Source organism: Streptomyces sp. NPDC031418, from assembly GCF_055581605.1.
In genome coordinates, this window is record NZ_JBVIJC010000002.1 from 308785 (window position 1) to 423546 (window position 114762).

General features: G+C 72.4%; 104 protein-coding genes, 1 pseudogene and 1 riboswitch (1 of these 106 only partly in view). Of the genes and pseudogenes, 81 read left to right on the forward strand and 24 right to left on the reverse strand.

Annotated elements, in window-relative coordinates; genetic code table 11:
* The first annotated feature begins 200 nt into the window (after window positions 1–200).
* Entirely contained in the window at window positions 201–2738 is a 2538-nt protein-coding gene (locus tag ACZ5CZ_RS03545) for a RelA/SpoT family protein (RefSeq protein WP_385844388.1), read from the forward strand.
* 70 nt (window positions 2739–2808) lie between these two features.
* Here ACZ5CZ_RS03545 and ACZ5CZ_RS03550 read toward each other — a convergent pair whose 3' ends face one another.
* Both ACZ5CZ_RS03550 and ACZ5CZ_RS03555 read right to left on the reverse strand, forming a co-directional pair.
* The gene (locus ACZ5CZ_RS03550) at window positions 2809–4038 is read right to left on the reverse strand and encodes a DUF349 domain-containing protein (RefSeq protein WP_385844387.1); all 1230 of its coding nucleotides are present in this window, start codon (window positions 4036–4038) and stop codon (window positions 2809–2811) included.
* Window positions 4039–4191: 153 nt separating this feature from the next.
* Complete coding sequence (locus tag ACZ5CZ_RS03555) at window positions 4192–5016, reverse strand: peptidylprolyl isomerase (RefSeq protein ID WP_385844385.1); 825 nt, start codon at window positions 5014–5016, stop codon at window positions 4192–4194.
* A 169-nt stretch (window positions 5017–5185) separates the two neighbouring features.
* On the opposite strand from ACZ5CZ_RS03555, the gene ACZ5CZ_RS03560 reads away from it, so the two are divergent.
* The 5 genes from ACZ5CZ_RS03560 to rpsD all read left to right on the forward strand — a co-directional run bounded on the left by ACZ5CZ_RS03560 (window position 5186) and on the right by rpsD (window position 10426).
* Window positions 5186–5893 (forward strand): MBL fold metallo-hydrolase, encoded by a 708-nt coding sequence (locus tag ACZ5CZ_RS03560; protein WP_385844383.1) that lies wholly within the window; start codon window positions 5186–5188, stop codon window positions 5891–5893.
* Window positions 5894–5905: 12 nt separating this feature from the next.
* Window positions 5906–7168 (forward strand): histidine--tRNA ligase, encoded by a 1263-nt coding sequence (hisS, locus tag ACZ5CZ_RS03565; protein ID WP_385844382.1) that lies wholly within the window; start codon window positions 5906–5908, stop codon window positions 7166–7168.
* A gap of 271 nt (window positions 7169–7439) precedes the next feature.
* A complete protein-coding gene (locus ACZ5CZ_RS03570) occupies window positions 7440–8096 on the forward strand; it encodes a vitamin K epoxide reductase family protein (RefSeq protein ID WP_385844380.1) in 657 nt (218 codons plus the stop codon).
* 41 nt (window positions 8097–8137) lie between these two features.
* Window positions 8138–9493 (forward strand): replication-associated recombination protein A, encoded by a 1356-nt coding sequence (locus ACZ5CZ_RS03575; RefSeq protein ID WP_385844379.1) that lies wholly within the window; start codon window positions 8138–8140, stop codon window positions 9491–9493.
* A 318-nt stretch (window positions 9494–9811) separates the two neighbouring features.
* Window positions 9812–10426 (forward strand): 30S ribosomal protein S4, encoded by a 615-nt coding sequence (gene rpsD / locus ACZ5CZ_RS03580; RefSeq protein WP_385844377.1) that lies wholly within the window; start codon window positions 9812–9814, stop codon window positions 10424–10426.
* Window positions 10427–10532: 106 nt separating this feature from the next.
* Here rpsD and ACZ5CZ_RS03585 read toward each other — a convergent pair whose 3' ends face one another.
* Window positions 10533–12680 carry an ATP-binding protein gene (locus ACZ5CZ_RS03585; protein ID WP_468938787.1) on the reverse strand — a complete coding sequence of 716 codons (2148 nt, stop codon included), beginning with the start codon at window positions 12678–12680 and terminating at the stop codon, window positions 10533–10535.
* Between the two features lie 170 nt (window positions 12681–12850).
* Here ACZ5CZ_RS03585 and ACZ5CZ_RS03590 point away from each other — a divergent pair, with 170 nt between their 5' ends.
* From ACZ5CZ_RS03590 to nusB, 13 genes are all read left to right on the forward strand, one after another.
* Window positions 12851–13276 (forward strand): DUF948 domain-containing protein, encoded by a 426-nt coding sequence (locus tag ACZ5CZ_RS03590; RefSeq protein ID WP_385844578.1) that lies wholly within the window; start codon window positions 12851–12853, stop codon window positions 13274–13276.
* Between the two features lie 16 nt (window positions 13277–13292).
* Window positions 13293–13661, forward strand: a complete 369-nt coding sequence (locus tag ACZ5CZ_RS03595) for a hypothetical protein (protein ID WP_468938790.1) — start codon at window positions 13293–13295, stop codon at window positions 13659–13661.
* Window positions 13661–16333, forward strand: coding sequence for an alanine--tRNA ligase (gene alaS, locus ACZ5CZ_RS03600; RefSeq protein WP_385844373.1), 2673 nt, complete (start codon window positions 13661–13663; stop codon window positions 16331–16333). The genes ACZ5CZ_RS03595 and alaS overlap by 1 nt, the downstream gene beginning before the upstream one ends.
* A gap of 15 nt (window positions 16334–16348) precedes the next feature.
* Window positions 16349–16813 (forward strand): Holliday junction resolvase RuvX, encoded by a 465-nt coding sequence (ruvX, locus tag ACZ5CZ_RS03605; RefSeq protein WP_385844372.1) that lies wholly within the window; start codon window positions 16349–16351, stop codon window positions 16811–16813.
* Window positions 16814–16936: 123 nt separating this feature from the next.
* Window positions 16937–18616: an endolytic transglycosylase MltG gene (gene mltG, locus ACZ5CZ_RS03610; protein ID WP_385844370.1), complete on the forward strand. Its 1680-nt coding sequence runs from the start codon at window positions 16937–16939 to the stop codon at window positions 18614–18616.
* Entirely contained in the window at window positions 18597–19436 is an 840-nt protein-coding gene (locus ACZ5CZ_RS03615; RefSeq protein ID WP_385844369.1) for a shikimate dehydrogenase, read from the forward strand. Before mltG ends, ACZ5CZ_RS03615 begins: the two co-directional genes overlap by 20 nt.
* A 165-nt stretch (window positions 19437–19601) precedes the next feature.
* Window positions 19602–20786 carry a chorismate synthase gene (aroC, locus tag ACZ5CZ_RS03620; protein ID WP_450785099.1) on the forward strand — a complete coding sequence of 395 codons (1185 nt, stop codon included), beginning with the start codon at window positions 19602–19604 and terminating at the stop codon, window positions 20784–20786.
* Complete coding sequence (locus ACZ5CZ_RS03625; RefSeq protein WP_385844366.1) at window positions 20783–21301, forward strand: shikimate kinase; 519 nt, start codon at window positions 20783–20785, stop codon at window positions 21299–21301. Before aroC ends, ACZ5CZ_RS03625 begins: the two co-directional genes overlap by 4 nt.
* Window positions 21298–22389, forward strand: coding sequence for a 3-dehydroquinate synthase (gene aroB / locus ACZ5CZ_RS03630; RefSeq protein ID WP_385844365.1), 1092 nt, complete (start codon window positions 21298–21300; stop codon window positions 22387–22389). Before ACZ5CZ_RS03625 ends, aroB begins: the two co-directional genes overlap by 4 nt.
* Window positions 22390–22547: 158 nt before the next feature.
* Complete coding sequence (locus ACZ5CZ_RS03635) at window positions 22548–23519, forward strand: AAA family ATPase (protein ID WP_468938796.1); 972 nt, start codon at window positions 22548–22550, stop codon at window positions 23517–23519.
* A gap of 69 nt (window positions 23520–23588) precedes the next feature.
* Window positions 23589–24692, forward strand: a complete 1104-nt coding sequence (locus tag ACZ5CZ_RS03640; RefSeq protein ID WP_468938798.1) for a M24 family metallopeptidase — start codon at window positions 23589–23591, stop codon at window positions 24690–24692.
* 49 nt (window positions 24693–24741) lie between these two features.
* Entirely contained in the window at window positions 24742–25308 is a 567-nt protein-coding gene (gene efp / locus ACZ5CZ_RS03645) for an elongation factor P (protein WP_385844360.1), read from the forward strand.
* 2 nt (window positions 25309–25310) lie between these two features.
* Window positions 25311–25745, forward strand: coding sequence for a transcription antitermination factor NusB (nusB, locus tag ACZ5CZ_RS03650; protein ID WP_385844359.1), 435 nt, complete (start codon window positions 25311–25313; stop codon window positions 25743–25745).
* A 195-nt stretch (window positions 25746–25940) separates the two neighbouring features.
* Here nusB and bldD read toward each other — a convergent pair whose 3' ends face one another.
* The gene (gene bldD, locus ACZ5CZ_RS03655; RefSeq protein ID WP_014671524.1) at window positions 25941–26444 is read right to left on the reverse strand and encodes a transcriptional regulator BldD; all 504 of its coding nucleotides are present in this window, start codon (window positions 26442–26444) and stop codon (window positions 25941–25943) included.
* A gap of 252 nt (window positions 26445–26696) precedes the next feature.
* On the opposite strand from bldD, the gene pyrR reads away from it, so the two are divergent.
* The 14 genes from pyrR to ACZ5CZ_RS03725 all read left to right on the forward strand — a co-directional run bounded on the left by pyrR (window position 26697) and on the right by ACZ5CZ_RS03725 (window position 43240).
* A complete protein-coding gene (gene pyrR, locus ACZ5CZ_RS03660; protein WP_385846612.1) occupies window positions 26697–27278 on the forward strand; it encodes a bifunctional pyr operon transcriptional regulator/uracil phosphoribosyltransferase PyrR in 582 nt (193 codons plus the stop codon).
* Between the two features lie 91 nt (window positions 27279–27369).
* On the forward strand, window positions 27370–28341 hold the full coding sequence (locus tag ACZ5CZ_RS03665) for an aspartate carbamoyltransferase catalytic subunit (RefSeq protein WP_385846613.1): 972 nt from the start codon (window positions 27370–27372) through the stop codon (window positions 28339–28341).
* A gap of 5 nt (window positions 28342–28346) precedes the next feature.
* Window positions 28347–29633, forward strand: a complete 1287-nt coding sequence (locus tag ACZ5CZ_RS03670; RefSeq protein ID WP_467543832.1) for a dihydroorotase — start codon at window positions 28347–28349, stop codon at window positions 29631–29633.
* On the forward strand, window positions 29630–30190 hold the full coding sequence (locus ACZ5CZ_RS03675) for a PH-like domain-containing protein (RefSeq protein ID WP_468938803.1): 561 nt from the start codon (window positions 29630–29632) through the stop codon (window positions 30188–30190). Before ACZ5CZ_RS03670 ends, ACZ5CZ_RS03675 begins: the two co-directional genes overlap by 4 nt.
* Complete coding sequence (gene carA / locus ACZ5CZ_RS03680; protein WP_385846616.1) at window positions 30187–31329, forward strand: glutamine-hydrolyzing carbamoyl-phosphate synthase small subunit; 1143 nt, start codon at window positions 30187–30189, stop codon at window positions 31327–31329. Before ACZ5CZ_RS03675 ends, carA begins: the two co-directional genes overlap by 4 nt.
* Complete coding sequence (gene carB, locus ACZ5CZ_RS03685) at window positions 31322–34630, forward strand: carbamoyl-phosphate synthase large subunit (protein WP_468938807.1); 3309 nt, start codon at window positions 31322–31324, stop codon at window positions 34628–34630. The genes carA and carB overlap by 8 nt, the downstream gene beginning before the upstream one ends.
* Window positions 34631–34695: 65 nt before the next feature.
* Window positions 34696–35802, forward strand: coding sequence for a quinone-dependent dihydroorotate dehydrogenase (locus ACZ5CZ_RS03690; protein ID WP_468938809.1), 1107 nt, complete (start codon window positions 34696–34698; stop codon window positions 35800–35802).
* A complete protein-coding gene (pyrF, locus tag ACZ5CZ_RS03695; RefSeq protein ID WP_385846621.1) occupies window positions 35799–36644 on the forward strand; it encodes an orotidine-5'-phosphate decarboxylase in 846 nt (281 codons plus the stop codon). Before ACZ5CZ_RS03690 ends, pyrF begins: the two co-directional genes overlap by 4 nt.
* Before the next feature lie 301 nt (window positions 36645–36945).
* On the forward strand, window positions 36946–37269 hold the full coding sequence (locus tag ACZ5CZ_RS03700; RefSeq protein ID WP_003977346.1) for an integration host factor: 324 nt from the start codon (window positions 36946–36948) through the stop codon (window positions 37267–37269).
* A gap of 60 nt (window positions 37270–37329) precedes the next feature.
* The gene (gmk, locus tag ACZ5CZ_RS03705) at window positions 37330–37887 is read left to right on the forward strand and encodes a guanylate kinase (RefSeq protein WP_385846622.1); all 558 of its coding nucleotides are present in this window, start codon (window positions 37330–37332) and stop codon (window positions 37885–37887) included.
* 52 nt (window positions 37888–37939) lie between these two features.
* Window positions 37940–38212, forward strand: a complete 273-nt coding sequence (gene rpoZ, locus ACZ5CZ_RS03710; RefSeq protein WP_005319902.1) for a DNA-directed RNA polymerase subunit omega — start codon at window positions 37940–37942, stop codon at window positions 38210–38212.
* 102 nt (window positions 38213–38314) lie between these two features.
* Complete coding sequence (gene coaBC / locus ACZ5CZ_RS03715; RefSeq protein WP_385846624.1) at window positions 38315–39517, forward strand: bifunctional phosphopantothenoylcysteine decarboxylase/phosphopantothenate--cysteine ligase CoaBC; 1203 nt, start codon at window positions 38315–38317, stop codon at window positions 39515–39517.
* 249 nt (window positions 39518–39766) lie between these two features.
* Window positions 39767–40975 carry a methionine adenosyltransferase gene (gene metK / locus ACZ5CZ_RS03720; protein ID WP_385846625.1) on the forward strand — a complete coding sequence of 403 codons (1209 nt, stop codon included), beginning with the start codon at window positions 39767–39769 and terminating at the stop codon, window positions 40973–40975.
* Window positions 40976–41080: 105 nt separating this feature from the next.
* Complete coding sequence (locus ACZ5CZ_RS03725; RefSeq protein WP_468938813.1) at window positions 41081–43240, forward strand: primosomal protein N'; 2160 nt, start codon at window positions 41081–41083, stop codon at window positions 43238–43240.
* Between the two features lie 73 nt (window positions 43241–43313).
* Here the strand turns inward: ACZ5CZ_RS03725 and ACZ5CZ_RS03730 are convergent, their stop codons facing one another.
* Entirely contained in the window at window positions 43314–43847 is a 534-nt protein-coding gene (locus ACZ5CZ_RS03730; protein WP_385846629.1) for a hypothetical protein, read from the reverse strand.
* A 265-nt stretch (window positions 43848–44112) separates the two neighbouring features.
* Between ACZ5CZ_RS03730 and fmt the strand changes: the two genes are divergently transcribed.
* The 8 genes from fmt (at window position 44113) to ACZ5CZ_RS03770 (ending at window position 51604) form a co-directional block, all read left to right on the forward strand.
* Window positions 44113–45045 carry a methionyl-tRNA formyltransferase gene (gene fmt, locus ACZ5CZ_RS03735; protein WP_468938815.1) on the forward strand — a complete coding sequence of 311 codons (933 nt, stop codon included), beginning with the start codon at window positions 44113–44115 and terminating at the stop codon, window positions 45043–45045.
* Window positions 45046–45139: 94 nt separating this feature from the next.
* Complete coding sequence (locus tag ACZ5CZ_RS03740) at window positions 45140–46558, forward strand: RsmB/NOP family class I SAM-dependent RNA methyltransferase (RefSeq protein WP_468938817.1); 1419 nt, start codon at window positions 45140–45142, stop codon at window positions 46556–46558.
* Window positions 46559–46711: 153 nt separating this feature from the next.
* The gene (gene rpe, locus ACZ5CZ_RS03745; RefSeq protein WP_467543847.1) at window positions 46712–47398 is read left to right on the forward strand and encodes a ribulose-phosphate 3-epimerase; all 687 of its coding nucleotides are present in this window, start codon (window positions 46712–46714) and stop codon (window positions 47396–47398) included.
* A gap of 89 nt (window positions 47399–47487) precedes the next feature.
* Window positions 47488–48531 (forward strand): sugar-binding transcriptional regulator, encoded by a 1044-nt coding sequence (locus tag ACZ5CZ_RS03750; protein WP_385846635.1) that lies wholly within the window; start codon window positions 47488–47490, stop codon window positions 48529–48531.
* Window positions 48532–48618: 87 nt separating this feature from the next.
* Window positions 48619–49059 carry a guanyl-specific ribonuclease gene (locus ACZ5CZ_RS03755; protein ID WP_468938819.1) on the forward strand — a complete coding sequence of 147 codons (441 nt, stop codon included), beginning with the start codon at window positions 48619–48621 and terminating at the stop codon, window positions 49057–49059.
* Window positions 49056–49370 carry a barstar family protein gene (locus ACZ5CZ_RS03760; protein ID WP_385846637.1) on the forward strand — a complete coding sequence of 105 codons (315 nt, stop codon included), beginning with the start codon at window positions 49056–49058 and terminating at the stop codon, window positions 49368–49370. Before ACZ5CZ_RS03755 ends, ACZ5CZ_RS03760 begins: the two co-directional genes overlap by 4 nt.
* Before the next feature lie 131 nt (window positions 49371–49501).
* The gene (locus ACZ5CZ_RS03765) at window positions 49502–50944 is read left to right on the forward strand and encodes a GuaB1 family IMP dehydrogenase-related protein (protein ID WP_385846639.1); all 1443 of its coding nucleotides are present in this window, start codon (window positions 49502–49504) and stop codon (window positions 50942–50944) included.
* Window positions 50945–51151: 207 nt separating this feature from the next.
* On the forward strand, window positions 51152–51604 hold the full coding sequence (locus tag ACZ5CZ_RS03770; protein WP_121789788.1) for an Lrp/AsnC family transcriptional regulator: 453 nt from the start codon (window positions 51152–51154) through the stop codon (window positions 51602–51604).
* A gap of 4 nt (window positions 51605–51608) precedes the next feature.
* Here ACZ5CZ_RS03770 and ACZ5CZ_RS03775 read toward each other — a convergent pair whose 3' ends face one another.
* Window positions 51609–52349, reverse strand: coding sequence for a GntR family transcriptional regulator (locus ACZ5CZ_RS03775; protein ID WP_385846641.1), 741 nt, complete (start codon window positions 52347–52349; stop codon window positions 51609–51611).
* Between the two features lie 214 nt (window positions 52350–52563).
* Between ACZ5CZ_RS03775 and ACZ5CZ_RS03780 the strand changes: the two genes are divergently transcribed.
* The 10 genes from ACZ5CZ_RS03780 (at window position 52564) to ACZ5CZ_RS03825 (ending at window position 64207) form a co-directional block, all read left to right on the forward strand.
* On the forward strand, window positions 52564–53721 hold the full coding sequence (locus tag ACZ5CZ_RS03780; RefSeq protein ID WP_468938822.1) for an ABC transporter substrate-binding protein: 1158 nt from the start codon (window positions 52564–52566) through the stop codon (window positions 53719–53721).
* Window positions 53718–54599: an ABC transporter permease gene (locus ACZ5CZ_RS03785; RefSeq protein WP_385846645.1), complete on the forward strand. Its 882-nt coding sequence runs from the start codon at window positions 53718–53720 to the stop codon at window positions 54597–54599. The genes ACZ5CZ_RS03780 and ACZ5CZ_RS03785 overlap by 4 nt, the downstream gene beginning before the upstream one ends.
* Window positions 54584–55405: an ABC transporter permease gene (locus ACZ5CZ_RS03790; protein ID WP_385846647.1), complete on the forward strand. Its 822-nt coding sequence runs from the start codon at window positions 54584–54586 to the stop codon at window positions 55403–55405. The genes ACZ5CZ_RS03785 and ACZ5CZ_RS03790 overlap by 16 nt, the downstream gene beginning before the upstream one ends.
* Window positions 55406–55410: 5 nt before the next feature.
* On the forward strand, window positions 55411–56481 hold the full coding sequence (locus tag ACZ5CZ_RS03795) for an ABC transporter ATP-binding protein (RefSeq protein WP_468938825.1): 1071 nt from the start codon (window positions 55411–55413) through the stop codon (window positions 56479–56481).
* Window positions 56482–56495: 14 nt separating this feature from the next.
* Entirely contained in the window at window positions 56496–57953 is a 1458-nt protein-coding gene (locus ACZ5CZ_RS03800) for an HAD-IA family hydrolase (RefSeq protein ID WP_468938827.1), read from the forward strand.
* 102 nt (window positions 57954–58055) lie between these two features.
* Entirely contained in the window at window positions 58056–60644 is a 2589-nt protein-coding gene (locus ACZ5CZ_RS03805) for a sensor histidine kinase (protein ID WP_468938829.1), read from the forward strand.
* Window positions 60634–61083 carry a roadblock/LC7 domain-containing protein gene (locus ACZ5CZ_RS03810; RefSeq protein ID WP_385846653.1) on the forward strand — a complete coding sequence of 150 codons (450 nt, stop codon included), beginning with the start codon at window positions 60634–60636 and terminating at the stop codon, window positions 61081–61083. The genes ACZ5CZ_RS03805 and ACZ5CZ_RS03810 overlap by 11 nt, the downstream gene beginning before the upstream one ends.
* Before the next feature lie 7 nt (window positions 61084–61090).
* Window positions 61091–61471: a DUF742 domain-containing protein gene (locus ACZ5CZ_RS03815; RefSeq protein WP_385846655.1), complete on the forward strand. Its 381-nt coding sequence runs from the start codon at window positions 61091–61093 to the stop codon at window positions 61469–61471.
* A 194-nt stretch (window positions 61472–61665) separates the two neighbouring features.
* On the forward strand, window positions 61666–62454 hold the full coding sequence (locus ACZ5CZ_RS03820; RefSeq protein WP_468938834.1) for a carbon-nitrogen hydrolase family protein: 789 nt from the start codon (window positions 61666–61668) through the stop codon (window positions 62452–62454).
* Window positions 62455–62509: 55 nt separating this feature from the next.
* On the forward strand, window positions 62510–64207 hold the full coding sequence (locus tag ACZ5CZ_RS03825) for a flavin monoamine oxidase family protein (RefSeq protein WP_468938837.1): 1698 nt from the start codon (window positions 62510–62512) through the stop codon (window positions 64205–64207).
* A 34-nt stretch (window positions 64208–64241) separates the two neighbouring features.
* On the opposite strand, the gene ACZ5CZ_RS03830 is transcribed toward ACZ5CZ_RS03825, so the two are convergent.
* Both ACZ5CZ_RS03830 and ACZ5CZ_RS03835 read right to left on the reverse strand, forming a co-directional pair.
* Entirely contained in the window at window positions 64242–64928 is a 687-nt protein-coding gene (locus tag ACZ5CZ_RS03830; RefSeq protein WP_385846659.1) for a DUF5995 family protein, read from the reverse strand.
* Between the two features lie 159 nt (window positions 64929–65087).
* Window positions 65088–66473 (reverse strand): uracil-xanthine permease family protein, encoded by a 1386-nt coding sequence (locus ACZ5CZ_RS03835; RefSeq protein WP_468938842.1) that lies wholly within the window; start codon window positions 66471–66473, stop codon window positions 65088–65090.
* Window positions 66474–66646: 173 nt separating this feature from the next.
* Between ACZ5CZ_RS03835 and ACZ5CZ_RS03840 the strand changes: the two genes are divergently transcribed.
* A complete protein-coding gene (locus ACZ5CZ_RS03840; protein ID WP_468938844.1) occupies window positions 66647–67105 on the forward strand; it encodes an acyl-CoA thioesterase in 459 nt (152 codons plus the stop codon).
* On the opposite strand, the gene ACZ5CZ_RS03845 is transcribed toward ACZ5CZ_RS03840, so the two are convergent.
* Window positions 67065–68279 carry an MFS transporter gene (locus ACZ5CZ_RS03845; protein WP_468938847.1) on the reverse strand — a complete coding sequence of 405 codons (1215 nt, stop codon included), beginning with the start codon at window positions 68277–68279 and terminating at the stop codon, window positions 67065–67067. The two genes, ACZ5CZ_RS03840 and ACZ5CZ_RS03845, sit on opposite strands and share 41 nt — an antisense overlap.
* Window positions 68280–68345: 66 nt before the next feature.
* Window positions 68346–69092 (reverse strand): SDR family oxidoreductase, encoded by a 747-nt coding sequence (locus ACZ5CZ_RS03850; protein WP_385846664.1) that lies wholly within the window; start codon window positions 69090–69092, stop codon window positions 68346–68348.
* Window positions 69093–69401: 309 nt separating this feature from the next.
* Window positions 69402–69532, forward strand: a riboswitch (FMN riboswitch).
* A 167-nt stretch (window positions 69533–69699) separates the two neighbouring features.
* On the opposite strand from ACZ5CZ_RS03850, the gene ACZ5CZ_RS03855 reads away from it, so the two are divergent.
* The 9 genes from ACZ5CZ_RS03855 (at window position 69700) to ACZ5CZ_RS03895 (ending at window position 77147) form a co-directional block, all read left to right on the forward strand.
* On the forward strand, window positions 69700–70305 hold the full coding sequence (locus ACZ5CZ_RS03855) for a riboflavin synthase (RefSeq protein WP_385846666.1): 606 nt from the start codon (window positions 69700–69702) through the stop codon (window positions 70303–70305).
* The gene (locus ACZ5CZ_RS03860; protein ID WP_385846668.1) at window positions 70302–70943 is read left to right on the forward strand and encodes a nicotinamide mononucleotide transporter family protein; all 642 of its coding nucleotides are present in this window, start codon (window positions 70302–70304) and stop codon (window positions 70941–70943) included. The genes ACZ5CZ_RS03855 and ACZ5CZ_RS03860 overlap by 4 nt, the downstream gene beginning before the upstream one ends.
* Window positions 70940–72325, forward strand: a complete 1386-nt coding sequence (gene ribB / locus ACZ5CZ_RS03865; protein ID WP_385846669.1) for a 3,4-dihydroxy-2-butanone-4-phosphate synthase — start codon at window positions 70940–70942, stop codon at window positions 72323–72325. Before ACZ5CZ_RS03860 ends, ribB begins: the two co-directional genes overlap by 4 nt.
* Before the next feature lie 47 nt (window positions 72326–72372).
* Window positions 72373–72858: a 6,7-dimethyl-8-ribityllumazine synthase gene (ribH, locus tag ACZ5CZ_RS03870; protein ID WP_323376830.1), complete on the forward strand. Its 486-nt coding sequence runs from the start codon at window positions 72373–72375 to the stop codon at window positions 72856–72858.
* A 34-nt stretch (window positions 72859–72892) separates the two neighbouring features.
* Window positions 72893–73165, forward strand: a complete 273-nt coding sequence (locus ACZ5CZ_RS03875) for a phosphoribosyl-ATP diphosphatase (protein ID WP_007491392.1) — start codon at window positions 72893–72895, stop codon at window positions 73163–73165.
* A 51-nt stretch (window positions 73166–73216) separates the two neighbouring features.
* Window positions 73217–74065, forward strand: a complete 849-nt coding sequence (gene hisG, locus ACZ5CZ_RS03880) for an ATP phosphoribosyltransferase (RefSeq protein ID WP_385846671.1) — start codon at window positions 73217–73219, stop codon at window positions 74063–74065.
* Window positions 74066–74079: 14 nt separating this feature from the next.
* Window positions 74080–74535, forward strand: coding sequence for a PH domain-containing protein (locus ACZ5CZ_RS03885; RefSeq protein WP_467543879.1), 456 nt, complete (start codon window positions 74080–74082; stop codon window positions 74533–74535).
* Between the two features lie 204 nt (window positions 74536–74739).
* Window positions 74740–76074, forward strand: coding sequence for a hemolysin family protein (locus ACZ5CZ_RS03890; RefSeq protein WP_385846674.1), 1335 nt, complete (start codon window positions 74740–74742; stop codon window positions 76072–76074).
* A complete protein-coding gene (locus tag ACZ5CZ_RS03895) occupies window positions 76071–77147 on the forward strand; it encodes a hemolysin family protein (protein ID WP_468938860.1) in 1077 nt (358 codons plus the stop codon). Before ACZ5CZ_RS03890 ends, ACZ5CZ_RS03895 begins: the two co-directional genes overlap by 4 nt.
* A 29-nt stretch (window positions 77148–77176) precedes the next feature.
* On the opposite strand, the gene ACZ5CZ_RS03900 is transcribed toward ACZ5CZ_RS03895, so the two are convergent.
* Both ACZ5CZ_RS03900 and ACZ5CZ_RS03905 read right to left on the reverse strand, forming a co-directional pair.
* Window positions 77177–79042 (reverse strand): AAA family ATPase, encoded by a 1866-nt coding sequence (locus tag ACZ5CZ_RS03900; RefSeq protein WP_468938863.1) that lies wholly within the window; start codon window positions 79040–79042, stop codon window positions 77177–77179.
* A 427-nt stretch (window positions 79043–79469) separates the two neighbouring features.
* Window positions 79470–80089 (reverse strand): annotated as a pseudogene (locus tag ACZ5CZ_RS03905) (uridine kinase family protein).
* Window positions 80090–80358: 269 nt separating this feature from the next.
* On the opposite strand from ACZ5CZ_RS03905, the gene ACZ5CZ_RS03910 reads away from it, so the two are divergent.
* The 6 genes from ACZ5CZ_RS03910 to ACZ5CZ_RS03935 all read left to right on the forward strand — a co-directional run bounded on the left by ACZ5CZ_RS03910 (window position 80359) and on the right by ACZ5CZ_RS03935 (window position 86899).
* Window positions 80359–81315 carry a hypothetical protein gene (locus ACZ5CZ_RS03910; protein WP_468938865.1) on the forward strand — a complete coding sequence of 319 codons (957 nt, stop codon included), beginning with the start codon at window positions 80359–80361 and terminating at the stop codon, window positions 81313–81315.
* Between the two features lie 56 nt (window positions 81316–81371).
* Window positions 81372–82901, forward strand: coding sequence for an amino acid permease (locus ACZ5CZ_RS03915; protein ID WP_385846679.1), 1530 nt, complete (start codon window positions 81372–81374; stop codon window positions 82899–82901).
* A gap of 228 nt (window positions 82902–83129) precedes the next feature.
* Window positions 83130–84500, forward strand: a complete 1371-nt coding sequence (locus ACZ5CZ_RS03920; RefSeq protein ID WP_468938866.1) for a peptidase C39 family protein — start codon at window positions 83130–83132, stop codon at window positions 84498–84500.
* Window positions 84501–84611: 111 nt separating this feature from the next.
* A complete protein-coding gene (locus ACZ5CZ_RS03925; RefSeq protein ID WP_385846682.1) occupies window positions 84612–84752 on the forward strand; it encodes an SCO1431 family membrane protein in 141 nt (46 codons plus the stop codon).
* Window positions 84753–84859: 107 nt separating this feature from the next.
* Window positions 84860–85546, forward strand: coding sequence for a TetR/AcrR family transcriptional regulator (locus tag ACZ5CZ_RS03930; RefSeq protein ID WP_385846683.1), 687 nt, complete (start codon window positions 84860–84862; stop codon window positions 85544–85546).
* A gap of 180 nt (window positions 85547–85726) precedes the next feature.
* Window positions 85727–86899, forward strand: a complete 1173-nt coding sequence (locus ACZ5CZ_RS03935) for an acyl-CoA dehydrogenase family protein (RefSeq protein WP_385846684.1) — start codon at window positions 85727–85729, stop codon at window positions 86897–86899.
* A gap of 387 nt (window positions 86900–87286) precedes the next feature.
* Here ACZ5CZ_RS03935 and ACZ5CZ_RS03940 read toward each other — a convergent pair whose 3' ends face one another.
* Complete coding sequence (locus ACZ5CZ_RS03940) at window positions 87287–87721, reverse strand: hypothetical protein (RefSeq protein ID WP_385846686.1); 435 nt, start codon at window positions 87719–87721, stop codon at window positions 87287–87289.
* A 243-nt stretch (window positions 87722–87964) separates the two neighbouring features.
* Here ACZ5CZ_RS03940 and ACZ5CZ_RS03945 point away from each other — a divergent pair, with 243 nt between their 5' ends.
* The 4 genes from ACZ5CZ_RS03945 to fxsA all read left to right on the forward strand — a co-directional run bounded on the left by ACZ5CZ_RS03945 (window position 87965) and on the right by fxsA (window position 92014).
* Window positions 87965–88405, forward strand: a complete 441-nt coding sequence (locus ACZ5CZ_RS03945; protein ID WP_385846688.1) for an Lrp/AsnC family transcriptional regulator — start codon at window positions 87965–87967, stop codon at window positions 88403–88405.
* A 67-nt stretch (window positions 88406–88472) separates the two neighbouring features.
* Entirely contained in the window at window positions 88473–90080 is a 1608-nt protein-coding gene (locus tag ACZ5CZ_RS03950; protein ID WP_385846689.1) for an amidohydrolase, read from the forward strand.
* A 531-nt stretch (window positions 90081–90611) separates the two neighbouring features.
* The gene (locus ACZ5CZ_RS03955; RefSeq protein WP_385846691.1) at window positions 90612–91400 is read left to right on the forward strand and encodes a polyprenol monophosphomannose synthase; all 789 of its coding nucleotides are present in this window, start codon (window positions 90612–90614) and stop codon (window positions 91398–91400) included.
* Window positions 91401–91456: 56 nt separating this feature from the next.
* Complete coding sequence (gene fxsA, locus ACZ5CZ_RS03960; RefSeq protein ID WP_468938872.1) at window positions 91457–92014, forward strand: FxsA family membrane protein; 558 nt, start codon at window positions 91457–91459, stop codon at window positions 92012–92014.
* Window positions 92015–92142: 128 nt separating this feature from the next.
* Here the strand turns inward: fxsA and ACZ5CZ_RS03965 are convergent, their stop codons facing one another.
* From ACZ5CZ_RS03965 to yczE, 4 genes are all read right to left on the reverse strand, one after another.
* Window positions 92143–92517, reverse strand: a complete 375-nt coding sequence (locus tag ACZ5CZ_RS03965) for an RNA polymerase-binding protein RbpA (protein ID WP_150943815.1) — start codon at window positions 92515–92517, stop codon at window positions 92143–92145.
* A gap of 312 nt (window positions 92518–92829) precedes the next feature.
* Window positions 92830–94176 carry an MFS transporter gene (locus ACZ5CZ_RS03970; RefSeq protein ID WP_385846694.1) on the reverse strand — a complete coding sequence of 449 codons (1347 nt, stop codon included), beginning with the start codon at window positions 94174–94176 and terminating at the stop codon, window positions 92830–92832.
* Window positions 94177–94230: 54 nt separating this feature from the next.
* Window positions 94231–95007: a glycerophosphodiester phosphodiesterase family protein gene (locus ACZ5CZ_RS03975; RefSeq protein ID WP_385846696.1), complete on the reverse strand. Its 777-nt coding sequence runs from the start codon at window positions 95005–95007 to the stop codon at window positions 94231–94233.
* On the reverse strand, window positions 95004–95660 hold the full coding sequence (yczE, locus tag ACZ5CZ_RS03980) for a membrane protein YczE (protein ID WP_385846698.1): 657 nt from the start codon (window positions 95658–95660) through the stop codon (window positions 95004–95006). Before yczE ends, ACZ5CZ_RS03975 begins: the two co-directional genes overlap by 4 nt.
* A gap of 101 nt (window positions 95661–95761) precedes the next feature.
* On the opposite strand from yczE, the gene ACZ5CZ_RS03985 reads away from it, so the two are divergent.
* Window positions 95762–97270 (forward strand): SCO1417 family PLP biosynthesis transcription factor, encoded by a 1509-nt coding sequence (locus ACZ5CZ_RS03985; protein WP_385846699.1) that lies wholly within the window; start codon window positions 95762–95764, stop codon window positions 97268–97270.
* A gap of 22 nt (window positions 97271–97292) precedes the next feature.
* Here ACZ5CZ_RS03985 and ACZ5CZ_RS03990 read toward each other — a convergent pair whose 3' ends face one another.
* Together ACZ5CZ_RS03990 and ACZ5CZ_RS03995 are read right to left on the reverse strand one after the other, a co-directional pair.
* Window positions 97293–98927, reverse strand: coding sequence for an ATP-binding cassette domain-containing protein (locus ACZ5CZ_RS03990; protein ID WP_385846701.1), 1635 nt, complete (start codon window positions 98925–98927; stop codon window positions 97293–97295).
* A gap of 40 nt (window positions 98928–98967) precedes the next feature.
* Complete coding sequence (locus ACZ5CZ_RS03995) at window positions 98968–99162, reverse strand: hypothetical protein (RefSeq protein WP_385846703.1); 195 nt, start codon at window positions 99160–99162, stop codon at window positions 98968–98970.
* A gap of 314 nt (window positions 99163–99476) precedes the next feature.
* Between ACZ5CZ_RS03995 and ACZ5CZ_RS04000 the strand changes: the two genes are divergently transcribed.
* From ACZ5CZ_RS04000 to ACZ5CZ_RS04020, 5 genes are all read left to right on the forward strand, one after another.
* A complete protein-coding gene (locus tag ACZ5CZ_RS04000; RefSeq protein WP_468938878.1) occupies window positions 99477–99869 on the forward strand; it encodes an ankyrin repeat domain-containing protein in 393 nt (130 codons plus the stop codon).
* Between the two features lie 301 nt (window positions 99870–100170).
* A complete protein-coding gene (locus ACZ5CZ_RS04005) occupies window positions 100171–101589 on the forward strand; it encodes a HEAT repeat domain-containing protein (protein ID WP_468938880.1) in 1419 nt (472 codons plus the stop codon).
* Window positions 101590–101771: 182 nt separating this feature from the next.
* On the forward strand, window positions 101772–102899 hold the full coding sequence (locus ACZ5CZ_RS04010; RefSeq protein WP_468938882.1) for a glycosyltransferase family 4 protein: 1128 nt from the start codon (window positions 101772–101774) through the stop codon (window positions 102897–102899).
* Window positions 102896–104065 carry a glycosyltransferase gene (locus tag ACZ5CZ_RS04015; RefSeq protein ID WP_385846709.1) on the forward strand — a complete coding sequence of 390 codons (1170 nt, stop codon included), beginning with the start codon at window positions 102896–102898 and terminating at the stop codon, window positions 104063–104065. The genes ACZ5CZ_RS04010 and ACZ5CZ_RS04015 overlap by 4 nt, the downstream gene beginning before the upstream one ends.
* Complete coding sequence (locus tag ACZ5CZ_RS04020; protein ID WP_468938885.1) at window positions 104062–105051, forward strand: SGNH/GDSL hydrolase family protein; 990 nt, start codon at window positions 104062–104064, stop codon at window positions 105049–105051. The genes ACZ5CZ_RS04015 and ACZ5CZ_RS04020 overlap by 4 nt, the downstream gene beginning before the upstream one ends.
* Here the strand turns inward: ACZ5CZ_RS04020 and ACZ5CZ_RS04025 are convergent.
* The 5 genes from ACZ5CZ_RS04025 to ACZ5CZ_RS04045 are packed head-to-tail and all read right to left on the reverse strand — an operon-like array spanning window position 105029 to window position 109527.
* Window positions 105029–105898, reverse strand: a complete 870-nt coding sequence (locus ACZ5CZ_RS04025) for a 5-oxoprolinase subunit C family protein (RefSeq protein ID WP_468938888.1) — start codon at window positions 105896–105898, stop codon at window positions 105029–105031. The two genes, ACZ5CZ_RS04020 and ACZ5CZ_RS04025, sit on opposite strands and share 23 nt — an antisense overlap.
* A gap of 55 nt (window positions 105899–105953) precedes the next feature.
* Window positions 105954–106571 (reverse strand): 5-oxoprolinase subunit B family protein, encoded by a 618-nt coding sequence (locus tag ACZ5CZ_RS04030; protein WP_468938890.1) that lies wholly within the window; start codon window positions 106569–106571, stop codon window positions 105954–105956.
* Entirely contained in the window at window positions 106568–107326 is a 759-nt protein-coding gene (locus tag ACZ5CZ_RS04035; protein WP_385846713.1) for a LamB/YcsF family protein, read from the reverse strand. Before ACZ5CZ_RS04035 ends, ACZ5CZ_RS04030 begins: the two co-directional genes overlap by 4 nt.
* A 45-nt stretch (window positions 107327–107371) precedes the next feature.
* On the reverse strand, window positions 107372–108211 hold the full coding sequence (locus tag ACZ5CZ_RS04040) for a putative hydro-lyase (protein ID WP_468938892.1): 840 nt from the start codon (window positions 108209–108211) through the stop codon (window positions 107372–107374).
* Window positions 108208–109527: an MFS transporter gene (locus ACZ5CZ_RS04045; RefSeq protein WP_468938895.1), complete on the reverse strand. Its 1320-nt coding sequence runs from the start codon at window positions 109525–109527 to the stop codon at window positions 108208–108210. The genes ACZ5CZ_RS04040 and ACZ5CZ_RS04045 overlap by 4 nt, the downstream gene beginning before the upstream one ends.
* Before the next feature lie 148 nt (window positions 109528–109675).
* Here ACZ5CZ_RS04045 and ACZ5CZ_RS04050 point away from each other — a divergent pair, with 148 nt between their 5' ends.
* From ACZ5CZ_RS04050 to ACZ5CZ_RS04065, 4 genes are all read left to right on the forward strand, one after another.
* Window positions 109676–110377, forward strand: a complete 702-nt coding sequence (locus ACZ5CZ_RS04050) for a GntR family transcriptional regulator (RefSeq protein ID WP_468938897.1) — start codon at window positions 109676–109678, stop codon at window positions 110375–110377.
* A gap of 198 nt (window positions 110378–110575) precedes the next feature.
* Complete coding sequence (locus ACZ5CZ_RS04055) at window positions 110576–112105, forward strand: hypothetical protein (RefSeq protein ID WP_468938899.1); 1530 nt, start codon at window positions 110576–110578, stop codon at window positions 112103–112105.
* 31 nt (window positions 112106–112136) lie between these two features.
* The gene (locus tag ACZ5CZ_RS04060; protein WP_385846719.1) at window positions 112137–113015 is read left to right on the forward strand and encodes a hypothetical protein; all 879 of its coding nucleotides are present in this window, start codon (window positions 112137–112139) and stop codon (window positions 113013–113015) included.
* A gap of 60 nt (window positions 113016–113075) precedes the next feature.
* Window positions 113076–114762 carry the 5' end (the start) of a hypothetical protein gene (locus tag ACZ5CZ_RS04065; RefSeq protein WP_468938903.1) on the forward strand. The gene runs 2954 nt beyond the window's last position, so 1687 of the gene's 4641 nt are visible here — the first part of the coding sequence; the start codon lies at window positions 113076–113078; the stop codon falls past the right edge of the window.

Below are 114762 nucleotides of genomic sequence, written 5' to 3' on the forward strand. Positions count from 1 at the left end.
CTCCTGTCCGGAAGCCGCCCCGCGTCCGGACACCTCCCGCACACCCGCCGTCCACCTCCGCGGAATCCCACGGCAGCCCCTGGTGTTGCAGGGGAAGACGGTCCTTGCGGGCGCCTGGAGGCGATGACGGGGCGCAGGATCGCTACCATGGGGTATCCGGAGCCTGACCGGGGGACCCGGATCGCGCACGAGGAGCCCTCTTGCCAGACGAGGCCCAGCCACTGACCGCCGCCAAGCCCGAGCCCGCCTCGGCGCCCGCGGCCAAGCCCGCGCCGGACGCGTCCCACGCGAAGAACGACACCCGCGGGACGCTCGAGCACGCCCAGTCCGCGCCCGTCGAGAAGGCTGCCGAGGCCTCCCGCCCCAAACCGGCCCCGCCCGAGCGCCCGGCCCAGCCGCCGGTGGTGCGCCAGCCCGCCGCCCAGCCGACCCGCAGCGGCTCCTCCAACCGCGTCCGCGCCCGCCTCGCCCGCCTCGGCGTCCAGCGCGCGAACCCCTACAACCCGGTCCTGGAACCGCTGCTGCGCATAGTCCGCAGCAACGACCCCAAGACCGAGAACTCCACGCTCCGCCAGATCGAGCGCGCCTACCAGGTCGCCGAGCGCTGGCACCGCGGGCAGAAGCGCAAGAGCGGCGACCCGTACATCACGCACCCGCTCGCCGTGACCACCATCCTGGCCGAGCTGGGCATGGATCCGGCCACCCTGATGGCCGGGCTGCTGCACGACACCGTCGAGGACACCGAGTACGGCCTCGACCAGTTGCGCCGCGACTTCGGCGACACCGTCGCGCTGCTCGTGGACGGCGTCACCAAGCTGGACAAGGTCAAGTTCGGCGAGGCCGCGCAGGCCGAGACCGTGCGCAAGATGGTCGTGGCCATGGCCAAGGACCCGCGGGTCCTGGTCATCAAGCTCGCCGACCGCCTGCACAACATGCGCACCATGCGCTACCTCAAGCGGGAGAAGCAGGAGAAGAAGGCGCGGGAGACCCTCGAGATCTACGCGCCGCTGGCCCACCGCCTCGGCATGAACACCATCAAGTGGGAGCTGGAGGACCTCGCCTTCGCGATCCTCTACCCCAAGATGTACGACGAGATCGTGCGTCTGGTGGCCGAGCGCGCGCCCAAGCGGGACGAGTACCTCGCCATAGTGACCGACGAGGTGCAGGCCGATCTCCGGGCCGCCCGCATCAAGGCGACCGTCACCGGCCGCCCGAAGCACTACTACAGCGTCTACCAGAAGATGATCGTACGGGGCCGCGACTTCGCGGAGATCTACGACCTGGTGGGCATCCGTGTCCTCGTCGACACGGTCAGGGACTGCTACGCGGCCCTGGGCACCGTGCACGCGCGATGGAACCCGGTCCCCGGCCGGTTCAAGGACTACATCGCGATGCCCAAGTTCAACATGTACCAGTCGCTGCACACGACGGTCATCGGGCCCAACGGCAAGCCGGTGGAGCTCCAGATCCGCACCTTCGACATGCACCGGCGCGCCGAGTACGGCATCGCCGCGCACTGGAAGTACAAGCAGGAGGCCGTCGCCGGCGCTTCCAAGGTCCGCACGGACACGCCCAGGTCGTCCGCCAAGGACAAGGACGCCATCAACGACATGGCGTGGCTGCGGCAGCTGCTGGACTGGCAGAAGGAGACCGAGGACCCGGGCGAGTTCCTGGAGTCCCTGCGCTTCGACCTGTCCCGCAACGAGGTCTTCGTCTTCACGCCCAAGGGCGATGTCATCGCCCTGCCCGCGGGCGCCACCCCCGTCGACTTCGCGTACGCCGTCCACACCGAGGTCGGCCACCGCACCATAGGAGCGCGGGTCAACGGCAGGCTCGTACCGCTCGAGTCGACCCTGGACAACGGCGACCTGGTGGAGGTCTTCACCTCCAAGGCGCCCGGCGCCGGGCCGTCCCGGGACTGGCTCGGGTTCGTCAAGTCGCCGCGGGCGCGCAACAAGATCCGGGCCTGGTTCTCCAAGGAACGCCGGGACGAGGCGATCGAGCAGGGCAAGGACGCCATCGTCCGCGCCATGCGCAAGCAGAACCTGCCGATCCAGCGCATCCTCACCGGCGACTCCCTGGTCACCCTGGCCCACGAGATGCGGTACTCGGACATCTCCGCGCTGTACGCGGCGATCGGCGAGGGCCATGTCTCCGCACAGCACATCGTGCAGAAGCTCGTCCAGGCCCTGGGCGGCGAGGAGGCCGCCACCGAGGAGATCGACGAGGCGGTCCCGCCCTCCCGCAGCCGCGGCCGCAAGCGCCGCTCCAGCGCGGACCCGGGTGTCGTCGTCAAGGGCGTCGACGATGTGTGGGTCAAGCTGGCCCGCTGCTGCACGCCGGTGCCGGGCGACCCGATCATCGGCTTCGTGACCCGCGGCAGTGGCGTATCGGTTCACCGCAGCGACTGCGTCAATGTCGACTCGCTCTCCCGTGAGCCCGAGCGCATCCTCGACGTCGAGTGGGCGCCCACCCAGTCCTCGGTCTTCCTGGTCGCCATCCAGGTCGAGGCGCTGGACCGCTCCCGGCTGCTGTCGGACGTCACCCGCGTCCTGTCGGACCAGCACGTCAACATCCTGTCGGCGGCCGTCCAGACCTCCCGGGACCGGGTGGCCACCTCCCGCTTCACCTTCGAGATGGGCGACCCCAAGCACCTGGGGCACGTCCTGAAGGCCGTCCGCGGCGTGGAGGGCGTGTACGACGTCTACCGCGTGACGTCGGGACGCAGCCGCTCGTAACCCCGCGGCAGGCAAGCCGAAGGGCCCCGTACCGCCGGTACGGGGCCCTTCGGCGACGCTCAGGAGGAACTCAGCCGCCGAACTCCTGAAGGCCCTTCAGAGCCTGCTCAAGCAGCGCCTGACGGCCCTCCAGCTCGCGCTCCAGCTTGTCGGCCTTGGAGGTGTTGCCCTGGGCGCGCGCCTGCTCGATCTGGCCCTTCAGCTTGTCCACGGCGGCCTGGAGCTGACCGGTCAGCCCCTCGGCACGCGCGCGTGCCTCCGGGTTGGTGCGGCGCCACTCGGCCTCCTCGGCCTCCTGGATCGCCCGCTCGACCGCGTGCATCCGGCCCTCGACCTTCGGACGCGCGTCCCGCGGGACGTGGCCGATGGCCTCCCAACGCTCGTTGATCGAGCGGAAGGCGGCCCGCGCGGCCTTCAGGTCCGTGACCGGCAGGAGCTTCTCGGCCTCCTCGGCCAGCTCCTCCTTCAGCTTCAGGTTCTCGGCCTGCTCCGCGTCCCGCTCGGCGAAGACCGAGCTGCGGGCGGCGAAGAACACGTCCTGGGCGCCGCGGAAGCGGTTCCACAGCTCGTCCTCGTGCTCGCGCTGGGCGCGGCCCGCGGCCTTCCACTCCGCCATCAGCTCGCGATAGCGGGCCGCCGTCGGACCCCAGTCCGTGGAGCCGGACAGCGCCTCGGCCTCGGCGACCAGCCGCTCCTTGATCCTGCGCGCGTCCTCGCGCTGCGCGTCCAGCTGCGCGAAGTGCGCCTTGCGGCGCTTGGAGAACGCCGACCGCGCGTGCGAGAAGCGGTGCCACAGCTCGTCGTCGGACTTGCGGTCCAGACGCGGCAGGCCCTTCCAGGTGTCCACCAGCGCCCGCAGCCGCTCACCGGCCGCCCGCCACTGGTCGGACTGGGCCAGCTGCTCCGCCTCGGCGACCAGATCCTCCTTGGCCTTGCGGGCCTCGTCGGACTGCTTGGCCCGCTGCACCTTGCGCTCCTCGCGGCGCGCCTCGACGGTCTCCACGAGCTTGTCCAGCCGCTTGCGCAGCGCGTCCAGATCACCGACGGCGTGGTGCGCGTCGACCTGCTCGCGCAGATGACCGATCGCGGTCTGGGCGTCCTTCGCCGACAGGTCGGTGGTCTGCACGCGCTTCTCGAGGAGGCCGATCTCGACAACCAGGCCCTCGTACTTGCGCTCGAAGTAGGCAAGCGCCTCCTCGGGGGAGCCGGCCGCCCAGGATCCGACGACCTGCTCGCCGTCGGCCGTACGCACGTACACGGTCCCCGTCTCGTCGACGCGGCCCCACGGGTCGCTGCTCACAGCGCCTCCTCCACATGATGCCTGCGGGGGTTTCTGCGCCCCGGGCATCGTCCACAGTTTCGTCACGGCCAACATAGGCGACCAGCGGGTTGCCTGTCCGCATCCAGCGCGACCGAAATTCCGCAGTTGGCCGTTCTCGGGTTTACGACGACGTCAGGACTTCGTGACGGTCGCCTTGTTGATCACGACGGTCGCGTTCGGGGCGCCGTCGCCCTGGCCCGTGCTGTCGCCCGCGGCGGCGATCTTCTGGAGCACCTTCATGCCCGCCGCGTCGACCGTGCCGAACGGGGTGTAGCTGGGCGGCAGCGGGCTGTCCTTGTAGACCAGGAAGAACTGGCTGCCCCCGGTGTGCTTCTGCCCGGTGTTCGCCATCGCCACCGTGCCCGCCGGGTAGGTGTGCTTCGCGAGGCTCTTGTCCTTCAGGTTCTCGTCCGGGAGCGTGTAGCCGGGCCCGCCCATGCCGGTGCCCTGCGGGTCGCCGCACTGGAGCACGTAGATGCCCTGGGTGGTCAGCCGGTGGCACTTGGTGTGGTCGAAGTACCCCTTGCCCGCGAGGAAGTCGAAGGAGTTCACCGTGTGCGGGGCGGCCGCGGTCTTCAGCGCGACGCCGATGTCACCGCACGTCGTGGCGAGCTTCAGCGTGTAGTTCGCCGACGTGTCGATCGTCATCGCCGGCTCCTTCTTCCAGCTCAGCTTCTTCACGGCGCCCGCGGCCGGCTTCGCGCACGGGTCCGGTGCCTTGCTGGGGGCGGAGGGGCTCGGGCTGACCTGGTTGCCCGCGTTGGTCTTCTTGTCGTCGCCGCCCTTCATCACCCCGGTCGTGTACAGCGCGACGCTGCCGATCACGATTACGCCGAGGACCGACGCGATGACGGAGTTGCGCATACGGGACTTGCGCCGCGCGTCGGTGCGCCGCTGCTGCTGCCGCAAGAACTTCTCCCGGGCGAGCTGACGCCGCCGCTGCTCCTGGCTGACCACCGGGTTCTCTCCTCATGCGTGTCGTGTGTCGGGCGGTACGCGTAGGTACTCGTGAGCCGACCGCTGCGTGTAGCCCCGTACCGTATATGGGTTCGCTGAGGAAACGGCAGCGCCGGTAGGCTCTGACCGAAGCCGAAGCCGCCAGTAATCGACACAACGAAGGACGATCGTGCTCATTGCCGGGTTCCCCGCCGGGGCCTGGGGGACGAACTGTTATCTCGTCGCCCCCGCCGCCGGTGAGGAGTGCGTGATCATCGACCCCGGCCACCAGGCCGCCGCAGGCGTCGAGGATGCGCTGAAGAAGCATCGGCTCAAGCCCGTCGCCGTCGTCCTCACCCACGGCCACATCGACCATGTGGCCTCGGTCGTCCCGGTGTGCGGCGCGCACGACGTGCCCGCCTGGATCCACCCCGAGGACCGCTACATGATGAGCGATCCCGAGAAGGCGCTCGGCCGGTCCATCGGCATGCCGCTGATGGGCGAGCTGACCGTGGGGGAGCCGGACGACGTCCGCGAGCTGACGCACGGCAGCACGCTGGAGCTGGCCGGGCTGGAGTTCTCCGTCGCGCACGCGCCGGGCCATACCAAGGGGTCGGTGACCTTCCGGATGCCCGAGACCGCCGACGTCCCGTCGGTGTTCTTCTCCGGGGATCTGCTGTTCGCCGGCTCCATCGGACGCACCGACCTGCCGGGCGGATCCATGGAGGACATGGTGCAGTCGCTGGCCCGGGTGTGCCTGCCGCTCGACGACTCCACCGTGGTGCTGTCCGGCCACGGCCCCCAGACGACCATCGGCCAGGAGCGCGCCACCAACCCCTATCTGCGGCAGGTGGCCGCCGGCCAGGGAGCTTCGCCGGCTCCCCGACGAGGAATGTGACGAGAGACTTCCGTGAGCACTTTCAAGGCCCCCAAGGGCACGTACGACCTGCTGCCGCCGGACAGCGCCAAGTTCCTGGCCGTCCGTGAGGCCATCGCCGCGCCGCTCAGGAACTCCGGCTACGGCTACATCGAGACGCCCGGGTTCGAGAACGTGGAGCTGTTCGCCCGCGGCGTGGGCGAGTCCACCGACATCGTGACGAAGGAGATGTACGTCTTCGAGACGAAGGGCGGCGACCGGCTGGCCCTGCGTCCGGAGACGACCGCGCCGGTGCTGCGCGCGGTGCTGGAGGCCAACCTGTACAAGACGGGCAACCTCCCGGTGAAGGTCTGGTACTCCGGTTCGCAGTACCGCTACGAGCGCCCGCAGAAGGGCCGCTACCGCCACTTCTCCCAGGTCGGCGCCGAGGCGATCGGTGCGGAGGACCCGGCGCTGGACGCCGAGCTGATCATCCTGGCCGACCAGGCGTACCGCTCGCTGGGTCTGCGCGAGTTCCGCATCCTGCTCAACAGCCTGGGCGACAAGGAGTGCCGGCCGGTGTACCGGGCGGCACTGGTGGACTTCCTGCGCGGCCTGGACCTGGACGAGGACACCCGGGCCCGCGTCGACATCAACCCGCTGCGCGTCCTGGACGACAAGCGCGAGTCGGTGCAGAAGCAGCTGGCGGGCGCCCCGCTGCTGCGGGACTACCTGTGCGACGCCTGCAAGGCGTATCACGAGGAGGTCCGCGAGCTGATCAGCGCGGCGGGCGTGTCCTTCGAGGACGACCCGAAGCTGGTCCGCGGCCTGGACTACTACACCCGGACCACCTTCGAGTTCGTGCACGACGGTCTGGGCTCCCAGTCCGCGGTGGGCGGCGGCGGCCGGTACGACGGCCTGTCCGAGATGATCGGCGGCCCCGCGCTGCCGTCCGTCGGCTGGGCCCTGGGCGTGGACCGTACGGTGCTGGCGCTGGAGGCGGAGGGCATCGAGCTGGACATCCCCGCGGCGACCAGCGTCTTCGCGGTGCCGCTCGGCGAGGAGGCCCGCCGGGTGCTGTTCGCGAAGATCACCGAGCTGCGCAAGGTGGGCATCGCGGCGGACTTCTCGTACGGCGGGAAGGGCCTGAAGGGCGCCATGAAGAACGCCAACCGCAGTGGCGCCCGGTACGCGATCGTCGCCGGCGAGCGCGACCTCGCCGAGGGCGTCGTCCAGCTCAAGGACATGGAGTCCGGTGAGCAGACGGCGGTCGGCGTGAACGAGATCGTGGCCGAGCTGGAAGCGCGGCTCGGCTAGCCGTCAGCGGCTCGGAGGGCGCCGGTCACCGAGGGGTGGCCGGCGCTCTGCCGTTTCCGGCCGCCGGTCCGGCGGATGTCAACCTGGCGGGCGTCGGGTCGCCCTGCGCTCATCTGTCTGCTGTCATGCCCATGAAAACGGCCGGAACCGGGCGGTTCGCGGCCTTCGCGCGTGCCCTCTTATCTCCAGCGAACGGTGCGCACACAGGCGCGTGCGGCACAATGAGCCCTGCCCGAAGATGGTCCAACTCTCAAGTGACGGAATCGGTCTGATGAGCAAGACGACAGTCAAAGACGTCTCCGCGGATCCCGGTCCCGAGCGCGCCGCCGACGCCCCGCGCGCGGTGGGCGGCAGCCGTGCCCTCGCCCTGCTGCTGGTGATCACCGGCGCGGCCGGACTGCTGGCCGCCTGGGTCATCACGATCGACAAGCTGAAGATCCTCGAGGCCAAGGCCGCCGGCAAGACCTTCACGCCCAGTTGCAGCGTCAACCCGGTCGTGTCCTGCGGCAGCGTCATGGAGAGCAAGCAGGCCGCCGTCTTCGGCTTCCCGAACCCGATGCTCGGCCTGGTCGCCTACGGCATCGTGATCTGCGTCGGCATGAGCCTGCTGGCCCGCGCCCGCTTCCCGCGCTGGTACTGGCTGACCTTCAACTTCGGCACGCTCTTCGGCGTCTGCTTCGTGACCTGGCTCCAGTTCGAGTCCCTGTACCGGATCAACGCGCTGTGCCTGTGGTGCTCGCTGGCCTGGGTCGCCACCATCACCATGTTCTGGTACGTCACCTCGTTCAACGTCCGCAACGACTTCCTGCCGGCCCCCCGCTGGCTGAAGTCCTTCCTCGGCGAGTTCACGTGGGTGCTGCCGGTCACGCACTGCGGCATCATCGCGATGCTCATCCTGACCCGCTGGGGCAGCCAGCTCTGGGCCTGACCCCGGGCCGCGTTGTCAGTGGCGTGTCTTAGGGTTTCAGAGTGGAACCCGACCTCTTCACCGCCGCAGCGGAAGATCGCCAGGAGAAGGACCCGGCAGGCAGCCCCCTGGCGGTGCGGATGCGCCCGCGCACGCTCGACGAGGTCGTCGGCCAGCAGCATCTGCTGAAGCCGGGCGCCCCGCTGCGCAGACTGGTCGGCGAGGGCTCCGGCGGCCCCGCCGGACCCTCCTCGGTGATCCTCTGGGGGCCGCCCGGCACCGGCAAGACGACCCTCGCGTACGTGGTCTCCAAGGCCACCAACAAGCGGTTCGTGGAGCTGTCCGCGATCACCGCCGGCGTCAAGGAGGTCCGGGCGGTCATCGACGGCGCCCGCCGGGCCACCGGAGGCTTCGGCAAGGAGACCGTCCTCTTCCTGGACGAGATCCACCGCTTCAGCAAGGCCCAGCAGGACTCCCTGCTCCCGGCGGTGGAGAACCGCTGGGTGACGCTGATCGCCGCGACCACCGAGAACCCGTACTTCTCGGTGATCTCCCCGCTGCTCTCCCGCTCCCTGCTGCTCACCCTGGAACCCCTCACGGACGACGACGTCCGCGGACTCCTGCGGCGCGCCCTCGGTGACGAACGCGGCCTGAAGGGCGCCGTCTCCCTCCCCGAGGACACCGAGGCCCACCTGCTGCGCATCGCCGGCGGTGACGCCCGGCGCGCCCTGACCGCCCTGGAGGCCGCCGCGGGAGCCGCCCTGGACCAGGGCGAGTCCGAGATCACCCTGCAAACCCTGGAGCAGACCGTCGACCGGGCCGCGGTGACGTACGACCGCGACGGCGACCAGCACTACGACGTCGCCAGCGCCCTGATCAAGTCCATCCGCGGCTCCGACGTGGACGCCGCGCTGCACTACCTGGCCCGCATGATCGAGGCGGGCGAGGACCCCCGGTTCATCGCCCGCCGGCTGATGATCTCCGCCAGCGAGGACATCGGCCTCGCCGACCCGAACGCCCTGCCCATCGCGGTCGCCGCCGCCCAGGCCGTCGCGATGATCGGCTTCCCGGAGGCCGCGCTCACCCTCAGCCACGCCACCATCGCCCTGGCCCTCGCCCCCAAGTCGAACTCCGCCACCACCGCGATCGGCGCCGCCCTGGAGGACGTACGCAAGGGCCTGGCCGGCCCGGTCCCCCCGCATCTGCGCGACGGCCACTACAAGGGCGCCGCCAAACTCGGCCACGCCCAGGGCTATGTGTACCCGCACGACCTGCCCGAGGGCATCGCCCAGCAGCAGTACGCCCCGGACGCCCTGAAGGACCGCGCCTACTACACCCCGACCCGGCACGGCGCCGAGGCGCGGTACGCGGACGCGGTGGAGTGGACCCGCAAGCACCTCGGTCGCAGCCGGTCCTGAGCGCCCTGTAGACTTCGCCGGAGTGCTGAGTCCCGCGCTGTCAGAACGGGGCAACCAGCCGGAGTCCGGCCCCCGGGGCCAGTCCCTGGGAAAACGGACTCCAGGAGCGTCGCGCACCGTCGATCGGTGTCGCGGGCAGCCCACCACCACCCGGAGTCCCGGGACGGTCGGTGGGCCACTCGCGTGCTGCACGTATGTGCCCAGACCAGGGGAGCGGCTGCCCGACAGGTCCCGAGCGGACCCGGAGGGTTTCCCCGGCTGCGGATGCGACCTCCCGCGAGCCCTGACAAGCCGAACACTACGAAAGAGATTGAGACAGTGGCGAACCAGTCCCGTCCCAAGGTCAAGAAGTCGCGTGCCCTCGGCATCGCGCTGACCCCGAAGGCCGTCAAGTACTTCGAGGCCCGCCCCTACCCGCCGGGCGAGCACGGCCGCGGCCGCAAGCAGAACTCGGACTACAAGGTCCGTCTGCTCGAGAAGCAGCGCCTGCGCGCTCAGTACGACATCTCCGAGCGCCAGCTGGTCCGCGCCTACGAGCGTGCGTCCAAGGTCCAGGGCAAGACCGGTGAGGCCCTGATCGTCGAGCTGGAGCGCCGCCTCGACGCGCTGGTCCTGCGTTCGGGTATCGCCCGCACGATCTACCAGGCCCGCCAGATGGTCGTCCACGGCCACATCCAGGTCAACGGCCAGAAGGTCGACAAGCCGTCCTTCCGTGTCCGCCCGGACGACGTCGTGCAGGTCCGCGAGCGCTCCAAGGAGAAGACGCTCTTCACGATCGCCCGCGAGGGTGGCTTCGCCCCCGAGGGTGAGACCCCGCGCTACCTCCAGGTGAACCTCAAGGCCCTGGCGTTCCGCCTGGACCGCGAGCCGAACCGCAAGGAGATCCCGGTGATCTGCGACGAGCAGCTCGTCGTCGAGTACTACGCCCGCTGATCCCAGCCCCGGCGCAGCACCACTCAGCCCGCCGTCTCCCCGTCCCGGTCCTGCCGGGCGGGGAGGCGGCGGGTTCGTGTTTCCCGGCCCCTGCGGGCGGCGGCGCTCAGGTGGCGGGCAGGTCCGGCCGATGGGCCGGCCGGCGGGGGCCCCGCACCCGGTTCCCCGCGCCCCGCGCAGCACCCTCGGCCCCCGGGGCACCCGGCGGCGGCACCCGGTCGTGCCGCAGCGCACGGGCCACCGCCGCCGCGCGGTCCAGCCGGGCCCCCTCCCGCACGCACTCCTCGTACCGCGCGTCGCCGAGCGCCTCCCGGGCGAGCTCCTCGCACCGCTCGTGCGGAGCGTTGTAGTACGCCGAGCCGAACAGCGGCAGCCCCACCGACGGCCACATCCGGCCCGCCGCCCCCTGGAGCACCGCGGCCTCGGCCGGATCGCCCTGGACCGCGGTCACCAGGGCCAGCAGCTCCAGCGAGAGCACCGAGCCGAGCAGATCGTGGAAGGCGTGCGCATGGTCCAGGCAGTCGCCGAGCAGCCGCCGCGCGCCGCCCGGGTCGCCGCCCTGCCAGGCCGCGTACGCCAGCACATACAGCGCGTACGACCGGGCCCAGCGCTCCCCGTGGTCCTCGCACACCCGCCGTACGTCCTCGCACAGCCGCACCGCGTCCGGCAGATCCCCCTGGAACGCCCGGGTCATCGCCAGCTCCACCTGGCCCATCAGCACATTGCTGTTCAGCTCGCCGATCTCCTGGTAGCGGTCCAGCGCCGACCGCAGCAGCGTTTCTGCACGGGCCATGTCATCGGTGACCAGGGCCAGACAACCGGCGCGGTGCTCCGCGTACGCCATCGCCGTGGCATCGGCCGCCCGCTCCGCCTCCTGACGGCACTCGTGCAGCGTGGTCAGCGCGGACACGGTGTCGCCCTGGAGGATCGCCACATAGCCGAGCACCCACAGCGCCTTCAGCCGGGACCGCTCGTACCCTGACTCCAGCTGCACGCTTCGCTCCAGCCAGTGCCGCCCCTCCGCCAGCCGCCCGCACCCCACCCAGCAGAACCACAGCGACCCCGCGAGGTACTGGCCGAGATGCGCCTCGTCCGGCTCGGTCAGACAGAACTCCAGCGCGGCCCGCAGATTCGGCAGCTCCGCCTCGACCCGGGCGGCCACCTCCCGCTGCCGGGGTGAGAACCAGTCCAGCTCGCACCAGGTCGCCAGCCCCAGGTACCAGTCCCGGTGCCCCCGGCGCAGCCGGACCGCGTCCCCGGTCGCCTCCAGCCAGTCCCGGCCGTAGGCCCGTACGGTGTCGAGCATCCGGTAGCGCGGACCCGCAGCCGTCTCCTCGCGGGCGATGACCGACTGGGCGACCAGCTCCGCCACCACGTCCAGGACGTCCTCGGCGGGCAGCCCGTCCCCGCTGCACACGTACTCGGCGGCCTCCAGGTCGAAGGTCTGCGCGAACACCGACAGACGTGCCCACAGCAGCCGCTCGGCGGGCGTGCACAGCTCGTGGCTCCAGCCGATCGCCGTGCGCAGCGTCTGGTGCCGGGCGAGTCCGTCCCGGCTGCCGCCGGTCAGCAGCCGGAACCGGTCGTCCAGCCGCTGGAGCACCTGGGCCGGGGAGAGCGCCCGCAGCCGGCCCGCCGCCAGCTCCAGCGCCAGCGGGATGCCCTCCAGACGGCGGCACAGCTCCCGCACCTCGGGCCCGTCGGACACCGACAGCCCCTGTTCCCGGGCCCGCTCCGCGAACAGCTCCACCGCCTCCTGCGTACCGAGCGGTGCCAGCGCGAACAGCCGCTCGCCCGCGAGGCCCAGCGGACGCCGGCCGGTGGCCAGCACCCGCAGCTCGGGCAGCCTGCGCAGCAGCTCCGCGACCAGATCCGCGCAGGCCTCCACCAGATGCTCGACCCCGTCCAGCAGCAACAGGGCGGGCCGGCCGGCCAGTTGCTCCAGCAGCGTCTCGCGGGGGGTGCGGGCGGTGTGGTCGGTCAGCCCCAGTGCCTCGGCGACCGCGTACTCCACGAACTCCGGGTCGCACACCGGAGCCAGCTCCACCCGCCCGTGCCCGGTGCCCCAGGCCGCCGCGACCCGGGCGGCCAGCCGGGACTTGCCCACGCCGGCGACCCCGGTCACCGTCACCAGCCGGGCCTGCCGCACCGCCGCGGCCAGCTCGGTCAGCTCGGCCGAGCGCCCGACGAAACCGGTCAGCTCAAGGGGCGGAACACCGCCGGAAAAGGGATCTGGGCGCTGATGACCTCGCATGGGACACGGAGCGTACTGAACCGTGTGCAATGCGTACAATCGCTTCCCGTAACCCGGCCGATTCCACGGTCCCCACCGTCAATCCGGTACGGAGCCTCCGCCCCGGCGCGATAGGCTCGGGACACGACTTTTTCGATGCTCAGGCACGTTTCAGGGAGCGGGTGCGCACAGTGTCCGGTGGAGAGGTGGCCGGGATCCTGGTGGCCGTCTTCTGGGCGATCCTGGTCTCCTTCCTCGCCGTCGCGCTGGCGAGGCTGGCCCAGACGCTCAAGGCGACCACCAAGCTCGTGGCGGACGTGACCGACCAGGCCGTCCCGCTGCTGGCCGACGCCTCCCAGGCGGTGCGGTCCGCGCAGACCCAGATCGACCGGGTCGACGCCATCGCCTCCGACGTGCAGGAGGTCACCTCGAACGCCTCCGCGCTGTCGAGCACGGTCGCGTCCACCTTCGGCGGCCCCCTGGTGAAGGTCGCCGCCTTCGGCTACGGCGTCCGCCGGGCGCTCGGCGGCCGCAAGGAGGACGTGCCCGCCAAGTCGCCCCGGCGTACCGTGATCGTGGGCCGCACGGTCCCCGCCGCACGACGCAAGCGGAAGTAAGGACTGAGACCGAGCGATGTTCCGCCGTACGTTCTGGTTCACCACCGGCGTCGCCGCCGGAGTGTGGGCCACCGCCAAGGTCAACCGCAAGCTGAAGCAGCTGACCCCGGAGAGCCTGGCCGCGACCGCGGCGAACAAGGCCCTGGAGACCGGTCAGCGGCTGAAGGAGCGCGCGGTCGGCTTCGCGCTCGACGTCCGCGACAACATGGCCCAGCGGGAGGCCGAGCTGGAAGAGGCTCTGGGCATCCACGAGAGCCCCGAGCTTCCGGCACCCACGCGGTACGCCGCCATCGAGAACCCCCGCGGCGACCACCGCGGCGACAACAGCACACCGAAGTACATCGAAGCCCCGATGTACTCGTACAACCGGAATGAGGACCACTGATGGAGTCGGCCGAGATTCGCCGCCGCTGGCTGAGCTTCTTCGAGGAGCGCGGGCACACCGTCGTCCCTTCGGCGTCGCTCATCGCGGACGACCCGACTCTGCTCCTCGTCCCCGCCGGCATGGTGCCCTTCAAGCCCTACTTCCTGGGTGAGGTCAAGCCTCCGTTCCCGCGCGCCACCAGCGTGCAGAAGTGCGTGCGCACGCCCGACATCGAAGAGGTCGGCAAGACCACGCGCCACGGCACGTTCTTCCAGATGTGCGGCAACTTCTCCTTCGGCGACTACTTCAAGGAAGGCGCCATCACCTACGCCTGGGAGCTGCTCACCACGCCCCAGGACAAGGGTGGTTACGGCCTCGACCCCGAGCGTCTGTGGATCACCGTCTACAAGGACGACGACGAGGCCGAGCGCATCTGGCACGAGGTCGTCGGCGTGCCGAAGGAGCGCATCCAGCGCCTCGGCATGAAGGACAACTACTGGTCCATGGGCGTCCCCGGCCCGTGCGGCCCCTGCTCCGAGATCAACTACGACCGCGGCCCCGAGTTCGGCGTCGAGGGCGGCCCCGCCGTCAACGACGAGCGGTACGTGGAGATCTGGAACCTCGTCTTCATGCAGTTCGAGCGGGGCGAGGGCATCGGCAAGGACAACTTCGAGATCCTCGGGGACCTGCCGAGCAAGAACATCGACACGGGCCTCGGCCTGGAGCGGCTCGCCATGATTCTGCAGGGCGTGCAGAACATGTACGAGATCGACACCTCCATGGCCGTCATCGACAAGGCCACCGAGCTGACCGGCGTCCGCTACGGCGACGCGCACGACTCGGACGTCTCCCTGCGCGTGGTGACCGACCACATGCGTACGTCCGTGATGCTCATCGGCGACGGTGTCACCCCCGGCAACGAGGGCCGCGGCTATGTGCTGCGCCGCATCATGCGCCGCGCCATCCGCAACATGCGCCTGCTCGGCGCCACCGGTCCGGTCGTCAAGGACCTGATCGACACCGTGATCGCCATGATGGGCCAGCAGTACCCCGAGCTGATCACCGACCGCGAGCGCATCGAGAAGGTCGCCCTCGCCGAGGAGAACGCCTTCCTGAAGACGCTGAAGGCCGGCACCAACATCCTCGACACCGCCGTCACCGAGACCAAGCAGGCCGGTGGCACCGTCCTCTCCGGCGACAAGGCGTTCCTGCTCCACGACACCTGGGGCTTCCCGATCGACCTCACCCTGGAGATGGCCGCCGAGCAGGGCCTCGCCGTGGACGAGGAGGGCTTCCGCCGCCTGATGAAGGAGCAGCGGGAGCGCGCCAAGGCCGACGCCCAGGCCAAGAAGACCGGTCACGCCGACATGGGCGCCTACCGGGAGATCGCCGACTCCGCCGGTGCCACCGACTTCATCGGCTACACCGACACCGAGGGCGAGACCACGATCGTCGGCATCCTGGTCGACGGCGTCTCCTCGCCGGCCGCCACCGAGGGCGACGAGGTCGAGATCGTCCTGGACCGCACCCCGTTCTACGCCGAGGGCGGCGGCCAGATCGGCGACACCGGCCGGATCAAGGCCGACACCGGTGCCGTCATCGAGATCCGCGACTGCCAGAAGCCGGTGCCGGGCGTGTACGTCCACAAGGGCGTCGTCCAGGTCGGCGAGGTCACCGTCGGTGCCAAGGCCCACGCCTCGATCGACTCCCGCCGCCGCAAGGCCATCGCCCGCGCCCACTCGGCCACCCACCTGACCCACCAGGCCCTGCGCGACGCCCTCGGCCCGACGGCCGCCCAGGCCGGTTCGGAGAACCAGCCCGGCCGCTTCCGCTTCGACTTCGGCTCGCCGTCCGCCGTGCCGACGGCCGTGATGACCGACGTCGAGCAGAAGATCAACGAGGTGCTCGCCCGTGACCTCGACGTGCACGCCGAGGTCATGGGCATCGACGAGGCCAAGAAGCAGGGCGCCATCGCCGAGTTCGGCGAGAAGTACGGCGAGCGGGTCCGCGTGGTCACCATCGGCGACTTCTCCAAGGAGCTGTGCGGCGGTACGCACGTGCACAACACCGCCCAGCTGGGTCTGGTGAAGCTGCTCGGCGAGTCCTCCATCGGTTCGGGTGTCCGCCGTATCGAGGCCCTGGTCGGCGTGGACGCCTACCACTTCCTCGCCCGTGAGCACACGGTGGTCAACCAGCTGACCGAGCTGCTCAAGGGCCGCCCGGAGGAGCTGCCGGAGAAGGTCTCCTCGATGCTCGGCAAGCTGAAGGACGCCGAGAAGGAGATCGAGAAGTTCCGCGCGGAGAAGGTGCTCCAGGCCGCCGCCGGCCTCGCCGAGTCCGCCCGGGACGTGCGCGGTGTGGCCGTGGTGACCGGCCAGGTCCCGGACGGTACGACCCCCGACGACCTGCGCAAGCTGGTCCTCGACGTGCGCGGCCGCATCCAGGGCGGACGGGCCGCGGTCGTGGCCCTGTTCACCGTCACGGGCGGCAAGCCGCTGACGGTCATCGCCACCAACGAGGCCGCCCGCGAGCGTGGTCTCAAGGCCGGTGACCTGGTCCGTACGGCCGCCAAGACGCTCGGTGGCGGCGGTGGCGGCAAGCCGGACGTCGCCCAGGGCGGCGGTCAGAACCCGGCTGCCGTCGGCGAGGCCGTCGAGGCCGTCGAGCGTCTCGTAGCCGAAACCGCCAAGTAAGGAAACGGTCGGAATATGCGCAGAGGACGTCGACTCTCGATCGACGTCGGGGATGCCCGGATCGGGGTCGCCTCGTGCGACCCCGATGGGATCCTCGCCACACCGGTGGAGACGGTCCCGGGCCGGGACGTCCCCGCCGCCCACCGCCGGTTGCGTCAACTGGTGGAGGAGTACGAGCCGATCGAGGTCGTCGTCGGCCTTCCTCGCTCCCTCAAGGGGGGCGAGGGTCCGGCCGCGGTCAAGGTCCGCGCCTTCGCCCAGGAACTGGCCAAGGGCATCAAGCCGGTGCCGGTCCGCCTGGTGGACGAGCGGATGACGACCGTGACCGCCTCCCAGGGGCTGCGCGCCTCGGGGGTGAAGGCCAAGAAGGGCCGCTCCGTCATCGACCAGGCGGCGGCCGTCATCATCCTCCAGCAGGCCCTGGAATCCGAACGGGTGTCAGGCAGAGCACCCGGCGAGGGCGTCGAAGTGGTCATCTGATCGCGATACGGTAACGTTCCGCGCGATGCGCCGGTGTTCGAACAGCCGGGGCACAGCAAGAGGCGGAACGGCAACCGGCCCACCGGCCGCGTGACCGCTCGGCCTCGCGGCTCTAGGGGATCGATGACTGAGTATGGCCGGGGCGCAGGCCCCGAACCGTGGCATCCGCAGGACCCGTTGTACGGGGACGGCGGATGGGAAGGGCAGCAGGCGCACGTCGGCCCGCAGTCTGCCTACGGCGGCCAGCCGCAGCATTACCCGCAGCAGCCGCAGTACGGAGACTGGAGCCACGAGCAGCAGCCCGGATACGACGGACAGCAGCACCAGTACTACGACGACCAGGGCCATCTTCCGTACGACCAGGGGTACGCCGGCCAGACCCAGCAGCAGTACCACCAGGGCGGCTGGGACGCGACCGGCACCCATGGCCAGGTGCCGTACGCGGCCGATCCCGGCGACCCCTACGGCCAGCAGCCCGTGGCCTACGGCGGGGAGCAGCCCGATCTCTACGGCACCGAGGACGCCTACCCGCCACCGGAGCCGCCCGGCCGCAGGCGTCCCGAGCCGGTCGCCGAACCGGAGCCGGAGACCGCGCCCGCCGAGGAGGAGCACGCCTTCTTCGCGGGCGGCGGGGATGACGACGACGAGGAGCACGAGCTCCAGAGCCGCCGCGAGCGGCGCGGCAAAGGGAAGAAACCCGCCAAGAAGGGCCAGAAGCGGCGCACCGGCTGCGCCTGCATGGTGGTCGTCCTGGTCTTCGGCGGCGGCCTCGCCGGGGTCGGCTACTACGGCTACACGTTCTACCAAAATCGTTTCGCCCCGGCCCCGGACTACACGGGCAACGGCACCGGCCAGGCCGTCACCGTGGAGATCCCCAAGGGTGTGGGCGGCTGGGAGATCGGCCGCCGTCTGAAGGAGGCCGGTGTCGTCAAGAGCGCCGAGGCGTTCGTGCATGCCCAGGGCCAGGTCTCGGGCGGCGACTCCATCCAGGCCGGCGCCTATCTCCTGAAGAAGGAGATGTCCGCCGTCAGCGCCGTGAAAATGATGCTGGACCCGAAGAGCCAGAACAATGTCATGGTGACTCCGGGCGAGCGGAACGCGCGCGTCTACGAGGCGATCGACGCGAAACTCGAACTCTCCGCGGGTACCACCAGGAAGGCCGCCGAGAAGGAGTACAAGAGCCTCGGTGTGCCGCTCTGGGCGCAGAACACGCCGTACAGCAGCGACATCAAGGACCCGCTGGAGGGCTTCCTCTTCCCGGGTACCTATCCGGCCGCCAAGGGCATGAAGCCGGACGTCGTCCTCAAGCAGATGGTGTCCCAGGCGAAGTCCAAGTACGACGCCTACGGCCTCACCGCGAAGGCCCGGGCGCTGGGGCTGCAGAACGCGTTCGAGCTGGTCACGGTCGCGAGCCTGGTCCAGGCCGAGGGCAAGACGCACGAGGACTTCCGCAAGATGGCGGAGGTGGTCTACAACCGTCTCAAGCCGACCAACACCGAGACCAACCAGCTGTTGCAGTTCGACTCGACCTACAACTACCTCAAGGGCACGAGCAACATCCATATCTCCGAGAAGGAGATCAACAGCAACCAGAACCCGTACAACACCTACACCCACAAGGGACTTCCGCCCGGCCCCATCGGCAACCCCGGTGAGGAAGCGATCATGGCGGCGCTGAATCCGACGCACGACGGCTGGATCTATTTCGTGGCGACCGACGGCCAAAGCAATACCGAATTCGCCAAGACCTACGAAGAATTCAAGCAGCTCAAGGACAAGTTCAATGCCACCTCGGGCAACTGACGCCCGCCGGGCCGCCGTGCTCGGTCGGCCCATCGCCCACTCGCTCTCCCCGGTGCTGCACCGGGCCGCGTACGACGAACTCGGGCTCACCGACTGGTCGTACGAGCGCTTCGAGGTCGACGAGGCCCAACTGCCCGGCTTCCTGGACGGGCTCGGACCGGAGTGGGCGGGGCTGTCGCTGACCATGCCGCTGAAGCGGGCGGTCATCCCGCTGGTCGACGAGATCAGCGAGACGGCCGCCTCGGTGGACGCGGTCAACACGGTCGTCTTCACCGAGGACGGCCGACGCCTGGGTGACAACACGGACATCCCGGGCATGGTGGCGGCCCTGCGCGAGCACGGCATCGAACAGGTCGACTCGGCCGCGATCCTCGGCGCCGGTGCCACCGCCTCCTCCGCCCTCGCCGCCCTCGCCCGGATCTGCACCGGCGAGGTCGTCGCCTATGTGCGCAGCGCGGGCCGGGCCGCCGAGATGCGGCAGTGGGGCGAGCGGCTGGACGTCGAGGTCCGTACGGCCGACTGGGCGGACGCGGCCGAGGCCCTGCGCGCCCCCCTGGTGATCGCCACCACGCCCGCCGGGACCACCGACGCCCTCGCCGCCGCCGTACCCGAGCGCCCCGCCACCCTCTTCGACGTCCTCTACGAACCGTGGCCCACCGAGCTGGCGGCCCGCTGGTCCATGTTCGGCGGCGCCGTGGTCGGCGGCCTGGACCTGCTCGTCCACCAGGCCGTCCTCCAGGTCGAACAGATGACCGGCCGTACCCCGGCCCCGCTGGAGGCCATGCGCCACGCCGGAGAGAAGGCGCTCGCCGCCCGCTGAGGCTCCACTCGCGCGTCCGACTGCTGGACCGGCGGCCGGGAAACGGCCGGGGACGTGGGAGGATCGGAGGTGGCGGGCCGGGGTCGCGCACCCGGTCACGCCGTCGCCGTCCAGGCTTACGCGGGTACGGCGGGCAGTGCCGGGCGCGAACACTGAGGAGCACCGTTGAGCAGGCTGCGTTGGCTGACCGCGGGGGAGTCCCACGGTCCCGCACTTGTCGCGACGCTGGAGGGCCTTCCCGCCGGCGTGCCGATCACCACCGACATGGTGGCGGACCACCTCGCGCGGCGGCGGCTCGGCTATGGCCGCGGTGCGCGGATGAAGTTCGAGCGGGACGAGGTCACCTTCCTGGGTGGCGTCCGGCACGGACTCACGCTCGGCTCGCCGGTCGCGGTCATGGTCGGCAACACCGAGTGGCCGAAGTGGGAGCAGGTCATGGCGGCCGACCCCATCGATCCCGAGGTGCTGGCCGGGCTCGCCCGGAACGCCCCGCTGACCCGCCCCCGGCCCGGCCACGCGGACCTCGCCGGCATGCAGAAGTACGGCTTCGACGAGGCCCGGCCCATCCTGGAGCGCGCCTCCGCCCGGGAGACCGCGGCCCGCGTCGCGCTCGGCGCCGTCGCCCGCTCCTACCTGAAGGAGACGGCCGGCATCGAGATCGTCTCCCACGTGGTCGAGCTGGCCTCCGCGAAGGCCCCCTACGGCGTCTACCCGACCCCGGCCGACGTGGAGAAGCTGGACGCCGACCCGGTGCGCTGCCTGGACGCGGACGCCTCGAAGGCGATGGTCGCGGAGATCGACCAGGCCCACAAGGACGGCGACACCCTCGGCGGTGTGGTCGAGGTGCTGGCCTACGGCGTACCCGTGGGCCTCGGCTCGCACGTCCACTGGGACCGGCGCCTGGACGCCCGGCTGGCCGGGGCCCTGATGGGCATCCAGGCGATCAAGGGCGTCGAGGTCGGCGACGGCTTCGAGCTGGCCCGGGTGCCCGGCTCCAAGGCGCACGACGAGATCCTCACCACCGCCGAGGGCATCAAGCGCTCCTCCGGCCGCTCCGGCGGCACCGAGGGCGGCCTCACCACCGGCGAGCTGCTGCGCGTCCGCGCCGCGATGAAGCCCATCGCGACCGTCCCGCGTGCCCTCCAGACCGTGGACGTCGTCACCGGCGAGCCCGCCCAGGCCCACCACCAGCGCTCCGACGTCTGCGCGGTGCCGGCCGCCGGCATCGTCGCCGAGGCCATGGTCGCGCTGGTCCTCGCGGACGCGGTCGCCGAGAAGTTCGGCGGCGACAGCGTGGCGGAGACCCGCCGCAACGTGCAGTCCTACCTCGACAACCTGCGGATCCGGTGAGCGCCGTGCCTGCGGTCGTGCTGATCGGGCCGATGGGCGTGGGCAAGTCCACCGTCGGGCAACTGCTGGCCGAGCGCCTCGGCGTCGGCTACCGGGACACCGACGACGACATCGTCGCCGCCGAGGGCCGCACCATCGCCGACATCTTCGTGGAGGACGGCGAGCCCGCCTTCCGCGCGATCGAGAAGAGGGCCGTGCACACGGCCCTCGCCGAGCACGAGGGCGTCCTCGCGCTCGGCGGCGGAGCCATCCTCGACCCGGACACCCGCGCGCTGCTCACCGGGCACCGGGTGGTCTACCTCTCCATGGACGTCGAGGAGGCCGTCCGGCGCACCGGCCTGAACGTGGCCCGCCCGCTGCTCGCGGTCAACCCGCGCAAGCAGTGGCGCGAGCTGATGGAGGCCCGGCGGCACCTGTACGAGGAGGTCGCCACCGCCGTCGTACCGACCGACGGCCGCACCCCCGAAGAGGTCACCCGAGCAGCGCTGGACGCACTGGAGTTGAAGGAAGCATGAGCGAGGCAGTCACCCGGATCCAGGTCGCCGGCACCGCGGGCACCGACCCCTACGAGGTGCTGGTCGGCCGGCAACTCCTGGGCGAGCTGGCCGGCTTGGTCGGGCCGAAGGCCAAGCGGGTCGCGGTGATCCACCCGGAGGCGCTCGCCGAGACCGGGGACGCGCTCCGCGCCGACCTGGCCGGGCAGGGGTACGAGGCGATCGCCATCCAGGTGCCCAACGCGGAGGAGGCCAAGACCGCCGAGGTCGCCGCCTACTGCTGGAAGGCCCTGGGCCAGTCCCACTTCACCCGCTCCGACGTCGTCGTCGGCGTGGGCGGCGGCGCCACGACGGACCTCGCGGGCTTCGTGGCCGCCACCTGGCTGCGCGGGGTCCGCTGGATCGCCGTCCCGACCACCGTCCTCGCGATGGTGGACGCGGCGGTCGGCGGCAAGACCGGCATCAACACCGCCGAGGGCAAGAACCTGGTGGGTGCCTTCCACCCGCCGGCCGGCGTCCTGTGCGACCTCGCCGCGCTGGACTCCCTCCCGGTGAACGACTACGTCTCCGGACTCGCGGAGATCATCAAGGCCGGCTTCATCGCCGACCCGGCGATCCTCGACCTCATCGAGTCCGACCCCGAGGCCGCGCGCACCCCGGCGGGTCCGCACACGGCCGAGCTGATCGAGCGTTCGATCCGGGTGAAGGCGGAGGTCGTCTCCGCGGATCTGAAGGAGTCGGGTCTGCGGGAGATCCTCAACTACGGCCACACGCTCGGCCACGCCATCGAGAAGAACGAGCGCTACAAGTGGCGGCACGGCGCCGCGGTCGCGGTCGGCATGCACTTCGCCGCCGAACTGGGCCGCCTGGCGGGCCGCTTGGACGACGCGACGGCGGACCGGCACCGGACGATCCTCGAATCCGTCGGTCTCCCGCTGCACTACCGCTACGACCAGTGGCCCAAGCTGGTGGAGACGATGAAGGTCGACAAGAAGTCCCGCGGCGACCTGCTGCGCTTCATCGTCCTGGACGGACTGGCCAAGCCCACCGTGCTGGAGGGCCCGGACCCGGCGGTGCTGCTCGCCGCCTACGGCGAGGTCGGGCAGTAGGTCCGCAGCCTGCCCTATTCCCTTTCGATACCGGGCACTTACGGTCGCCCCCGGCCGTTTCACCGATGAACGGCCGGGGAGGGTACCGTTCGGTAGGCGGCGGGTGTTCACGCCCGCCACCAGCACCAATTGCCTTGTACGAGACGGAGTGGCAACGGATGCAGCACGCGATGGGGTCGCCGCTGCCGCAGCCCCACCAGCCGGGGCAGCCGCCGCACGCCGGCTGGGTGGCGGCCGCACACCACCCGGGCGCGCACCCGCACCCGGGCGCCTCCCACGGACCCGCCCCCGTGCCCCCGGCGCCGGGCTTCCCGGCCCCGGCCGGCGGGCCCGTCCCTCCCGCACCCGGGCAGCCCCCGGCGCCCCAGCCCCCCGTCACGCAGCCGCCGGTCGCACCACCCCCGGTCACGCCGCCCCCGGTGGCACCGCCCCCGGTGGCACCGCCCCCGGCGGTGCAGCACGCGCCCGCCGCGCCGCCGCCGGACGCCACCGGTCATGTGCCGCTGCCGCCCGGCGGCCCGGTCGGCGTGCCCATGGCGCCCCCGGCCCAGGCCGCGCTGCCCGACGCGACGGCCACCACGCTGGCCGTGCTGCTGATCGGCCCGGCGGGCGCCGGCAAGACCAGCGTCGCCAAGTACTGGGCGGACCACCGGCGCGTCCCCACGGCCCACATCAGCCTGGACGACGTCCGCGAATGGGTCCGCTCGGGCTTCGCCGACCCCCAGTCCGGGTGGAACGACAACTCCGAGGCCCAGTACCGCCTGGCCCGCCGCACCTGCGGCTTCGCCGCGCGGAACTTCCTGGCCAACGGCATCTCCTGCATCCTGGACGACGCGGTCTTCCCGGACCGCCCGGTGGTCGGCCTCGGCGGCTGGAAGCGGCACGTGGGCCCCGGCCTGCTGCCGGTCGTCCTGCTGCCGGGCCTGGACATCGTCCTGGAGCGCAACGCCGAGCGCACCGGCAACCGCCGCCTCACCGACGAGGAGGTGGCCCGCATCCACGGCCGCATGGCGGGCTGGTACGGCTCGGGCCTGCCGATCATCGACAACTCCCAGCTCGATGTCCCCGGCACGGCGAAGGTCCTGGACGACGTCCTGGCCAGAGCCATAGCAAGCCCTCCGAACTGGTGACTTCCGCCCCAAACCCCACTCGGACCCACCCAACCAGCAGAAGTCGGTCAAAACTCCTACGCTCATCTCATGTCAGAGGTGTACGCGAACCGCCGATCCCGGCTGAGGGACCACGTCACCGCGGCCGGCACCGCGGCGGCGCTCATCACCCGCCCCGCCAATGTGCGCTACCTCGCGGCCGCGGCCCCGCGGGGCGCCGCCCTGCTCCTCGGCAGACATGAGGATCTCCTCGTGTGCGCGGGCCCGCCCGAGGACCGCCCCTACGAGGGCAGGCCGGACGAACACCTGCGGCTGCACACCGTGCCCACGGGCGGCGACGCCGCCGTCGCGGCGGCCGGCCTGGCCGCGGGGCAGGGCGCCGACTCGCTGGCGGTGGAGGAGCACCACCTCACCGTGGCGCGGCACCGAGCCCTCTCCTCGGTGGCCCCGAGGATCCGCCTGACCGACCTCGGCGCCGCCGTGGAACAGCTCCGGGTCGTCAAGGACGAGGAGGAGATCTCCTGCCTCCGCATCGGCGCCGAGATCGCCGACCAGGCCCTCGGCGAGCTGCTGGAGTCCATCCTGGTCGGCCGCACCGAACGGCATCTCGCGCTGGAGCTGGAGCGCCGGCTGGTCGACCACGGCGCCGACGGCCCGGCCTTCCCCACCTCCGTGGCCGCCGGCCCGCACTCCGGCCGCCGTGGCCACCGGCCCACCGACCGGCGGGTGGAGGAGGGCGACTTCCTCTCGGTCTGCCTCGGTGCCACCTACCGCGGCTACCGCTGCGAGATCGGCCGCACCTTCGTGATCGGCACCTCGCCCGCCGACTGGCAGATCCAGCTCTACGACCTCGTCTTCGCCGCTCAGCGGGCCGGACGCGAGGCGCTGGCCCCCGGCGCCGCCTACCGTGACGTGGACCGCGCGGCACGCCAGGTACTGGACTCCGCGGGCTATGCGGAAGCCCTGCCACCGCTGACCGGACACGGGGTCGGACTCGAAATCGACGAGGACCCGCAGTTGGCGCCCTCCGCCATGGGTAAACTGGACGCTTGCGTGCCGGTCACCGTCGAACCGGGGGTCCACCTCCCGGGCCGGGGCGGTGTCCGGATCGATGACACGCTCGTCGTACGCCCCGAGGCGGACGGCGGACCCGAGCTACTCACCATCACGACCAAGGAGCTGCTCGCGCTGTAGGAGTGCGTGCCCCGGGGTCGTCCACGTCAGTCCAGGAGATTCCGCAACCGTGGCTTCCACGAACGACCTCAAGAACGGCATGGTGCTCAAGCTCGAAGGCGGCCAGCTCTGGTCCGTCGTCGAGTTCCAGCACGTCAAGCCCGGCAAGGGCCCGGCCTTCGTGCGCACCAAGCTCAAGAACGTGCTGTCCGGCAAGGTCGTCGACAAGACCTTCAACGCCGGCGTCAAGGTCGAGACGGCCACTGTCGACAAGCGGACCATGCAGTTCTCGTACATGGACGGCGACTACTTCGTCTTCATGGACATGGACACGTACGACCAGCTGATGGTCGACCGCAAGTCCGTCGGCGACGCCGCCAACTTCCTGATCGAGGGCTTCGAGGCCACCGTCGCCCAGCACGAGGGCGAGGTGCTCTTCGTCGAGCTGCCGGCCGCCGTCGAGCTGACGGTCGCCGAGACCGAGCCCGGCCTCCAGGGCGACCGGTCCACCGGTGGCACCAAGCCGGCCAAGCTGGAGACCGGCCACCAGATCCAGGTCCCGCTCTTCATCACCACCGGTGAGAAGATCAAGGTCGACACCCGCACGAGCGACTACCTCGGCCGGGTGAACAGCTAACCGTGGCTGCTCGCAACACGGCCCGCAAGCGCGCCTTCCAGATCCTCTTCGAGGGCGACCAGCGCGGCGCCGACGTCCTGACGGTCCTCGCCGACTGGGTCCGGCTGTCCCGGACCGACACCCGGCAGCCGCCGGTCAGCGAGTACACGATGCAGCTGGTCGAGGGCTACGCCGGGCGCGCCAAGCGGATCGACGAGCTGATCGCCCAGTACGCGGTCGGCTGGACGCTCGACCGGATGCCCGTCGTGGACCGCAACATCCTGCGGCTGGGCGCGTACGAGCTGATCTGGGTCGACGAGACCCCGGACGCCGTCGTGCTGGACGAGATGGTGCAGCTGGCGAAGGAGTTCTCGACCGACGAGTCGCCCGCGTTCGTCAACGGCCTGCTGGGCCGGCTGAAGGAGCTCAAGCCGTCCCTGCGCCGCGACCAGGCGTAAACAGCCGTTACGCCGACGCCGGAGGGCCCGCAGCACGCCTGTGCTGCGGGCCCTCCGGCGCATCTCCGCGGCGACGGCGTTTCTCTACGGCGACGGCGCTTTTCTTCGGCGACCGTGAAAACGCCGCCGGGGTGGCCGGACCCATAAGGTTCCGGCCACCCCGGCGGCACGTTTCTGCTGGCCCCGCTGGAGCGGTTACGCCTCTTCGTGGGTGGCCACGGCGCGGCGCGCGTCCGCGTCCAGGACGCCCCAGCTGATCAGCTGCTCGGTGAGGACCGAGGGCGACTGGTCGTAGATGACGGCGAGTGTGCGCAGGTCGTCCTGGCGGATCGACAGCACCTTGCCGTTGTAGTCACCGCGCTGGGACTGGATCGTGGCCGCGTACCGCTGCAAGGGGCCCGCCTTCTCGGCCGGCACGGTGGCCAGCCGCTCCAGGTCCAGGACCAGCTTCGGCGGCGGCTCGGCGGCGCCGCCCGGCGTGGTGCCCGGCAGGAGCTCCTGCACCGGAACGCCATAGAAATCGGCCAGCTCGGCAAGGCGCTGCACGGTCACGGCGCGGTCGCCGCGCTCGTACGAACCGACCACCACGGCCTTCCAGCGACCCTGGGACTTCTCCTCGACACCGTGGAGGGAAAGGCCCTGCTGGGTGCGGATGGCACGGAGCTTCGCCCCGAGCTGTTTGGCGTATTCGCTGGACATATAGCTCCCCGGACACTGTGTCGACGCGGCCGGCTGTTTTCCCGCCGCGCGGCTGGTAACTCACTGTGAGGTTACGCAGCGTGACTCTTCTGCGTCAAGCCGAATGGTCCACACCGACTCTTCCGTGGTAGTGACCACCGATTAGGCCAAGGGGGTGATCGGAGGGCTCCCGGGGACCTGATACGGTGGATGGCGCAATTCCGACGTCCTTTAAGGTCCGTCCCGTGAGGCGGAGAAGGAGGTCCGTTTCGTATGGACAAGCACGACCCGTATGCGCATCCGCAGGCGTCCGATGCCCGGCCCGTTCTCGAAGGCCCCGACATCGCGCGGGTGCTGACCCGTATCGCCCACGAGATCGTCGAACGCGCCAAGGGCGCCGACGACGTGGTGCTCCTCGGCATCCCGACGCGCGGCGTCTTCCTCGCCCAGCGGCTCGCCGCCAAGCTGGAGCAGATCACCGACCGCAAGGTCCCCGTCGGCTCGCTCGACATCACGATGTACCGCGACGACCTGCGCATGCATCCGCCGCGCGCGCTCGCTCGCACCGAGATCCCCGGTGACGGCCTCGACGGCCGCCTGGTCGTCCTCGTCGACGACGTGCTCTTCTCCGGCCGCACCATCCGCGCCGCCCTGGACGCCCTGAACGACATCGGGCGCCCGCGCGCGGTGCAGCTGGCGGTCCTGGTCGACCGCGGCCACCGGGAACTGCCGATCCGTGCCGACTACGTCGGCAAGAACCTCCCCACGTCGCTGCGGGAGACGGTCAAGGTCCAGCTCGCCGAGGAGGACGGTCGCGACACCGTGCTGCTCGGTGTCAAGCCGGCCGACCAGTAGCAAGCCAGGCGCACGGCTCGCTCCGGCCTGCCGACACGCGCCCGGATTTGCCCGAATCCTCCCGTTTGAATCGCCTTACGGAGCCTGACAGATGCAGCGTCATCTCATCTCGGCCGCCGACCTCACCCGCGACGACGCCGTCCTGATCCTCGACACCGCCGAGGAGATGGCCCGGGTCGCCGACCGGCCGATCAAGAAGCTGCCGACCCTGCGCGGCCGCACCGTCGTCAACCTCTTCTTCGAGGACTCCACGCGCACGCGTATCTCCTTCGAAGCCGCCGAGAAGCGCCTCTCCGCGGACGTCATCAACTTCTCCGCCAAGGGCTCCAGCGTGTCCAAGGGCGAGTCCCTCAAGGACACCGCCCAGACGCTGGAGGCCATGGGCGTCGACGCCGTCGTCATCCGGCACGGCGCCTCCGGAGCGCCCTACCGCCTGGCGAACTCCGGCTGGATCGACGCCGCCGTCATCAACGCCGGCGACGGCACCCACCAGCACCCCACCCAGGCCCTGCTGGACGCGTTCACCATGCGCCGCCGGCTGGTCGGCCGGGACGCCGGGCTCGGCCAGGACCTCGCAGGCAAGCGGATCACCATCGTCGGCGACGTCCTGCACAGCCGGGTCGCCCGCTCCAACGTGGACCTGCTGCACACCCTCGGCGCCGAGGTCACCCTGGTCGCACCGCCCACCCTGGTGCCGGTCGGCGTCGAGACCTGGCCGTGCGAGGTGTCGTACGACCTCGACAGCGTGCTGCCGAAGTCGGACGCGGTGATGATGCTCCGCGTCCAGCGCGAGCGCATGAACGCCGCCTTCTTCCCGACCGAGCGCGAGTACTCGCGGCGCTACGGCCTCGACGGCGACCGCATGGCGAAGATGCCCGAGCACGCCATCGTGATGCACCCCGGCCCGATGGTGCGCGGCATGGAGATCACCGCCGAGGTCGCCGACTCCGAGCGCTGCACCGTCGTCGAGCAGGTCGCCAACGGTGTCTCCATCCGGATGGCCGTGCTGTACCTGCTGCTCGGCGGAAACGAGCCCGCCCAGACCCGCACTGAGGAGAAGTAAGACCCATGAGCAAGATCCTGATCCGTGGTGCGAAGGTGCTCGGCGGCGAGCCGCAGGACGTGCTGATCGACGGCGAGGTCATCGAGGCGGTCGGCACGGGCCTGTCCGCCGACGGCGCCGAGGTGGTCGAGGCCGGCGGCAAGGTGCTGCTGCCGGGCCTGGTCGACCTGCACACCCATCTGCGTGAGCCGGGCCGCGAGGACTCCGAGACGGTCCTCACCGGCACCCGCGCGGCCGCCTGTGGCGGCTACACCGCCGTGTTCGCCATGGCCAACACCTTCCCCGTCGCCGACACCGCCGGTGTCGTGGAGCAGGTCTGGCGGCTCGGCAGGGAGCACGGCTACTGCGACGTCCAGCCCATCGGTGCCGTCACCGTCGGACTGGAGGGCCGGAAGCTCGCCGAGCTGGGTGCCATGCACGAGTCGGCCGCGGGCGTGACCGTCTTCTCCGACGACGGCAAGTGCGTGGACGACGCCGTGATCATGCGCCGTGCGCTGGAGTACGTGAAGGCCTTCGGCGGTGTCGTTGCCCAGCACGCGCAGGAGCCGCGGCTGACCGAGGGCGCCCAGATGAACGAGGGCATCGTCTCCGCCGAGCTGGGCCTGGGCGGCTGGCCGGCCGTCGCCGAGGAGTCGATCATCGCGCGGGACGTGCTGCTCGCCGAGCACGTCGGCTCCCGCGTCCACATCTGCCACCTGTCGACCGCCGGCTCGGTGGAGATCGTCCGCTGGGCCAAGTCCCGCGGCATCCAGGTCACCGCCGAGGTCACCCCGCACCACCTGCTCCTCACCGACGAGCTGGTGCGCACGTACAACCCGGTCTACAAGGTCAACCCGCCGCTGCGCACCGAGCGCGACGTCATGGCCCTGCGCGAGGCGCTCGCGGACGGCACGATCGACATCGTCGCCACCGACCACGCCCCGCACCCGCACGAGGACAAGGACTGCGAGTGGGCCGCCGCCGCCATGGGCATGGTCGGCCTGGAGACCGCGTTGTCAGTGGTCCAGGAGACCATGGTCGACACGGGCCTGCTGGACTGGGCCGGCGTCGCCGACCGGATGTCCGTCAAGCCCGCGCAGATCGGACAGGCCACCGGGCACGGCCGTCCCGTCTCGGCAGGTGAGCCCGCCAACCTCACCCTCGTCGACACGGCATACCGTGGCCAGGTGGACCCCGCGGGCTTCGCCTCGCGCAGCCGCAACACCCCGTACGAGGGCCGCGAGCTGCCGGGCCGTGTGACGCACACGTGGCTGCGGGGCAAGGCCACGCTCGTCGACGGGAAGCTCACGTGACACCAGTAATCCTGCTGGCCGAGGCCAAGCGATCGGCCGAGGTCACCGACTGGCCGGCCCGCATCGGCTGGCTCGTCGGACTCCTGCTCTTCGTCGCGCTCGTCTACTGGCTGATGCGCGAGGGCTGGAAGTGGCGCGGCACGCTCCAGGGCGACCTGCCGGCGCTGCCCGGCGCGCCGCAGCAGTCCGGTCCGGCGAAACTGAAGCTGAGCGGCCGCTACCACGGCTCCACCACGGCAGGACAGTGGCTGGACCGGATCGTGGCCCACGGCCTCGGCACCCGCAGCCGGGTCGAGCTGACCCTGACCGACCAAGGCCTGGAGGTCGAGCGTCCCGGAGCGACCGACTTCTTCGTCCCCACCGCCGCGCTGCGCGGCGCCCGCCTCGACAAGGGCATCGCCGGCAAGGTCCTCACCGAGGGCGGGCTGCTGGTGGTGACCTGGGCACACGGCGACAAGCTGATCGACTCCGGGTTCCGCTCCGACCACGCGGCCGAGCACACCGAGTGGGCCGACACCCTGAACCACATGATCAACGACACGGAAGGCGCACGATGACGACCTCCACCAGGGGAGCCGCCAGGGTTCCCGCCGTTCTCGTCCTGGAGGACGGCCGCCTCTTCCGCGGCCGCGCCTACGGGGCCGTGGGGGAGACCTTCGGCGAGGCCGTGTTCTCCACCGGCATGACCGGCTACCAGGAGACCCTCACCGACCCGTCGTACGACCGCCAGATCGTCGTCGCGACCGCCCCGCAGATCGGCAACACGGGCTGGAACGACGAGGACGACGAGTCGAGCCGCATCTGGGTCTCCGGCTATGTCGTGCGCGATCCCGCGCGCGTGCCGTCCAACTGGCGCGCCAAGCGCTCCCTCGACGACGAGCTGGAGCGGCAGGGCGTGGTCGGCATCTCCGGCATCGACACCCGCGCCCTCACCCGCCATCTGCGCGAGCGCGGCTCCATGCGCGCCGGCATCTTCTCCGGCGAGGCGATCGCGGCCGACTCCGAGCTGCTCGCCCGGGTGCAGGCCCAGCCGCACATGAAGGGCGCGAGCCTGTACGAGGAGGTCGCGACCAAGGAGGCGTACGTCGTCCCCGCGATCGGCACCAGGAAGTTCACCGTCGCCGCGATCGACCTCGGCATCAAGGGCATGACCCCGCAGCGCATGGCCGAGCGCGGCATCGAGGTGCACGTGCTGCCCGCCACCGCGTCCGTCGAGGACGTCTACGCCGTCAACCCGGACGGTGTGTTCTTCTCCAACGGCCCCGGCGACCCGGCGACCGCCGACGGCCCGGTGGCCCTCATGACCGCCGTCCTGGAGCGGAAGACGCCGCTGTTCGGCATCTGCTTCGGCAACCAGATCCTCGGCCGCGCGCTCGGCTTCGGCACCTACAAGCTGAAGTACGGCCACCGGGGCATCAACCAGCCGGTCCAGGACCGTACGACCGGCAAGGTCGAGGTCACCGCGCACAACCACGGCTTCGCCGTGGACGCGCCGCTCGACCAGGTCAGCGAGACGAAGTTCGGCCGCGCCGAGGTCTCGCACGTCTGCCTGAACGACAACGTCGTGGAGGGGCTCCAGCTGCTCGACCAGCCCGCCTTCTCCGTCCAGTACCACCCCGAAGCGGCCGCCGGTCCGCACGACGCCGCCTACCTGTTCGACCGCTTCGTCTCCCTGATGGAGGGCCAGCGTGCCTAAGCGCACCGATATCCAGTCCGTCCTGGTCATCGGCTCCGGCCCGATCGTCATCGGCCAGGCCGCCGAGTTCGACTACTCCGGCACCCAGGCGTGCCGCGTGCTCAAGGCCGAAGGCCTGCGCGTGGTCCTCGTCAACTCCAACCCGGCGACGATCATGACCGACCCGGAGATCGCCGACGCCACCTACGTCGAGCCGATCACCCCCGAGTTCGTCGAGAAGATCATCGCCAAGGAGCGCCCCGACGCCCTGCTGCCCACCCTGGGCGGTCAGACGGCCCTGAACACCGCGATCTCGCTGCACGAGAACGGCGTCCTGGCCAAGTACGGCGTGGAGCTGATCGGCGCCAAGCCCGAGGCGATCCACAAGGGCGAGGACCGCGACCTGTTCAAGGAGGTCGTGGAGGAGGTCCGCAAGAAGATCGGGTACGGCGAGTCCGCCCGCTCGGTCATCTGCCACACCATGGACGACGTCCTCCAGGGCGTCGAGACCCTCGGCGGCTACCCGGTCGTCGTCCGCCCGTCCTTCACCATGGGCGGCGCCGGCTCCGGCTTCGCGCACGACGAGGAGGAGCTGCGCCGCATCGCCGGCCAGGGCCTCACGCTCTCCCCGACCACCGAGGTGCTCCTGGAGGAGTCCATCCTCGGCTGGAAGGAGTACGAGCTGGAGCTGATGCGCGACAAGCACGACAACGTCGTGGTCGTCTGCTCCATCGAGAACTTCGACCCGATGGGCGTGCACACCGGTGACTCGATCACCGTCGCGCCCGCGATGACGCTGACCGACCGCGAGTACCAGATCCTGCGGGACGTCGGCATCGCCGTGATCCGCGAGGTCGGCGTCGACACCGGCGGCTGCAACATCCAGTTCGCGGTGAACCCCGAGGACGGTCGTGTGATCGTCATCGAGATGAACCCGCGCGTGTCCCGGTCCTCGGCGCTCGCCTCCAAGGCGACCGGCTTCCCGATCGCCAAGATCGCCGCCAAGCTGGCGGTCGGCTACACCCTGGACGAGATCCCCAACGACATCACCCAGGAGACCCCGGCCTCCTTCGAGCCCACGCTCGACTACGTGGTCGTCAAGGCCCCGCGCTTCGCCTTCGAGAAGTTCCCGCAGGCCGACTCCACGCTGACCACCACCATGAAGTCGGTCGGCGAGGCCATGGCCATCGGCCGCAACTTCCCCGAGGCCTTCCAGAAGGCGCTGCGCTCGCTGGAGAAGAAGGGCAGCCAGTTCACCTTCGTCGGCGACCCCGGCGACAAGGACACCCTGCTGCGCGAGGCCGTACGGCCCACCGACGGCCGGATCAACACGGTCATGCAGGCCATCCGGGCGGGCGCCACGCCGGAGGAGATCTTCGACTACACGAAGATCGACCCCTGGTTCGTGGACCAGCTCTTCCTGATCAAGGAGATCGCGGACGAGCTGGCCGAGGCCCCCGAGCTGACGCGCGAACTGCTCGGCGAGGCCAAGCGGCACGGCTTCTCCGACCAGCAGATCGGCGAGATCCGCGGCCTGCGCGAGGACGTCGTCCGCGAGGTCCGGCACGCGCTCGGCATCCGCCCGGTCTACAAGACGGTCGACACCTGCGCCGCCGAGTTCGCCGCGAAGACGCCGTACTTCTACTCGGCCTACGACGAGGAGTCGGAGGTGGCGTCCCGCGAGAAGCCGGCCGTCATCATCCTGGGCTCCGGCCCGAACCGCATCGGCCAGGGCATCGAGTTCGACTACTCCTGCGTCCACGCCTCCTTCGCGCTGTCCGACGCCGGGTACGAGACCGTGATGGTCAACTGCAACCCGGAGACCGTCTCCACGGACTACGACACCTCCGACCGCCTGTACTTCGAGCCGCTGACGCTGGAAGACGTGCTGGAGATCGTCCACGCGGAGCAGCAGGCGGGCCCGGTCGCGGGCGTCGTCGTCCAGCTCGGCGGCCAGACCCCGCTGGGTCTCGCGCAGGCCCTGAAGGACAACGGCGTGCCGATCGTCGGCACCTCCCCGGAGGCCATCCACGCCGCCGAGGACCGCGGCGCCTTCGGCCGGGTCCTCGCCGAGGCCGGTCTGCCCGCCCCGAAGCACGGCACGGCCACCACCTTCGCCGAGGCCAAGGCCATCGCCGACGAGATCGGCTACCCGGTCCTGGTCCGGCCGTCGTACGTCCTCGGCGGCCGCGGCATGGAGATCGTCTACGACGAGCCCCGCCTGGCCAGCTACATCGCCGAGTCGACCGAGATCAGCCCGTCCCGGCCGGTCCTCGTCGACCGCTTCCTGGACGACGCGATCGAGATCGACGTCGACGCGCTCTACGACGGCGAGGAGCTGTACCTCGGCGGTGTCATGGAGCACATCGAGGAGGCCGGCATCCACTCCGGCGACTCGGCGTGCGCCCTGCCCCCGATCACCCTCGGCGGCTTCGACGTCAAGCGGCTGCGCGCCTCCACCGAGGCCATCGCCAAGGGCGTCGGCGTGCGCGGCCTGATCAACATCCAGTTCGCGATGGCCGGCGACATCCTCTACGTGCTGGAGGCCAACCCGCGCGCCTCGCGTACGGTCCCCTTCACCTCGAAGGCGACCGCGGTGCCGCTCGCCAAGGCCGCCGCCCGGATCTCGCTGGGCGCGACCATCGCCGAGCTGCGCGCGGAGGGGCTGCTGCCGAAGCGCGGTGACGGCGGCGAGCTGCCGCTGGACGCGCCGATCTCCGTCAAGGAGGCCGTCATGCCCTGGTCGCGCTTCCGCGACATCCAGGGCCGCGGCGTGGACACCGTCCTCGGCCCGGAGATGCGCTCCACTGGCGAGGTCATGGGCATCGACTCGGTCTTCGGCACGGCGTACGCCAAGTCGCAGGCGGGTGCCTACGGCCCGCTGCCCACCAAGGGCCGCGCGTTCATCTCGGTCGCCAACCGGGACAAGCGCTCGATGATCTTCCCGGCGCGCGAGCTGGTCGCTCATGGCTTCGAGCTGCTCGCCACCTCCGGCACCGCCGAGGTCCTCAAGCGCAACGGCATCAACGCCTCCGTGGTGCGCAAGCAGTCCGAGGGCACCGGCCCGAACGGCGAGAAGACCATCGTCCAGCTCATCCACGACGGCGAGGTCGACCTCATCGTCAACACCCCGTACGGCACCGGCGGCCGCCTCGACGGCTACGACATCCGTACGGCGGCCGTGGCCCGCTCGGTCCCCTGTCTGACGACCGTCCAGGCCCTCGCCGCGGCCGTCCAGGGCATCGACGCCCTCAACCGTGGCGAGGTGGGCGTCCGCTCGCTCCAGGAACACGCGGAACACCTGACCGCGGCCCGCGACTAGCAGCCCTTGAGGGGGACACCGGAAACGGTGTCCCCCTCTTCATGAGGCTTCATGAGGACACGTACATGTACAAGCTTTTCTTCCGTCTGGTCTTCACCCGGATGGACCCGGAGCAGGCGCATCACCTCGCGTTCCGCTGGATCCGCCTCGCCGCCCGCGTCCCCGGCCTGCGCACCTTCGTCGCGGCCGCCCTCGCGCCCCGGTACAAGGAGCTGCGCACCGAGGCCTTCGGGCTGCGCATGCACGGCCCCTTCGGCCTTGCGGCCGGCTTCGACAAGAACGCCGTCGCGATCGACGGGATGTCGATGCTCGGCTTCGACCATGTCGAGATCGGCACGGTCACCGGCGAGCCGCAGCCCGGCAACCCGCCCAAGCGACTCTTCCGGCTCGTGAAGGACCGCGCGCTCATCAACCGCATGGGCTTCAACAACGACGGCTCGCTCGCCGTGGCGGCCCGCCTGGCGACCCGGCAGCCCGTCTTCCGGACGGTCGTCGGCGTGAACATCGGCAAGACCAAGGTCGTCCCGGAGGCCGAGGCCGTCGCGGACTACGTGAAGTCCGCCGAGCGGCTCGCGCCGTACGCCGACTACCTGGTCGTCAACGTCTCCTCGCCGAACACGCCCGGCCTGCGCAACCTCCAGGCCGTCGACCACCTGCGCCCGCTGCTGACCGCCGTCCGCGAGGCCGCCGACCGCATGGTGGCGGACCGGCACGTCCCGCTCCTGGTGAAGATCGCCCCCGATCTCGCCGACGAGGACGTCGACGCCGTCGCCGACCTGGCCGTGGAGCTGGGCCTGGACGGCATCATCGCCACCAACACCACCATCGCGCGCGAGGGCCTCGGCCTTCAGTCCCCGCCCGCGCTGGTGCGGGAGACCGGCGGGCTGTCCGGCGCCCCGCTCAAGGCGCGCTCCCTGGAGGTGCTGCGCCGCCTGTACGCGCGTGTGGGCGACCGGATCACCCTGGTGGGCGTGGGCGGCATCGAGACCGCCGAGGACGCCTGGCAGCGCATCCTGGCCGGTGCCACGCTGGTCCAGGGCTACAGCGCCTTCATCTACCACGGGCCGTTCTGGTCCCGGGCGATCCACAAGGGCCTCGCGGCCCGTCTGCGCACCAGCCCCTACGCCACCCTCGCCGACGCGGTCGGCGCCGATGTGAGGAAGCCCGTATGACTGTTCTCGAGCCCTTCGGCGCCCGGCTGCGCCGTGCCATGGACGAGCGCGGCCCGCTGTGCGTCGGCATCGACCCGCACGCCTCCCTGCTCGCCGAGTGGGGCCTGAACGACGACGTGGCGGGCCTGGAGCGGTTCAGCCGCACGGTCGTGGAGGCCATGGCCGACCGGGTGGCGGTCCTGAAGCCGCAGAGCGCCTTCTTCGAGCGGTTCGGCTCGCGCGGCCTCGCCGTCCTGGAGAAGTCGGTGCAGGAGGCGCGCGCGGCCGGCGCCCTGGTCGTGATGGACGCCAAGCGCGGCGACATCGGCTCCACCATGGCGGCCTACGCCGAGGCGTTCCTGCACAAGGACGCCCCGCTGTTCTCGGACGCGCTGACCGTCTCGCCGTACCTCGGCTACGGCTCGCTCAGCCCGGCCGTCGCCCTGGCCCGGGAGAGCGGGGCGGGCCTGTTCGTGCTGGCGCTGACCTCGAACCCGGAGGGCGGCGAGGTGCAGCACGCCGTGCGCGCCGACGGCCGGACGGTCGGGGCGACCATGCTGGCCCACCTGGCCGCCGAGAACGCGGGCGAGAAGCCGCTGGGCTCCTTCGGCGCGGTGGTCGGCGCCACGCTCGGCGACCTCTCCTCGTACGACCTCGCCGTCAACGGTCCGCTGCTCGCGCCCGGCATCGGAGCCCAGGGCGCGACCCCGGCGGACCTGCCGCGGGTCTTCGGGGCGGCCGTGCGCAACGTGGTGCCGAACGTCAGCCGGGGTGTGCTGCGGCACGGTCCCGACGCTGGGGCGCTGCGCGGGGCGGCCGAGCGGTTCGCGGAGGAGATCCAGGCGGCCGTGGCGGGTGCCTGACCCCCGTGCGGGGTCTCCCTGCGGGCGGCGCGGTGACGGGTTCCGTGTGAATACATCTTCAAAACCGGGGCATTATGTCCCAAATGTCCGGCCTGACGGAGGCTGACCAGGACTTTTCCGCTGTTCTCGCTGACTCTGGCGAACTTGCCCGCTAGTCTCCGAGCAGTGGGGGTACCTCCCACGCCCTTCAGGCAATGGGGGAGAACGGGTGAAGCGTGTTGCTCGTGGCTCCCCAGGTGTGGGGCGACTAGGTTCCTCACCGGTCCGTATCCGACAGTTCGACATCCGAGGTGACGTAGGCGTGGCTCTTCCGCCCCTTACCCCTGAACAGCGCGCAGCCGCGCTCGAAAAGGCCGCCGCGGCTCGCCGGGAGCGGGCCGAGGTCAAGAATCGACTCAAGCACTCCGGCGCCTCCCTGCACGAGGTCATCAAGCAGGGCCAGGAGAACGACGTCATCGGCAAGATGAAGGTCTCCGCCCTGCTGGAGTCCCTGCCGGGCGTGGGCAAGGTCCGCGCCAAGCAGATCATGGAGCGTCTGGGGATCTCCGAGAGCCGCCGTGTGCGCGGTCTCGGTTCCAACCAGATCGCCTCCCTGGAGCGTGAGTTCGGCAGCACCGGCTCCTGAGTCCGGCTGCTGTCGGACCAGGAGTCCCGGGCACCCCGGGATTGCTGGAATAATCGCTGCATGAGTGAACGTCCGCGGCTGACCGTGCTCTCCGGCCCCTCCGGGGTCGGCAAGAGCACGGTCGTCGCCCATATGCGCAAGGAACACCCCGAGGTCTGGCTCTCGGTGTCGGCGACGACCCGCAAGCCGCGCCCTGGTGAGCAGCACGGAGTCCACTACTTCTTCGTGACCGACGACGAGATGGACAAGCTGATCGCCAACGGCGAGCTGCTGGAGTGGGCCGAGTTCGCCGGCAACCGGTACGGCACGCCCCGCGCGGCCGTGCAGGAGCGGCTGGAGAACGGCGAGCCCGTGCTGCTGGAGATCGATCTCCAGGGCGCCCGGCAGGTTCGCGCCTCCATGGCCGACGCCCAGCTGGTGTTCCTCGCTCCGCCCTCCTGGGAGGAGCTGGTGCGCAGGCTGACCGGCCGGGGGACCGAGTCGCCCGAGGTCATCGAGCGCCGCCTGGCGGCCGCCCGGACCGAGCTGGCGGCCGAGCCGGAGTTCGACGAGACCTTGGTGAACACCTCCGTCGAGGACGTGGCCCGCGAGCTGCTAGCCTTGATGGATGTTGTCTGATCACGAGTGTGTGATCAGAAATGATCTTTTCCCATCCATCGGAAGGTAGAGCGTGTCCTCTTCCATCACCGCGCCCGAGGGCATCATCAACCCGCCGATCGACGAGCTTCTCGAGGCCACCGACTCGAAGTACAGCCTCGTGATCTACGCGGCCAAGCGTGCCCGCCAGATCAACGCGTACTACTCGCAGCTCGGCGAGGGCCTCCTCGAGTACGTCGGTCCGCTCGTCGACACCCATGTCCACGAGAAGCCGCTCTCGATCGCCCTGCGGGAGATCAACGCGGGTCTGCTGACGTCCGAGGCCATCGAGGGCCCGGCGCAGTAGTACTTTCAGACTGCGATTGACTTATCCACAGGCCCGGCAGTCACGCTGCCGGGCCTGTGGTGTGTCATTGGTGTTGCAGGGTTCCGAGTCCGGGGAGTGAGCGTGGACAAGCCCAAGGTCGTGCTGGGAGTCAGCGGTGGCATCGCCGCCTACAAGGCGTGCGAGCTGCTGAGAAGGCTGACGGAGTCGGGCCATGACGTCCGCGTGGTGCCCACCGCCTCCGCGCTGCACTTCGTCGGCGCCGCCACCTGGTCCGCCCTGTCCGGCAACCCCGTCTCCACCGAGGTCTGGGACAGCGTCCACGAGGTCCCGCACGTCCGCATCGGCCAGCACGCCGACCTGGTGGTGGTGGCCCCGGCGACGGCCGACATGCTCGCCAAGGCCGCCCACGGCCTCGCCGACGACCTGCTCACCAACACCCTGCTCACCGCCCGCTGTCCGGTCGTCTTCGCCCCGGCGATGCACACCGAGATGTGGGAGCACCCGGCCACCCAGGAGAACGTGGCGACCCTGCGCCGGCGCGGCGCCGTCGTCATCGAGCCCGCCGTCGGCCGCCTCACCGGCGTCGACACCGGCAAGGGCCGGCTGCCCGACCCGGCCGAGATCTTCGAGGTCTGCCGCCGGGTGCTGGCCCGCGGCGTCACCGAGCCCGACCTGAAGGGCCGCCATGTGGTCGTCTCGGCGGGCGGCACCCGCGAGCCCCTCGACCCGGTGCGCTTCCTCGGCAACCGCTCCTCCGGCAAGCAGGGCTACGCCCTCGCCCGCACCGCCGCGGCCCGGGGCGCCCGGGTGACGCTGGTCGCGGCCAACACCGCGCTGCCCGACCCGGCCGGTGTGGACGTGGTCCCGGTCGGCACCGCCGTACAGCTGCGCGAGGCGGTCCTGAAGGCCGCGGCGGACGCCGACGCCGTCGTCATGGCCGCCGCCGTGGCCGACTTCCGTCCGGCCGTCTACGCGGCCGGCAAGATCAAGAAGCGGGACGGCCAGGAGCCCGACCCGATCGTCCTGGTGCGAAATCCAGACATTCTCGCGGAGCTGTCCGCCGAACGGGCCCGCCCCGGACAGGTGATCGTCGGCTTCGCCGCGGAGACCGACGACGTCCTCGCCAACGGCCGCGCCAAGCTCGCCCGCAAGGGCTGCGACCTGCTCGTGGTCAACGAGGTCGGCGAGCGCAAGACCTTTGGTTCCGAGGAGAACGAGGCGGTCGTGCTGGGTGCGGACGGCAGCGACACGCCGGTGCCGTACGGGCCCAAGGAGGCCCTGGCCGAGACCGTCTGGGACCTGGTCGCAGCGCGGCTCGGCTGACCCCGCGGCGGCCCCGCTCACCGGACGGAGCAGTGGAAGGCCGCCTGAAATTGATCGTGGCGACCCTGGCCAAGGCCGCCCGGCGTTGGGCAGAATGCCCCGTGCCGCAGGTCACAGCGCTTCCGAGAGGCGAGACAGTGACCCATCGGCCGAGTGTGACCGATAAACTGTCACGGTCGGCGCCGGGCGCAGCCCCGCGCACCGACCGTAAATGATCAGCCAGCAGCCGCTGCAACCCCAGGGAGCGTTGTGTCCCGTCGCCTGTTCACCTCGGAGTCCGTGACCGAAGGTCACCCCGACAAGATCGCTGACCAGATCAGCGACACCATTCTCGACGCGCTTCTGCGGGAGGACCCGACCTCCCGGGTCGCCGTGGAGACGCTGATCACCACCGGCCTGGTGCACGTGGCAGGTGAGGTGACGACCAAGGCGTACGCGGACATCGCGAGCCTGGTCCGCAACAAGATCCTGGAGATCGGTTACGACTCCTCCAAGAAGGGCTTCGACGGCGCCTCCTGTGGCGTGTCGGTGTCGATCGGCGCGCAGTCCCCGGACATCGCGCAGGGTGTGGACGCGGCGTACGAGGCCCGGGTCGAGGGCGACGACGACGAGCTGGACCGGCAGGGCGCCGGCGACCAGGGCCTGATGTTCGGCTACGCGTCCGACGAGACGCCCACCCTGATGCCGCTGCCGATCTTCCTGGCGCACCGGCTGTCCAAGCGCCTCTCCGAGGTCCGCAAGAACGGCACGATCCCCTACCTGCGCCCGGACGGCAAGACGCAGGTCACCATCGAGTACGACGGCGACAAGGCCGTCCGCCTCGACACGGTGGTCGTCTCCTCGCAGCACGCCAGCGACATCGACCTCGAGTCGCTGCTGGCGCCCGACATCCGCGAGTTCGTCGTGGAGCCGGAGCTGAAGGCGCTGCTGGAGGACGGCATCAAGCTGGACACCGACGGCTACCGCCTGCTGGTCAACCCCACCGGCCGGTTCGAGATCGGCGGCCCGATGGGTGACGCGGGCCTGACCGGCCGCAAGATCATCATCGACACCTACGGCGGCATGGCCCGCCACGGTGGCGGCGCCTTCTCCGGCAAGGACCCGTCCAAGGTGGACCGCTCGGCCGCCTACGCCATGCGCTGGGTCGCCAAGAACGTCGTGGCCGCGGGTCTGGCCTCGCGCTGCGAGGTGCAGGTGGCGTACGCGATCGGCAAGGCCGAGCCGGTCGGTCTCTTCGTGGAGACCTTCGGCACCCACAAGATCGAGACCGACAAGATCGAGAAGGCCATCGACGAGGTCTTCGACCTCCGCCCGGCCGCGATCATCCGCGACCTCGACCTGCTCCGCCCGATCTACTCCCAGACGGCGGCCTACGGCCACTTCGGCCGCGAGCTGCCCGAATTCACCTGGGAGCGCACCGACCGCGTGGACGCGCTGCGCGCCGCCGCCGGCCTGTAGTCCCGCCCGCCTGTCCGCCGAGGCCCGGCTTCCCCTCTCGGGAGCCGGGCCTCGGCGTGTCCGCGGGCAGCCGGTGTTGTCAGTCCCGTTTGGAAGAATGCAAGCGTGAGCAGCGAGGACGGGGTGCACCCGGGGGACGGGGACGGCGCGGGCGAAGGAGCGCCGGCGGAGCAGCTCGCCCTCATCCGGGAGAGCGTGCGCACGGCGAAGACCCCGCGGGCCAAGCCGCGGACCTGGCGGGGCGCCGCGCTGGCGGAGCGACTGCCGGTGGCCCGGGTCCTCGTGGACAAGGGCGTGCTGCACCTCGACCGGTACTTCGACTACGCCGTCCCCGCCGAGCTGGACGAGCAGGCGCAGCCCGGCGTGCGGGTGCGGGTGCGGTTCGGGGCCGGGCGGGGCCGGGTGCGCGAGGGCCGCCGGGAGGGCGGGGGGCTCATCGACGGCTTCCTCATCGAGCGGCTGGCCCACTCCGACTACTCCGGCCCGCTGGCCGCGCTGGCCCAGGTGGTGTCGCCGGAGCCGGTGCTGAGCGAGGAGCTGCTGGGGCTCGCCCGGGCCGTCGCCGACCGGTACGCGGGCAGCCTCGCCGACGTCCTCCAGCTGGCCGTGCCGCCCCGCAGCGCGCGCGCCGAGCAGCGGCCGTCCCCGGAGCCCCTGCCGCCGCCGCCCGCGCCCGAGACGGGCTCCTGGGCACGGTACGAGCGCGGCGGGGCCTTCCTGGAGGCGCTGGCCTCCGGCGGGGCGCCCCGGGCCGTGTGGCATGCGCTGCCCGGGCCCTCCTGGAGCGAGGAGATCGCCCGGGCCGTCGCCGCCACCCTCGCCTCGGGACGCGGCGCGCTCGTCGTCGTACCGGACGGACGGGCCGCCGGGCGGGTCGACGCCGCCCTGACCGCGCTGCTGGGCCCCGGCCGGCATGCGCTGCTCACCGCCGACGCCGGGCCCGAGAAGCGGTACGCGCAGTGGCTCGCGGTGCGGCGGGGGGCCGTCCGGGCGGTCGTGGGGACCCGGGCGGCGATGTTCGCGCCGGTGCGCGATCTCGGCCTGGTCGCCATCTGGGACGACGGGGACGACAGCCACAGCGAGCCGCACGCCCCGCAGCCGCACGCCCGGGATGTGCTGCTGCTGCGCGCCGCGCAGGACAAGTGCGGTTTCCTGCTGGGCGGTTGGAGCTGCACCGTGGAGGCCGCCCAGCTGGTCGAGACCGGCTGGGCACGGCCGCTGGTGGCCGGGCGGGAACAGGTGCGGCGGACCGCGCCGCTGGTGCGGACCGTGGGCGACGAGGACCTCGCCCGGGACGAGGCGGCCCGTGCCGCCCGGCTGCCCACCCTCGCCTGGCAGGCGGCCCGCGAGGGGCTGCGGCACGGGCCGGTGCTGGTCCAGGTGCCCCGGCGCGGCTACACCCCCCGGATGGCCTGCGACCGGTGCCGGGCGCCCGCGCGCTGCCGGCACTGCTCCGGGCCGCTCGAGGGGCAGGACGCGGGCGTGCTGCGCTGCGGCTGGTGCGGGCAGCCGGAGAACGCCTGGCACTGCCCGGAGTGCGGAGGCTTCCGGCTGCGCGCCCAGATCGTGGGGGCGCGGCGGACCGCCGAGGAGCTGGGGCGCGCCTTCCCGGCCGTACCGGTGCGCACCTCGGGCCGCGAGCATGTGCTGGACACCGTGCCGGGCGCGCCCGCGCTGGTCGTGAGCACCCCGGGCGCCGAGCCGGTGGCCGAGGGCGGCTATGCGGCGGCCCTGCTGCTGGACGGCTGGGCCATGCTCACCCGGCCGGATCTGCGCGCCGGTGAGGACGCGCTGCGCCGGTGGATCGCGGCCGGAGCGCTAGTGCGGCCGCAGAGCGAAGGGGGGACCGTGGTCGTGGTGGCCGAGCCGACCCTGCGGCCGGTGCAGGCCCTGGTGCGCTGGGATCCCGTCGGGCACGCGGTGCGGGAGCTGGCCGAGCGGGCGGAGCTGGGCTTCCCGCCGGTGTCGCGGATGGCGGCCGTGTCCGGGGTGCCCACGGCCGTCGCCGAGTTCCTGGCTGCGGTGCAACTGCCCGCGGACGCGGAGGTGTTGGGGCCGGTGCCGGTGCCGCCCACGCTGCCGGGGCGGGCGCGCAGACCCGGCGCGCCGCCGCCCGGCGAACACTGGGAGCGGGCGCTGGTGCGGGTGCCGCCGGGCAGCGGTGCCGCGCTGGCCGCCGCCCTGAAGACCGCGCAGGCCGCCCGCATGGCACGGGGGAGCGGTGAGGCGGTGCGGGTGCGGATCGATCCGCCGGACATCGGCTGACCTCGGCCGACGGCCGTCCGTGGGGCCCTCCCGGGAGGGTTCGGGGGCTTCCGGGAGGGCGGTCGGCGGGGCGTCAGCCGTTGCGCGGGCCGGGGAAGGCGGTCGGCCGGGCGTCGTCGCGCAGCGTCGGGCTGCCCGCGGTCGGCTGGGTCGGCATGGAGCGGGCCGCGGGGACCGTCGGCAGACCGGCGCCCACGTTGAGCGTGCGGGTGCCGGTCGGCTCGGGTGACCGCTCGGCCTCGGCGGCGGCCTGGGCGGCGGCGCGGCGGGCGCCGTAGCGGCGGTGCACCGCCTGCTTGGTGACGCCGAGCGCCGAGCCCACCGCGTCCCACGAGAAGCCGAGCGAGCGGTCGAAGTCGACGGCGGCCGTGACCAGGGTCTCGACGCTGTCGCGGAGTTCCTGGGCGAGACGCACCGTCGGGGCGGGGGCGCGTCCGTAGACGACGAAGCCCGTGGACGGGCCGGAGCGGCGCGGGCGGTAGACATTGCCCAACTGGGCGGTGAGCGTGCGCAGTGCGTCCACCTGGCGGCGGACACGCTCGATGTCCCGCACCAGCAAGTGCAGGCTGGCCCGGGCCTGGGCGTCGTGGGTGGCGTGGTCGGCCATGAACAAGCCTCTCGAACCGGCGTTGAAAGGAATTGGGCCGCGCGAGGGCCCGAAGTGGTCAACTCTCTCTTGACCAACGCGTGGGCGCTCCGCTGGTCACGGGCTGGGGGCGTATGGGCATATGCGTACGCCGGTCGTCCGGGCGCGCGCGGGTCGCGGTTTCCGTTCCCTGCGGGGGTCGCTCGCCCTCGGCGGCTGTGCGCCGGTGGCCATAGACTGGTGCGCTGCCCGGTCCAACCCCCGCCCGAGAGGCCCGATCCCGCCCATGAAGCTCGTCTTCGCCGGTACCCCCGAGGTCGCCGTTCCCGCCCTGGACGCCCTGATCGCCTCCGGGCGGCACGAGGTGGCCGCCGTCGTCACCCGGCCCGACGCGCCGGCCGGGCGCGGGCGCAGGCTGGTCGCGTCGCCCGTGGCCGACCGGGCGGAGGAGGCCGGGATCGAGGTGCTGAAGCCGGTCCGGCCGCGGGACCCGGAGTTCCTGGCCCGGCTCACCGAGATCGCCCCCGACTGCTGCCCGGTCGTCGCCTACGGCGCCCTGCTGCCCCGCGTCGCCCTGGACATCCCCGCCCACGGCTGGGTCAACCTGCACTTCTCGCTGCTGCCCGCCTGGCGCGGGGCGGCGCCGGTGCAGCACTCCATCATGGCGGGCGACGAGATCACCGGCGCCTCCACCTTCCTCATCGAGGAGGGCCTCGACTCCGGGCCGGTGTACGGCACGGTGACCGAGGCGATCCGGCCCACCGACACCAGCGGCGACCTGCTCACCCGGCTCGCCTTCGCCGGCGCCGGGCTGCTCGCCGCCACCATGGACGGCATCGAGGACGGCAGCCTGAAGGCCGTACCGCAGCCCGCCGAGGGCATCACCGTGGCACCGAAGATCACGGTCGAGGACGCCCAGGTGGACTGGGCGGCGCCCGCGCTGCGCGTCGACCGGGTGGTGCGCGGCTGCACGCCCGCGCCCGGCGCCTGGACCACCTTCCGCGGCGAGCGGCTCAAGCTCATCCAGGTCACCCCGGTGCCCGAGCGGACCGACCTGGCGCCGGGCGCGCTCGCGGTCGGCAAGAACAGCGTGCACGTGGGCACCGGGTCGTACGCCGTCGAGCTGCTGTGGGTGCAGGCCCAGGGCAAGAAGCCGATGCGCGCCGCCGACTGGGCGCGCGGGGTGCGCATCACCGGGAGCGAGCGGCTCGGCGGCTGAGCACGGCCGCGGCGGCCCCGGGCGGCGGGGGCGGCGGTGTGCCGACGTACGCTGGACACCGCAGCCCCCTCATCACATCCGGAGCACCTTTTTCGTGAGCGAGCAGTCCCGGCGGCCCCGTAAGCCCGCCAAGCCCTACCGCCGTCCCCAGAAGGACCCCGTCCGCATGCTGGCCTTCGAGGCCCTGCGCGCGGTGGACGAGCGGGACGCGTACGCCAACCTCGTGCTGCCGCCGCTGCTGCGCAAGGCGCGGGAGAAGGGCGACTTCGACGCGCGGGACGCGGCCCTGGCCACCGAGCTGGTCTACGGCACGCTGCGCCGCCAGGGCACCTACGACGCCGTGGTCGCCGCCTGTGTCGACCGGCCGCTGCGCGAGGTCGACCCGCCGGTGCTCGACGTTCTCACCCTCGGTGTGCACCAGCTGCTGGGGACCCGGATCCCGACCCACGCCGCCGTGTCCGCCTCGGTGGAGCTGGCCCGGGTGGTGCTCGGCGACGGCCGCGCCAAGTTCGTCAACGCCGTGCTGCGCAAGGTCGCGCAGGACGACCTCGACGGCTGGCTCGCCAAGGTCGCCCCGTCCTACGACGAGGACCCCGAGGACCATCTCGCCGTGATGCACTCGCACCCGCGCTGGGTCGTCTCCGCGCTGTGGGACTCCCTCGGCGGCGGCCGCGCCGGGATCGAGGAGCTGCTCGCGGCCGACAACGAGCGGCCCGAGGTGACGCTCGTCGCCCGGCCGGGCCGCGCCACCACCGAGGAGCTGCTGCGCGAGGACGCCGCCGTGCCGGGGCGCTGGTCGCCGTACGCCGTGCGGCTCGCCGAGGGCGGGGAGCCGGGCGCGGTGGAAGCCGTGCGCGAGGGGCGCGCCGGAGTCCAGGACGAGGGCAGCCAGCTGGTCGCCCTCGCGCTCGCCAACGCGCCGCTGGAGGGCTCCGACACCAAGTGGCTCGACGGGTGCGCCGGGCCGGGCGGCAAGGCCGCGCTGCTGGGCGCGCTCGCCGCCGAGCGCGGGGCCGTCCTGCTCGCCTCCGAGAAGCAGCCGCACCGGGCCGGGCTGGTCGCCAGGGCGCTGCACGGCAACCCGGGGCCGTACCAGGTCATCGCCGCCGACGGGACCCGGCCGCCGTGGCGGCCCGGCACCTTCGACCGGGTGCTGATGGACGTGCCCTGCACCGGGCTCGGCGCGCTGCGCCGGCGGCCCGAGGCGCGCTGGCGGCGGCGCCCGGAGGACCTGGACAACTTCGCCCCGCTCCAGCGGTCCCTGCTGCGCACCGCCCTGGACTCGGTGCGCGTCGGCGGTGTCGTCGGCTACGCCACCTGCTCGCCCCATCTCGCCGAGACCCGCGCGGTCGTCTCCGACATCCTCAAGCAGCACCCGGACACCGAGCTGATCGACGCCCGCCCCCTGCTCCCGGACATGCCCGGTCTGGGCGAGGGCCCGGACATCCAGCTCTGGCCCCACCTCCACGGCACGGACGCGATGTACCTGGCCCTGATTCGGCGTACCGGCTGAAGCGTCGTCGGGATTGCCAACCTGAAGGGGCGCGGGGCTGTATCGATATGCGGCTGCGCCGCGGGGCGCGACCAGCCCCCACCGGGCCGGCAGACAAAACACAACCTGAGACCGCCGTTACAGCCCAGCGCAGCGGCATGGCAGGCTTGGGTCATGGCCGTGCAGATCAACCCCAGCATCCTGTCCGCCGACTTCGCCCGACTCGCGGAGGAGGCCAAGGCGGTCCAGGGCGCCGACTGGCTCCACGTCGACGTCATGGACAACCACTTCGTCCCGAACCTCACCCTCGGCGTACCGGTGGTGGAGTCCCTGGCCCGTGCGACGGACACGCCGCTGGACTGCCACCTCATGATCGAGGACCCCGACCGCTGGGCTCCCCAGTACGTCGAGGCCGGTGCCTCCTCCGTCACCTTCCACGCGGAGGCGGCCGCCGCTCCGGTGCGGCTCGCCCGCGAGATCCGCGCCAAGGGTGCGCGCGCCTCCATGGCGCTCAAGCCCGCCACGCCGATCGAGCCCTTCGAGGACCTGCTGCCGGAACTCGACATGCTGCTGATCATGACGGTCGAGCCGGGCTTCGGCGGCCAGGCCTTCCTCGACATCATGCTGCCCAAGATCCGCCGCACCCGTGAGCTGATCGGCAAGCACGGCCTCCAGCTGTGGCTCCAGGTGGACGGCGGGGTCTCGGCCTCGACGATCGAGCGGTGCGCGGAGGCGGGAGCGGACGTGTTCGTCGCCGGTTCGGCCGTGTACGGCGCCGAGGACCCGGCCGAAGCGGTGCGCGCCCTGCGCGCCCAGGCCCAGGAGGCGACCGCCAGGGCGTCCTGGGCATGCGACCACTGAGCCACAGCTATATGAACGGTTAAGGGAACGGCGCCCATCAGGGCGGATCAGTCGCGCCGAATCTGCAAGGATGAACGGCGAATCCAAGTGTGAACAGCAGTGAGGAGATCGCCGTGTCGGGTATGTCGGCGGGCCGGTCAGCCATGCGGATGGGACCCGCAGAGCTGGTGCAGGCGGCGGCCATGGCCCGCCGCTTCTACCTCGAGGGCAAGTCCAAGATCCAGATCGCGGAGGAGTTCGGCGTCAGCCGCTTCAAGGTGGCGCGGGTCCTGGAGACGGCCCTCGAACGGGATCTCGTACGGATCGAGATCCGCGTGCCGGCCGAGCTGGACGCCGAGCGCTCCGACGCGCTCCGCGCCCGCTACGGCCTGCGGCACGCCGTCGTGGTCGAGTCCCCGGCCGACGCCGAGGAGAACCCCGACCCGGAGAACCTCGGCGAGGTCGCCGCGGACCTCCTCGGCGAGCTGGTCAACGAGGGGGACGTGCTGGGGCTGGCCTGGGGCCGGTCCACCATCCACATGGCGGCGGCGCTCGACCGGCTGCCGCCGTGCACGGTGGTGCAGCTGACGGGCGTGTACGACGCCGGGACCGCCGAACGCGGCTCGGTGGAGGCGGTGCGCCGGGCCGCGCAGGTGTCGGGCGGCGACGCGCACCCCATCTACGCGCCGATGCTGCTGCCGGACGCGGCCACCGCGGCGGCGCTGCGCAGCCAGACCGGGATCGCCCGGGCGTACGAGTACTTCGACAAGGTCACGGTCGCCTGTGTCTCCATCGGCTCCTGGGAGCCGGGCATCTCGACGGTGCACGACATGCTGAGCGACGAGGAGCGGGCGCACTACGCCTCGCTCGGTGTCGCCGCCGAGATGTCCGCGCACCTCTTCGACGCCGAGGGCCGCCGGATCGGCCGCGACCTGGGGGAGCGGTGCATCACGGTCAAGGCCGACCAGCTGCGCCGTATCCCGGAGGTCGTGGCGATCGCCGGCGGACAGCGCAAGGCGTCCGCGATCGACGCGGTGCTCCGGTCCGGGCTGGTCACCAGCCTGGTCACGGACACCTCCGCCGCGGACTACCTGATGACGGCGGGGCCGACCCCGAAGCCCGCGCTCAGCCGCCAGGACCCCGACGGGGCCTGACGGGGCCCGCAGCGGGTGGTGCGTACCGCGCGGGAAAGGCGGGTCACGGTACGGCCGTGCGGGGACGGTCGTGGCAGCATCGTCGCCATGCTGCTGCGGTTCGTCCCCCGTGTCGTACCCCGTGCCGTCCTGCGTGCGTGCGCCGGGCTGCTGGTCTGTCTCGCCGTCCTGCTCACGGGCTGCTCCTCCCACCCGGCCGGCCGGGAGGGCACACGTGCCCCCGCCGGGTCGGCGCCCTCCTGGGCCCACGGCATGGCCACCGTCCGGGCGTCCGAGCTGCCGGCCGAGGCCCGCAGGACGCTCGCGCTCATCGACCGGGGCGGCCCCTACCCCTACGCCCGGGACGGCATCGTCTTCGGGAACTTCGAGGGACGGCTGCCCAGGCACCAGCGCGGCTACTACCGCGAGTACACGGTGCCGACACCCGGCTCGCGCGACCGCGGGGCCCGCCGCCTGATCACCGGGCAGGGCGGCGAGCTGTACTACACCGATGATCACTACCAATCGTTCAGGGCGGTACTGAGATGACGGAACTCCTGGTCACGCTGGACCTCGACGGAGTCACGGACAAGGCCGGACTGATGGACCGCGCCGCCCGGGCGCTGGCGCTGCCGGACTGGTTCGGCCGCAACTGGGACGCGCTCGCCGACTCGCTCGGCGACCACACGGTGTGGCCGGAGGACGCGGTCGAGCGAGGGCTGCTGATCGTCGTACGCAACTGGCGGCCGTACGCCGAGGCGCGGCCGGAGGAGTGGCGGATCGCCCAGGAGGTGTTCACCGAGGCCGCCGACCACACCCCGGCGCTCAGCGTCGCGCTGGCCCTTGGAGGAACCTCCTAAGCGCCTCTCACCAGCCTGGACGTTCTGTCGGGGCATGGTGACGGCCCGGCCATGGGAGAATGAAGTACGTGCTCTTTCCCCCTGGCACACCTGTCCGGGGGTCACCTCTGATCGACTGGGATGTGCAGCACGTGCGTTTCCTCAATGACATCCAGCCCGCGTACGACCTGACGTACGACGACGTCTTCATGGTGCCGAGCCGCTCCGCGGTGGGCTCCCGCCAGGGCGTGGACCTCCGCTCGCCGGACGGTACGGGCACCACCATCCCGCTCGTGGTCGCCAACATGACCGCCATCGCCGGGCGCCGCATGGCCGAGACGATGGCCCGCCGGGGCGGCCTGGTGGTCATCCCGCAGGACATCCCGATCGAGGTCGTCACCGAGGTCGTCTCCTGGGTGAAGAGCCGCCACCTGGTGCTGGACACCCCGATCGTGCTCACCCCGCACCAGACCGTCGCCGACGCCCTCGCGCTGCTGCCCAAGCGGGCGCACAACGCCGGTGTCGTCGTGGACGAGAACCACCGGCCGGTCGGCGTCGTCACCGACGCGGACCTGAGCGGCGTCGACCGCTTCACCCAGCTCGAAGTGGTCATGTCCAAGGACCTGCTGCTCCTGGACGCGGACATCGACCCGCGCGAGGCCTTCAACACCCTGGACACCCACAACCGGCGCTACGCCCCGGCCGTCGACAAGGACGGCAGGCTGGCCGGCATCCTCACCCGCAAGGGCGCCCTGCGGGCCACGCTGTACACCCCGGCCGTGGACGCCAAGGGCCGGCTGCGCATCGCCGCCGCCGTCGGCATCAACGGCGACGTGGCGGGCAAGGCCAAGCAGCTGCTCGACGCGGGCGTGGACACGCTCGTCATCGACACCGCGCACGGCCACCAAGAGTCGATGATCAGCGCCATCAAGCTGGTGCGCGCGCTCGACCCGCAGGTGCCGATCGTCGCGGGCAACATCGTCTCGGCCGAGGGCGTCAAGGACCTCATCGACGCCGGCGCGGACATCATCAAGGTCGGTGTCGGCCCCGGCGCCATGTGCACCACCCGCATGATGACCGGTGTGGGCCGGCCGCAGTTCTCCGCGGTGCTGGAGTGCGCCGCCGAGGCGAAGAAGTACGGCAAGCACGTCTGGGCCGACGGCGGTGTCCGGCACCCGCGCGACGTCGCCATGGCCCTCGCGGCCGGCGCCTCCAACGTCATGGTCGGCTCCTGGTTCGCGGGCACCTACGAGTCCCCGGGCGACCTCCAGCAGGACGCGGGCGGCCGCCTGTACAAGGAGTCGTTCGGCATGGCCTCCGCGCGCGCGGTGCTCAACCGCACCTCCGAGGAGTCGGCCTACGACCGCGCCCGCAAGGCGCTGTTCGAGGAGGGCATCTCCACCTCGCGGATGTTCCTGGACCCGGCCCGCCCCGGCGTCGAGGACCTGATCGACTCGATCATCGCGGGTGTCCGCTCCTCCTGCACCTACGCCGGTGCCGGCTCCCTCGAGGAGTTCGCCGAGAAGGCCATCGTCGGCATCCAGAGCGCGGCCGGGTACGCGGAGGGCAAGCCGCTGCACGCCAGCTGGAGCTGACCGCTCCGCCGGGAAGCGCGTGGGAGCCGGTGCGCAGCCGCGGATCCGTTCGCGGCCGGTCGCGCCGTTCCCCGCGCCCCCGAGGGGGCGCTCGTCGGGCTCGTGTTCTACTTCGTATACGGCTGTCGCCGTTCCCGTCCCGCGGCCGATGACGCTCCCGCGGCGACGGCAGAGAAGTGACCGAACCGAAGAAGTGAACCACCCCCTGTGCTGAACGATCTCGACGAACGCATCGTGCACGCCCTCGCCGAGGACGCCCGCCGCTCCTACGCGGACATCGGGCAGATGGTCGGCCTGTCCGCACCCGCCGTGAAGCGGCGCGTGGACCGGCTGCGGGCCACCGGAGCCATCACCGGATTCACCGTCCGGGTGGACCCGGCGGCGCTCGGCTGGGAGACCGAGGGGTACATCGAGATCTACTGCCGGAGCAACACCTCCCCGGAGACCATCCAGCGAGGCCTGGAGCGCTACCAGGAGGTCGTGGCCGCGTCGACCGTCACCGGCGACGCGGACGCGATCGCCCAGGTCTTCGCCTCCGACATGCGCCACTTCGAGCGGGTGCTGGAGCGGATCGCCGGGGAGCCGTTCGTCGAGCGCACCAAGTCCGTGCTGGTGCTGTCCCCGCTGCTGCGCCGCTTCTCCTCCGGGGCTCCCGGATAGGGCGCTACCCCGCCGTCTTGCGGGCCAGCGCGTTGTTGCCTATCGAGTTGCGCACGCTGAAGCTCACCGCGTCCGAGCGGTACCGGTCGTCGGACCACTCCACCGGGCGCCCCTCCCGCGTGGTCGTCACGCGCCGCACCCGCAGCAGCGGGCTCGTGCGGCGCACGCCCAGCAGCTCGGCGTCCTGTGCGCCGCAGGCGACCGCGTCGATGACATGCTCGCCGTACGCGAAGACCAGGCCGGTGTCGTCGTACAGGCGCTGGGTGACGGACGGGCAGTCGGGCTCGATGGCCTCGACCGCCGGGGAGATCCAGTCGGCGTAGACCGTCCGCTCCAGCAGCACCGGCTCGCCGTCCAGTCCGCGCACCCGCAGGACGTGCAACACCGGGGTGCCGACGACCAGTTGGAGGCGCACGGCGTCCTCGGCGGTGGCCGGCCGGTACTCCTGGGACACCACCCGGCCGGTGGCCTCGCGGCCCATCGCGCGGGCCCACTGGGCGAAGCTGCGCAGCTCCTCGAAGCTCTGGCTGCGGCGGCTGGCCAGGACCACCCGCCGGGCACCCTGGCGGGAGCCGATGAGTCCCTCGGCGGTGAGGGCCGCGACGGCCTGGCGGACCGTGCCCCGGGAGACGCCGTAGTGCGCGGCCAGCTCCGACTCCGAGGGCAGCCGGCTGCCGACCGTGTACTCCTCGCGGTCGATCGCCCGCCGCAGCTCGTCGGCGATCTCCTCGTGTCGCGCCGTCATGCTTCCCCTCTGCGTAGGCCGCTGTGCACAGCGTGACCAGCCTAATCGACGTTCCCTACTGATCCGTGTCAACCGGAAGTGTGCAGGGAAACGGGGGCCGGAGTTTCGGCAGTGTTTACGGACCGGACACCGGCGGCGGGCGTACTGGGGTCAACTTGTTCAGACAAGTTCGAAGAGTTTTTCCTCGCTCCCCATGCGTCCCCCTGGAGAGACCGTGACCGTGTCCCTGCCGAGAAACGCCGCGCTCGGCGGTTCCCTCGCCGTCGTCGCCGCGCTCGCCCTGAGCGCCTGCGGCGCCGCCCCCGACAACGCGTCGACCACCAAGGACGGCAAGAGCGCCGCCACCGCCACCTCCGCGGCCGGCTTCGGCGGCATGGACGCCCTGGTCCGGGCGGCCAAGAAGGAGGGCACGCTGCACGCCATCGCGCTGCCCCACGACTGGGCGAACTACGGCGCCCTCATCGACGGCTTCCAGAAGAAGTACGGCATCAAGGTCGAGGTGGAGAACCCCGACGGCACCAGCCAGGACGAGATCAACGCCGTCACCTCCCGCACGGGCCAGGACCGCGCCCCCGACGTGCTGGACCTGGGCTCCTCCTTCGCGCTCAGCGCCGCCCAGCAGGGCCTGCTCGCGCCCTACAAGGTGGCCTCCTACGGCGACATCCCCGCGGCCCAGAAGGACCCGCAGGCCCGCTGGTACAACGACTACGGCGGCTACATCTCCATCGGCTGCGACGCCAAGCGCGTCAAGACCTGCCCGACCACCTTCAAGGACCTGCTCAAGCCCGAGTACAAGGGCCAGGTCGCCCTCAACGGCAACCCCACCAAGTCCGGGTCCGCGTTCGGCGGTGTCTACGCGGCCGCCCTGGCCGACGGCGGCTCCTTCGGCGACATCCAGCCCGGCCTGGACTTCTTCGCCAAGCTGAAGAAGAACGGCAACTACACGCCCGTCGAGTCCACCCCGGCCACCGTCGAGAAGGGCGAGACCCCGATCTCCCTCGACTGGGACTACCTGAACGCCGGCTACGCCCAGGAGTTCAAGTCCAAGGGCCTCGACTGGAAGGTCGCCATCCCGAGCGACGGCCGGTACGCCCAGTACTACTCCCAGGCCATCAACAAGGACGCCCCGCACCCGGCCGCCGCCCGCCTGTGGCAGGAGTACCTCTACAGCGCCGAGGGCCAGAACCTGTGGCTCAAGGGCTACGCCCGCCCGGCCCTGATGCCGGCCATGGAGCAGGCCGGCACGCTGGACAAGGCCGCCGCCGCCAGGCTCCCGCAGGTCACCGGCACGCCGTCCTTCCCGACCGAGGCCCAGCAGACCAAGGCCAAGACGGTCCTCGGGCAGGGCTGGGGCAAGGCCGTCTCCGGATGACCGCCGTCCTCCCGCGCGCGGACGTGGCGCCCCTCGCTTCCCCGAAGCGGCGGCGCCGCGCCCCCGGCTGGCTCGCCGTGGTGCCGCTGCTGGTGTTCGCCGCCGTCGCCTTCGGGCTGCCCGCGTCCGCCATCCTCGACGGCGCCTTCACCGTCGGGAGCCACTACGGCACGCAGAACCTGACCGCCTCGCTCCAGGGGCCGTACCTCACCGCCCTGCTCGGCAGCGTCAAGCTGTCCGCGGTCTCCGCCGCGCTCGGCGCCCTGTTCGGGCTGCCGCTCGCCCAGGCCGTGGTCGGCTCCCGCTCGCGCCGGCTGCGCGAGGCCGTGCTGACCGCGTCCGGCGTCCTCGCCAACTTCGGCGGCGTGCCGCTGGCCTTCGCCTTCGTCGCCACCCTCGGCAACGCCGGCGTGCTCACCGCGCACCTCGGCCTCAAGGACAGCGGCTTCGACCTGTACAGCTTCTGGGGCCTGGTCCTCGTCTACCTGTACTTCCTGATCCCGCTGATGGTCCTCACCATCACCCCCGCGCTGGACGGCCTGCGCGCCCAGTGGCGGGAGGCCGCGCTGAACAACGGCGCCACCGGGGTGCAGTACTGGCGGCACGTGGCGCTGCCCGTGCTCGCGCCCTCCCTGCTCGGCGGCCTGGTGCTGCTGTTCGGCAGCTCCTTCGCCGCCTACGCCACCGCCGCCGCCATGGTCGGCAGCGCGGTCCCGCTGGTCACCCTCCAGATCGCCGACGCCTTGTCCGGCAACGTGCTGGTCGGCCAGGAGAACGTCGCCCTCGCCCTCAGCCTCGACATGGTCCTGGTGGCCGGCGTGGTGATGGCCGTGTATCTGCCCCTGCAACGCCGGAGCGCCCGATGGCTCGACGCCTGACCCCCTGGCGCTGGGCCGTCCTCGGCCTGGCCGCCCTGTACTTCCTGGTGCCGCTCGCCGCCTCCGTGGTCTTCACGGTGGACGTGCCCGGCCAGGGCGTCACCCTCGACGCCTACACCCACATCCTGTCCGCCGACGGCTTCCTGCCCAGCCTGCTGCTCTCGCTGGAGCTGGCCCTCGCCACCATCGCCGTCGTCCTGCTGCTCCTGGTGCCCGCCGTGGTCGCGCTCCGGCTCGGCTCGTCCCGGCTGCGGCCGGTGGTGGAGGTGGTGTGCTCGCTGCCGCTGGTGGTGCCGCCGATCGCCTTCGTCGCCGGGATCGTCACCGTGCTGAAGTGGGGTCCGGAGCATCTCTCCCGCACCCCGCTGTTCCAGACCTTCGTGGTGATCCAGAACCCGGACTTCCCGGTCGTGCTGGTCCTCGCCTACGTCGTGATGGCGCTGCCGTTCGTCTACCGCGCCCTGGACGCCGGTCTGCGCGCCGTCGACGTGCGCACCCTCGTGGAGGCGGCCCGCAGCTGCGGCGCGAGCTGGCCGCAGGCCCTGGTGCGGGCCGTGCTGCCGAATCTGCGCGGGGCGCTGCTCAACGCGTCCTTCCTCACCCTGGCCCTGGTCCTCGGCGAGTTCACGGTCTCCCATCTGCTCGGCTACACCCCGTTCGCCGTGTGGATCTACAACGTCGGCAGCGAACAGGCCCAGATGTCCGTCGCCGTCTCCGTGCTCAGCCTGTTCGTCACCTGGGCCCTGCTCCTCGCGCTCGCCGGTGCCGGCCGCGGACGCGCCCAGACCGCCTCCTCCCGGGGATGACCCACATGACTGCCACCCTGCCCGAGACCCGCACCCAGGCCGCGACCGTCGAGTTCCGCTCGCTGCGCCGGGAGTTCGGGACGACCGTCGCCCTCGACGGACTCGATCTGACCGTCCGCCCGGGGGAGTTCCTGGCCCTGCTGGGCCCCTCCGGCTGCGGCAAGACCACCGCGCTGCGCATGCTCGCCGGCTTCGAACACCCCGCCGCCGGGGCCGTGCTGGTGGACGGCGAGGACGTCACCCAGGTCCCGGCCCACCGCCGGGACGCCGGGATGGTCTTCCAGTCGTACAGCCTCTTCCCGCATCTGAGCGCCGTCGACAACGTCGCCTTCGGGCTGCGGATGCGCGGTGTCCGTACGGCCGAGCGGCGCGCCCGCGCCGCCGAGTTGCTGGAGCTGGTCGGCCTCGGCGACAAGCGGGAGCGGTATCCGCACCAGCTTTCCGGCGGCCAGCAGCAGCGCATCGCGCTGGCCCGCGCCCTAGCCCTGCGCCCCCGGGTGCTGCTGCTGGACGAGCCGCTGTCCGCCCTGGACGCCAAGGTCCGGCTCACCCTGCGCGAGGAGATCCGCCGGCTCCAGCAGGAACTCGGCATCACCACCCTCTTCGTCACCCATGACCAGGAGGAGGCGCTGTCGGTCGCCGACCGGGTCGCCGTGATGCGCGCCGGCCGTCTCGAACAGTGCGCCGAACCGGCCGAGCTGTACGGCCGTCCCGCCACCGCCTTCGTCGCCGAGTTCGTCGGCACCATGAGCCGGATCCCCGGGGAGCTGGCGGACGGCACCGTCCAGGTGCTCGGGCAGCGGCTGCCCGCCGAGGGCGAGGTGCCTGACGGGGCGGTCGACGTGCTGGTGCGGCCCGAGGCCCTGCGGGTGCGGGCGGACGAGCAGGGCGCCGCCCGGGTCGTCGCCACCTCCTTCCTCGGCGCGGTCGTCCGGGTCTCCGTACGACTCGCCGACGGCACCGAGGCCAAGGCCGACCTGCCCGCGCACGAGGCCACCGGGCTCGGCGCCGGAGCCGCCGTCAGCGTGTCGCTGCCCGAGCGGCCGGTGCTGGTGGCCGACCGTACCCACACGTGAGGAACCCCCGGAACATGACCCCCCACACCGCCCTGGAGGCGGTTCTGCTCGACATGGACGGCACGCTCGTGGACACCGAGCGGCTGTGGTGGGAGGCGGTCGAGGAGACCGCCGGCCGCCCGCTGACCGAGGACGACCAGCCGGACGTCCTCGGCCGCCCGGTCGAGCACACCGCGGCCTGGCTCGCCGAGTCCACCGGGCGGCCCGCCGCCGTCCTCGCCGCCGAGCTGCACCACGCCTTCGCCGAGCGCGTCCGCACCGGCGTGGTGCCCCGCCCCGGCGCCCTGGAACTGCTGACCGGGCTGGCCGCCGCCGCCGTCCCCGCCGCCCTGGTCACCGCGTCCCCGCGGGCGGTCGCCGACGTCGTCCTCGACGTCCTGGGCCGCCACCGGTTCGCGGCCTCGGTCACCGCCGACGACACCGACCGCACCAAGCCCGCCCCCGATCCCTACCTCGCCGCCTGCGAGGCCCTCGGGGTCGACCCCGCCGCCTGTGTCGCCGTCGAGGACACCGAGACCGGCGTCGCCTCCGCCGAGGCCGCCGGATGCGCCGTCCTCGCCGTCCCGTCCCTCGCGCCGATCGGCGGGGCACCCGGCCGGACCGTGCGGGACAGCCTGGCCGGGGTCTCGGTCGAGGACCTGCGCCGGATGGTCGCGCCCGAGCTGCGCGTCATGAGCTGGAACCTGTGGCTCGGCGGCAGCAAGGTGGACGACCACCGCGCCAAGCAGCTCAAGGCCGTCCTGGACAGCGGCGCCGACGTCGTCGGCCTCCAGGAGACCGGCGGCACCGCCGCCCAGGAGCTGGCCGACGCCCTCGGCTGGCACCACCACCGGGCCGGCGAGAACCTCGGCGTGATCAGCCGGCACCCGATCACCGCCCGCTTCGGCGACCCCGGCGTCGGCTTCTACGGCGCCGCCGGCGTCCGGATCGCCGTGGCCCCCGGCCGCGAGGTCGACGTATGGACCGCGCATCTGCACTACACGCCGTACGGGCCCTACGAGTACCACTTCGACGGGCTGCCCGCGGCCGAGCTGATCGCCCACGAGGGGGTGCGGCTCGCCCAGATGCGGGACGCGCTGGACCGGATCGCCGACGCCTCGGCCGAGGGCGTCCCGGTGGTCCTGGTCGGCGACTTCAACTGCCCCTCGCACCTGGACCGGCCCGAGGTGGACTGGCCGGTGACCAGGGCGGCCGAGGAGGCGGGCTTCGCCGACTCCTACCGCGAGGCGCACCCGGACCCGGTCGCCGAGCCCGGGCACACCTGGTCGCCGGTCCATCCCGTGCACGAGGACGGCAGCGGCCGGCCCGAGCCGCAGGACCGGATCGACTACGTCCTGCACCGGGGACTGGCCGTACGGGAGGCCCGGACCGTCGTCACCGGCACCCCGCGCCCCTGGCCCGACGTCGCGGACAACGAGTGGCCCTCCGACCACGCGGCGGTCCTCACCACCTTTGCGCTGCCCCGGCGGTGAGCAGGGGTTACCGCCGGTCACCATTGCGGTCCGGGGTGGCCGTCCCGTAGGTTGTGCCGCACTTTCCACATCCTACTGACTGGTAACACCGGCAGGTATCCCATGCGCTGGCCCCTCGGCCGACCCACCACCGTGCGCACCCGGATCGTGGCGCTCGCGCTCACCCCGGCCGTGGCACTGATGGCCCTGTGGAGCTTCGCCATGGTGTCCGTCACCGCCGAACTCCGCGCGCTGATCCGCGTCCAGGGGGTGTACGAGGACTTCGGCACCCCCGTGGACACCGCGATCGGGCAGATCCAGATCGAGCGCCGGCTGTCCGCCGCCTACCTGGGCGCCCGCCTCGACACCGCCGCCGCCGGCCGGCTGCTCGGCCAGCAGCGCCGTACCGACCGGGCCGTCGACGCCATGCGCCAGGCCGTCCAGGGCGGTGACCGTGACCGGCTCACCCTGCGGCAGCGGCGGGCACTGGACGCCATGGTCGCCGCGACGGGCCGGCTGGAGGGGCTGCGCGAGCGGGTGCTGGCCCGGAAGATCACCTGGGACCGGGCGGTCGAGGAGTACGGCGCGCTGGTGGAGCCCGGCTTCGGCGTCGAGTCCACGCTCACCGCGCTCCAGGCCGGACAGCTCGCCCGCGAGGCCCAGACCGTGATCGAGCTGGTCCGGGTGCGCGAGTACGTCTCCCGGGAGGACGCCCTGGTCGCCGGGGCGCGGGCGGCGGGCGCGCTGACCGACCGGCAGTACGACACCCTCACCGCGACCGTCGAGGACCGCCGCGTCTTCGAGCGGACCTATGTGCCCGACCTGCCCCCCGACTCCCGCGCCCTGTTCGAACGGTTCCAGCGCGAGGACCTGCACCGCTCGCTGGTGCGGGGCGAGGACGCGCTGCTGCGGGCGGGCGCCCGCGGGGCCGGGCGGGCCGTCGCGGCGGACACCTGGCGGACGACCACCGACCGGGCCGTCAAGCGGTACATGCAGCTGTGCACCGCGTCCGCCGAGAACTCGGCCGCGCGCGGGCGGGCCTTCGCCTACCGCGAGCTGACCAAGGCAGCCGTCGTCGGCGCGGTCGGGCTGATCGCGGTCGCCCTGTCGCTGTGGTTCGCGGTGCGCGGCGCCCGGCGGATCTCGCGCCGGCTGGAGACCCTGCGGGACGCCGCCGACGTGCTGACGAAGGACCGGCTGCCCGACGTCATGCGGCGGTTGAGCGCAGGCGAGGAGGTCGACGCGGTCGCCGAGGCGCCGCCGCTCGCCGCCGACGAGGTGCGCGACGACGAGATCGGGCAGGTCGGCCGGGCCTTCAACACCGCGCGGCTGGCCGCCGTCGAGGCCGCCGTGCGCCAGGCCGGGCTGCGCCGCGGGCAGTTCGCGGTGCTGCTCACCATCGCCCGGCGCAACCAGGCCCTGGTGCACCGGCAGTTGAAACTGGTGGACACCCTGGAGCGGCGCACCGACGACCCCGATGTGCTGCGCGAACTGTTCCGCATCGACCATCTGACCACCCGGATGCGCCGGCACGCCGAGAGCCTGATCATCCTCTCCGGCGCCGCTCCCGGCCGCCGTTGGCGCCGGCCGGTGCCGGTCGCGGACGTCGTCGCCTCCGCCGTCGGCGAGATCGAGGACTACGCGCGCGTGGTGGTGCCACCGATGCCGGAGGTCGGCGTGGCGGCCGACGCGGTCGCCGACGTGGTCCACCTCCTCGCCGAACTCCTGGAGAACGCCACGGTGTTCTCGCCGCCGCACACCGACGTGACCCTGCGCACCGGGCGGGTCGGCACCGGCTTCGTCCTGGAGATCGACGACCGGGGCCTCGGCCTGGACGCCGACGCGCGCGCCGCGGCCCACCGCACGCTCACCGACCCCGACGCCTTCGACCCCACCCGCCACGACCGGCTCGGCCTCTACGTCGTGGGCCGCCTCGCCGCCCGCCACGGCATCGAGGTCAGCCTCGGGGACTCCCCGTACGGCGGTACGACGGCGGTCGTGCGGCTGCCTTCGGGGGTGCTGGCGGAGGTGGAGTCGGCGGGGGCGGTGGGAGCGGCGGTGCCGGGAGGTCTGTCGGGCGGGGCCTCCGTGGGCCTGTCGGGCGGGGACTCTGCGGGTCTGTCGGGCGGGGACTCTGCGGGTCTGTCGGGCGGGGGCTCCGCGGGTCAGTCCGCCGGCCGGCTCGCCGCCGTACGGGAGCTGCCGGCCAGGAAGCGGAGGCCCGCGGAGCGCGGGACCGCCCCGGACCCGGCCCCCGCCACGGACCCGGCCCCCGCCACGGACCCGGCCCCCGCCACGGACCCGGCCCCCGCCCCGGACCCGGCCCCCGCCACGGACCCGGCCCCCGCCCCGGACCCGGCCCTCGCCTCGGTCCCCGCCCCCGACCCGGTCCCCGGTTCCGGGGCCGTGCCCGCCCTGCCCACCCGCACCCGGCAGGCCTCGCTCGTCCCGGAGCTGCGGGACGAGCCACCGCCGCCCGGCACCGCCCCCGAGCGCGAGGTCGACGCCGAGGAGATGCGGGCGATCTTCGGCGCCTTCCAGCGCGGCCTGGACCGCGGCCGCAGGGGGCTGCCGGCGAGCGGGGGAGCAGGGGGAGTAACGACCGAGGTGATCAACGGCGCTGACAGCAGTGCCGAGACCAGCCGCGTCGAGACCGGTCTCGGCGACACGACCCACGCCGACGAAGGGACCGACGCCGACGATGCACGGTGAGGACCACACCCCCGAGCAGCCCGCTGCGCCCACGGACGCGACAGCCACCGGTCCCGGAACCGGTCTCGGCTGGCTGCTGGACGACCTGGTGGCGCGTACCGACCACGTCCGGCAGGCCGTGCTGCTCACCGCGGACGGCCTGCCGCTCAGCAGCTCGGAGGGCATGCTCCGACGCGACATCGAGCACCTGGCCGCCGTCTGCTCCGGCTTCCACGGCCTCGCCCGGTCGGCGGGGGAGCGGTTCGCCGCGGGAGAGGTGCGCCAGACCATGGTGATGCTGGACGACGCCTACCTCTTCATCACCCCCGCCGGACACGGCAGCCGGCTGGCCGTGCTCAGCGAGGCCGGGACGGACGTCGGCCAGCTCGCCCACGAGATGGCCCTGCTCGTCCGTCGTCTCGGCCACCACCTGGACGCCGCCGCCCGTACCACCTCCTGATCCCACGGTGAGCGACGAGCACTGGTACGAGGACGAGACCGGGTCCCTGGTGCGCCCGTACACCGTGACCCGGGGCCGCACCCGGCCCTCGCAGCGGCACGACATCGACCTGATGTCCCGGGTCACCGCGGTGGACGACGACATGGCGGACCGTCCGGCCGTCGACCACGCGGGTGCCGCCCTGCTCGACCTGGTCCGGCGCGGACCGCGCCCCGTCGTGGAGCTGGCGGCCGACGCCGACCTGCCGCTGACCGTGGTCCGCGTCCTGCTCGGCGACCTGGCCGAGGCCGGGCTGATCCGCGTCGACGCCCCCCGCGGGGTGCGGGCCGGGCCGGGCGCCGACCCCGGACTGCTGCGGGAGATCGTGGCGCGGCTGCGTGACCTGTAGGTCTGTGCTCCACACCGCCGAACGGCACCATTCCCGGGCAGCGCCACCCCGCCGCGCAACGAATCGCCGTTCCACCCGCTCCGCACGCAACAAACCGCGCACCGGCGCGCAACGGCTCCTTCTTGTCCGGCCGAGTGCGCCGACCGTACCGTCTTTCTGGCCCCCAAAAATCCCGTATCCGGTGAGGAAGACGCATGCGCACCGCCCTGCTCCAGAGCTCCGGCAACCCCGGCTCCGTCGCCGAGAACCTCAAGGTCCTCGACGCGGCCGCGGAACGTGCCGCCGCCGCGGGCGCCGCACTGCTGGCCGCACCGGAGATGTTCCTCACCGGCTACGCGATCGGCGACGACATCGCCCGCCTCGCCGAGCCCGCCGACGGCGAGGCCGCCGACGCGATCGCCGAGATCGCCACCCGGCACGGCCTGGCCGTCGCCTACGGCTACCCGGAGCGCGACGGCGGCACGGTCTACAACTCCGCCCAGCTGATCTCCGCCGACGGCACCCGGCTCGCGAACTACCGCAAGACCCACCTCTTCGGCTGCTTCGAGCGCGACCACTTCACGCCGGGCGACGGCCCGGTGGTGCAGGCCGAGCTGAACGGCCTGACCGTGGGCCTGATGATCTGCTACGACGTCGAGTTCCCGGAGAACGTCCGCGCGCACGCCCTGGCCGGCACCGACCTGCTCGTCGTGCCGACGGCGCAGATGCACCCGTACCAGTTCGTCGCGGAGTCGATGATCCCGGTGCGCGCCTTCGAGAACCAGATGTACGTGGCGTACGTCAACCGGGTCGGCGCAGAGGGCGAGTTCGAGTTCGTCGGACTGTCCACCCTCGCCGGTCCCGACGGAGTCGCCCGCACCCGTGCCGGCCGCGCCGAGCAGCTGGTCCTGGCCGACGCCGACTCCGCCTTCCTGGCCGCCTCCCGCGAGGCCAACCCGTATCTGCGGGACCGCCGCCCCGGCCTGTACGGGTCCCTGGTCTGACCCTCCCCGAGCCTTCCCCCGAGTTCTACCGCTTCGCGCAAGGAGTCCGTACCCCATGACGTCCACGGTGCCCAACGCCGTCGAGCACACCGACGAGCAGCAGCCGCCGATCACCATGTTCGGCCCGGACTTTCCCTACGCCTACGACGACTTCCTCGCCCACCCGGCGGGCCTCGGCCAGATACCGGCGACCGAGCACGGCACCGAGGTCGCGGTCATCGGCGGCGGCCTGTCCGGCATCGTCGCCGCCTACGAGCTGATGAAGATGGGCCTCAAGCCCGTCGTCTACGAGGCCGACCAGATCGGCGGCCGGCTGCGCACCGTCGGCTTCGAGGGCTGTGACGAGTCGCTGACCGCCGAGATGGGCGCGATGCGCTTCCCGCCGTCCTCCACCGCGCTCCAGCACTACATCGACCTGGTCGGCCTGGAGACCAGGCCCTTCCCGAACCCGCTGGCCGAGGCCACCCCCTCGACCGTGGTCGACCTGAAGGGCGAGTCGCACTACGCCGAGACCATCGACGACCTGCCCCAGGTGTACCGGGACGTCGCCGAGGCCTGGAACCGGTGCCTGGAGGAGGGCGCCGACTTCTCCGACATGAACCGCGCCATGCGCGAGCGGGACGTCCAGCGCATCCGCGAGATCTGGGCCCAGCTGGTCGAGAAGCTCGACAACCAGACCTTCTACGGCTTCCTCTGCGACTCCGAGGCCTTCAAGTCCTTCCGGCACCGGGAGATCTTCGGCCAGGTCGGCTTCGGCACCGGCGGCTGGGACACCGACTTCCCGAACTCCATCCTGGAGATCCTCCGGGTCGTCTACACCGAGGCCGACGACCACCACCGCGGCATCGTCGGCGGCTCCCAGCAGCTGCCGCTGCGCCTGTGGGAGCGCGAGCCGGAGAAGATCGTCCACTGGCCGTACGGCACCTCGCTGAAGTCCTTGCACGCCGACGGCGAGCCCCGCCCGGCGGTGACCCGGCTGCACCGCACCGCGGGCAACCAGATCACCGTGACGGACGCGAACGGCGACATCCGCACCTACAAGGCGGCGATCTTCACCGCCCAGTCCTGGATGCTGCTGTCCAAGATCGCCTGCGACGACTCGCTGTTCCCGATCGACCACTGGACGGCGATCGAGCGCACCCACTACATGGAGAGCTCCAAGCTCTTCGTCCCGGTCGACCGGCCGTTCTGGCTGGACAAGGACGAGGAGACCGGCCGGGACGTCATGTCGATGACGCTCACCGACCGCATGACCCGCGGCACCTACCTGCTGGACGACGGCCCGGACAAGCCCGCCGTGATCTGCCTGTCCTACACCTGGTGCGACGACAGCCTGAAGTGGCTGCCGCTGTCCGCGAACGAGCGGATGGAGGTCATGCTGAAGTCGCTCGGCGAGATCTACCCGAAGGTCGACATCCGGAAGCACATCATCGGCAACCCGGTGACGGTCTCCTGGGAGAACGAGCCCTACTTCATGGGCGCGTTCAAGGCCAACCTGCCCGGCCACTACCGCTACCAGCGGCGCCTGTTCACCCACTTCATGCAGGACCGGCTGCCCGAGGACAAGCGGGGCATCTTCCTCGCCGGCGACGACATCTCCTGGACGGCCGGCTGGGCCGAGGGCGCCGTGCAGACCGCGCTGAACGCGGTCTGGGGTGTCATGCACCACTTCGGCGGCACCACGGACGCGACCAACCCGGGCCCGGGCGACGTCTACGACGAGATCGCGCCGGTCGAACTCCCGGAGGACTGACCGGGAGCCCCCGGCGCGGCCGGTGCCGGGGGCGTCAGTCGGTGAGCGGGGTGAGCAGCATGCGCCCCGCGAACCCGACCGCCGCGTCGAGCCGTTCGGTGAACTCCTCGGCGACGTCCTCGCAGTGGCGCAACGCCCACAGCGCCCGCGCCGCCGCCCACGCCGCGTCCCGGGCCCGCTCCAGACTCCAGGAACCCAGCAGATGGGTGAGCGGGTCGGCGAGCTGGAGCAGGTCGGGGCCCGGCATCAGATCCTCGCGGATGCGCTCCTCCAGCGCGCAGAGGAGGTCGCCCACGCGGTCGAACTCGTCCTCCAGCTCGGCCGGTTCGCAGCCGAGGGTGCGACTGGCGTCCACCACCGCGAGCGCCAGGTCGTGCCCGATGTGCGCGTTGATGCCCGCGAGCGCGAACTGCAACGGCCGTACGCCGGGATGGCGGCGGAGCTGGAACAGCGGCCGCCAGCAGGCGGGCGGCCGGCGGTCCGCCGCGGCCGCGTCGACCGCCGCCAGATACCGCTCGGCGAACCGCACGTCCAGCGTGCTCGCCGCCCTCGGGTCCGGGAACTCCCGGGCGTCCAGGCGCCGGTGGATCTCCTCGGTGACGGTGAGGTAGACGCGGTTGAACACGGCCACCCCGTCGCGGGCCGGCAGGGCCGTGCCGATGGCGCGCATCCGGGCGATGACCGCGTCGACGGACGGGGGGAGGTGTTCCAGCTGCGTCATGGGGGAAGGGTCCCAGCTCCGCCCCGGCCGACGGGCCCACCGGCCCCCTGCTTCGCCGGATCGGGGGAACGCGCCGGCGCTGCGAGGGGGGCGACGACGCGGTGCCGGGCAGGCCAGGCACACATGCCCGGCGGCCGGCACGTTCGCGCCGCCGTACGCCTACGACGTGGGGCGCTGACCGTCGTAGCTGGAGGTGCCCTCGTCCAGCAACGGCTCCTGCTGCTTGAGATGGGCCGGGGCGAAGGCGCGCAGCGCGTGGTAGCCGGTGATGACGACCAGCGTGCCGAGGGCGATGCCGCTGAGCGAGAAGGTGTCGGTGAACTTCATGCTGACGTTGCCGACGCCGATGATGATGCCCGCGGCCGTCGGGACCAGGTTCAGCGGGTTGCGCAGGTCCACCTCGGCGTTGAGCCAGATCTGCGCGCCGAGCAGGCCGATCATGCCGTACAGGATCACGGTGATGCCGCCGAGCACCCCGCCCGGGATCGCGGCCACGACCGCGCCGAACTTCGGGCACAGGCCGAAGAGCAGTGCGAAGCCGGCGGCGGCCCAGTAGGCGGCGGTGGAGTACACCCGGGTCGCGGCCATGACGCCGATGTTCTCGGAGTACGTGGTGTTCGGCGGGCCGCCCACCGCGGTCGACAGCATCGAGGCGACGCCGTCCGCCGAGATCGCCGTACCGAGCTGGTCGTCCAGCGGGTCGCCGGTCATCTCGCCGACCGCCTTGACGTGCCCCGCGTTCTCCGCGACCAGCGCGATCACGACCGGCAGCGCGACCAGCACCGCGGACCACTGGAACGACGGTCCGTGGAAGTGGGGCAGACCGATCCAGTCGGCCTTGGCGACGCCGGAGAGGTCCAGCCGCCAGTGGTCGGTGACCCGGCCGCCCGGGCTCATGGAGTGGATCTTGCCGAAGATCCGGTCGAAGGCCCAGGAGATGCCGTACCCGAAGACCAGCCCGAGGAAGATCGCGATCCGGGACCAGAAGCCGCGCAGACAGACCACCGCGAGACCGGTGAACAGCATGACCAGCAGGGCCGTCCACTGGTCCTGCGGCCAGTAGGTGGTGGCGGTCACCGGGGCCAGGTTGAAGCCGATCAGCATGACGACCGCGCCGGTGACGACCGGCGGCATGGCCGCGTGGATGATCCGCGCGCCGAAGCGCCGCACCGCCAGGCCCACCAGGAACAGCACCGCGCCGACCACGAGGACGGCACCGGTCACCGTGGCGCTCGTGCCGCCCTGGGCGCGGATGACGGCGGCCACGCCCACGAAGGACAGGGAGCAGCCCAGATAGCTCGGCACCCGGCCGCGGGTGGCGAGCAGGAAGATCACGGTCGCCACGCCCGACATCATGATGGCCAGGTTCGGGTCCAGGCCCATGAGCACCGGCGCCACGAAGGACGCGCCGAACATGGCGACCACGTGCTGGGCGCCCAGGCCCACCGTGCGGGGCCAGGAGAGCCGTTCGTCGGGGCGTACCACCGCTCCGGGCGCGGGCGTGCGCCCGTCACCGTGCAGCTTCCAGCGCACGCCGAGGTCCATGTGTATTCGCTTTCTTGCGGACGAGCAGACGGTCCGGACCATTGTCCCGGACGCCAGGCGTGCTGAGCGGTCGCTTAGTATGGAAGCGATTCCCGGCGCTGGCTCAGCGCATGCCTCAGCGATGCCCGCAGGGATGCACATGCTCCCCGCAGCGAAGTTCAGGAGTTCCCCCCGTGACCGCCGAAGCCCCGACCGCCCCCACCGTCGCCCACGGCCGGCTGATCCCCGTCACCGTCCACTTCGACGACCTCGACGCGCTCGGCCTGCTGCACAACGCCCGCTACCCGCTGATGGTCGAGCGCGCCTGGACCGAGCTGTGGAACGGGCACGGCATCCGCTTCGACGGCGACTGGCACGCCGCCGGCGACGCCTGCAACGCCGTCCGCGAACTGCGCATCAGCTACGAGGCACCGGTCACCCGCCCCGGCGGCTACGCCGTCCACCTCTGGCTGGAGCGCCTCGGCACCACCGGCCTCACCTACGGCTTCCGCTTCTGCTCGGCCGACGGCACACAGACCTACGCCCAGGGCACCCGGGTGCTGGTCCGGCTGGACGCGGACACCCTGCGCCCCGCGCCGTGGAGCGACGCCTTCAGGACGGTGGGTCGGACACTGCTGCGGCCTGCGGACTGACCGCGCCGGGACCGCCCCGCTCGGCGCCTCGCAGCACGCCCGCGAGCCCGGCGAGCCCGCAGGCCAGCGCCGTCACCACGCAGAACGAGACCACCAGGCTGGTCGCCTGCGCCACCCCGCCGATCAGGCTCGGCGCGACCAGCCCCGAGGTGTAGGTGATGGTGGCCACGCCGGCGATGGCCTGGCTGGGATTCGGCCCCGCGTGTCCGGCCGCGGCGAAGCACAGCGGTACGACCACCGCGATGCCGAGTCCCGTCAGCGCGAACCCGGCCATCGCCCACGCCGGTCGGCCGCCGAGGACGACCAGCGCGCCGCCGAGTCCCGCCAGCGCCCCGCCGGCCCGGACCGTCCTGACCGCCCCGAACCGGTTCACCACCGCGTCCCCGGCGAGCCGGGCCACGGCCATGGTCAGCATGAAGCCGGTGGTCGAGGCCGCCGCCACCCCGGCCGAGCTGCCCAGCCGGTCCCGCAGGAACACCGCCGACCAGTCCAGGCTCGCGCCCTCCGCGAACACCGCGCAGAAGCCCACCGCGCCGATCAGCAGCGCGGAACGCGGCGGCAGCGCGAACCGCGGGGGCGGCTCCTCGTCCTTCGCGGGCTGTACGTCCGGCACCCAGGCGCACGCCGACACGCCGAGCGCGGTGAGGACGGCCGAGGCGAGGGCGAAGTGCAGCCGGGCGTCCGCGCCGAGGTGTGCGGCGAGCGTGCCGGCCGCCGAGCCGGTGAGCGCGCCCGCGCTCCACATGCCGTGCAGCCCCGACATGACCGACTTCCCGAGCCGCCGCTCCACCTCCACGCCGAGCGCGTTCATCGCCACGTCGGCCATTCCCGAGCCGGCGCCGTAGACGAACATCGCCAGGCACAGCGTGGACAGGTTCGGCGCCAGCGACGGCAGGACCAGGGAGAGGGTCCACAGCGCGATCAGGCCGCGCAGTGCGGTACGGCTGCCGAAGGTGTGGCTGATCCGCCCGGCCAGCGGCATGGCGCAGGAAGCGCCGAGCGCGGTGAAGGCCAGGGCGAAGCCGAGCTGCCCCGCGCCGAGCGAGGCGTGGTCCTGCACCCAGGGCACCCGGGTCGCGAAGCAGCCGGTCACCGCACCGTGCACGGCGAACACGGCCGCCACGGCGTACCGGGCCCGCCGGACCTCGCCTCGCGCAGCGCCCACGTCCCCCATGTTCCGTCCCCCTCCCGGGAGTTCCCGCACCGCACGAGCCCCTCATCGCCGTACCCGTGCCGAGTCTCAACCCTGCCCGAACCGCCGCCCCAGATAATCCTCGAACGTCCCCTTCCCCACCGCCTGCTCCGGCGCCAGATGCCCACCCGCGCGGAACGCCCGGTACGCCGCACCGAAGAGCGGCACGTTCACCACCGCCCGGCGCCGCCCGGTCGCCCGGAGATAGGCGCGGGCCAGCGAGTCGAGGGAACGCACCTCGGGGCCGCCCATGTCCGCCACCCGTCCGGCGGGCTCGCCGAGCGCCAGCTCGACCAGCCGATCGGCGACTTCCGTCACTTCGACCGGCTGGTCCGGGACCCCGGCCGGGAGCAGTGCCACGGGCGGCTTGGTCAGTCCCTGGAAGAGCGTCACCAGCAGATCGTGGAACTGGGTGGTGCGCAGCACGGTCCAGTCGAGCCCCGAGGACTCGATCATCTGCTCCACCGTGTGCTTGGTCCGGTAGTAGCCGAACGGCACCCGGTCCACCCCGACGATGGAGATGTACACCAGGTGCCTCACCCCGGCCCGCCGCGCCGCCGCGATCAGGTGCTCCGCCGCCCGCTCGTCCCCGCCGCGCGGGCTGCTCGCGCAGTGCACCACGGTGTCCACGGCGGCGAGCGCCGCGTCCAGCCCGCTGCCGCCGGCCTGGAGATCGACGGCGTACGGCTCGCTGTGCCGGCTGAGCACCCGCACCTCGCGCCCTTCCGTCCGCAGCCGCTCGGTGACGCGCCGGCCGAGGGTGCCGGTCCCGCCGGTCACCAGGATCGTGCTCATGCTGATTCCGTTCCTCTGGTCCCGGGGCACCCCGGTCGGGGCGCCCCGACGGATGAGACCGGTCGGGCCCGCGGAAATGTGACACGCCCCGGCGGATTCGCCGGGGCGCTGTGGCGACCCGGCGGCGGGCAAGGGCCGTCGTCACCGCCGCCGGGCCAGCCCGCACCCTAAAAGGACTAGACCAAAGTGGTCAATGGACCGGACGCCGGTTCCGCCGTGCACCTCCGAAGACACGTACTGTGACCGAACCCACACTCGACCCCTGTCTGGGTGTGCATCCGGCATGGCACACTGGCCCTGTACCAGAAGCAGCGCACTCCGGGGTCGGTGAAAGTCCGAACCGGCGGTTACAGTCCGCGACCCGGTCGCTTCCAGCGGCCGGTTGACCAGGTGAAATTCCTGGACCGACGGTTAAAGTCCGGATGGGAGGCAGTGCGCGGCGGGCGGGCACATGCACGTGTGCACGTCGCCGTATCTGGGCTTGTCCGTCTCCGGGCGAGTCCTATGTCGGCGTCGCTGCCGACGTGTCCCGTGTTCACCCGTGCAGTGTGTCGTTCATCGACAGGCCCCGGAGTCCGTGCCCCCATGAGGCAGGAGGACCCGGGAAGTGTTCACCGGAATCGTCGAAGAGCTGGGTGAAGTCACCGCCGTCGAGAACCTCGGCGACTCCTCCCGCTTCCGACTCCGCGGCCCCGTCGTGACCCAGGGCGCACAGCACGGTGACTCCATCGCCGTGAACGGCGTCTGTCTCACCGTGGTCGAGCACGAAGGCGACGAGTTCACCGCCGACGTCATGGCCGAGACGCTGAACCGCTCCAGCCTGGGTGCCCTCACCGTCGGCTCCCGCGTCAACCTGGAGCGCCCCACCGCCGTCGGCGCCCGCCTGGGCGGCCACATCGTGCAGGGCCACGTCGACGGCACCGGCGAGGTGCTGGAGCGCAGGCCCTCCGAGAACTGGGAGATCGTCAAGGTCTCGCTCCCCGCGGACCTCGCCCGGTACGTCGTCGAGAAGGGCTCCATCACCGTCGACGGCATCAGCCTCACCGTCGTCGAGGCCGGCCCGGACTACTTCACCGTCAGCCTCATCCCGACCACCCTCGACCTGACCACGCTCGGCCTCAAGCAGCCCGGCGACCCGGTCAACCTCGAGGTGGACGTCGTCGCCAAGTACGTGGAGCGGCTGCTCGCGGCCGGTCAGGGGGCCGGCCGGTGAGCTGGCTCAACTCCGAGGCCTTCACCCTCTTCGGCCAGCACATCATCTGGTCGGACATGGTCGGCAACATCCTCGGTCTGATCACCCTCGCCCTCGGCTGGCGCCGCTCCCTGTGGACCTGGGCCGTGCAGTTCCTGTCCGGACTCGTCCTCTTCGGCGCCTTCTACGGCCACCTCACCGGCAGCGCCGGCAAGCAGGCCGTCGTCATGGCCGTCGCGCTCTACGGCTTCTGGCAGTGGCAGCGCGGCAAGGGCGGCGCCGAGGACGGCCGGATCACCGTCCGCTTCGCCACCTGGCGCGAGCGGATCGCCATGGTCGCCGCGGCCGCCGCCGGGACGGTCGCCGTCGCCCTGCTCTTCACCGCCTATCCGAAGCTCTCCTGGGACCCCTGGCCGGACGCGTACATCTTCGTCGGCACCATCGTCGCCATGTACGCCCAGGCCAAGGCCATGGTCGAGTTCTGGATCGCCTGGCTGCTCGTCGACCTCGTCGGCGTCCCCCTCAACTTCGCCAACGGCTACGCCTTCTCCGGTTTCGTCTACGTCATCTACGGCGCACTCGTCCTGTGGGGCATGCGCGACTGGTGGCTGCGCTCCCGCCGGGACGCGCAGCCCGTCCTGGAAGGAGCGCCGGCATGACCACGGCCCCGCTGCTGTACCGCACCGACGACCTCACCGCCCCCGCCGAGGACCTCACGCTCGACCCGGTCGAGCAGGCCATCGCCGACATCGCCGCCGGCCGCCCGGTGGTCGTGGTGGACGACGAGGACCGGGAGAACGAGGGCGACCTCGTCATCGCCGCCGAGAAGGCGACCCCCGAGATCGTCGCGTTCATGATGAGCGAGTGCCGTGGCCTCATCTGCGCGCCCATGGAGCCCGAGGAGCTGGACCGGCTCCGGCTGCCGCAGATGGTCGAGGACAACACCGAGTCCATGAAGACCGCGTTCACCGTCTCCGTGGACGCCTCCGCCGCGCACGGCGTGACCACCGGCATCTCCGCCTCCGACCGCGCGACCACGCTCCAGCTGCTCGCCGGCGGCACGGCCGAGCCGTCCGACTTCGTCCGCCCCGGCCATGTCTTCCCGCTGCGCGCCAGGCCCGGCGGCGTCCTCGTCCGCAACGGCCACACCGAGGCCGCCGTCGACCTCGCCCGGCTCGCCGGACTCCGCCCGGCCGGCGCCATCGTGGAGATCGCCGGCGAGGACGGCACCATGCTGCGCCTGCCCGAGCTGGTCCCGTTCGCCCGCAAGCACGGCCTGACGATCATCTCCATCGAGGACCTGATCGCCTACCGCCGCTCCCTTCAGGACGGCTCCGCCCCGCTCGGCCAGGAGCCGGCCCCGCGGCCCGTACGGCAGCAGCACACGGCTCCGGCCGAGCCCGCCGTCCCCGCCGTCCGCCACGAGGCCGAGACCCGCCTGCCCACCGAGCACGGCACCTTCACCGCCCACGGCTACCGCTCCACCCTCGACGGCGTCGAGCACGTCGCCCTCGTCCACGGCGAGATCGGCGACGGCGAGGACGTCCTGGTCCGGGTGCACTCCGAATGCCTCACCGGCGATGTCTTCGGCTCCCTGCGCTGCGACTGCGGCCCCCAGCTCGACACCGCCCTCCAGCGCATCCAGGCCGAGGGCCGGGGCGTCGTCGTCTACCTGCGCGGACACGAGGGACGCGGCATCGGCCTGCTGTCCAAGCTGCGCGCCTACGCCCTCCAGGAACAGGGCCATGACACCCTCGACGCCAACCTGGAGCTGGGCCTGCCCGCCGACGCCCGCGACTACGGCGCCGGCGCGCAGATCCTCGCCGACCTCGGCGTGCGCAGCGTCCGGCTGCTGACCAACAACCCCGACAAGAGCGACGCGCTGCTCCGCCACGGCCTGCGGGTCACCGGCCGCGAGCAGATGCCGATCCAGGCGGGCGAGCACAACCTGCGCTACCTGCGCACCAAGCGGGACCGGATGGGGCACGACCTGCCCTGGCTGGAGACCGCGGCCGCGCTGGCCGGCGCGGCCGGCCGCTGACGGCCACCTGCGACACCGAGTAACGCGAGAAAGCACTGAGGAGAGACGTGAGCGGCAAGGGTGCACCGGAACTGTCCGTACGCAACGCGAGCGACCTGCGGGTCGCCGTCATCGCGGCGCAGTGGCACGAGAAGGTGATGGACGGCCTGGTGAACGGCGCCCTGCGCGCCCTGCACGAGCTGGGGATCGACGAGCCGACCCTGATCCGGGTCCCGGGCAGCTTCGAGCTGCCGGTCGCGGCCAAGGTGCTGGCCGGCCGCGGCTACGACGCGGTGGTCGCCCTCGGTGTCGTCATCCGCGGCGGCACCCCGCACTTCGACTACGTCTGCCAGGGCGTCACCCAGGGCCTCACCCAGGTCTCCATCGAGACCGGCGTCCCCGTCGGCTTCGGCGTGCTCACCTGCGACACCGAGGAGCAGGCCCTGGACCGGGCCGGTCTCGAGGGCTCGAACGAGGACAAGGGCCACGAGGCGGTGACCGCGGCGGTCTCCACCGCGGCCACGCTCCGCTCAGTATCCGAACCCTGGCACTGAGGCACCGGCCGGAGCGCGTAGGGTAAGGACCACCATGTCCAAGAAGACGTTCGAGGAGCTCTTCACCGAGCTCCAGCACAAGGCCGCCCACGGCGATCCCGCCACCTCCCGCACCGCCGAGCTGGTCGGCAAGGGAGTCCATGCCATCGGCAAAAAGGTCGTCGAAGAGGCCGCCGAGGTCTGGATGGCCGCCGAGTACGAGGGCAAGGAGGCGGCCGCCGAGGAGATCTCGCAGCTGCTGTACCACGTCCAGGTGATGATGGTCGCCCGCGGGATCTCCCTGGACGACGTCTACGCCCACCTCTGATACGACCCCACCAGCTCACGCACCACTCCCAACGCGAAGGAAGCCGACCTCATGCTGCGCATCGCCGTCCCCAACAAGGGTTCACTGTCCGGCCCTGCGGCGGAGATGCTGCATGAGGCCGGCTACCAGCAGCGCCGCGAGTCCAAGGAGCTGCGGATCGTCGACCCGGAGAACGAGGTCGAGTTCTTCTACCTCCGCCCCCGCGACATCGCGATCTACGTCTCCTCCGGCCGGCTCGACATCGGCATCACCGGCCGCGACCTGCTGATCGACTCCGGCGCCGACGCCGAGGAGATCCTCCCGCTCGGCTTCGCCCGCTCCACCTTCCGCTTCGCCGCCAAGCCGGGCACCGCGAACGGCGTCGAGGACCTCAAGGGCAGGACGGTCGCCACCTCCTACGAGGGCATCGTCGACCGGCACCTGGAGGAGCACGGCATCGACGCCTCCGTCGTCCACCTCGACGGCGCCGTGGAGACCGCGATCGAGCTGGGCGTGGCCGAGGTCATCGCGGACGTCGTCGAGACCGGCACCAGCCTGCGCAACGCGGGCCTGGAGGTCTTCGGCGAGCCGATCATGAAGTCCGAGGCGATCGTCATCCGGCGCACCGGCGCCGACGGCGAGGAGCCCAAGGTCCAGCAGTTCCTGCGCCGCCTCCAGGGCGTCCTGGTCGCGCGGACGTACGTGATGATGGACTACGACTGCCGCGTCGAGCAGCTCGAGAAGGCCGTCGCGCTCACCCCCGGCCTGGAGTCCCCGACCGTCTCCCCGCTGCACAACGAGGGCTGGGTCGCGGTCCGCGCCATGGTCCCCGCCAAGGAGGCGCAGCGGATCATGGACGACCTCTACGCCATCGGCGCCCGCGCCATCCTGACCACGGCCATCCACGCCTGCCGCCTGTAAGGGGTACGCCACCGATGTCCGACCTTCCCGAGCTGCCCGTCACCTTCCGGCCGGGCCACACCCGCGCCATCCTGCTCACCGCCGGCCTGGCGATCTTCCTGACCATCTCCGGGGTCGCCCTGTTGCTGGAGCATCTCGGCCCGGGCGAGCGGCTCAGTTTCGTCCTCACCGGGGCGCTCATCTTCTGGGTGCTGGCGCGGATCTCCCGGGTGCGGGTGATCGCCGAGGAGTCCGGTGTCACCGTTGTGAACATCGCCGGCGAGCGGCGGCTGGAGTGGGCGGAGATCCTTCAGGTGAACCTCCGTCCGGGCGATCCCTGGGTGTTCCTCGACCTCAGCGACGGCACCAGCCTGGCCGCGCTCGGCATCCAGCCGGGCCTGGCCAAGCAGCGCGCCATCGCCGACGCCGGCACGCTCCGGGCGCTCACCGAGGCCCGCTCGACGGCCCGGGTAGGGGAAGATCGGGGCTGACTCCGGGTCGCCCACCCTGCCCTTGTGGGCCCTGTCTTGATTAATCTGTGGGGCGGAGGCGTTTTCGCTGCGCCTCCACCCCTGTGCGCCCTCCGGTGCCCGGGGGTTCCTGCTACCCGAGGAGTGACCCCCTCCGGCGATGGACGGATCGTCCTGTAGTACCTGCGCCGCCCCCACCCGACATGACGGGAAGGCGGCGGCATCGTGACCACCTCTCTGCTGCTCCTCGCAGCCGCCCTGCTGCTCATCCTGGCCAACGGCTTCTTCGTGGCCGCCGAGTTCGGTCTGGTGACCGTCGAGCGCCCGGACGCCGAGCAGGCCGCCGCCGAAGGCGACCGACGCGCCGGCCGGGTCGTCGAGTCGCTCAGGGAGCTGTCCTTCCAGCTCTCCGGCACCCAGCTCGGCATCACCATCACCTCCCTGGTCGTCGGCATGCTCGCCGAGCCGGCCCTGGCCGGTCTGCTGCACGCCCCGTTCGCCGCGCTCGGCCTGCCCGCGGGCGCCTCCTCCGGCATCGCCGTGGTCGTCGGCATGCTGCTGGCCTCCGCCATCCAGATGGTGATCGGCGAACTGGTCCCCAAGAACTGGGCCGTGTCCAAGCCGCTCCAGGTCGCGCGGTTCGTCGCCGGCCCGCAGCACCACTTCTCCCGGCTCTTCCGGCCCGTGATCGCCGCGCTCAACACGGTCGCCAACCGGCTGGTCCGCGCCCTCGGCGTCGAACCCGCCGACGAACTGGCCTCCGCCCGCACCCCGGGCGAACTCGTCTCGCTGGCCCGGCACTCCGCGCAGGCCGGCGCCCTGGAGCAGGACACGGCCGACCTGTTCGTCCGCACCCTGACCCTGGGCGAGCTGACCGCGCAGCACGTGATGACCCCGCGCGTGAAGGTCAGCGCGCTCCAGGACACGGCCACCGCCGAGGACGTCGTCAACCTCACCCGCGCCACCGGCCTGTCCCGCTTCCCCGTCTACCGGGAGAAGATCGACGAGATCGTCGGCATGGCCCACCTCAAGGACGCGCTCGCGGTCCCCGCGGCCGACCGGCTGCGCACCCCGGTGAGCCGGATAGCCCGCAAGGCGCTCCTGGTCCCCGAGACCCTGCCCGTCCAGCCGCTCCTCGCCCGGCTGCGCAGCGAGCAGCCCATCGCCGTCATCGTCGACGAGTACGGCGGCACGGCCGGCGTCGTCACCCTGGAGGACATCGTCGAGGAACTCGTCGGCGAGGTCCGCGACGAGCACGACGGCCAGGACGCCCCCGAGCTGGCCGCCGCCCCGCCCGAGGACGGCAGGCCCGCCTGGGACGTGGACGGCAGCTGCCGGGTCGACATCCTCCAGCGCATAGGACTCGACGTGCCCGAGGGGCCGTACGAGACCGTCGCGGGCCTGGTCGCCGATCTGCTCGGCCGTATCCCGGCCCCCGGCGACAAGGCCGAACTGCCCGGCTGGCGGCTCTCGGTCCGCCGGGTCGGCCACTACCGCGCCGAGCGGGTCCGCCTGGTCAGGACGGCCCCCGTGGCGAACGTCCTGGAGGCGGCCCGATGAGCCTGCTCCAACTGCTCTTCGCCGCGCTGCTCGTGCTCGCCAACGGCTTCTTCGTCGGCGCCGAGTTCGCGCTCGTCTCGGTCCGGCGCAGCCAGATCGAACCGCTCGGCACCGCCCGCGCCCGCCAGGTGCTGTACGGCCTGGAGCGGCTGCCGCAGATGATGGCCGCCGCGCAGTTCGGCATCACCGTCTGCTCCCTGACGCTCGGCGCGGTCGCCGAGCCGACGGTGGCGCGGCTGCTGGAGCCGGTGTTCTCGGCCGTCCACCTCCCGGACGGCGTGATCCACCCGCTGGGCTATGTCATCGCCCTGGCCGCGGTGGTCTTCTTCCACCTGGTCGTCGGCGAGATGGTGCCGAAGAACCTCGCCATGGCGGCGCCCGAGAAGGCAGCCCTCTGGCTCAGCCCGGGGCTGGTCTACTTCGCCCGGCTGTGCCGGCCGATCACGGTGACCCTCGGCGCCTGCGCCCAGGGCATCCTGCGGCTGTTCCGGGTCGAGCCGAAGGACGAGGTCGAGGCCGTCGTCACCAGCGAGCAGCTCAACCGGCTGCTGGAGGACTCCGGCCAGGCCGGTCTGCTCGACCCCGAGGAGCGGGAGCGCCTGGAGGACGCGCTGGAGCTGGGCTCGCGCCCGGTGACGGACGTCCTGCTGCGCCGCGAGTTGCTGGTCACGGTGGGGCCGTCGGTCACCCCGGGGCAGATCGTGGAGCTGACCGCCCGCACCGGCTACTCCCGGTTCCCGGTCGCCGCGACCGAGACGGGTCCCTTCATGGGGTACGTCCATGTGAAGGACGTCCTCGACCTGGAGGACTCCGAGCGTGCGGTGCCCCAGCATGTCTGGCGCCCGATGACGACCCTGCGGGCCGAGCTGCCGCTCGACGACGCGCTGACCGTGATGCGGCGGGCGGCGACCCATCTGGCCCAGGTGGCGGACGCGACCGGCAAGGTGCTGGGGCTGGTGGCCCTGGAGGACGCCCTGGAGATGCTGGTGGGCGAGGTGACGGACCCGGCCCACCGCGAGCTGCCGGCCCGGGAAGCGGCCACCGGCGAACCGGAGCAGGCGCTCGCCTCCTAGCGCGGACGGACGGCGGCGGGGAGCTGTGTCTAGAAGGCCGAGGGATCGTGGGGTCCCCGGCCCGACAGCACCTCCCCGTACGCCTGCATCAGATCGGGCAGCCGCAGGGTCGCCAGATCGTCCCGCGACAGCACCCCCGTATAGGCGGACAACCGCAGGTCCCGGTAGGCACAGCTCTTCTCGTAGAGCGTCCGCAGAAACCGCCCGTTGCCCAGCTCGTCGATCCACCCCTGTTCGACCACGTGCCCGGCGATGGAGCGCAGCTCCTCCAGCGCCTCCTCGTCCCACCGGTCCCCGTTCTCCCCGGCCAGCACCTTCCCGATCTCGGTGAGTTCCTGCGGCCGGTAGGAAGGGAAGTCGACCCGGGTCGTGAACCGCGACGACAGCCCGGGGTTCGCGGCGAGCAGCCGGTCCATCCCCTCGGGATAGCCCGCGAGGATGACCACCAGATGGTCGCGGTTGTCCTCGGCCCGCTTCAGCAGCACCTGCAAGGCCTCGTCGCCGTACGCGTCCCCCTTGCCGTACCCGGAGTTGGACAGCGAGTACGCCTCGTCCACGAACAGCACTCCGCCGATCGCCGAGTCGATCAGCTCGTTCGCCTTCACGGCGGTCTGCCCGAGGTACTCGCCGACCAGGTCGGCCCGCTGCGCCTCCACCAGATGGTCGCCGCCGAGCAGCCCGAGCGCGTAGAAGACACGGCCGAGGATGCGGGCCACCGTGGTCTTCCCCGTGCCCGACGGACCGGAGAAGACGAAGTGCCGCTTGGGCGGCTGCACCGGCAGCCCCTGCCCGGCCCGCAGCCGGGCCATGTTGAGCTGTGCGGACAACGCCTTGACCTGGCGTTTGACGGGTTCGAGCCCGACCATGCGCTCCAGCTCGGCGAGCGCCTCCTCGAGTAACCCGGGATCGGTCGGCCCGGCCGGGATCGGCGACGTGGAGACCCCGGTCTTGGCCCGCACCGCCGGGCCGGTCACCGAGGCCAGCGGGCCCGTCGGCGGCTCCGGCTCGGGCAGCCGCAGATCACGCCCCTCGGCGCCGAAGAGCGGATCGAAGCCGCAGTCCGGTCCGTCCACGGTGTCCTGGCCGGCGCCGGTCAGCGTGATGGCGGCGAGGTCGGCCGGATCGTCGTAGCCGTCGCCCTCGGCGATCGCGGCGAGCCGCGCCGAGGTGTCCATGAAGGCGGGGTCCACCCGGTGCACCGCGCGGTAGAGGGGGAGCGCGGCGGCGCTGCGCCCGGTGCCCTCGTGCGCCCGCGCCAGCCAGTAGCGCAGCTCCTTGCGCTGCGGCTGTTCGCTGCGGCACCGCATCAGCGCCGCCGCGAGGAGGGGTTCGGCCTGGCCGTACATCTCCAGCCGGACCCGGGCCATGCCGCCGAACAGCCCGGCCTCGATGCCGAGCATGGCGTCGTCAAGCAAGGGGTCGGTGTGCCGGACCAGCTGTTCCCAGTCCTTGACCAGATAGGCCCGGCAGGAGTGCAGAAACCGGACCTGCGGGTCGGTGTCGACCGGGGGCAGCCCGGCGAGCGCCCGGTCCAGCTCGGGTACGTGCCGGCCGTCCAGCCAGTGCGAGGCGTGCGCCAGCAGCAGATCACGCGGGGTCTCCAGCACCGGCTGCACCCACCAGCCCAGCCAGTACCAGGAGTTGAGCGCCCGGCGGTGCCGGGTGCGCTGCTCGCCGAAGCGGTCCCGGTGCCGGAACATTCTGAGCAGCGCGGTCGTGGTGTCGACCCGCAGCGCGTGCAGCCCGAGCCAGGCGTCCGCCATGCCCGGGTCCATCCGCACCGCGGCGCGGAACTCCTCCTCGGCCTGCGGATAGGCGCCCATCGTGTAGGCGTCCACCCCGCGCAACCAGGCGAGCTCGGCCGGAGCCTCGGGACCCTGCGTGCCGAAGTCCATCACGTCCCCCCACAGACCGTGCCCCGTGGTTCACCACCGGGCAGTCGCCCGACGGCCGCCGCGGTCGAACCGCCCTGCCGCGGACCGGAGTTGCAGTGCGCGAGGCAGCTGCTCGAAGGTCGCACCGAGGGCATCGTACCCGCGCGGCCACCGCGCGCCGAAGTGTGCCGCAGGGGCCGATTGACAAGGTGGGAGCAGACGGGGCGCACGGGCGCCGGTGACCGAGGGTGAGCGGCGCGGGGCGCGGGCGGCCGGGAAAGGACGCCGAGGGCAGAACGAAGCCCCCGATCACGGGGGAACAACCGGGGGCTTCGCGTCCTGAGGCGGCTCCGAATGCCGCACATTGAGAACGTAAGTCCTGTACGGCCCCCCGGTCAAGCCGAGTTGAGGGACTCGGAGAACTTCCCTCACAAGGGTCTTCACAGCTTCACCACATCCGGGACGGCTCGTCACCCTGAGTCATATTCTGGCCCGACCCAGGGGTTACTTCGGTCCCGGCAGCACCTCATACCCCTCCGGTGTCTGGAGCACCAGAAGATCGGCGTGGGGTCGCGAGGGGTCGGCGGCGAAGTGTGCGCGCTCCGCCGCGACCCAGCCGTCCCAGAACTCCCGCTGCTCCGCCCCGTCCCGCAGCCGGCCGCGTGCCCAGGACCGCTCCGCGGGCAGCTCCATCCACAGCAGCTGCGCCAGGTGCGGCCGCAGCGCGCGGCGGCCGGCGCCGACGCCCTCGATCAGCACCACCGGCGCCGCGGGCAGCGGACACGGCGCGCCGAACGCACGGGTGCGCCAGTCGTAGGGGGTGTAGTGGGCGATCTCGCCACGGGCGAGGGGCTCGATCACCTGGGTGCGGAGCCGGTCGGTCCAGGCGAACAGCTGCTCATGGCTGGCGATGTCGTCCAGGTGCAGCACCGGCGCCCCGCCCAGGGCGGCGGCCAGCCGCCCGGCGAAGGTGGACTTTCCGGAGCCGGCGTGCCCGTCGACGCCGATCAGCCGGACCGGGCCCAGGGACGGGGGCAGTCCGCGCAGCTGGACGGCGAGGTGGTGAATGGTGATTCCCGGGGGGTGATGCGGTGCGGGTCGTGTGAGAGGTTTTCCGGAAACAGTCTAGAGCGCGCGCTGCCGGGCAGTGCGCCGGGTGTGCAGCCCGCAAAAGTCGACGTTTGAACCATCGGCTGGCGGCCAGTCAATCATCTGCATAACCATTTCCCCAATCCTCTGACCGATATGTCGAATTCGGCGTTCCGGGTGCGCCCGGCGCTGAGTAGGGTGCCTCGTGCGCAACCGCGATGCGTCGTACGGGGAACAGGCGGGGGGACATGGGCGCGGACTTATTCGAAGGGCACTATGTGTGGCATCCGGCGGCCGACGACCGGGTCCTGGCGAGCGTTTGTGTCGATGTGCGCGCCGGACGTTATCGATACGCGTACGAGGCTCTCGCCGAGACGCGTTCGGACTTCGCGCTGCGGGCCCACCGCTCGCTGGTCCTCGCCTCCGAGGCGGCCGGCACCGACCTGGTGGAGCGGTGGCTGGCCGAGGAACCGAGCCCGGAGGCGGCCCTCATGTGGGCCCGGGTCGCGGTGCAACGCGCCCTGCGGGCCGCCGACGGCCGTGACCAGCGCGCCGAGGCCCTGGAACGGATCGCGCTGACCGCGTGCGACCGGGCCGCCGAGGCGGCACCCGAGGACCCCACGCCGTGGGTCGCCAAGCTGGCCATGGCCCGGCTGCACCGGCTGCGCGAGCCGGCCCCGCACGGCCTGCTCACCGCGCCACCGGGCCCCTGGCGGTTGTTCGCGCACATCCTGTCCCTGGACCCGTGGCACCGCGAGGCGCACCACCGCTTCCTGTCGTTCTTCTTCACGCGCCACGGCGGCTCGGTCAACGCGGCCTGGGACGTGGCCGCCTTCCTCAGCCAGCGGGCTCCCAGTGACTCCGCGCTGCGGCTGCTGCCCCTGGTGGCCCTGGTGGAGAGCTACAACCCGACCCAGCTGCTCGCCGACCGGGTCTGGGAGCAGCCGCAGTGGCGCTCCACCGCGCTGGCGATCTACCACAACTGGCTGCCCACGGTGGCCGATTACCGCTTCACCCCGGTGCTCGACCTGGCCTATCTCGCGCATGCGCTGGTCATGGCCCAGTGCGAGTTCGAGGCGCGGGCGGTCTTCACGGCGATGGGGCCCTACGCCTCGCGCATGCCCTGGAGTGCCTTCGGCGACCCCGCCGAGCAGCTCTCCCGGGCCCGGCGCGGCTGCGGCCTGCCCGTCCCGGGCCCCGGCTGACACCGCTCGCCCCCCTTATTCCCCGCCCTGCCCCCCCTCCACAGAAAGGCCGATCTGTGTCGGAACGGACATCGGCGCCCCGCGCGGGCGCGGACCGGGTCGTGCTCGACGATGACGCGACCCTGCACGCGATGGGTTATCCGCGAAAACTCACCCGGCGCTTCCAGGCGTTCGACAACTTCGCGATCTCCTTCACCATCATCAATATTCTCTCGGGTATTTTCTCGTCCTTCGGATTCGGTATGAACGCGGGTGGTCCGCGTATTCTCGTGTTCGGCTGGATCGGCGTTTCGCTCATGGTGCTGCTCATCGGTGCGGCCATGGCGGAAGTCGCCTCCGCCTATCCGACGAGCGGTGCGCTGTATTTCTCCGCCGGTAAACTCGCCAAACGGCACAAGGGCGCCTGGTCCTGGTTCACGGGCTGGCTGAACTTCGTCGGCCAGATCGGCGGCACCGCCGCCACCGGCTATGCGGCCGCCACCTTCATCCAGGCCTTCATCAGCCTCCAGTGGCCCTCCTACCAGCCGACCGCGCACCAGACGGTGCTGCTCACGGCGGTGATCATCATCGTCCAGGGGCTCGCCAACACCTACACCGTGCAGCTCGTCGCCGTCCTGAACCGTATTTCCGTGTGGTGGCTGCTGATCGGACTCGTCGTGATCGTGGGCGCACTCATAGTGATGCCCGATCGGCATCAGCACGTGTCCTTCGTGACGCATTTCGAGAACAACACCGGCTTCACGAGCGGGCTTTACGGCGGCATGCTCGGTCTGCTGGTCACCAGCTGGACCTTCACCGGCTTCGACGGCAGCTTCCACATGTCCGAGGAAACGGTCCAGGCGACGGTCAACGCACCGAAGGGGATCACCCGGTCCATCGGCTATTCGGCGATCACCGGACTGATCCTGATGCTGGCACTGGTCTACAGCATTGGCGACTACGCCAAGGAAGCCGGCACGAGCGCACCCCCGGTCCAGATCCTCATCGACGGCCTGGGCCTCGGCGCGGCCAAGCTCATGCTCCTTATCGTCATCGGCGCGATGCTCTTCTGCGGCCTCGCCAACCTCACCAGCAACACCCGGCAGATCTTCGCCTTCTCCCGGGACGGCGCCATGCCCGGCTCCCGCTGGTGGCACTCGGTCTCGCAGCGCACCCGTACCCCGGTGAAGGCGGTCTGGCTGGCCGTGGCCTGCTCGCTCGCGCTCGTCGTCCCCGGCTGGTGGTCCCATACGGCCTTCACCGCGATCGTCAGCGTGAACGTGGTCGGGCTCTTCCTCGCCTACGCGGTGCCGATCTTCCTGCGGCTCCGGCTCGGTGACGCCTTCCAGCCCGGGCCGTGGCACCTGGGGCGCTGGGGGAAGCCGATCGGCTGGCTGGCGGTGGTCTGGATCCTGGTCAGCAGCGTCCTGTTCATGCTGCCGCAGGCCTCGCCGATCACGGCCGACTCCTTCAACTACGCGCCGATCGCGCTCGCCGTCGTCCTGCTCGTGGCCACGGTCTGGTGGTTCGCCACCGCCCGCCGCCGCTTCCAGGGCCCGGTCAGCTACGGCCGCCCCGACGAGGTCGCGGCCATGGATCTCGTCTGACCTGCGCCGCCCGCCGCCGGGCGCGTGGGGGGCTGCCCGCACAGCTCCCCACGCCGGGCGCGTGGGCCGCCGGGGGGCAGCTCCCCGCGCCCCCTCCACCGGCCCAGACCAATATTCATTCCGCTGCCCGCGCCGAAGTGCTGGAAGGCACCCCGCGGCTGCTCCATAGTTGGCGCACACACCGCGCACCGCACCAGCCCCGACCCGGACCTGGGGGTAACCGCGTCCATGAGCAGAGCCCAGCAGCCGTCCCGCCGAACCGTCCTCGCCGTCGCCGTCACCGCCGCGATGGCCGGCCTCACGCCCCCGGCGGCCGCCGCCCAGCGCCCCGACACCGCGGACGCCGACGACCCCGGCGTGCCGCAGGCCCGCCCGATCGACTACCACGCCTGGACCACGTATCCCGACTGGCGCTCCGGCACCCACGAGGGCACCACGGCCGTGCCCGGCTCCCGCCCCGGCCTCGCGATCGACACCGCCGCGGGCCGTACCGACTACCACGACCCGCACACCGGCACCACCGCCACCTGGGAGTACGCCGTCTGGACCAGCCCGGTCCACACGCTCACCACACCCGCCACCGAGGCCGTCGCCTCCTGGAACGCGCACACCCCCGACGGCACCTGGCTCCAGGTCGAACTCCAGGGCACCTACTCGGACGGCACCGCGACCCCCTGGTACGTCATGGGCCGCTGGGCGGCCGGCGACCAGGACATCAAGCGGACCTCGGTGGACGGTCAGGGCGACGGCAAGAGCGCCGTCTGGACCGACACCTTCGCGATCGGCGACGCGAGCACCGGGCTGCGGCTGGCCTCGTACCGGCTGCGCCTCACGCTCTATCGCCGGCCCGGCACCCGTCTCACCCCGACCGTCTGGCGCCTCGGCGCCATGGGCTCCGACATCCCCGACCGCTTCACCGTCCCCGCCTCCACCCCCGCCCTCGCCCGGGAACTGGTCGTCCCGCGCTACTCGCAGGAGATCCACAAGGGCCAGTACCCGGAGTACGACAACGGCGGCGAGGCCTGGTGCAGCCCCACCTCCTCGCAGATGATCATCGAGTACTGGGGCGGCCGGCTCACCCCCGCGCAACTGTCCTGGGTCGACCCCTCCTACGCCGACCCGCAGGTCGACCACGCGGCCCGCTTCACCTACGACCACCAGTACCAGGGCTGCGGCAACTGGCCGTTCAACGCCGCCTACGCGGCCACCTTCGAGGGGGTCCAGGGCGTGGTCACCCGGCTCGCCTCGCTCACCGACCTGGAGACGCTGATCGCGGCCGGCATCCCGGCCATAACGTCCCAGTCCTTCCTCAAGACCGAGCTGACCGGCGCCGGCTACGGCACCTCCGGTCACCTCATGACCGTGATCGGCTTCACCGCGGACGGCGACGTCATCGCCAACGACCCCGCCTCGCCGAGCGACGACGCGGTGCGCCGGGTCTATCCGCGCCGCGAGTTCGAGAACATCTGGCTGCGGACCAAGCGGTACAACGCCTCCGGCAAGGTCGTCTCCGGCAGCGGAGGGGTCTGCTACCTCTACTTCCCGGCGCGGCCCACCCCGCGCCAGCGCACGGCGCTCGCCGCGGTGGGCGTCTGCTGACCCTGTGACCAAGCTCATCAGCGCACACGCCGTCGCGGGTGGCAAGGTGGACAAAGGGGTTGGGGGGCCCGTCCTGTACGTCCGTCCCGTCCTACCTCTGCGAGAGCCAGCATGACCGCACACCAGGCCACCGCCACCCGCGTCCGTACCGGCGGCCCCCGTACCGACGGCCCGAAGCTGATGGAGCACCTTCTGGGCTGGGTCCTCGTCGCCGTGACCGCGATGCTCGTGACCCAGCTCGGTCTGCTCTGACCCGCCGCCCCGAAAGCGCCCTGTTCCGACCCCGATCCTGACGGGTTCATGTTCTGACATACTGCGGCTGTCCCGCCGAACTGCCTGGAACAGGGCCGAAATTGAATATGCGTCAACAAGCCGCCGCCGTCCGTCCGCCGGTGCGCGGCACCGCGCGCTCCGCAGCCCGTCGCGCCGAACTCATCGCCATCGGCCGGAAACTGTTCGCCGACACGTCCTACGACGCGCTGTCCATGGACGACATCGCCCGCCAGGCGCATGTCGCCAAGGGGCTGATCTACTACTACTTCCAGTCCAAGCGCGGCTACTACCTGGCGATCATCGAGGACTCCGTCGCCGGACTGGTCACCCTGGCCTCGACCAGCCTGGACATGCGCGCCGTGGACCGGGTCCACCGCACCATCGACAGCTATCTGCGGTACGCCGAACACAACCAGGCCGCCTATCGCGCCATCGTCAGCGGCGGCGTCGGCTTCGACGCCGAGGTGCACGCCATCCGGGACGGCGTGCGTGACGCGATCATCGAGACCATCGCCCACGGTGCCTACGGCCGCAGCGACATCTCCCCGCTGGCCCGGATGGGCCTGCTCGCCTGGCTGTGCAGCGTGGAGGGCGCCGCCCTCGACTGGATCGACCGGCCCGAGCTGTCCCGCGACACCATGCGCGAGCTGCTGGTGAAGACGCTCGGCGGAGCCCTGCGGGCCATCGAGGAACTGGATCCGTCCTGCCCGGCGCCGAAGCCGGCACGCCGGGACGAGGGTGATCGAAAAGTTACCACTGGATTCTTGGAGTAAGCGGTCGTTAACTGGTGACGGGACGTTGCTGATCGGGCATACTCACTGCGCACAGCCGCTGGTCAGCAGCTTCCGTAACCCGGGAGCAGGCGCCTTCGGCACACGCGACCGGCGAGGCGGAGCCGCCCCCACCCGACGGGCCAGACCGCCAGTGCCCGACACAGGGAGGAGACCGACGCCATGTCCGACCGCGAACCGCAGCCGGTGGAGCGTCAGCTGCCGACGGAGGAGGCGCGGGATCTGCTCGCGCTCGTCCGCGACATCGCCCAGCGCGAGATAGCGCCGAAGGCCGCAGAGGAGGAGGACGCGGGACGCTTCCCGCGCGAGGTCTTCACCCTGCTCTCCGAGTCCGGCCTGCTCGGCCTGCCCTACGACTCCGAGTACGGCGGCGGCGACCAGCCCTACGAGGTCTACCTCCAGGTCCTGGAGGAGCTGGCCGCGGCCCGCCTCACCGTCGGCCTCGGCGTCAGCGTGCACACCCTCGCCTCCTACGCGCTCGCCACCTTCGGCACCAAGCAGCAGCAGGTCGAGCACCTGCCCGCGATGCTCGGCGGCGGCCTGCTCGGCGCGTACTGCCTCTCCGAGCCGTCCTCCGGCTCGGACGCGGCCTCCCTGCGCACCAAGGCGGTCCGGGACGGGGACGGCTGGGTGATCGACGGCACCAAGGCCTGGATCACCCACGGCGGCATCGCCGACTTCTACACCGTGATGGCCCGCACCGGGGAAGAGGGCCCGCGCGGGATCACCGCCTTCCTCGTGCCCGGGGACACCCCCGGCCTGAGCGGTGCGGTGCCCGAGAAGAAGATGGGCATGAAGGGCTCACCCACCGCCCAGGTCCACTTCGACGGCGTCCGGGTCTTTGACGACCGGCGCATCGGCGAGGAGGGCCAGGGCTTCGCCATCGCCCTGTCCGCCCTGGACTCCGGCCGGCTCGGCATCGCCGCCTGCGCGATCGGCCTGGCCCAGGCCGCGCTGGACGAGGCGGTCGGGTACGCGGCCCAGCGACGCCAGTTCGGCCGGCCCATCGCCGACTTCCAGGGCCTGCGCTTCATGATCGCAGACATGGCGACCCAGATCGAGGCCGGCCGCGCGCTCTACCTCGCCGCGGCCCGGCTGCGCGACGCGGGCAAGCCCTTCGCCAAGCAGGCCGCCATGGCCAAGCTGCACTGCACCGACACGGCCATGAAGGTCACCACCGACGCCGTGCAGATACTCGGCGGGTACGGCTACACCGCCGACTTCCCGGCCGAGCGCTATATGCGCGAGGCCAAGGTCCTTCAGATCGTGGAGGGCACCAATCAGATCCAGCGGATGGTCATCGCCCGCCATGTGGCGGGACCAGAGGGTCGCTGAACTGCCCGCTGCGCACCGTCGGCGCCGCCAGCCTGACCCACTCCGGGTCATGGCGGCCCGGCAGGGTGCGGCCCCGGTCGGCCCAGATGCGCAGCAGGTCGCGGTAGATGGGCGGGTCCGGCGGCGGAGGCGGCTGAACCGATTCCGCAGGGCGGGGAACGAAGAGGCGGCGCTGCCGCTCGGCCGCCGGGTACAGGGTGGTCATACCAGGGCAACGCGCCGACGGCCGTACAGGTCACCGCGCCCGGGAATCGAGCGTGCGTCCAGGTGTACCCCGTCCCGGCCCCGGCCGCCCGGGCCTGGCGGACGTACCGTCGGCGCGCACTCCTCCCGCACCACGGCACTCCGCGCGCCGTGGTGCGGGACGGACCAGGGGACCGCGCCGGCTCAGGCGGCCTGGCGGCGCATCGCCGGCACGCGCATCGGGCGCGAGCCCGGGCCGCCGACGTGGGAGAAGGGCTGCGTCCGCCAGTCCAGACCCTGGGGGAGCGTCAGCAGCAGGGCGGTGTCCTGCTCCTGCGGCTCGAAGGACTCGTCCGCGGGACGGGCCTCGGTCGCCGCGCGTCCCGTACCCGCGCACACCGTGAGCCCGAACGGGTTCCACGGCGAGGCGCACAGCGCGTGCTCCGGCAGGACCTCCTCGTCCGCCAGCAGCGCGATCGGCTGGGCGCAGTCCGGGCAGATCACCCGGTACATCTCGAAGGTGTCGTAGGCGTCGAACTCCTCATCGGGAACGTCGGGTTCGACGCCCTCCGGCTCGGGCTCGAGCACCGGCTGCTGCCGACCGGACGCGGATCGACCAGGGCGGTGGACACTCTGCATGGGATTCTCCCCCTAAGGCTGGGCCGTGAAGGCGCTGCGGCCTCGACCACAGCAAGCAATTCCCGTCCGCCATCGGCGGTAATCACGAGAACATCACGGAGCGCGTTCGAGTCATGTGGTGTTCGTCACATGCCGCACGAAGGTGCCCCGCGGGGGTAGGTGCGGTGCTTTTTGTATCGAACCGGCCCCGGCCCGGGCTCTCGGCTACCCGAGGCGATCACGTGCACGGTAGGTTTTTGCGCCATGGAGGAGTTGGACCGTCAGATCGTGCAGCTGCTCGTCACTGACGGGCGGATGAGCTACACCGACCTGGGCAAGGCCACGGGCCTGTCCACGTCGGCCGTGCACCAGCGGGTGCGCCGGCTCGAACAGCGGGGTGTCATCCGGGGCTATGCCGCGGTGGTCGATCCCGAGGCCGTCGGGCTGCCGCTGACCGCGTTCATCTCGGTGAAGCCGTTCGACCCCAGCGCCCCCGACGACATCGCGGACCGGCTCGCCGGCGTCCCCGAGATCGAGGCCTGCCACAGCGTCGCCGGGGACGAGAACTACATCCTCAAGGTGCGCGTGGCCACCCCGCACGAGCTGGAGGAACTGCTGGCCCGGCTGCGCAGCCTGGCGGGCGTCTCCACCCGCACCACGGTCGTCCTGTCGACCCCGTACGAGGCCCGTCCGCCGCGGATCTGACCGGGGCCGCCGTAGGCAGGCCGCCCCAGGTGCGGCCGAGGCCGCCCGACAGGAGAAACTGTCGGCTATGAGCAACCGCACCGCCGAGCCCCCCGCCACCGTCCTTCTCCGCCGCGGCGAGGTGCACAGTCCCGCCGATCCCTTCGCGACGGCGATGGTGGTCGAGGCGGGGCATGTCGCCTGGGTCGGCTCCGAGGGCGCCGCGGACGCCTTCGCCGACGGTGTGGACGAGGTGATCGACCTCGACGGCGCCCTGGTCACCCCGGCCTTCACCGACGCCCATGTGCACACCACCGCCACGGGCCTCGCCCTGACCGGCCTCGACCTGTCCGCCGCGCCCTCCTTGGAGGCGGCCCTCGACCTGGTCCGCGCGTTCGCCGCGGCCCGCCCCGGCGACCGGGTCCTGCTCGGCCACGGCTGGGACGCCGCCCGCTGGCCCGGCGGCCGTCCGCCGACCCGCGCGGAACTCGACGCGGCCACCGGCGGCCGGCCGCTGTACCTGTCCCGCATCGACGTGCACTCGGCGGTCGTCACCACCGCCCTGCTGGACCTGGTCCCCGGTGCCGTCCCGCGCGAGGACGCCCCGCTCACCGCCGACGCCCACCACACCGTCCGCGAGGCGGCCCTGGCCGCCATCACCCCGGCCCAGCGCGCCGAGGCCCAGCGCGCCGCGCTGACCCACGCGGCCTCGCTCGGCATCGGCTCGGTGCACGAGTGCGGCGGCCCGCAGATCTCCTCCGAGGACGACTTCACCGCCCTGCTGCGGCTCGCCGCCGAGATCCCCGGCCCGCGCGTGGTGGGCTACTGGGCCGAGCGAGACGTCGACAAGGCCCGCGAACTGGGTGCCGTGGGCGCCGCGGGCGACCTCTTCGCCGACGGCGCCCTCGGCTCGCACACCGCCTGTCTGCACGAGCCGTACGCCGACGCCGGCCACACCGGCACCGGCTACCTGGACGCCGACGAGGTCGCCGCCCATGTCGTCGCCTGCACCGAGGCCGGCCTCCAGGCGGGCTTCCACGCCATCGGCGACGCCGCCGTGACCACCGTCGTGGACGGTGTGCGCGCCGCCGCCGAGAAGATCGGCCTCGCCCGGATCCGGGCCGCCCGGCACCGCGTGGAACACGCCGAGATGCTCACCCCCGACACCATCGCCGGCTTCGCCGAACTGGGCCTGATCGCCTCCGTGCAGCCCGCCTTCGACGCCCTGTGGGGCGGCGAGGACGGCATGTACGCCCGCCGGCTCGGCGCCGAGCGGGCCCGCACCCTCAACCCCTACGCCGCGCTGCTCCGCTCCGGAGTCCCGCTCGCCTTCGGCTCCGACAGCCCCGTCACCCCGCTCGACCCCTGGGGAACGGTCCGCGCCGCCGCCTTCCACCGCACGCCCGAGCACCGCGTCTCCGTACGCGCCGCGTTCACCGCCCACACGCGCGGCGGCTGGCGGGCCGTCGGACGGGACGACGCGGGCGTCCTGGTCCCGGGCGCACCCGCGGACTACGCGGTCTGGCGCTCCGGCGAACTGGTCGTACAGGCCCCCGACGACCGGGTGGCCCGCTGGTCCACCGATCCGCGCTCCGGCACCCCCGGCCTCCCCGACCTCACCCCGGGCCGGGAGCTTCCGGTCTGCCTGCGCACCGTGGTGGGCGGCCGGACGGTGTTCGTACGGCCGGGCGAGTGATCTGCCGGTGCGGCGGTCGGGCCGGCCGCCGCACCGGCCCCGCCGCCCACCTGCGCATCCTCCGGGCCTACGGCGGCCATTCCGGCGTTTTCGCAGGTCACAGAGGTGTTGACAGTCGGCGGCCGACGGCCGGTAGGTTCGTTCGAGTCCACCACTGGACGCCCGACCGGGGAACGTTCGCGCGCCTCGCCGCAGCGCCGCTGGGTCAGGGGCGGTGTGCCGCACGGGGCACCGCCACTGGGAGCCAGGCTCAGCGCTCGCGCAGGCGAGGGAACGTTCCGGTGGTCGGCTGGGTGTGACCCGGGTGGGGCCCGGCGCTCAGTAGACAACGGCTCTCGGTCGATCCGCAGCCAGCGGGTCCCAGGTCGGCCCGAAGGGTGCCAGGCCCCCCATCCGCGCGGCAGCCGATGCGGAAAGGCGCATTCTTACCCCACTCTTGTGGAAACGACACCCCCATACGAAGGCGCTGTCACCTCTTCCCAGGCAGCGGCCACTATGGTGGACGCCTGCGTACGACCAGAAGGGGCAGCAGTGAACGACGGCGACGGGACCCTCGCGGCCACAGCCCAGGGGAGGCAGTTCGGCCCGCTCGGCACGGCCTTGGTGATCATTCCGACCTACAACGAGGCGGAGAACATCAAGCGCATCGTCGGCCGAGTGCGCAAGGCCGTTCCCGAGGTGCACGTCCTGGTGGCGGACGACAACAGCCCTGACGGCACCGGCAAGCTCGCCGACGAACTGGCGGCCGAGGACGAGCAGGTCCATGTCATGCACCGCAAGGGCAAGGAGGGCCTCGGCGCCGCCTACCTCGCGGGCTTCCGCTGGGGCCTGGAGCGCGACTACGGCGTGCTGATCGAGATGGACGCCGACGGCTCCCACCAGCCCGAGGAGCTGCCCCGGCTGCTGACCGCCCTCAAGGGCGCCGACCTGGTGCTGGGCTCGCGCTGGGTGCCGGGCGGCCGGACGGTGAACTGGCCCAAGTCCCGCCAGCTCATCTCCCGCGGCGGCAGCCTCTACTCCCGCCTCGCCCTGGACCTGCCGCTGCGCGACATCACCGGCGGCTACCGCGCCTTCCGCCGGGAGACGCTGGAGGGGCTCGGCCTGGACGAGGTGGCCTCGCAGGGGTACTGCTTCCAGGTGGACCTGGCCCGCCGCGCGGTCAAGGCCGGCTTCCATGTGGTCGAGGTCCCGATCACCTTCGTCGAGCGGGAACTGGGCGACTCCAAGATGAGCAAGGACATCGTGGTCGAGGCGCTGTGGCGGGTGACCGCCTGGGGCGCCGAGGACCGCGTCGCCAAGCTTCGCAACAAGGGCAAGTAGCGCCCGGCTGATCAGCCCTTATCCCGCGCTGAGCCGCGCCCGGGCACACTGGGGGCATGACGATTGGCGCACCGACCACTTCTCCGACCACCGCCCGGCCCCGGCGCTCCCGGCTGCGCAGGTATCTGCCGCTGGGAGTCGCCGCGTGGCTGGTGCTGGAGATCTGGCTGCTGACCCTGGTCGCGGGCCTGGCGGGCGGCCTCGCCGTGTTCCTCCTGCTCGTCGCCGGGGCCGTGGCCGGCTCGGTGGTGATCAAGCGGGCGGGACGCCGTGCGTTCCAGAGCCTCAGTGAGGCGGTCCAGCGGGGCGGTTCCCCGGAGCGCGGCGGGGGCAACGGGCTGATGATGCTCGGCGGTCTGCTGTTGATGATCCCGGGCCTGGTCTCGGACGCGGCCGGTCTGCTCCTGCTGCTGCCGCCGGTCCAGCGGGCCGTCGGCCGCTACGCGGAGAACACCCTGGAGAAGCGGCTGCGCAACGCCGCCCCGGGCAGCCTGGGCGACGCCTTCCAGCAGGCGCGTATGCACCGCCCCGACGGCAAGGTGGTCCAGGGCGAGGTCATCCGGGAGCAGCGCGCCGAGGAGCCGGGGGAGCGGCGGCCGCCGCTGACCCGCTGAGGGCCTTAGGGCGCGCCGGGGTCTCCCCGGTCTTCCGGACACACGGAAACCGCGGGTGCCGTACGCCATTGACGTACGGCACCCGCGGTCTCTTGTATGCGCTGAGTCTCCCGCCCGGTCCCGGAGGACTAGGCCGACTTGCGGCTGTCGCGGGGGTGAACCGCGATGTTCATCGCCCCCGAGCGCAGAACCGCCAGGCGCTCCTCGAGGACCTCTTCGAGCTCCTCACGGGTGCGCCGCTCCATCAGCATGTCCCAGTGGGTACGCGCGGGCTTGGCCTTCTTCTCTTCCGGGCCGTCGCCGTCAACCAGGAGCGCCGTGGCCCCGCAGACCTTGCACTCCCACTCCGGCGGGATCTCCGCCTCGACCGAGAAGGGCATCTCGAACCGGTGCCCCTTCTCACATGCGTACTCCACGGCCTGGCGCGGGGCCAGGTCGATGCCGCGGTCCGTCTCGTAGCTGGTCACCACGAGGCGCGTACCGCGAAGAGCTCGCTCACTCATGAATCGTGCCTCCCGGGCTTGTCGCCCACAGGACAGGTGTCGCTGTCGTCGTCATCCGGTCAACGTCCGGTCGGCGGTAAAGATTCCCGTCCCGTGTCCCGTTCCGGGTCATGCGTCGCCGTCGTAGCCGCAGCCTTGCTGACAAATGTCGTACCCACCGGCGCCCGGTTTGTCACATCTGCTAGCAGATGTCACCCAGCGTTTCGGCATCTTTGACGCGCAGTAACGGTACGCCTGGCAGGCCAAAGGCGTACACTACCGCCCTTTCGGGTTGAACGCTAAATCGGCACTAGGTTGAACGCTAAATCGGCGCTAGATCTTTTCCGGAACCGGGTTGCCCGCCTCGGCGATCGCCTGCCGCACCGGCACCCTGGCGAGCAGCACGAAGCCGATGGCGAAGAACGCCACCAGGGAGACGATCGCGGAGCGATAGCTTCCGGTCAGCTGGTAGGTCACCCCGAACAGCAGCGGCCCGAGCCAGCTCATCCCGCGGTCGCTCAGCTCGTACGCCGAGAAGTACTCGGCCTCCTTGCCCGGCGGCACCAGATGCGAGAACAGCGAGCGGGACAGCGCCTGGCTGCCGCCGAGCACCAGGCCGATCCCGCCGGCCAGCACGAAGAAGAACACCGGTGCCTTCGCGGGCAGGAAGTAGCCGGCCGCGAGCGTGACCGTCCATGCCACCAGCGAGCCCAGGATCGTGCGCTGGGCGCCGTACGTCCGGGACAGCCGCCCCATCGCCAGCGCCCCGGCGACGGCCAGCACCTGCACCAGCAGCACCGCCACGATGAGCGTCGACTGCCCGAGCCTCAGCTCCTGCGAGCCGTAGATCGAGGCCTGGGAGATCACCGTCTGGATGCCGTCGTTGTAGACGAGGTACGCCAGCAGGAAGGCCAGGGTCAGCGGATGCCGGCGCATGTCCCGCGCCGTGGCCGCCAGCTGACGCAGCCCGGGCGCCGTCGCCGAGCGCTCCACGCGCGCGTGCCGGTCGCGCAGCCTGCGCAGCGGGACGACCGTGAAGGCGCCCCACCACAGACCGGCCGAGGCCAGGCAGATCCGGACCGCGGCCGTCTCGCCGAGGCCGAAGGAGTCGTGCGCCGAGTAGAGCACCAGGTCGGCGACGAGCACCGAGGACCCCGCCGCGTAGCCGAAGGCCCAGCCCCGGGAGGAGACCGCGTCGCGCTCCTCGGGCGGGGCGATCTGCGGGAGGTAGGAGTTGTAGAGCATCATCCCGACGGACTGCGCCGCGTTGGCCACGACGAGCAGCACACCGCCGAGCAGATAGCGGTGGCCGTCGAGGAAGAACATGCCGGTGGTGGCGGCGGCCCCGGTGTACGCGGCGGCCGCGAGCAGCGGCTTCTTACGGCCCGTACGGTCGGCCGCGCTGCCCACGAGCGGCATCACCACCACGGCGAGGATCACCGAGAGGGAGACCGAGTAGGCGAAGAACGAGCCCGCGCGGACCGGGACGCCCAGCGGATGCACATAGCCGTCCGCGTCCGCCGCGTGCTCGGCGACCGAGGTCAGATAGGGGCCGAGGAAGACGGTCAGGACGCTGGTCGAGTAGACCGAGCAGGCCCAGTCGTAGAAGTACCAGCCGCGCTGCTCGCGTCTGCGGCCCGCGGTGTCGTCCGCCGCCGGCCGCACGGTGTCGGTGCTCACCCGAGCCCTCGCTCTCCCCTGGACTGCGAAGGCTCGGCCGGTGGCGGCCGGGGCTCAGACCCAGGCGCCGCGGTCCTCCATGACCTTGCGCAACGTGTCGATGTGATCGGTCATGATGCCATCCACCCCGAGATCCAGGAGCCGGTGCATCCGCGCCGGTTCGTTGACCGTCCACACATGTACCTGGAGCCCGCGCGCGTGGGCGGCGCGGACGAAGCGGTGGTCGACCACGGGAACGCCCGACTGGGCCTCGGGAACCTGCGCGGCGACGGCCGACCGGCGCACCGCGGCCGGCAGCCCCCAGGACCGCAGCCGCAGGTTCAGCACCCCGCGGGTGCCGAACGACGTGGCCAGCCGGGGCCCGGCCAGCCGCTGGGCGCGCAGCACGCGCGCCTCCGAGAAGGAGCCCACACAGACCCGGTCCCACGCGGCCGTGCGCTCGATCAGCTCCAGCAGCGGCCGCAGCGCGGGCTCCGCCTTGACGTCGACGTTCCAGCGGACCTCGGGGAAGGTCTCCAGAAGCTCCTCGAACAGCGGAACCGGTTCCCGGCCGCCCACGCGCGCGCGGCGCACCTCCTCCCACGGCAGCTCGGCGATCCGGCCGGCCCCGTCGGTGACCCGGTCCAGGGTCGTGTCGTGGAAGGCGACGAGCCGGCCGTCCGCCGTGGCGTGCACGTCCGTCTCGATGTACCGGTAGCCCAGCTCCACCGCGCGCCGGAACTGCGCCACGGTGTTCTCGATCCCGTCGGCGGCCCCGCCCCGGTGGGCGAAGGCGATCGGGCCGGGATGGTCCAGGTACGGGTGGCGCAGGGGCGGTGTCGTGAGGGTCACGGCCGCAGTATGGCCCCTTCCGGTGTCCCGGCGGCAACCACCGTGCTGCCGCCCGGTGCCGCCGGGACGGCGAAGACCCGCAGGAACAGCTGGGCCAGCGGGCCGATCGACACGGCGTAGAGCACGGTGCCCGCACCGACGGTGCCGCCCAGCGTGAAGCCGGTGACCACCACCGCCACCTCGATCGCCGTCCGGATCAGCCGGAGCGAGCGCCCGGTGCGCCGGTGCAGGCCCGTCATCAGCCCGTCCCGCGGACCCGGCCCGAAGCGCGCCGCGATGTAGAGGCCGGTGGCCGCGCCGTTCAGCACGATCCCCGCGAGCAGCAGCAGGACGCGTACGGCGAGGGAGCGGACGTCCGGGACGAGCGCGAGCGTGCCGTCCATGGCGAGCCCGATGACGAAGACGTTGGAGACCGTGCCCAGACCGGGCCGCTGGCGCAGCGGGATCCACAGCAGCAGCACCGCGGCCCCGACGACGATCGACACCACACCGATGGTGAGGCCGGTCAGCTCGGCGAGCCCCTGGTGCAGCACGTTCCACGGCTCCATGCCGAGGTCCGCCCGCACCAGCAGGGCGGAACTGGCGCCGTAGAGGACGAGCCCGGCGTACAGCTGGCTCAACCGCCGCCCGAGACGGCGGCTAGGAATGGACACGACGTACCCCCCTGGGTGGTGGCGGTGGACTGACGCATGTCACTCTGTGGCTTGGGAAGAACCTTGATCCATGGCCAATCCGGGGAAGGTGGACTGATCTCATGGCGCAGTGGACCTCAGCAGTGGGGGCCGCGCAGCTGGCCCGGCTCCTCACCTCCCAGCAGGAGCGCCCGGCCGGCCCCGGCACCCGCCGCCCGCCCGCCTACCGCGCCCTCGCCGACGGCATCCGGCTGCTGGTCCTGGAGGGGCGTGTCCCGGTCGCCGCCCGGCTGCCCGCGGAACGCGAACTCGCCCTCGGCCTCTCCGTCAGCCGCACCACGGTCGCCGCCGCCTACGAGGCCCTGCGCAGCGAGGGCTTCCTCGAGTCACGGCGCGGCGCGGGCAGCTGGACCGCCGTACCGGCCGGCAACCCGCTGCCGGCGCGCGGCCTGGAACCCCTGCCTCCGGAGGCGCTGGGTTCCATGATCGACCTGGGCTGCGCCTCGCTCCCGGCCCCCGAACCCTGGCTCACCCGCGCCGTCCAGGGCGCCCTGGAGGAACTCCCGCCCTACGCCCACACCCACGGCGACTATCCGGCCGGGCTGCCCGCCCTGCGCGAGATGATCGCCGAGCGTTACACCGCGCGCGGGATCCCCACCATGCCCGAGCAGATCATGGTGACCACCGGCGCGATGGGGGCCATCGACGCGATCTGCCACCTCTTCGGCGGCCGCGGCGAGCGGATCGCCGTGGAGTCCCCGTCGTACGCCAACATCCTCCAGCTGATGCGCGAGGCGGGGGCCCGGCTGGTCCCGGTCGCGATGGCGGAGGGCCTGTCGGGCTGGGACGTGGACCGCTGGCGCCAGGTGCTGCGCGAGGCCGCGCCGCGCATCGCCTATGTGGTCGCCGACTTCCACAACCCCACCGGGGCGCTCGCCGACGAGGACCAGCGGCGCCGGCTGGTGGACGCGGCCCGCTCGGCGGGGACGGTGCTGGTCGCCGACGAGACGATGACCGAGCTGTGGCTGGACGAGGAGCTGGGACAGGCCGGCATGCCCCGCCCGGTCTGCGCCTTCGACCCGGCCGGCTCGACGGTCGTCACGGTCGGCTCGGCCAGCAAGGCGTTCTGGGCGGGCATGCGGATCGGCTGGGTGCGGGCGGCGCCCGACGTCATCCGCAGCCTGGTCGCCGCGCGCGCGTACGCCGACCTGGGCACCCCGGTCCTGGAGCAGCTCGCCGTCAACTGGCTGTTCTCCACCGGGGGCTGGGCACAGGCCGTCGAGCTGCGCCGCGCCCAGGCCCGGGAGAACCGGGACGCCCTGGTGGCGGCGGTCCGCCGGGAGCTGCCCGACTGGGAGTTCGAGGTGCCGCGGGGCGGCCTGACCCTGTGGGTCCGGGCGGGCGGCCTGTCCGGTTCCCGGCTGGCCGAGGCGGGGGAGCGGGTCGGTGTCCGGGTGCCCTCCGGCCCCCGCTTCGGCGTGGACGGCGCCTTCGAGGGGTATGTGCGCCTTCCGTTCACGGTGGGGGGAGCGGTGGCGCAGGAGGCCGCGGTACGACTCGCCGCCGCGGCCCACCTGGTCAGGACGGGCGCGACGGGGATGACGGAGGCGCCGCGGACGTTCGTGGCGTGAGCGGTGCGGGGCGCCGGGCGTCCTACGCCGTCTCGGCCCCCACGGCCTCCGCCGCCACCGCGGGCTTCACCAGCGACACCCCCTCGGCCGGCTCCGCCGCCTCGACGGGCTCGGCCTGCTCGGCGTCCGCGGGCATCGTCCGCCCCGGCAGCAACTCCAGCACCGCCTGCCGGTCGGCGTCGCTCGTGGCGTCGTCGTACGGATCGGGGGTGCGCGGCACCTGCAACCGGTGCACCGGGCCGGTGCCCAGCCGGGCGTAGCCGCGCCCCGGCGGGACGTGCACCACCGGTGTCGTGTGCGGCGGCATGCCCAGCACCGCTTCCACCTGCTGCGGCGTCGCGGGCCCGAGCACGACACGCGCGCGCGTGTGCTGCCGTACCGCGTCGCTCAAGGCCTCCGCGCTGTCGAACTGCTCGGCGACCACCACGGTCACGTTCGCCGCGCGGCCGTGCCGCAGCGGCACCTGGAGCAGTGCCTGCGGGTCCTTGCGGCCGTCCGCCGCCGCGAGATGCGCGAAGACGCTCGGGCGGTCCAGCAGGATCCACAGCGGGCGTCGGGTGTCCGCCGGGGGCGGGTCGCCCACCTGCCGTGCCAGATTGATCGCGATGAGCCGCCGTTCCGTCTCCTGTGCGGCCCATTCCAGGCTGGCCAGCGCGCCGGGCAGGGCGCACTCGACGCCCAGCACGCCGTCCCGGCCGGTCAGGCAGGCGTACTCGCCGGTGCCGCCGCCGTCGACGATCAGGATGTCGCCGTACTGAAGCGCCTGGAGCGCCACCGAGCGCAGCAGTGTCGAGGTGCCGCTGCCCGGGTGGCCCATGGCCAGCAGGTGCGGCTCGGTGGAGCGGATGCCGGTGCGCCACACCACCGGCGGGACGTCGACCTGCTCCTCTCCGTAGGCGAGGGGGAGCGTGCGCTGCACCTCGCTGTGGTCGGTGAAGCCGAGGACGGTCTCGCCCGGCGCGGTCACGAAGCGCTGGGCGACGATGTCGGTGGGCAGCGGGGCGAGCGCGGTGACCGTGAGCTGGTTGCCCGCCTCGTCCCACGCGAAGTGGTACTCGCGGCCCCGCCCGGCCTTGGCGGTGAGCAGCTGCTCGATCCGCGCGCGGGCCGGGGGTTCGCCGTCCGGGAAGTAGGCGGGGTAGCGGATCACGAGGTGGCCGACGCGCCCGGCGTCGTCGAACTCGTGCGTGCTGAAGGCCTTCTCCCATTCCCCGCCGTGCGCGTACAGCGGTGCCGGGTCCTCGGGGCTGGAGAAGTACGGCACCAGGGCCTCGTAGAGCGCCTGGAGCCGCTCGGTCTGGGAGTCGTCGGGGCCCTCGGGCGCCGGCGGGGTGCGGTCGCGCCCCTGCCAGGCCGCTGCCGCCATCACGGTGATGACGGCGAGCAGCGGCCCGTACGGCACCAGCGCCACGACCAGGATCAGGGCGGCCACCAGGAACAGCAGTGGTCCGCGCTTGTCCTTGGGGGTGTCCGCCCACTTGCGCCGCCCGGCCGAGGCCAGCCGGCGCAACCCGCGCGTGACGGTGATCAGCGGGTGGAGGACGTCGGTGGCACTGTCGGCCGCCGTCCGGGCCAGCTCCCGGCTCCGGGCGAGCTGCGTCCGGGCGATCTGGGCGCTGTCTTTGCTCAGGATGCGGGGGAGAGGGCGCCGGGCCACTGCTGTCTCCTGACGGTGTGTGCGGGCGGGACGGGCTGGGTCAGAACTTGATGCCGCCGAGCAGGCTCGCCAGGCTCTCGCCGCCTGCCTTGATGCTCGGGGCGATGGCCGTGCTGGAGAGATAGAAGCCGAACAGGGCCGAGACCGCTGCGTGCGAGCCCTTGAGCCCGTCCTTGCGGAAGAACAGGAAGACGATGATGCCGAGCAGGACCACGCCGGACATGGAGAGGATCATTTGGGGCCTCCTGGTGTCGAGGGGGGACAGTCACCATGAGTTCTTCCAGGATCACAGGATGTATCCATACGATAAAAGGTGCAAATGAGTGAAATACGGCAGATTTCCCCCACTTGGTCGAGCTGTTCCTGCCCGTTTGACCAGGACTGTTGACTCCGGCGGAGGTGTTGCTGATCTTTACCTCGGGCACAACGGGTCATGTGCCGCGACAGCCAGTACGCTGACGATTCACTCGTACGGCCGCGTTCAACTCGCTGCCGTACGCTCCAGAGGTTCCCGAAGTACCGACGTGCGCAGGAGAGGCGGTCCGGCCGATGAGTGAAGCCCCCGACCCCGAGGTCGTGGAGCTGGCGACCAAGATCTTCGATCTGGCCCGGCAGGGGCAGACCGAGGCGCTCGTGGCGTACGTCGACGCGGGCGTTCCGGCCAACCTCACCAACGACCGCGGCGACTCCCTGGTGATGCTCGCCGCCTACCACGGACACGCGGACACCGTGCGTGCCCTGCTCGCCCGGGGCGGCGCGGCGGACCACGTCAACGACCGGGGCCAGACTCCCCTCGCGGGAGCGGTCTTCAAGGGCGAGACGGAGGTCATCAAGGCCCTCCTGGAGGGCGGAGCCGATCCTTCCGCGGGCACGCCGTCAGCCGTCGACACGGCCCGGATGTTCGGCAAGAAGGAGCTTCTGGAGTTGTTCGGCGTCCACTGACAAGAACGTCCTGACCAGGTACGACACTGAAAACGGGGGAGGCGGTAAAGGGCCGCCGGAAATACGGTCGCGGCAGCACACACCGCGGGTCATCATGACGTCGTGATTCACGGACGCGATGGCTGGGCAAGTGTTGCCGCACCGCGCGGGCCGTGATGCGGTCCGCATGGGCCACCGACGAGAGGCAGAGAGAGATGGTCTACAGCAAGCAAGAGACGGCGGGCGCTCCGACGTTGTGTCACGCGGCCAGGTAAGTGCGTGTTCCCCGGTTGCGTCGACGCTTGATGTGAGGCTGTTTCCCATGTTCGATCCGGTCATAGCGCCCAGCGGTACGCTGCTCGGCCTGCTCCAGCGGGGCCGCGGCGACGGCACACTGCACGCACTCACCGCCCCCCGCGCGGAAGCGCTTGCCGCCCTGAACCACTGCGTGCTGCGCGATCCCCGCCACGACTGGCAGGTGGAGAACCGCTCCCTGTACTACGCCCGGCTCTACCTCGACCTGAACGGCGAGCTGGACGAGATCGAGGCGCACCTCTTCGGTCCCGAGGACATCCTCGACACCGACGAGTCCCGCACCGGCCTCGCCCTGGCCGTCCTCGGGCACCTCGCCTCCTACGGCCGGCGGGACGCGCTCGCACTGCTGCGGCGCTACGCCGCCACGGGCGCCAACTGGGCCTGGGCCCTGGACGAGCTGGCCCTGCGCGACGACGACGCGGGCCTGCGCGCCCTCGCCGCCCCGGTGCTGGCCCGCTTCACCACCGACCCCGAGGGCGAGGCCGAGCTGGCCGCCGTCGTCCGGGACGCCTTCGAGCCGCGCCCCTGGCGGCTGTGGGCCGACGATCCGCGCGAATCGATCGCCACGCGTGTGCGTGCCGCCCAGGAGACCGGCTGCTTCGACCGCTGGCAGCGGCAGATGCGGCCCACCGGACCGCGCCCGGGATGGAGTGTGCGCGCCGTCTTCGAGTGGGCCCAGCAGGGCATCGACCGCGGCGCCGCGCTCCATGTCCCCGCCGCCCGCTGCCTGGCCGCCGTCGTCGGCCCGGAGGACCGGACCGAGATCCTCCAGGCCGCCCGGGACGGCGGCGACGGAGCCCGCTGCACCGCACTGCGCTACCTCGCCGACGGCAACGACCCCGCCGCCCTCGATCTGATCGAGGCCGCGGTGACCGACGGCTCGTCGCTCGTCGTGGAGGCCGCCGTCGACGCCTTCGAACGGATGCGCAGTGTCGCCGCCGTCGACCGCGCGCGCGGCTGGGCCCAGCGCCCCGACGCGCTCGGCGCCGCCGCCGGACGCGTGCTCGCCTGCCGCGGCGGCACCCGCGACAGCGACCTCGTCCTCGGCGCCCTCCGCGAGGCCGTGCGCGGCGAGGGCCCCGACGCCCCCACCCTGTGGACCCTCGTCGACGGCACCGGCCGTCTCGGCATCGCCTGCGCGGCCCCCGTGCTGCGCCACATCTACCGCGAGACGGCCTCCTCGCACCTCCGCGGCCGTGCCGCCCGCGCCCTGGCCGCGACCGACCCCTCCTTCGCCGCGGGCTTCGCCGTCGAATGCCTGTGGGACTGCGAGGAGACCACCCGCGAACTCGCCGCCCGGCACGCCGAGACCGGTGACACCCGTGTCGTGGAACGGCTCCGCCGGCTGGCCGCCGACCCGGCCGAGGAGGACGAGGTACAGACGGCGGTGCGCAGCCGCATCGGCCCCGACACCGCTGCCGGCTGACCTCTGCGCACAGCCGGCCGGGCCGACGACCGCCCGGCAGGTGAACACGGGATGACCCGCGGGTCAGGCGGTCATGACGGCCGTCTGACCCGCTCGGGTGGCAGCCCAACGCTCATGGGACGTTCCCCGGGCGGAAAGATCGAAGTCGGCGCGGCAACGTCCGGCACGGCGACAACACCCCTATGCGTGTCGTCATCGTGACCGAATCCTTTCCCCCCGATGTGAACGGCGTGGCCCACTGCGCGCTCCAGACCGCCCGGCACCTCGTAGATCGCGGTCACTCCCCGCTCGTCGTCGCACCCGCCCCCGCGCCCGGCAGCCCGCCGGACACCGACGCCCCCTGCCCGGTCGTCCGCGTGCCCTCCCTCCCCCTCCCCGGCTACCCCCAGGTGCGCGTCGCCCTCCCCAGCCGACGTCTCGCCGTGGCCCTGCTCGACCACCGGCCCGACGTCGTCCACCTGGCCAGTCCCTTCGTCCTCGGCGTCCGCGGGATGGCCGCCGCCGCCCGGCTCGGCGTGCCCGCCGTCGCCGTCTACCAGACCGACCTCGCCGGATACGCCCGCACCTACATGGGCGCCGGCGAGGCGGCCGCCTGGCGGCGGATCCGTTCCGTGCACTCCGCGGCCGACCGCACCCTGGCCCCCTCCAGCGCCGCCCGGCACGATCTGGAGACGCACGGAGTGCCACGGGTACGGCTGTGGCCGCGCGGGGTCGACACCATACGTTTCCGGCCAGATCTCCGTGACAGGGCGCTGCGCCGCGAACTCGCCCCGGGCGGCGAACTGATCGTCGGCTACGTCGGCCGGCTCGCCCCCGAGAAGCACGTCGAACTGCTCGCCGGCGTGTGCGCACTGGACGGCGTCCGCGTCGTGGTCGTCGGCGACGGACCCAGCCACCCCCAGCTGACCGAGGCGCTGCCGGGCGCCGTCTTCCTCGGCCGCCGCACCGGCGCCGACCTCGCCCGGATCTTCGCCTCGCTGGACCTGTTCGTGCACACCGGCCCCTTCGAGACCTTCTGCCAGACCGTGCAGGAGGCCATGGCCAGCGGCGTCCCGGTCGTCGCGCCCGCCGCCGGCGGCCCGCTCGACCTGGTCGCCCACGGCCGCACCGGCCTGCTCGTCCCGCCACGGGACGCCGACGCGGTCCGGGAGGCCGTACGGGAACTGGCCGCGGCCCCGGCCCGCCGGGCGGAGTACGGCGCCGCCGCGCGGGCCATGGTCGAAGGGCGCACCTGGGCCGCGGTCGGCGACCAGCTGATCGCCCACTACGACGAGGTCCTCGCGGCCCGGAAGACGGTGGTGGCGGCATGACCGGCCAGTCCCTGCGCATCGTCCGGCTCGCCAACTTCGTCGCCCCCGCCTCGGGCGGCCTGCGCACCGCCCTGCGCGAACTGGGCCGGGGATTCCGGGCCGCCGGCCACGAACCGGTGCTGATCGTGCCCGGCGAACGGCACACCGACCGCGACACCGAGCAGGGCCGGGTCATCACCCTGCCCGGCCCGCTGCTCCCCGGCACCGGCGGCTACCGCGTGCTGACCGACCGGCGGCGGGTGGCCGCGCTCCTGGAGGAGCTGGCCCCGGACCGGCTGGAGGTCTCCGACCGGACCACCCTGCGCTGGACCGGCCGCTGGGCCCGCCGCGCGCGCGTGCCCGCCGTGATGGTCTCGCACGAGACCGCCGACGGCGTGCTGCGCACCTGGGGACTGCCCGAGAACCTCTCCCGCCGGGCCGCCGACGCCCTCAACACCCGCACCGCGCACGTCTACTCCCGGGTGGTGTGCACCACGGAGTTCGCCGAGCGCGAGTTCGTCCGCATCGGCGCGCGCAACGTCGTACGCGCCCCCCTGGGCGTCGACCTGATGGAACGCCACCCCGGGCTGCGCGACCCCGGCGTGCGCGCCCGGCACGCGCGCCCGGAGCAGGCACTGCTCGTGCTGTGCTCCCGGCTGTCCGTGGAGAAGCGGCCCGGCACGGCCCTCGACGCCCTGGAGGCGCTGGTGCGGCGCGGGCGGCAGGCGGTGCTCGTGGTGGCCGGGGACGGGCCGCTGCGCGCCCGGCTGGAACACCGCGCGCGGGAGCGCGGGCTGCCGGTGACGTTCCTCGGCCATGTCTCGGACCGGAACGCCCTGGGCGCGCTCCAGGCGTCCGCCGACGTCTGCCTCGCGCCCGGGCCCGCCGAGACCTTCGGGCTCGCCGCCCTGGAGGCCATGGCCTGCGGCACCCCCGTGGTGGCCAGCGCTTCCTCCGCACTGCCAGAAGTCATCGGCTCCGCCGGCGCCACCGCGGCCGACCATGGCGAGGCCTTCGCGGACGCCGTGCAACTCCTGCTGGAGCGCCGCGAGCGGGAGCGACGGGACGCCGCACGCGCGCGTGCCGAGTGCTTCGGCTGGGGTACGGCGGTGGAGGCGTTCCTCGCCGCACACGACGCCCCGGTGACCGACCGCAGGCCCGGTGCCGTCCCGGAGGGCGTGGCATGAGCCCCGTCCGGTTCGTCGCCCTCGGAGACTCGCTGACCGAGGGCGTGGGCGACCCGGCCGGGGGCGGCCTGCGCGGCTGGGCCGCGCTGCTGGCGGCCTCCCTGGGCGAGGGCGCGGAGTTCACCAACCTCGCGGTCAGCGGCGCCCGGACCCACGACGTGCGCGAACGGCAGACCCCGGCCGCCCTGGAGCTGCGCCCCGACCTGGTGTCCGTGATCGTCGGCGTCAACGACACGCTGCGCAGCACCTTCGACATCCGCGCGGTGGCCGCCCACCTCGACCACGTCTACGCGTCCTGCACCCGGCACGGCGCGACCCTGCTCACCGCCTGCCTCCCCGACCCGGGCGCGATGCTGGGCCTGCCGAGCGCCCTGGCCCGCCCGCTGGCCCGTCGGCAACGTGCCGTCAACTCGGTCGTGCACGCACTGTCCGACCGGTACGGCGCCGTCCACCTGCACGCGGCCGAGGGCGACTGGATCACCGACCGGTCCCTGTGGAGCGCGGACCGGCTCCACCCGGGCGAACGCGGGCACCGTCGGCTCGCCGTCCGCTGCCACGCGCTGCTGGTGGAGGCGGGCCTGGCCTGTGGCGCCCCGCCGTCGCCCGAACCCGACTCACCGGCGCCGACCCGGGCGGCGAACCTGTGGTGGCTGGCCACCGCCGGCACCGGCTGGGTGGCCCGGCGCTGCACCGACCTGCTCCCGCAACTGCTGCGCCTGGCCGCCGACGAAGTGCACCACCGGGCCCGGGGCACCGACGCCCGCCTCGACCTCGGCGCCGCAGCGGAGGTCTCGGCCGCGTTGGCGGCCCTCGGGGAGGGCGCGGGTGACGGTGTGGGGGTTCAGCGGCGCGGTGGGGGAGGGAGCCGCGCCGTCGGTTCCCCGGAGGGCGCGGCGGAGGGACGGGGGCTCAGCGGCGCGGTTCCGGTGACGGAACACGCGGTACCGGTGACGGACCAGGCGTTCAGCGGCGCCGTACCGGGATGAACCGCACCGCGGTTCCCGGCACCGCCTGCGCGGCCGCCGGGAGGTCCGCGGCGCGGACCACCGCGATCACCGGGTAGCCCCCGGTGGTCGGGTGGTCGGCGAGGAAGACCACCGGCCGGCCGTCCGGCGGTACCTGGACCGCGCCCAGGACCATGCCCTCGCTGGCGAGTTCCCCGGGCCCGGCGCGCTCCAGCGCCGGGCCCTCGGTACGCAGCCCGATCCGGTTGCTCGCCGGGGAGACCCGGTACGCGCGCGTGGTGAGATCCCGCAGCGCCCCGGGCGTGAACCAGTCCGCCCGGGGACCCGGTGTCACCCGGAGCACCAGCTCGGCCGACGGACCCGGCTGCGGGGCGCCGTCCACCCGCCCGGGCGGACCGGCCGGGGGACCGAGCGGCAGCACCGCGCCGTCCGTGAGCGGGGCCGGGCCGAGGCCCGACAGCAGGTCCGTGGCACGGCTGCCCAGCACCGGCTCCACCGCGACACCGCCGGCGACACCCACGTAGGCGCGGACGCCGGCCACGGCCGTGCCCACCTCCAGCAGCGCGCCGGCCGGCACCACGACCGGGGCGCCCCACGCGGCCGGACGGCCGTCCACCGTCACCGGACAGGGCGCGCCGCCCACCGCCACGGTCACCGTCGAACGCGGCCGCAGCGCACAGCCGTTGACCGTCGTCTCCAGCACGGCGGCGTCCGGACCGTTGCCCACCAGCCGGTTGACGAGCGCCGCCGCGGGCGGATCGAGCGCCCCCGAGCGCGCCACGCCGAGATGCGCGTACCCCGGCCGCCCCCGGTCCTGCACGGTGGTCAGCGCCCCGGCACGGACCACGACGAGCGCACGGTCGCTCATGCGCCCTCCCCCGCCGCGCGGCGCCGGCCGGCGGCACCCGGCGTCCCTGCCCCGCTCACGCGTCCTCCACCGGTACGAAGCGCACGCGCACCCCCGGAGCCAGCAGCGCGGCCGGCACACGCGCGTGGTCCCACAGCACCGCGTCCGTGCTGCCGATCAGCTGCCAGCCGCCCGGCGAGGAGCGCGGGTACACGCCCGTGTACGGCCCCGCCAGGGCGACCGCGCCGGCGGGGACGGCCGTACGCGGGGTGGCCCGGCGCGGGACGTCGTAGCGGGCCGGAAGGCCGGTGAGATAGCCGAACCCGGGGGCGAAGCCGCAGAAGGCGACCGTGAACTCGGTGCCCGCGTGGATCCGGGCGACCTCCCGCTCGGGGACGTCCCAGTGCGCGGCGACCTCCGCGAGGTCCGGGCCGTCGTAGCGCACCGGCAGTTCGATCAGCTCGCGCGCGGGCGGGGGAGCGGGCGGTACGGCCGACGAGGTCAGCTCGGACGCCCAGCGGTCCGCGTCGGCCAGGCCGTCGAGCAGGACCGTCCGTGCCGCGGGGACGAGCTCCCGCACCACCAGCGAGCCCTCCGCGCGGCGCCGCAGCAGCTCCGCGTGCAGGGCCTGCGCCTCCGTGCCCGAGCCCACCTCGACCAGCAGCGCGTCATCACCCACGGGAAGCGCTTTCATGCGAAGGCCTCCACCCGTACGCCCGCCGCCGTCAGCTGTTCGCGCACCCGGCGTGCGAGGTCCACCGCCCCGGGAGTGTCGCCGTGCAGGCACAGCGAGCGGGCGCGCACCTGGATCCGCGCGCCGGAGTGCGCGGTGACCGTGCCGGAGCGTGCGAGATCCACCGAGCGCTCCACCACCGCCACCGGGTCGGTCACCACGGCGCCGTCCCGGCCGCGCGGCACCAGAGTGCCCTCCTCGGTGTACGCGCGGTCGGCGAACGCCTCCGTGACGACCCGCAGCCCCGCCGCGCCGGCCAGCTCCAGCAGTCGCGAGCCGGGCAGGCCCAGCACCGGCAGCGACGGGTCCGCGAGCAGCACGCCGTCGACCACCGCGCGGGCCTGCTCCGGGTCGTGCACGACCCGGTTGTAGAGCGCGCCGTGCGGCTTGACGTACGCCACGCGTGCGCCGGCCGCGCGCGCGAAGACCTCCAGCGCCCCGATCTGGTAGGCCACCTCCGCCGCCAGCTCGGCGGGCGGCACGTCCATCGCGCGCCGCCCGAACCCGGCGAGGTCCCGGTAGGAGACCTGGGCGCCGATCGCGACCCCGCGCGCGGCGGCCAGCTCGCACACCCGGCGCATGGTGGCCGCGTCCCCGGCATGGAAACCGCAGGCCACATTGGCGCTGGTGACGACGGTCAGCAGCTGTTCGTCGTCGGTCAGCCGCCAGCGGCCGAAGCCCTCGCCGAGGTCGGCGTTCAGATCGATCGCGGTCATGGTGTCGTCGTCTCTCCGGTATCTCGTGGGTCTGCCGCGGGCCGGTCAGTCGAGGCCGACCAGCCGGTACTGCTCGTCGCGGGCATCGGTCAGGAACATCTGGCCCGGGGCGTGGGTGATGGCGAAGGGCGGCCGCGAGGCCATCACCGCCGCCTGCGGAGTCACCCCGCAGGCCCAGAAGACGGGGATGTCGCCCTCGTCGGCGGTCACCGGATCGCCGAAGTCGGGCCGGCCGAGGTCGGCTATGCCGAGCGCCGCCGGGTCCCCGCAATGCACCGGGCCGCCGTGCACGGCCGGCAGCAGGCTGCTCTCCCGGATCGCGGCCCGCAGATGCTCCGGCGGCACCGGCCGCATGGACACCACCATCGGCCCGCGCAGCCGGCCCGCGGCCCGGCACTCCCGGCCGGTCACGTACATCGGCACGTTGCGGCCCTGCTCGACATGGCGGATCGGCACCCCGGCCCGGCTCAGTGCCCACTCGAAGGTGAAACTGCACCCGATCAGGAAGGACACCAGGTCGTCCCGCCAGTGGGCCCGCACATCCGTGGGCTCCTCGGCCAGCTCGCCGTCCTGCCACACCCGGTAGCGGGGCAGGTCGGTGCGCAGGTCGGCGCCCTCGGCGAGGGCGGTCACAGGGGAGCCGGCGTCCGTGACGTCGAGCACCGGGCAGGGCTTGGGATTGCGCTGACAGAACAGCAGCATGTCGTAGGCCCAGTCGGCCGGTACGGCGATCAGGTTGGCCTGCGTGTGGCCCGCCGCCACCCCGGCCGTCGGGCCCGTGAGCCCCTCGCGGAACCGGGCCCGCGCCGTTTTCGGGCTCCACGCGTGCGCGTGCGCGTCGACTGCGCAGACGGGCCGGTCCTCAATACCCTGCGGCCGGGTCATGCCAGCTCCTTCCCACGCGTCTCCGGCAGCCCGATCAGGGCCAGCGCCGCGAGGCCGTAGCCGAGCGCACCGAACACCAGCGCGCCGCCCACGCCCCAGCTGTCGGCCAGGAAGCCCACCAGCGTGGGGAACACGGCGCCCACCGCGCGGCCCGTGTTGTACGTGAAGCCCTGACCGGTGCCGCGCACCGCCGTCGGGTACAGCTCGCTCAGATAGGAGCCGAAGCCGCTGAAGATGGCCGACATGCAGAAGCCGAGCGGGAAGCCCAGCACCAGCAGCAGGGTGTCGGCACCGTGCGGGATGTGCGCGTAGGCCAGGACACACACGGCCGACAGCAGCGCGAAGAGCCAGATGTTGTTCCGGCGGCCGAGCCGGTCGGTGAGGTGGCCGCCGGTCAGGTAGCCCAGGAACGCCCCGGAGATCAGGAAGGTCAGATAGCCGCCGGTGCCGACGACCGACAGGCCGCGCTCGGACTTCAGATAGGTCGGCACCCAGGTGGCCAGCGTGTAGTAGCCGCCCTGCACACCGGTGGACAGCAGACTCGCGCAGACCGTGGTGCGCAGCAGACCCGGGGCGCCCGCCCGGTCGGGCCGGAAGAGCGCCCCGAAGGAGCCCCGCGCGGGGTCCTGTTCGCGCGCCGCCACCGCGGTGGGCGCGTCATGCACCCGGCGGCGCAGCCAGACCAGGAGCAGCGCGGGCAGTGCGCCCGTCCAGAACATCACCCGCCAGGCCAGGTCCTGGCCGACGAAGGAGAAGACCAGCGTGTAGACGACCGCCGCCAGCGCCCAGCCGACCGCCCAGGAACTCTGCACCGCGCCGAGCGTGCGGCCCCGGTGGCGCGCGGAGGCGTACTCGGCGACCAGGATCGCCCCGACCGCCCACTCGCCGCCGAACCCGAGTCCTTGCAGGGCGCGGAAGACCAGCAGCGTCTCGTAGGTGGGCGCGAAGCCGCAGGCCACGGTGAAGACGGCGTAGGTGGCCACGGTGATCATCAGGGCCCGGACCCGGCCCACCCGGTCCGCGACGACACCGGCCAGGGCGCCGCCGACCGCCGAGACGACCAGCGTGACGGTGGTGAACAGCCCGGTCTGGGCGCTGTCCAGGTGGAAGGAGGCCGCGAGCGCCACCATGCTGAGCGGCAGCGTGAAGTAGTCGTAGGAATCCAGGGCATATCCGCCGAAAGCTCCGGCGAACGCGCGTCGTCCGCGCGGGCCGAGGGCGCGCAGCCAACCGAACGCGCCGTCTTCCGGGGCGCGTTCGCCCTTGCCCGGGCGAGGGTCGGAGTTGAGGGCCGGTGGGGGAGGGGTCGTGCTCATGGGCACCTCGCAGAAGGGGGACGGAGGGTGCGGGGGGTGAGCAGTTGCCGTACGGAACCAGGGCCGTGCCGAGCACCGTAGAGGATCGTTCAACGATCCTTCAATACCCGCGTTGTTTCGTTCCGGTGTCTGCGATTGAATTCCGGGCATGGCAGAGCAGCTGACGGGACTGGCCGACGACCGCGCTCTCCTGGGGCGTACCAGCACGGCGGAGCGGGTTGCGGACATCCTCAGGAGCCGCATCGCCGACGGATACTTCCCGCCCGGCACCCGGCTGTCGGAGGACGGCATCGGCGGGGCGCTCGGCGTCTCCCGCAACACCCTGCGCGAGGCCTTCCGGCTGCTCACCCACGAACGCCTGCTCGTCCACGAGCTCAACCGGGGCGTGTTCGTGCGGGTGCTGACCGTCGAGGACGTCGAGGACATCTACCGCACCCGCGCCCTGGTCGAGTGCGCCGTGGTCCGGGGGCTCGGGGAGCCGCCGTACCCGCTCCACGGGCTCGCCGCGGCGGTGGCCGAGGGGGAGCAGGCGGCCGTCGAACACGACTGGAAAGCGACGGGCACGGCCAACATCCACTTCCACCAGGAGCTGGTCGCCCTCGCCGGCAGCGAACGCACCGACGAGCTGATGCGCAGCGTCTTCGCCGAGCTGCGGCTGGCCTTCCACGTGGTGGACGACCCCCGCCGGCTGCACGAGCCCTACCTCGTCCGCAACCGCCGGATCCTCCAGGCGCTCGAGACCGGGGACCGCAGCGGGGCGGAGCGGCTGCTCGCGACCTATCTCACGGACTCGCTGGAGCGGATCGTGGAGGTGTACCGCAGGCGGGTCGGCGAGGAGGGCACGCCGTAGGTGCCTTCCACGGCACGCCATAGACGCCTTCCACGGCCCGCCGTAGGCGCTTCCCGCGTCCCGCCTCAGGTGCCTCCCGTGGCGCCGCCCCGCCGCGAGCGGTCCGTACCCGGAGAGCCGCCGCGCTCCCCGGCCTCCCGGCCGAGCCGTCCTGCGTCGTTTGGGTGGATGTCAGACCCAGGACCTAGGCTGTGCACCGTGACTTCGCCTGCATCGACGGACAGCGCTCCGCCCCAGCTCAGCGCGGCGCCGCGCCCTGCTCTGGGCCCCGCGGCCGACGAGGGGCTGGCGCGCCGGCTGCGCGCGCTCGCCTGCACCGCGCCGCTGCACGACCTGGACGCGCGCAAGGCCAACCTGGCCGGCGAGTACTCGGTGTACGGCATGGCCGAAGTGGCGCTGGCCGCCATCGACCTCGTCACCCTCAACATGGACTTCGACACCGGCGCGGACCACGAGCAGATCGTCGCCCGCCTCGTCCCGCGCATCGCCGCCCAGGCCCCGCACCGCCCCGCCGCCGAGCACGAGCGGGTGGCCCGCTGGGTCCTGGAGAACCTGATCAACGTCGGCAGCGTCGACCGGGGCTTCCGCGCGGTGTACGGCACCTTCGCGCCCGACGGCACCTATGTCCGCCGGGACTACGACTTCAAGCTGATCGAGGAGGTCCCGGGCCCCGGCGGCACGGTCTATCTGCGCACCACGGACGAGGCGGTCAACGTCCTCGTCGGCGCCCTCGACACCGACGTCACCAGCGCCCAGATCGCCGCCGAGGTCAAGCTGGAGGTGCTGATCAGCCGAGGCCGGCTCGCCGACGCCCAGCTCGCGGCGGAACAGGCCCGCTACCGCACCGTCCAGTACTCCGAGACCCTGCGCCGGGCCCTGGAGGCCACCCGGCGCAACGTCCGCGCCGTCGACTGGCTCAACACCGTGCCCGACATGATCGCCGAGGCCCTGGACCACGTCGCCGAGCGCTACCGCCACGAGAACGCGATCCTCACCAACATCCGCAAGGCCCGCGACGAGACCGAGGAGCCCGAGCACAAGCGCCGCGCCGCCGAACTGGTCGACATCGTCAAGGACTGCATCCGGCGCCACACCCAGCTCCAGTCGCGCCTGCTGGAGGCGGGCCCGCTGTTCCGCGCGGAACAGGACCGGCAGGCCTTCGCCACACCGACCACGACCTCCGGCACCGACCTCTACGGCCATCTGCTCGCGCCGGTGCTGCCCCTGCCCGTGGAGCAGGCGGTCCGGGTCACGGACGCCTTCTTCGCGCACGGCACCGGGCTGCGGACGCCGGTGTCCGTGCGGGTGGCGGACCTCGTCGGCATACTGCTCACCCCGCCCGTGGAGCGGGAGCACCTGGGCGCCGAGATGCCCGAGCCCGACCTGATCGCGACGCCGGACGACAGCCGGTTCAGCGAGGAGCAGCTGGCCGCGGCGAAGGAGCTGCTCGACCTGCCGGCCGACGCGCCGCGCAGACTGTCCGGCCTGCTGGCCGAGGCGCGCGCGTCCGGCGGCTTCGACCTCGCCTACCTGGTCGCCCTGCTGGCGATCCACGCGGCCAGCCCCGCTGTCGGCACCGCCTACCGGCAGGGCGAGGAGAAGCTGCTGTTCGCCGTCGACGACGGCACCGAGCTGGACGACCCCGACTTCGGCGGCGCCGATCTGATCGTCGGCACGGCCCTGCTGGACGCGGCGGGGATGGCGGCCGACCGGACGGAAGCAGCATGAGCACCCGAGAACGCGACAAGGAGTCCCAACCGTGAGCGAGCACGTCGAGTGGAGTGACACGGAGCCCCCGGCCCCGTCGGCATCCGCCGCCGTCACCCCCGCCGACGCCGCCGACGCGGCGCGGCTCGTCGCCTTCGGGCTGCAACCCAAGCTGCAGCCCGCGCGCGACCAGGAGTACACCGAGCTGCTGCGCCGCTACCGCGACGACCCGGCGTTCGCGCGCCTCGCCGACGCCGTCGCCGCCGGGCTGGGACTCGTCGTGCTGGAGGTGTCCCCGCGCGCGGGCATGGCCGTGACGGCCGCCGAGGACTCGGTGTTCGCCGTCCGCATGGGCGACTACGCGCGTCGCACCGCCGCCGACTCCAACGACCGCTTCCTGCACGGACTCGCCCACCTCGCCGTCGCCGCGCTGGCCTTCCCGCGCCCCGAGGACCTGGCCGACGACACCTACATCGGCCGGGTCACGGTCAACGGCGTCGACGCCTTCGTCCGGCAGGCCTGCCGCCGCCTGGAGGAGCGTGCCGAGGAACAGGGCGAGAACACCGACCCGGCCACCGACGCCCCCGGCCTGGAGGCCGCCTGGCGGATCTGGGCCAGACGCAGCGCCACCGGCGCCACCAAGGACGCCCGCCGGCCGGCCGCCTCCACCACCGGCATCGTGGCCAAGGCCCTCGCCTTCCTCACCGACTCGGGCTTCCTCCAGCGCACCGGCGACGACCACGGCGGCACCTACCGCACCACCGCCCGCTACCAGCTCCAGGTCCGTGACCTGGCCGGCAGCGCCGCGCTGACCGAACTGCTGGACCTGGGCGTGGTCCCGGTGACCGACGGCACGGCCAGCCTGCTGCCCGCCGAGGACACCGAGGACCTGGAACTGGTGGCCGACGCCGGGCTGCCGTTCCACTCCTGAGCGCCGGCTCAGCAGAACCCCGAACCACCGCACCTTTCACCAGACTTACGAGAGTCCGCCATGTACGAGCTGTCCCGGGTCCGCCTCTACTCCATCGGGCCCGCCGGTGCGCGCTACGCCGACACCGTGCTTGACCTGCGGGGAGTGGGCGCGCCCGTGCCCGACCCGGCGCCCACGCAGGCGGAGTTCTTCGAGGAGGAGCCGTCGGGGCCGCCGCGCCGGCCCGCGCCCGCCGGCGTGCTCTTCCTGGAGAACGGCGGCGGCAAGTCCGTCCTGCTCAAGCTGATCTTCTCGGTGATGCTGCCCGGCCACCGCAACACCCTCGGCGGCGCCAGCTCCGGCGTGCTGCGCAAGTTCCTGCTCGCCGACGACTGCGGCCATGTGGCGCTGGAGTGGCAGCACGTGCAGACCGGCGAGTGCGTGGTCGTCGGCAAGGTCAGCGAGTGGCGCGGCCGGCAGGTCTCCAACGACCCGCGCAAGTTCGCCGAGGCCTGGTACTCCTTCCGGCCCGGCCCCGGGCTCAGCCTGGACAACCTGCCCGTCGCCGAGTCCACCGCCGTACGGCCGCCCGTCGAGGGCACCTCGGGCGCGCAGGGCCGCCGCCGCACCATGAAGGGCTTCCGCGACGCCCTCATGGAGGCCGGCAAGGCCTACCCGCACCTGGAGGTGCACTGGGAGGAGATCCACGAGCGCTGGACCGAACACCTCGGCGAGCTCGGCCTCGACCCCGAACTCTTCCGCTACCAGCGGGAGATGAACGCCGACGAGGGCGAGGCGGCCGGTCTCTTCGCGGTCAAGAAGGACTCCGACTTCACCGACCTGCTGCTGCGCGCGGTGACCGACACCCGCGACACCGACGGCCTCGCCGACCTCGTCAGCGGCTTCGGCAACAAGCTCGGCCGGCGCGCCGAACTGATCGCCGAACGGGACTTCACCGCCGGTTCGGCCGATCTGCTCGGGCGGATCGTGGAGGCCGCGGAGGCCCGCTCACGCGCGCGTGACGTGCACGGCGCCGCCGAGCGCCGCACCCGCACCCTGGCCCGGCGGCTGTCCGCGCGGGCCGTGCAGGAGCGGGTCCGGGCCGCCGACCTCGCCCAGCGGGTCACCGCCGCCGCGTACACCGTCACGCACTCCGAGGGCGCCCGCGAACGCAGCGCCCTGATCGCCGCCGAACTCGCCTACCGGCACGCCTCGCTGGCGCTCGCCGCCGCCGAGAAGGCCGCCGCCGCGCAGAAGCGCGAGTTGGCCGACGCCCGCACCCTGCACTCCGCCTGGCAGGCCGCCGAGGCCGTGCTGCGCCACCGCGCCGCCGCCGACCGGGTCGCGCGCGTGTCCGCCGCCATCCAGGAGGCCGAACGGGACGCGGCCCCCGCGCTCGCCGCCCGCGCCAAGGCCGCCGTGGACCTCGTACGGGCCCTGCACGCCGCCGCCGGGAGCGCCGAGAACCTCGCCAACGAGGAGGAAGAGCGGTCCGCCGCCCTCCAGGAGGTCAGCGACTCCGCCTACCGGGACTCCACCACCGCCGCCACCGAGGCACAGCGCGCCCGCAGCGAGGTTGGGCACCTGCGCCAGCGCCTCGCCGAGGTCGAGCAGGAGACCGCCGAGGCGGTCCGCGCGGGCTGGCTCGACGACAGTGCCCCGGACGCCGACCCGGCCCGGGCCGCGCTCGCCGCCAGCGACGCCGAGAAGACCGCCGTGGCCGCCTGGGACCTCGCCCGCGAGGCCGCCCGCAAGGCCACCGAGCACG

Coding starts and splice junctions, on each gene's coding strand:
- ACZ5CZ_RS03570 (WP_385844380.1), top strand. CDS start 7,440: ATGAGCAAGACGACAGTCAAAGACGTCTCCGCGGATCCCGGTCCCGAG.
- ACZ5CZ_RS03585 (WP_468938787.1), bottom strand. CDS start 12,680: ATGCGAGGTCATCAGCGCCCAGATCCCTTTTCCGGCGGTGTTCCGCCC.
- ACZ5CZ_RS03595 (WP_468938790.1), top strand. CDS start 13,293: ATGTTCCGCCGTACGTTCTGGTTCACCACCGGCGTCGCCGCCGGAGTG.
- alaS (WP_385844373.1), top strand. CDS start 13,661: ATGGAGTCGGCCGAGATTCGCCGCCGCTGGCTGAGCTTCTTCGAGGAG.
- ruvX (WP_385844372.1), top strand. CDS start 16,349: ATGCGCAGAGGACGTCGACTCTCGATCGACGTCGGGGATGCCCGGATC.
- mltG (WP_385844370.1), top strand. CDS start 16,937: ATGACTGAGTATGGCCGGGGCGCAGGCCCCGAACCGTGGCATCCGCAG.
- ACZ5CZ_RS03615 (WP_385844369.1), top strand. CDS start 18,597: ATGCCACCTCGGGCAACTGACGCCCGCCGGGCCGCCGTGCTCGGTCGG.
- aroB (WP_385844365.1), top strand. CDS start 21,298: ATGAGCGAGGCAGTCACCCGGATCCAGGTCGCCGGCACCGCGGGCACC.
- ACZ5CZ_RS03635 (WP_468938796.1), top strand. CDS start 22,548: ATGCAGCACGCGATGGGGTCGCCGCTGCCGCAGCCCCACCAGCCGGGG.
- ACZ5CZ_RS03640 (WP_468938798.1), top strand. CDS start 23,589: ATGTCAGAGGTGTACGCGAACCGCCGATCCCGGCTGAGGGACCACGTC.
- bldD (WP_014671524.1), bottom strand. CDS start 26,444: ATGTCCAGCGAATACGCCAAACAGCTCGGGGCGAAGCTCCGTGCCATC.
- pyrR (WP_385846612.1), top strand. CDS start 26,697: ATGGACAAGCACGACCCGTATGCGCATCCGCAGGCGTCCGATGCCCGG.
- ACZ5CZ_RS03665 (WP_385846613.1), top strand. CDS start 27,370: ATGCAGCGTCATCTCATCTCGGCCGCCGACCTCACCCGCGACGACGCC.
- ACZ5CZ_RS03670 (WP_467543832.1), top strand. CDS start 28,347: ATGAGCAAGATCCTGATCCGTGGTGCGAAGGTGCTCGGCGGCGAGCCG.
- carA (WP_385846616.1), top strand. CDS start 30,187: ATGACGACCTCCACCAGGGGAGCCGCCAGGGTTCCCGCCGTTCTCGTC.
- ACZ5CZ_RS03690 (WP_468938809.1), top strand. CDS start 34,696: ATGTACAAGCTTTTCTTCCGTCTGGTCTTCACCCGGATGGACCCGGAG.
- pyrF (WP_385846621.1), top strand. CDS start 35,799: ATGACTGTTCTCGAGCCCTTCGGCGCCCGGCTGCGCCGTGCCATGGAC.
- gmk (WP_385846622.1), top strand. CDS start 37,330: ATGAGTGAACGTCCGCGGCTGACCGTGCTCTCCGGCCCCTCCGGGGTC.
- ACZ5CZ_RS03730 (WP_385846629.1), bottom strand. CDS start 43,847: ATGGCCGACCACGCCACCCACGACGCCCAGGCCCGGGCCAGCCTGCAC.
- fmt (WP_468938815.1), top strand. CDS start 44,113: ATGAAGCTCGTCTTCGCCGGTACCCCCGAGGTCGCCGTTCCCGCCCTG.
- rpe (WP_467543847.1), top strand. CDS start 46,712: ATGGCCGTGCAGATCAACCCCAGCATCCTGTCCGCCGACTTCGCCCGA.
- ACZ5CZ_RS03755 (WP_468938819.1), top strand. CDS start 48,619: ATGCTGCTGCGGTTCGTCCCCCGTGTCGTACCCCGTGCCGTCCTGCGT.
- ACZ5CZ_RS03760 (WP_385846637.1), top strand. CDS start 49,056: ATGACGGAACTCCTGGTCACGCTGGACCTCGACGGAGTCACGGACAAG.
- ACZ5CZ_RS03775 (WP_385846641.1), bottom strand. CDS start 52,349: ATGACGGCGCGACACGAGGAGATCGCCGACGAGCTGCGGCGGGCGATC.
- ACZ5CZ_RS03785 (WP_385846645.1), top strand. CDS start 53,718: ATGACCGCCGTCCTCCCGCGCGCGGACGTGGCGCCCCTCGCTTCCCCG.
- ACZ5CZ_RS03790 (WP_385846647.1), top strand. CDS start 54,584: ATGGCTCGACGCCTGACCCCCTGGCGCTGGGCCGTCCTCGGCCTGGCC.
- ACZ5CZ_RS03795 (WP_468938825.1), top strand. CDS start 55,411: ATGACTGCCACCCTGCCCGAGACCCGCACCCAGGCCGCGACCGTCGAG.
- ACZ5CZ_RS03800 (WP_468938827.1), top strand. CDS start 56,496: ATGACCCCCCACACCGCCCTGGAGGCGGTTCTGCTCGACATGGACGGC.
- ACZ5CZ_RS03805 (WP_468938829.1), top strand. CDS start 58,056: ATGCGCTGGCCCCTCGGCCGACCCACCACCGTGCGCACCCGGATCGTG.
- ACZ5CZ_RS03810 (WP_385846653.1), top strand. CDS start 60,634: ATGCACGGTGAGGACCACACCCCCGAGCAGCCCGCTGCGCCCACGGAC.
- ACZ5CZ_RS03820 (WP_468938834.1), top strand. CDS start 61,666: ATGCGCACCGCCCTGCTCCAGAGCTCCGGCAACCCCGGCTCCGTCGCC.
- ACZ5CZ_RS03825 (WP_468938837.1), top strand. CDS start 62,510: ATGACGTCCACGGTGCCCAACGCCGTCGAGCACACCGACGAGCAGCAG.
- ACZ5CZ_RS03830 (WP_385846659.1), bottom strand. CDS start 64,928: ATGACGCAGCTGGAACACCTCCCCCCGTCCGTCGACGCGGTCATCGCC.
- ACZ5CZ_RS03835 (WP_468938842.1), bottom strand. CDS start 66,473: ATGGACCTCGGCGTGCGCTGGAAGCTGCACGGTGACGGGCGCACGCCC.
- ACZ5CZ_RS03845 (WP_468938847.1), bottom strand. CDS start 68,279: ATGGGGGACGTGGGCGCTGCGCGAGGCGAGGTCCGGCGGGCCCGGTAC.
- ACZ5CZ_RS03850 (WP_385846664.1), bottom strand. CDS start 69,092: ATGAGCACGATCCTGGTGACCGGCGGGACCGGCACCCTCGGCCGGCGC.
- ribB (WP_385846669.1), top strand. CDS start 70,940: ATGACCACGGCCCCGCTGCTGTACCGCACCGACGACCTCACCGCCCCC.
- ACZ5CZ_RS03875 (WP_007491392.1), top strand. CDS start 72,893: ATGTCCAAGAAGACGTTCGAGGAGCTCTTCACCGAGCTCCAGCACAAG.
- hisG (WP_385846671.1), top strand. CDS start 73,217: ATGCTGCGCATCGCCGTCCCCAACAAGGGTTCACTGTCCGGCCCTGCG.
- ACZ5CZ_RS03885 (WP_467543879.1), top strand. CDS start 74,080: ATGTCCGACCTTCCCGAGCTGCCCGTCACCTTCCGGCCGGGCCACACC.
- ACZ5CZ_RS03895 (WP_468938860.1), top strand. CDS start 76,071: ATGAGCCTGCTCCAACTGCTCTTCGCCGCGCTGCTCGTGCTCGCCAAC.
- ACZ5CZ_RS03900 (WP_468938863.1), bottom strand. CDS start 79,042: ATGGACTTCGGCACGCAGGGTCCCGAGGCTCCGGCCGAGCTCGCCTGG.
- ACZ5CZ_RS03910 (WP_468938865.1), top strand. CDS start 80,359: ATGGGCGCGGACTTATTCGAAGGGCACTATGTGTGGCATCCGGCGGCC.
- ACZ5CZ_RS03920 (WP_468938866.1), top strand. CDS start 83,130: ATGAGCAGAGCCCAGCAGCCGTCCCGCCGAACCGTCCTCGCCGTCGCC.
- ACZ5CZ_RS03925 (WP_385846682.1), top strand. CDS start 84,612: ATGACCGCACACCAGGCCACCGCCACCCGCGTCCGTACCGGCGGCCCC.
- ACZ5CZ_RS03930 (WP_385846683.1), top strand. CDS start 84,860: ATGCGTCAACAAGCCGCCGCCGTCCGTCCGCCGGTGCGCGGCACCGCG.
- ACZ5CZ_RS03935 (WP_385846684.1), top strand. CDS start 85,727: ATGTCCGACCGCGAACCGCAGCCGGTGGAGCGTCAGCTGCCGACGGAG.
- ACZ5CZ_RS03940 (WP_385846686.1), bottom strand. CDS start 87,721: ATGCAGAGTGTCCACCGCCCTGGTCGATCCGCGTCCGGTCGGCAGCAG.
- ACZ5CZ_RS03945 (WP_385846688.1), top strand. CDS start 87,965: ATGGAGGAGTTGGACCGTCAGATCGTGCAGCTGCTCGTCACTGACGGG.
- ACZ5CZ_RS03950 (WP_385846689.1), top strand. CDS start 88,473: ATGAGCAACCGCACCGCCGAGCCCCCCGCCACCGTCCTTCTCCGCCGC.
- fxsA (WP_468938872.1), top strand. CDS start 91,457: ATGACGATTGGCGCACCGACCACTTCTCCGACCACCGCCCGGCCCCGG.
- ACZ5CZ_RS03965 (WP_150943815.1), bottom strand. CDS start 92,517: ATGAGTGAGCGAGCTCTTCGCGGTACGCGCCTCGTGGTGACCAGCTAC.
- ACZ5CZ_RS03985 (WP_385846699.1), top strand. CDS start 95,762: ATGGCGCAGTGGACCTCAGCAGTGGGGGCCGCGCAGCTGGCCCGGCTC.
- ACZ5CZ_RS03995 (WP_385846703.1), bottom strand. CDS start 99,162: ATGATCCTCTCCATGTCCGGCGTGGTCCTGCTCGGCATCATCGTCTTC.
- ACZ5CZ_RS04000 (WP_468938878.1), top strand. CDS start 99,477: ATGAGTGAAGCCCCCGACCCCGAGGTCGTGGAGCTGGCGACCAAGATC.
- ACZ5CZ_RS04005 (WP_468938880.1), top strand. CDS start 100,171: ATGTTCGATCCGGTCATAGCGCCCAGCGGTACGCTGCTCGGCCTGCTC.
- ACZ5CZ_RS04010 (WP_468938882.1), top strand. CDS start 101,772: ATGCGTGTCGTCATCGTGACCGAATCCTTTCCCCCCGATGTGAACGGC.
- ACZ5CZ_RS04015 (WP_385846709.1), top strand. CDS start 102,896: ATGACCGGCCAGTCCCTGCGCATCGTCCGGCTCGCCAACTTCGTCGCC.
- ACZ5CZ_RS04020 (WP_468938885.1), top strand. CDS start 104,062: ATGAGCCCCGTCCGGTTCGTCGCCCTCGGAGACTCGCTGACCGAGGGC.
- ACZ5CZ_RS04025 (WP_468938888.1), bottom strand. CDS start 105,898: ATGAGCGACCGTGCGCTCGTCGTGGTCCGTGCCGGGGCGCTGACCACC.
- ACZ5CZ_RS04030 (WP_468938890.1), bottom strand. CDS start 106,571: ATGAAAGCGCTTCCCGTGGGTGATGACGCGCTGCTGGTCGAGGTGGGC.
- ACZ5CZ_RS04035 (WP_385846713.1), bottom strand. CDS start 107,326: ATGACCGCGATCGATCTGAACGCCGACCTCGGCGAGGGCTTCGGCCGC.
- ACZ5CZ_RS04040 (WP_468938892.1), bottom strand. CDS start 108,211: ATGACCCGGCCGCAGGGTATTGAGGACCGGCCCGTCTGCGCAGTCGAC.
- ACZ5CZ_RS04045 (WP_468938895.1), bottom strand. CDS start 109,527: ATGAGCACGACCCCTCCCCCACCGGCCCTCAACTCCGACCCTCGCCCG.
- ACZ5CZ_RS04050 (WP_468938897.1), top strand. CDS start 109,676: ATGGCAGAGCAGCTGACGGGACTGGCCGACGACCGCGCTCTCCTGGGG.